The organism is Oleiagrimonas citrea (assembly GCF_012395255.1).
GTDB classification, from domain to species: domain Bacteria; phylum Pseudomonadota; class Gammaproteobacteria; order Xanthomonadales; family Rhodanobacteraceae; genus Oleiagrimonas; species Oleiagrimonas citrea.
Window position 1 is genome coordinate 346029 of the sequence record NZ_JAAZQD010000001.1, and the last position, 115343, is coordinate 461371.

The window sequence follows — 115343 nt, forward strand, 5'->3', positions numbered from 1 at the left end:
GCATTCAATTCGAGGCAGCGGCACCTGTAAAACACGGCAACCGATTGGAAAGTCGAAGCAGCCAGGCCGAGTTGGAGCAAACAAGAAACCGGGTGGCCAAGGAAACACGTGCGCGTGTCGCCGTCACGGTGATGATCCTTCTCATCGGCGCTTCGCTCGTCGCAGCCATGGCCTATCTTAAAGTCTTCTCGGGCAACGGCAAGACGGGTGACACCAGCGTGCTGCCTCTGGCGCTTTTCATGTTCTTCGTGTTGGCGGTGTCCATGCGTAAACGTTGATCTGCGCTAACTTTAGAACGCCAGATTGAAGCGCGCCATCAGCTGCTTCGACTTGATCCGCTGCCCGAGCTGATAGTCGTAGCCGAACTTCAGCGTCGCCTTCGGACTCAGGTGCGCGTTCATGCCGACGCCGAACAGGCCGCTGTAGCGGGACAGGCCGATGCCGACCAGCGGCCGCCAGTCCTGCACGCCGACGAAGCTGGCATCGAACACGTCGCCGCTGGACGCCAGGGTGCGCTGCCACTGCACACGCGCCGTGAAGTCCACCGAGGGACCGCCGGCAAAATCGACGTGGTGTGCAGCGCGCAGGCCGACGCCGGCCTGCCAGCGCGACAGCGTCTGCCTCGGCGACTGCAGCCCGAAACCGTACGCGCCCTGCTCTGCGAATCCGTCGCGGCGGATCTGTGCGTACTGCACATTCACATAGGGAATCAGTCGATTGCGGCCCTGGCGCAGATGCAGTCCGCTCTCGCCGTAGGCGACCTGGTACTGGCCGTTGTAGTGCGTCGACACCGGCATCCAGTTCGCGCCCAGCAGCAACTGGCGACTGACGTTCTGACGGATATGGCCGAAGCCGACCCGGCCCTGGGTGTACCAGTCGCCGCGCATCCACCCGGCGTAGAGCATGCCTTCGGTATCGCGGCTACGGTCGCGGTCGGCGCGCTGCTGCAAGCGCTGATCGCCCTGGCTCTGACCGAAGGCGAAACCGGCCACACCGTGCTGGCCGATGCCCCGGTCGCTGCCCACCAGCCAACCGTTGAGCTGGAAACCGACGCCATCGAAACCGCTGCGCGCCATCGAACCGCTCAGGTCGAGTTGCTGCGTCCACATGCCGTAGCCGCCCTTTTCGACCAAGTGATCGAAACGGTCGGACAGCGTGCGGCTGGTCGCGTCGATGCTCTGGAACGCCATCGCCGCGCTGACCGCGTGCAGTTCGCCGGACAGACTCTGCAGGGACAGCTGCGCGGCAGAGAGCGTTTGCGTGTGCTGGATCGCGCCAGCCGCACGGATGAAGCCGTTCGCCACCGTGCCGCCGCCGGACAGACTGGCGTTGACCTGCTGGAACGCACCGTCGACACGCTGCGCACTGCCCATCACCGCGGGCTGTGCACCGAAACCGGCGGAGGCCGCGGTGGTCGTGACGCTCAGACTGGTGGTGTCGATCCACACGTCGTTGACGTCGTACTGCACCGTGCTGCTCAGGAATACACCGCTACTCAGCGTGAAGGTGGCGAAGGTGCCGGTCACGCCGCCGGCTGCGGTCAGCAGGTTCTCGTGGCTGTTGGTGACGTAGCCCGCATCCTTGCCGACGATGTTGAGGTTGCCGTCGATGTTGGCCGTGCCGGCCACGTCGAGCCTGGAACCCAGACTGATCGACAGCGAGCCCGAACTGGCCTGAATGTAATTGCCGCCGACCTCGGCGTTGCCGCCCGCGACCAGCACGACGCCCGCATTGGAGAGGTTCCCCTGCACGCCCGGAAGACCGACCGGCACGTCGCCTGCGCCCACGTCGTACATGCCGGTGAGCGTCGCACCGCTGGCCACCGTCGCATTGCCGGGCAGCGTGAAGGCGGTCTGCAGGGCGCCGCCCAGGACCTGGGTATCGCCCTGGTAGGTGTCGTGACCGGCTAGCACCAGTGTACCGCTGCCGTCCTTGCTCAATCCGCCTGCACCGACGATGTCGTTGGACCAGGTCGAGGTGATGCCGTCGAAGCTGACCGAGACGTCGCCCCAGGCGAAGTTCGCCGGTCCCTTCACGGCCTTGCCCACGTTCAGTGCGCCCCAGCCGAACATCGGATCGACGCCGGCCGCGCCCAGATCCGTTGCCGTGCCGAGAATGGTCTGCCGCACCATGTCGTTGTCGAAATAGGGAAAGGCCTGCCAGACCAGCGCCGCCGCGCCGGACACTTCGGGTGTAGCGAACGATGTGCCCTCGACGATGTAATAGTCCGGCGAGTTGGTGCTGGACGTCGCGGCGGCGTCGAGAACGATGACGTTGCCCGGCGCGCTGATGCAGTAGTTCATCGCCTTGCCGCACTTATTCGAGTACTCGGCAAGTTGTGTCGGATGATTGCTATCGAGCGCCGCGGCGGCGATCCAGCCGCGCTCCAGGTCCGGCCCCCAGTACGGAAGCGCCGCGGTGTCGCTGGGCTCGGGGTGCCCGACCTTGGCGTTGCCGTCGTTTCCGGTGGCGAAGACCACGATCCCACCATGGTCGATCACGAAGGGCCGGTAGGCAGCGGCGAACGCCTTGCCGACCTGATCGGCGTTGGAAGGATCCCAGTAGAGGCCTCCCCAGGAATTGTTCATGACCTGCACGCCGGCGTTGATGAGATCCGGATTCAGGTAATTGGCGAAGAAATCCGCGTCCGAGGGCTGCACGGCGTTGCCCTGGCCGCTGCCGTCGTCCTTGGGCGGCGTATCGCTGATGATGCGCGCCCCGACCAGATTCGCGCCCGGCGCGATGCCGCCGGGAAATTGCCCGTACGGCTGGCCGGCGGCGATTTCCGAGACCCAGGTTCCGTGCCCGACCACATCGTCCTTGGTCAGATCATTGGTGCTGGGATCCAGGTACGCGGGAAGATTCGTGACCCGCCCCTGCACGGTCGGGTTCAGGTGATTGATGCCCGTATCGACCACGCCGATGGTCACGCCTGCGCCGGTGAAGCCGGCATCATGCGCTGCGTAGGTGTTGGTCAGCGAAAGCTGGGCATCCAGCGGCGGCTGGGGAGGCGGAGGCGGTGCCGGTGCTGGCGCGGGCGCAGGTGCCGGTGCGGGCGGCGGACTGGCCGAGGTTGTCGGCCGGATGTTGCTGCCCCCGCCTCCGCCGCAGGCGGACAGACTCAGCACCACGGCCATGGCCACGGCCGCGCTCACGGGCCGCTTGCGAATACGCATCCTTCTCATCGAACTCCCCCAAATACACGGCAGACAAGCTGCCTTTTTGTTTTCCCCGAAACCGCAGTGTATGCGCGTGATGCGGCATCAACAACATGAGGTCGCCGTGTTCTGCACATCGCACCGCTGTGCCTCTCGATTGCCGCAATACCGGGCGCACCGTCATAATGCACGGCTCCGCAGCCGTCGCCGCTGCCCATTCACGTCATTCACGGAGCTTTCCATGTCCGACATCGTCATTGTGGGTGCCAAGCGCACCGCCATCGGCTCGTTCCTCGGCCAGTTCAGCGGCGTGCCGACGCCGACCCTTGGCGCGACCGCCATCGCTGCCGCCGTCGAGCAGTCCGGCGTCTCCGCGCAGGACGTTTCCGAAGTCTTCATGGGCTGCGTGCTGCCGGCCAATCTGGGCCAGGCCCCCGCCCGCCAGGCCGCGATCGGCGCGAACCTGCCGCTGTCGGCTGGCTGCACGACGGTCAACAAGGTCTGCGGATCGGGCATGAAGGCCGTGATGCTGGGCCATGACCTGATCAAGGCCGGCTCGGCTTCCGTCGTCGTCGCCGGCGGCATGGAGTCGATGACCAACGCGCCGCACATGGTGCAGGCGCGCGCCGGCATCCGCTACGGTGATGGCAAGCTGGTCGACCACATGGCCTGGGACGGCCTGACCAATCCCTACGACGGCAAGGCCATGGGCGTGTTCGGCGAATCGTGCGCGGACAAGTACCACTTCAGCCGCGAGGACCAGGACGCCTTCGCCATCGCCTCCGTCGAGCGCGCACGCGCGGCGCAGGAGAGCCAGGCGTTCGACGCCGAGATCGTTCCGGTCACGGTCAAGAGCCGCAAGGGCGAAGTCAGCCACGTCATCGACGAGCAGCCCGGCCGCAGCAGCATCGAGAAGATCCCGAACCTGCGCCCGGCCTTCCGCAAGGAAAACGGCACCATCACCGCCGCCAGCGCATCCAGCATCTCCGACGGCGCCGCCGCACTGGTGCTGATGAGCGCCGACGACGCCGCCGCACGCGGTGCCAAGCCGCTGGCGCGCATCGTCGCCCACGCCACGCATTCGCAGGAACCGGAATGGTTCACCACCGCCCCGGTCGGCGCGATGCAGAAGGTGCTGGACAAGGCCGGCTGGAAAGCCGAGGACGTGGATCTGTTCGAGATCAACGAAGCCTTCGCCGTGGTCGCCATGGCCGCGATGAAGGAACTGGACATCCCGCACGACAAGGTCAACGTCCATGGCGGCGCCTGTGCGCTGGGCCACCCGATCGGCGCGAGCGGCGCGCGCATCCTGGTCACACTGCTTTACGCCATGCAGGCGCGCGGTCTGAAGCGCGGCGTCGCATCGCTGTGCATCGGCGGCGGCGAAGCCACGGCGATCGCGATCGAATGCGATTGAGATAATCCGTGAACGAAGAGCAAAACCTCAACAGCCAGTGGATTTTTTTCGGCGCAATTTATATGGCATCGCCGAAAAGAACGCGCTATTAATAGGCCGCCATTACGGCATTCCACGGCATCTCAAGGGAGAAGCTCAATGAAGTTCACGCGTATCCTCTTAGCCTGCGCACTCATCGCCCTGCTCGCCGCCTGCGGCAAGAGCGGTTCGAACGATGCGCAGAACGCCCAGTCGGCCGCCGATCAGACCCAGCAGGCCGCGGATCAGGCCCAGCAGGCTGCCTCCGATGCGGCGGACAAGGCGCAGCAGGCTGCGGACACGGCGGCGGACGCAGCCAGCTCGGCTGCCGAGGCTGCCAGTGCTGCAGCGGAAGCCTCCAGCTCCGCCGCGGCGGCATCGTCCTCGTCCAGCATGGGCGACAAGATGGACGCCATGGCCAAGAAGGCCGGCGACAAGATGGGCACCATGGTCGACAAGGCCAAGGAAAAGGCCAAGGACGCCATGCATAGCGACGACAGCGGCTCCGGCAACTGAATCGCCGACCACTGCACCGAGAAAACCGGCCGCATTATCCGCGGCCGGTTTTTTTTATGCGCCTTCCACTGCGACCGATTCAGCGCCGCGAAAGGCGCTCGACCTGCACGAAAGTTTCATGAACAAACTCCATACTGCGGTTCGCTGACGCGCGCCACGAGCGTGTCGCGCATGTTTGAATGGTACGGCCCAACCCACACACAGGATGGAGGACATCCATGAACATTTCGCGTATCGCCCTTGCCGCCGCCATGATTGCCGCCCTCGGCGCCTGCAGCCACAAAAGTGACGACAACGCCCAGCAGCCGGCGGCAGCTTCCACTGCGGCCATGACGCCGAGCGACCATGCCAGCATGACGCCGGACGAGAACGCCGCCATGCAGCCGACCACGCCGCCATCGAGCACGTCCGCTCCGATGGAGCCCGGCTCAGCCATGTCTGCGCCGGAACCGGCCAGCAGCAGCTCGAGCATGTCCGGCGATGACATGGGATCGGGCAGCTGACCCGACCGCACGTATCGCCGCGTGCGCCTTGAGATGCACGTCCACTGCGCCCGGATCGCCTCAGGCATCCGGGCGCAGTGCTTTTGGAAGCGGACCGCGCGACCCGTATCATGGACGCTTCGCTGATGCAGCCAACGGACCTTCCATGCCCATTCTCGAATCCCGCATCGACCCACGCTCGGACGACTTCCGCGACAACGCCGCAGCGCTGGGCGCGCTGGTCGACGACCTGAAGCAGCAACTGGATCGCGTCGCCCAGGGTGGCGGCGAGCGGGCGCGCACCAAGCACCTGGACCGCGGCAAGCTGCTGGTGCGCGAGCGTATCCGCGCCCTGCTCGACCCGGGCGCCCCGTTCCTGGAACTGTCCGCCTTCGCCGCGCACGGCATGTACGACGACGCCGCGCCGGCCGCCGGCGTGGTCACCGGCATCGGCCGGGTACACGGCCAGGAAGTGGTGATCGTCGCCAACGATGCCACGGTCAAGGGCGGCACCTACTTCCCGATGACGGTGAAGAAGCACCTGCGCGCGCAGGAAGTGGCTCTGGAAAATCGCCTGCCCTGCATCTACCTGGTCGATTCCGGCGGCGCCTTCCTGCCGCTGCAGGACGAGGTGTTCCCGGACAAGGAGCACTTCGGCCGCATCTTCTACAACCAGGCGCGCATGTCCGGGCTGGGCATCCCGCAGATCGCCGTGGTGATGGGTTCGTGTACGGCCGGCGGCGCCTACGTGCCGGCGATGAGCGACGAGACCATCATCGTGCGCGAACAGGGCACCATCTTCCTCGGCGGCCCGCCGCTGGTGAAGGCCGCCACCGGCGAGGAAGTCGACGCCGAGGCGCTGGGCGGCGCCGACGTGCACACGTCGCAATCCGGCGTGGCCGACCACTTCGCCGAGAACGATGCGCATGCCCTGTCCATCGCGCGCGACATCGTCGCCAGCCTCAACCGCACGAAGAGCATGCCGCTGGCCGTGCGCGAACCGGTCGAGCCGAAGTTCGCCGCCGAGGAGCTGTACGGCGTGATCCCGCAGGACACGCGCCGCCCGTTCGACATCCGTGAGGTGATCGCGCGCATCGTCGACGGCTCCGAGTTCCACGAGTTCAAGGCGCGCTACGGCAAGACCCTGGTGTGCGGCTTCGCGCACATCCACGGCTACCCGGTCGGTATCGTCGCCAACAACGGCATCCTGTTCGCCGAGAGCGCACTCAAGGGCGCGCACTTCATCGAACTGTGCAACCAGCGCAACGTGCCGCTGGTGTTCCTGCAGAACATCACCGGCTTCATGGTCGGCAAGAAGTACGAGAACGCCGGCATTGCCAAGGACGGCGCCAAGATGGTCACCGCCGTGGCCTGCTCGCACGTGCCCAAGTTCACCGTCATCATCGGCGGCAGCTTCGGGGCCGGCAACTACGCCATGTGCGGGCGCTCCTACGGCGCGCGCTTCCTGTGGACCTGGCCCAACGCGCGCATCAGCGTGATGGGCGGCGAACAGGCTGCCAGCGTGCTGGCGACGGTCAAGCGCGACGGCATCGAGACGCGCGGCGGCGAGTGGAGCGCGGACGAGGAAGAGCAGTTCAAGGCGCCGATCCGCGAGCAGTACGAACGCCAGGGCCATCCCTATTACGCCAGCGCCCGACTGTGGGACGACGGTGTGATCGACCCCGCCGACACGCGTCGCGTGCTGGGCCTGGCGATCTCCGCATCGATGAACGCGCCGATCGAGTCCCAGCGCTACGGTGTGTTCCGTATGTGATCGCGCCAAATCGCTAAGGCGAAACTAAGTGGTTCGCATTAGCGTGTAGGCATGCCCTGGTTATCCCCCCGCCGCGTACCGGCCGTCCTCGTCCGGTACAAAGCGCGTCGAGTTGCGCATCTGCTCAGTGGATGCGTCCTGACGGCGCTCGCCGGTTGCGCGATCTACCGCCCGCAACCGCTTCATCCCCGTCCCGCGGCGCAGAATGCCTCCGCACTCGAGGTACCCGCTGCACGCATGCCGATGCCGGCACTGCGCTCGCACCGTTTCGACCCCTCGAACGGACTGGATGTCACCGAAACGGCCATGCTGGCCGTGGTCAACAATCCGCGGCTAAGGACCCTGCGCGATCGGCTCGACATCGGTCGCGCCCAGGCCTTCGAAGCCGGCCTGCTGCCCGATCCGCAGCTTGCCGCCAGCCGAGACATCCTGGACAACCCCAATGCGGACGTGAGCAGCGCCTACAGCCTGGGTCTGAGCTACGACCTCGGACCGCTGCTGACGCGTTCGGCTCGGGTCACCAGCGCCCGTGCGAGCCAGCGTCAGATTCGTCTGCAATTGCTCTGGGCGGAATGGCAGACCATCGCCCACGCCCGTCTGTTGTTCGATCAGGTACATGCCCTGCGTGCACAGCAGCACCGATTGCAGCGTGAGCTCACCGCGCTGCGCGGCCTCGACGCAAGCATCCAGAAGGCGCTGCGCTCGGGCGACCTCGACTACGCCGGCGCCAGCGCCGGACTGGACGCCACGGCCCAGGTGCGCAACCAGCTCGCCGACACGTCAAGGCAGCTCGACCAGGCCGAATCCGACCTGCGCGGATTGCTTGGCCTCGCGCCAGACGCCCCGCTGCGCCTGACCGGTCCGGACTGGCAGCCACGCCCCTCGGCCGCGCAGGTCGCGCACGCCGAGAAAGACCTGGCCCGACGCCGCCCGGACCTGCTGGCGCTGAAAGCCGGCTACGCGGCGCAGGAAGCCAGGGTGCGCGCGGCGATTCTCGGACAGTTCCCCGACATCCAGGTGGGCTTCAACCGTGCGCGCGACACCAGCAACGTGCACACCCATGGCTTCAGCATCGGCCTGACGCTACCCCTGTTCGACGGCAACCGCGGACGCATTGCCGTGACGCGCGCCACTCGTCAGGCACTGGCCGATGCGTACCGGGCGCGCCTGCTGGCCACACGCAACGACGTGCACCGATTGGTCGCCGCTCTGCACACGCTGCGCGGACAGATCGACGCTGCCGCGGAGCATGCACACCGCATGGATCGCGCTGAACGATCCGCCACGGAAAACTGGCGCAGCGGCGCACTGGACTGGCCGACCTGGCTCGCCATCCGTGCCAGCGCCCTGCAGGCCGATCTGCAGATGAACCGCCTGCGTCGACAGCGCGCCAAGGCATCGATCGCGCTGGAGACTCTGCTCGGCGGCGACTGGACCGATGCGACGACGCCGGATGCCCCCTCCCCGAAAACCGGGAACCGCTCATCATGAACGTGTCTCTCTCACGCCTCGCGCCGAGCTTGTTGCTGGTGCTTCTGGCCGGCTGCAGCCATGCACCCGATAACTCGGCGCATGCCTCCAGCGTCGCCATCACCACCGTGCAGCCGGTCCAGCGTACATTCCATGACGACCTCGCCGGATGGGGCACGGCCATTGCCGACAGCAGCCAACTGCAGCGTCTGAGTCTGGGACACGGCGGTCAGGTGACCGCGCTGCCGGTATCGGCTGGTCAGCCCGTGCACAAGGGGCAGGTGTTGCTGCGTATGGCAACCGATCCCTCCGCGCGTGCGGACTGGCACAAGGCCCTGTCCGCTCTGAAACTGGCGAAGACAAACCTGCAACGCACCCGACGCCTGGCCGGACAGCACCTGGCCACTCGCGAACAGCTGGCCGCCGCGCAGAACGCCCTGACCGATGCCCAGGCCGCACTCCAGGCCCAGCGCGCGTTGGGCAACGATCGCCGCACCTACGATTTGCGTGCGCCCGCCGATGGCGTGATCACGACCCTGCACGCAGAGCGTGGCGATCGCGTAGCCGCCAACGCGCCGCTGATGGACTTTTCCCCCTCGTGCGGACTGGAGGCACGGCTCGGCGTGCAGCCGGACCATGTCGATGCCGTGCAGGCCGGCATGCCGGTGAAACTGACGAAGGTCTACGATGCTTCCGTGCACACCATGGGTACCGTCGACATGGTCGGTCACGCCATCGATCCCGCGTCCGGACTGGTGCCGGTCCGCGTGACCATCCCCGCCGCGATGGCCGCGAAACTGGTCGCGGGCAGCCCGGTGTCCGGGCGAATCCAGACCCGGCACTATCCCGCCTGGGCCGTGCCGCGCGCGGCCGTGCTGCATCACGGCCACGACAGCTACCTGTTCCAGGACCTCAAGGGACACGCACGGCGCGTGAACGTGACGGTGGTGCAGCCCCACGGCGACACCATCGGCGTGCACGGAAAGCTGCAACCCGACCTGCCGGTCATCGTCATGGGCGCCTATGAGCTTTCCGACGGCGACGCGGTGCGCAAGGCCAAACCATGAAAGTGACGATGTGGATGCGCCGACATCAGCGCGCGCTGATGTTCATGGTGCTGATGCTGACGCTGGGCGGACTGATGGCGGCCTTCCGCATGCCGGTCTCGCTGTTCCCCGACGTCTCGTTCCCGCGTGTGCGCATTACCCTGGACGCTGGTGACCGCCCCGCCACGCAGATGGCGGTGCAGGTGACAACACCCATCGAGAATGCCGTACGCAACGTGCGTGGCGTGCGCGACGTGCGCTCGACCACCAGCCGCGGCAGCGCCGAGATCCAGGTGCGCTTCGACTGGGGCGCGGACATGGGCCGCGCGCTGCTGAACGTCAATGCCGCCGTCTCGCAGACGCTGCCCGACCTGCCCTCGGCCACGCGCGTCTCGACCGAACGCATGGACCCGGTGACGTATCCGATACTGGCCTACAGCCTGCGCTCGGACACGCTTTCGCCGAGCCAGTTGCACGACCTGGCTGCCTATCAGCTGCGACCGCTGCTGTCAGGCATTCCGGGCGTGGCCCAGGTCGGTGTCCAGGGCGGCACCATCGGGGAATACCATGTCGACGTCGACCTGAGGCGGCTACGCGCCCACGGCCTGACGCTATCCGACCTGGACCGGGCGGTGTCCCAGGCCGCCACCATCCGCGCCATGGGCCGCATTCAGGATCACTACAAGCTGTTCCTGCTGCTGGCCGACAACCAGCCCGTGAGCCTGAGCAAGCTGCGCGGCATCGTGGTCAAGCACGGTGACGACGGCCTGGTGCATCTGGGCGATGTCGCCTCGATCCGGCTCGGCCACGTGCCGCAGTGGATACGCGTCAACGCTGACGGACACGATGCGGTGCTGCTGCAGGTCTATCAGCAACCCTCGGGCAACAGCGTCCAGATCGCGCGCGCGGTGAAGAAGCGCCTGGCCGGCTATGCCCTGCCCCCGCATGTGAAGATCGCCAACTGGTACGACCAGACGCAGCTGGTCAAGGGCGCCGCGGCCAGCGTGCGCGACGCCATCGGCATCGGCATCGTCCTCGCCGGACTGGTGCTGCTGGCCTTCCTGCGCAATGCGCGCGTGATCCTGATCGCCATGATCGTGGTGCCCGCAGTGCTGGCCGTGACGGCATTGCTGCTGTCGGTGCTGCACATGAGCTTCAACATGATGACGCTGGGCGGCATGGCCGCCGCCGTCGGCCTGATCGTGGACGACGTCATGGTGATGCTGGAGCACATCATGCGCCGGCTGCGCGACGGCACGGGCCATGTCCACGAACGCATCGCCGGCGCGGCCTGGGAGTTCACCCGGCCGCTGACCGGGTCGAGCGCCGCCACGGTGATCATCTTCCTGCCGCTGACGTTCCTCTCCGGCGTGACTGGCGCCTTCTTCAAGGCGCTGTCGCTGACCATGGCCAGCGCCCTGGTGATCTCCTGGGTACTGAACTGGGTCGCAGTGCCGCTGCTGGCCGGCTGGCTGATCGACGAGCGGCACGCCCACGAACCCGAACCCAACCGCCTCACCCGCCGCCTGCAGTCCGGCTATGCAAGACTGCTCGACCGACTGGTCCGCCGTCCGGCGCTGATCCTGATCGCCGTGCTGCCACTGCTGGCACTGGGTGGCCTGGCCTACACCCGGGTCAGTACCGGATTCATGCCGCAGATGGACGAAGGCGGCTTCATCCTCGACTACATGTCCCCGCCCGGCACGTCGCTGACCGAGACCAACCGCCTGCTCGACCAGGTGGAGCAGATCACCCGTGCCAATCCCTACGTGTCGACCTATTCCCGGCGCACCGGACTGCAGCTCGGTGGCGGTCTGACCGAGGCCAACACCGGCGACTTCTTCGTCCGCCTCAAGGACGGCAACCGGCCCTCGGCCGAGGCGGTGATGGAGCAGATCCGAACCCGTATCGAACACAAGGTTCCCGGGCTCGACATTGAACTTTCGCAGCTGATGGAAGACCTCATCGGCGACCTCACCGAGGTCCCCCAACCCATTGAAATCAAGCTGTTCGGGGACCGTCCACAGGAGCTTTCGAGCACGGCACGGCGCGTCGCCAAGGCCCTCGGCGGCGTGCCGGGCGTGGTCGACGTGCGCAACGGCATCAATCCCGCCGGCGACGCGCTGGACGTGCACGTGGACGCCGACCGCGCCGCGCTGCTCGGCCTGACACCGGACCAGGTCACCGCCCAGGTCCATCGCGCCATCGCCGGCACGGTCGCGGCGGAACTGCCGCGAGGACCGAAGATGGTCGGCGTGCGCGTGTGGCTGCCGCGCCGCGATCATCACCGCGTCGAGCAGCTGCAGGACCTGCCGATCCGCGGCGCGCACGGACACGTGCGTCCGCTTTCCGAGCTGGCGCATATCCGCGTGGTGACCGGCCAACCGGAGATCGAGCGCGACAACCTCAAGCGCATGGTCGCGGTCACCGCACGCATCAGCGGACGCGGGCTGGGCTCGACCATCGCCGACGTCAAACACGTACTGGCGCGTCCGGGCATGGTGCCGAACGGCATGTACTACCAACTCGGCGGACTCTACGCGCAGCAGCAGAAGGCCTTCCACGACCTCTCGCTGGTACTGATCGCGGCCATCGCCCTGGTGTTTACCCTGCTGCTGTTCCTGTACGAGAGCTTCCGCGTGGCGCTGTCGATCCTCGCCATGCCGCTACTGGCGCTGTCGATGGTGTTCATCGGCCTGTGGGTGACCGGCATCCAGCTCAACATCAGCGCCATCATGGGCATGACCATGATCGTCGGCATCGTCACGGAACTGGCCATCTTCTACTTCTCGGAATACGAGGACGCCCGCTGCAAAATGGACACGAATGCGGCGCGCCAGTACGCCGGCCGCCATCGCATGCGACCGATCCTGATGTCCACCATCGCCGCCATCCTGACCCTGGCGCCACTGGCCCTGGCGCTGGGACGCGGCGCGCAGATGCAGCAGCCGTTGGCCGTCGCCATCATCGCCGGCATGCTGGTGCAGGTGCCGCTGGTGCTTCTGGTCATGCCGGCCCTGCACGCATGGCTCACGCGTCGCCAGGAGGCGCGACGATAAAACGATAACGCAATGCATACATCCGCTAAGGCGGCTCTAAGGGTGCCCGCCTAGCCTTGCGCAAACTCGTCGCCTTACGTGACTCATGCGCGAATACGTACTGCATCCGACGCTGCCGGCCAACCAGGGCAGCGCGTTTATCGGTCGCGCGGAAAAGGAACGCCGCAAGATCCTCGCCCATCTGCTTGGCCGCCGCCTGCGCGCCATCGATGCCCAGCTGTGCGCACCGGGAGGACTCCCCGAGCACGGCATCCACCGGATTCTGGTGTGTCGCCCCAATCACCGGCTCGGCAACACGGTGCTGATCAGCCCGCTGCTGCGCGAACTGGAGACAATGTATCCCGGCGCCGAGATCGACATTCTCAGCGCCGGATGCGCGGCCGAGACCCTGTTCCGCACCCGCTTCCAAGTGCGGCGCATCATCAGCCTCCCGCGCCGGATTCCGCGCCGCCCGCTGCATTCGATCCGCCTGGTGCGAAGCGTGGTTCGCGAACGCTACGACCTGGCCATCGATGCCTGCCTGCAGTCGAACATGGGGCGCTTGCTGCTGGGCGCCTGCACGGCGCGTTTCAAGATCGGATTCCCCTACGCCGCCGAGAACGGTTCGCCGCTCGCGGCGTATCATCAGTCCTGCCCCACGCATTTCGCGCTGCGCAACGTGCACTTGCTGCGCGTGGCGCGAGGCATGGCCCGCGCGCAATCCTGGCCCGCCTTGAACGTCGGGCTGGAACCGCTGGAACTCAACCGTGGCAAGGTCGTGCTCAATGCCATTCTCGAGCAACCCGCGGAAAGCACCGACACGCGTCCCGTGCTCGGCATTTTTGCCAATGCCACCGGCGACAAGCGCTACCCGGAAACATGGTGGCAAGAGTTCATCGCCGTCCTGCGCCAACGGCACCCGGATGTCCGCATTGTGGACATCCTGGCCGAACATGGCCTGTCGCAGCTGCCGGGCACGCCGCATCCGTTCTACTCGCGCAACCTCCGGAAACTGGCCGCCGTGCTCGCCAACCTGGACGGTTTCATCAGCGCGGACTGCGGCGTGATGCATCTCGCCAGTGCGGTCGGTGCGCCGACCCTGGGACTGTTCTCGCGCGACAACAGCGACAAATACGCACCCTACGGCGGCACCAATCACGCCATCGACACACAGACATGCTCATCCGGAGCCCAAGTGGCCGAGCAGGCATCGCGCTGGGTCGACCGTCTGCGTCGCGCGCATCGCGCGGAGCGTCCTACCCGACTCCTGGAGTCCACCGCATGAATGCACCGCAAGACCGCCCCGAAACTCGACTGGAAAGGCAGGGTACCTGGCTTTTCCATCGCCGCAGTTTGGTCGGCGTCGTGCTGCTTCCCGCCCTCGTGCTGGCCATCTGGAGGCCGGGCTGGCCAGCCGATGCGCTCGCGCATCGCACGCTTGATGCGCTCACGCTGACCGGCTTCTGCATCGCACTCAGCGGATTGCTCCTGCGTGCACTCACGGTATCGATGGTGCCGGCCGATACTTCGCGCCGGAGCACGCGCCAGCAGTCCGCGGACAAACTCAATACGCGTGGCATGTATTCCGTGGTGCGTCATCCGCTGTACGTGGCCAACGCATGGACCATGACCGGTTTCGCCCTGGCCACCGGATCACTGTGGTTCATGCTGCTGTTCCAGTTCGCACACGCGCTGTACATCCGGCGCATCCTGGCGTGCGAGGATCGCTTCCTGTCACAGACCCACGGCGAGGCCTGGCGCGCCTGGGCCGACCGTACCCCGGCCTTCCTGCCGAATCCGCTGCGCTGGAGACCGAACGAACTCCGGCCCAGTATGCGCACCGTCATGCGGCGCGAATACAACAGTGTATTCATCGTCGGCCTGGCCTTCTTCGTGCTGCAACTCTCGCGCGGCCTGCTCATCGACAAGCTGTCGGCACTCGACTGGGCCCATCACAACACGTTCTGGATCGCGGCCTTAGCCATAGCGGCCGCCATCCAGGTCACCCTGCGCACGCTGAAACGGCGCACTCGACTGCTGCACGTCCCGGGACGCTGATCGTCACCGGGATGATCCAGATGCCGAAGCATCCGAGTATGCTTTTACCCGAGTCTGCATGCACGTGACGCGTACAATCGCATACGGAGAACGTTTCATGGCCCGTCGCATATTCATCGTCTCCGCCATCGTGGTAATGGCATGCCTGCTCCCGCTGTCCAACGCATACGCCGGAGGCGGTCCGCTGGGCATCGACCACAAGCTGCATTACGACAACAGCGGCATCTGGAAGCGAAGCAACCAGAAGAATCTGCAGTACGCCATGATCGTCACCGTGATCGGCGGCTCGTTCGCACTCGGCGACCAGAGCCGGCTCGGCGACACCTTCTGGCGCTCGCTGGACGCGATGTCGTTCTCGGCGCTGGGTTCGGCCGGACTCAAGCTGACCTTCCAGCGCAAGCGTCCGTCACAGACCAACAACCCCAACGAGTTCTTCAAGGGCAGCGGATACCAGAGTTTCCCCAGCGGCGAAGTCGCGGCCCTGAGCGGCGCGGTGACACCCTTCATCGTGCGCTACGGAAGCGATCATCCGGCCGTCTACGCGCTAGCCCTGCTACCGGCCTATGACGCCGTTGCGCGGATGAAGACCCACGGCCACTGGCAGACCGATGTACTGGCCGGTGCGGCGCTGGGCGTCGGCGTCGGCATCTGGGCTTCGCATCGCAAGAGTCCGCTGATTCTGGGATGGCTGCCCGGCGGGTTCAGCGTCGGATTCGTGCACCACTTCAAGTAAGGCTCAAGAGGTCCAGCGCAGCATTGCATGCAGGCGCTGGCTTCCATCCAGCGTGAACGTCAGCTGCAGGTTCAGCGCCCGCGCCGCGGCCACGGACAGGTTCAGACCAAGGCCGGCATGGCCTTCGTTGTCCGCCGAATGCTTGCGCCAGTGCCGGCGCCCCAGGTGTGCGACTTCATCGGCATCCAGTTCCGGTGCCGCATTGATGACCTGCATGCAGCAGTTCCCCCAGGCAATCTCGATACATGCCCCTTCTGGCGCATAGACGGCCGCGTTGCGCAGAAGATTCACGACGATGATGCGCAACAGCGAAGCGTCGCTGTCCAGGAACACCCCGCTTGCATGGGCCTGCACGTCGACACGAACGTTGCGCTGCTGCAACACATCCTGCAACGACTTCAGTTGCTCGACGATCAGCGCGCTCAAGTCGACGCGCTCGCATTCGAGTTTTTCGATGCCGGCTTCGAGCCGCGTCAGCAGCAACAAGCTCGAAACCGTATTTTCGAGTTCGCCTCCGATCGTACTCGCGTCGGCCAGCACTTCGGAAAGCGAACGCCCACTGGGATAGCTGCGTTCGACGTCTACCAGCGTGCGCAGTTCCGCCAGCCGGGTCCGCGTCTCGTGCGCGAGCGCGCTGGCGAAGCGCCGCTCGCGCTGCATGCCCTCGTCCATCCGCGCCAGCACTTCATTGAATCGCTGCGTCAATGGCGCCAGTTCACGCGTCCGACTCTGCGGCAGGCGCTCACGGGGGGCTTGTGGGCCGACGTCGCGCATGTATTCGGCCAGTGTCGAGAGCGGTTGCAGCCCCTTGCGCACGAGCAGTGGGGAGATCAGCAGCGCCACGATCAAGGCCAGCATCGGCGTGATAAGCAGAATCCCGTCGATGGCAAACAGAATGTTGTCGAGTTGCGTACGCGGCAGCATGAGCAGCATGCGGCACTCGGGCACTGGGGCACGCTGCGCGCCCGTGGCCCGTCGTGCGGCTGCGGGACGGAACGCGAACCACACCGCACGTTGCTGCGCGCTCCCGCTATCGATATCCGCGAACGCCGGGGCGGAGTCCGCGCCCTCCTGCCAACCCCGTGGAACGTAGATGGGGGCCGGATCGCTGCTCAACTCCTGCCCATCATCGCACTGGATCTGGTACAGGGCGCGCGTGTCACCGAGAAGAAGGTGCGACGGCATGCGTTGCAGCTCGTCCATGTCCAGACCGTCCGGTCCAAGCTCGACCAATGCCGAGGTCGCGCGCGCCTGTGCCAGCAGACTGGCATCGAAACGCTGTTCCATCTCGGCATCGACGAGATGGTCCATGGTCAGGGCCGCGAGACCGAGCAGAATGACGATGCTCACGCCGATCATCAGCGCAATGCGCGAGGCCATCGAGTCCAGACGGGACATCACTGGATCAGATACCCGGCGCCGCGGCGGGTCTCGATCAAGCCCTTGGGCGCAACCTGGTCGAGCTTGCGCCGCAATCCGAAGACCAGCACCTCGATGCTGCGATCCGAAGCGGTCGAATCGCTTCCCGCCACCCGCTCCAGAATCTCGCCACGGCTGAACACCCTGCCCCGGTTACGCGCGAGCAAGGAAAGCAGGGCGAACTCGCGTGGCGTCAGCGGCAACTCGTGCTCGTCCTCGGTCGCCACGCGGTGCGCACGCAGATCGATGCGCAACGGTCCGACTTCCAGCACCGGCGCATGGGCCAGGCTCGGGCGACGCGCCAGCGCATGCAGCCGCGCCAGCAGTTCGTCGAAGGCGAACGGCTTGATCAGGTAATCGTCGGCACCGGAGTCGAGCGCGGCGACACGATCGGTCACTTGGTCGCGCGCCGACAGCACCAGCACCTTCGGACGATGCGGCAGCGAGGGCAGCGCGCGCAGCACTGCCATGCCGTCCATGCGCGGCATCATCAGGTCCAGCACCAGCAACTCGTACTCGTAGGTGCGCAGGAACGTGAGCCCCTCCGCACCGTCCATCGCGACATCGACCGTGAAACCCTCGGCCTGCAATCCGCGCTGCACGGTTTCACGCAAACGCCTGGAATCCTCGACCAGAAGCAATTTCATGAAGAAGCTCGACCTGCATGTGGATGCGCGCCATCCTGCCACGAGTGCACAGCACATCCCAGCGATGAACGTGCGCATTGAAGAATGAAACGCCGCCGCCCCGCGCGACGGCGCAGGATATCCGTGCTCATCCTGCGCGGCGCAAGGCCTCTATGCGCTCGGCCAGCGGCGGGTGGCTCATGAAAAGGCGCTTGAAGCCACCGGCCAGGTGGCCGGAGATGCCGAAGGCCTGCATGTTCTTCGGCAGCGTCGATTCGCCGTAGCTGGCGCCCAGGCGCTCCAGCGCGGAAATCATGCGCCCGCGTCCGGCCAGTCGTGCACCGGCCGCATCGGCGCGGAACTCGCGATAGCGCGAGAACGCCATCACGATCATCGATGCGAACAGGCCGAAGACGATCTCCAGCACGATCACAATGACGAAGTAGCCGATGCCGCCACCCCGATCGTCGCGACCGCCGCTGAGCCAGCTGTCGACCATGCGACCGACAATGCGCGCGAGGAAGATCACGAAAGTGTTGAGCACGCCCTGAATCAACGCCAGCGTCACCATGTCGCCATTGGCGACATGGCCGATCTCGTGGCCGAGCACGGCCGACACCTGGTCGCGGTCCATGCCGTGCAACAGCCCCGTGCTGACCGCCACCAACGCATGATTGCGGCTGGCGCCGGTAGCGAACGCGTTCATTTCCGGCGCCTCGTAGATCGCCACGTCGGGCATGCCGATGCCGGCCGCCTGTGCATGCTGGCGCACCGTGTTCAGCAGCCACTGCTCGGCTTCGCTGGACGGCTGCTCGATCACCCGCGCGCCGGTGGACATCTTCGCCATCCACTTGGAAATCGCCAGCGAGATCAGCGAACCGCCCATGCCGATCACGGCTGCGAAGATCAGCAGTGGCCCCATGCCGCCGTAGCCGCGCGAAGCCGCCCACACATCGACGCCAAACAGATGGGCGACGATGCTCAGCAGCACCAGGACGGCCAGGTTCGTACCCAGGAACAGAAGGATGCGACGCATGATTCGATCTCGTGTCGAAGGAAATTCGGCAGGTCGAATATTTAGTCTGCGCCGAGGCCTTTCAAGTTCCGCGAACGCGTGCGGAAACGTGTTGCGGCGGGCTCAGGAGCGCCGGCGATGCGGACGGATATGCAGCGGCATCGGTGCGCTCGATTCGATCTGCGGCGCCGGCGCACATCCACCGCACGTGCCGCAACCATCACCGCTGCCGCACCCGCCGCTTCGAGCCTCGGCCGGCTGCAGCCAGCGACCGACGCGGCGCGTCAGACGGCTGCGGGAAGCATGATCGAGCGCGGCGGAGGCGCGGCCCAGCAGGCGCCGTGTGACTTCGGGCGCCAGCTTGCGCGCGGCGAAGATCGCGCTGTACAGAAGCAGCGCGCCCAGAATCAGGAATTGCACGATGGCGAAGCTCATGTGAACAACCTCGCGATCTGATAGGTGATCAACGACGCCACGTAGGCCAGACCGAACAGATACCCCGCGGCCAGCGCCACGTTGCGCCACGAATTGGTTTCCCGTCGGATCACCGCCAGGGTCGACATGCACTGCGGCGCGAACACGTACCAGGCCAGCAGCGACAGCGCCGTGGCCAGCGACCACTGGTGCGCGATCAGCACGCCCAGATGCGAGGCCACCGCGTCGTCGGTGCCGGACATGGCGTACACCGTGCCCAGCGCGGACACCGCTACCTCGCGCGCGGCGAGTCCGGGGATCAGCGCAATGCAGATCTGCCAGTTGAAGCCAATCGGCGCGAACACGTGATGAAGCGCGTGACCGAGGCGTCCGGCCAGGCTGTAGTCGATGGCCGGTCCGGTCGCGCCAGGCGGCGGCGCCGGAAAGCTGGACAGGAACCACAGCAGCACGGTCAGCGACAGGATGATGCCACCGACACGGCGCAGGAAGATCTTCACGCGCTGCCACAGCCCGAAGGCGACGTCGCGCACGTGCGGGAAACGGTACGCGGGCAGCTCCATCAACAGCGCGTGCTCGCTCTTGTCTCGGCGCAGATGCTTCATCACGTAGGCCACGGCCAGTGCGCTCAGGATGCCGGCGAAATACAGCGCGAACAGCACCAGCCCCTGCAGATTGAACACGCCCAACACGCTGTGCTTGGGAATGAACGCGGCAATCAGCAGCGTGTAGACCGGCAGACGCGCCGAGCAGGTCATCAACGGCGCGACCAGGATCGTCGTCAAGCGATCACGCGGATCGGAGATCGAGCGCGTCGCCATGATGCCGGGGATGGCGCAGGCGAAACTCGACAGCAGCGGAATGAACGCACGGCCGGTCAGCCCGGCCTTGAACATCAGCCGGTCGAGCAAAAATGCCGCGCGCGGCAGATAGCCCGATTCCTCCAGCACCAAAATGAACAGGAACAGGATCAGGATCTGCGGCAAGAACACCAGCACCGTGCCCAGGCCGCCGAAGATGCCGTCCTGCACCAGACTGTGCAGTGCACTGTGCGCCGGCAGCAGCCCGCTCACCCACGCGCCCAACCCGGACACGCCGGCATCGATGCCGTTCATCAATGGCTCGGCCCAGGAGAACACCGCCTGGAAGATGAAGAACATCAGCACGCCGAGAATCGCCAGCCCGAACACGGGATGCAGCACCCAGCGGTCGATGGCATCGTCGATGCGCGAGGCCATCGGCGGAACCTGCACCGCAGCGGCGATCAGCTCGCGTACCTGCTGATGAAGATCACGGTCGTCATCGACCGCGCCCGCACGTGCGGCCGACTCCGGCTCGCGCGTCTCGATATGCTCGATCAGCGCCTTCGCGCCATGACGATGCACGGCCACGGTCTCGACCACGGGCACGCCGAGCCGGCGCTCCAGCTCTTCCGTGTCAATGTGGATGCCGCGACGACGCGCCGCGTCCATCATGTTCAGGGCCAGTACCACTGGACGCCCCAGGCGCAGCACTTCCAGCACGAAACGCAGATGCAGACGCAGATTGGTAGCGTCGGCCACGCACACGATCAGATCGGGCGCTTCCTCGTCAGGATGCGCGCCGCTGCAGATGTCGCGCGTGATCGCCTCGTCGGGGCTGGCGGCATCGAAGCTGTAGGCGCCGGGCAGATCCAGCAGCTGATAGTTGCGCCCGGATGGCGCCAGAATGCGGCCTTCCTTGCGTTCGACCGTGACACCGGCGTAGTTGGCGACCTTCTGCCGGCTGCCGGTGAGCAGATTGAACAGCGCCGTCTTGCCGCAATTCGGGTTGCCGACCAGGGCGATGCGCAGGCTGGCCGCGTTCATGCCGTCACCTCGTCCTTCACCCGCACCCGGGATGCCTCGTTGCGCCGCAGCGCAAAGCGCGTGTAGCCGACCTGCACCAGCATCGGGTCGCCGCCCAGCGGCGCACGCGCCACCACGCGCACCGACTCGCCCTCGACGAAACCCAGATCGCGCAATCGGCGCGCGATCAGGTCATCGGGATGGGCGTCTTCGACGGTGTGTACCACGGCCTGAGCACCTTTCGGCAGATCGGAGAGTTGCACGGACATCCAGCCAAAATAAGAATGGTTCGCATTATAACTCGTCTTTGTGCACTTCGCGAAGTGCGCGACAACACGTCACGGCCCTGCCTCGAACGTCGGAGGCCGCTATCATGGGCGTCTTGTACCCGTCAGGAAGGAGCCGCAGCGCCATGTACGAAACCCTCGTCACGGAACGTCGCGACGACGTGGCTCGCATCACGCTCAATCGTCCCGAGCTGCACAACGCCTTCAATGCCACGCTGGTCGCCGAGCTGACCGACGCGCTGGAAGCCGCCGAACGCGACCCGGCTGCGCAGGCCGTGCTGCTCACCGGCGCCGGTCCCAGCTTCTGCGCCGGCGCGGACACCCGTTGGATGCGCGGCATGGCCGATGCCAGCGAAGCGGAGAACAAGGAAGACGCCCTGCGCCTGGCGCAGTTGCTGCGCAAGCTGAATTTCCTGGCCAAGCCGACCATCGCCCGCGTCAACGGCGCGGCCTTCGGCGGCGGCATCGGTCTGATCGCCTGCTGTGACATCGCCGTCGGCAGTGCGGATGCCAGCTTCGGGCTGTCCGAGGTCAAGCTCGGCCTGGTGCCGGCGACGATCTCGCCCTATGTCGTCGCCGCCATCGGACTGCGCCATGCGCGTCGCCTGTTCGTTACCGGCGAGACTTTCGACGCCGCGCACGCCGCGTCCATCGGACTGCTGCACGAACATGTCGTCGCCGAAACGCTGGACGATGCCGTCGAGGCCGTGTGCAAGGCGATGCGCCGCGGTGGCCCGCTGGCTCGGCGCGAAGCCAAGCGACTGGCCCTGCGCATGGGCGGCATGGACGAGCGACAGGCGGCCCAGATCGACGCCGAGAACGCCGAACTCATCGCCCGACTTCGCGTCAGCGATGAAGGGCAGGAAGGTCTCGGCGCCTTTCTGGAAAAGCGCCGGGCTTCCTGGCGCGACAGTTCGTCCGGCGCATGATCGATCATGTCGATTTCGCCGTGAGCGACCCGGCGCGAAGCCGCGCACTTGATGCGCAAGTGCTGACGGCGGGTGGCGTCGACTGCGGCACGCCGGGACTGCGCACGCGTTACCACGCGCACTACTATGCCGCCTACGCCCTGGACCCCGTCGGACACGTCATCAAAGCGGTCTGTCATCATCCGCACTGACCACGCCCGGAGACGCCATGCCCTCCCCGATCCTCAATCTCGACGAAGTGCGTCTGCGCGGCCTCGACGCATCGGAGGGGTCGTCGCCCGGTGCGCCAGCCGGCTATGACGTGCGCTGGGGCGATATCGCCACCCGCATCGGGGCGCGCAAGCTGGGCTACAACCTCACCGTGGTCGCGCCGGGCAAGCGCAACTGTCCGTTCCACAATCACCGAGGCATCGAGGAAATGTTCCTGATCCTCGAAGGCCATGGCGAACTGCGCTACGGCGAAGCGCGCCATCCGCTGCGGCCGGGCGACGTCATCGCCTGCCCGCCCGGCGACGCGAACACGGCGCATCAGATCATCAACACCGGCAAGACGGAGCTGCGCTATCTCGCGGTCAGCACCAAGGACCCGATGGACATCTGCGAATACCCCGATTCCGGCAAGTTCAGCGCCTACGCACGAAGCGAGGACGAACCGCCGCACTTCCGGCACATCGGCCGACTCGACGAAACTCACGATTACTGGGAAGGCGAATAGTGTTTCGACGCATCCTGATAGCCAACCGCGGCGAGATCGCCTGCCGCGTGATCCGCACCTGCCGCCGCCTCGGCATCGAGACCGTGGCGGTCTACTCCGAGGCCGACGCCACCGCGCAGCACGTGCGACAGGCCGACCTGGCCTGCCCCATCGGCGGGCCACGCCCGGCCGACTCCTACCTGCGCGCCGACGTCATCCTCGAAGCCGCCAGACAGACGCGGGCGGAGGCGATCCACCCCGGCTACGGCTTTCTGTCGGAAAACGCCGACTTCGCCCGCGCCTGCGCCGAAGCCGGCATCGTCTTCATCGGCCCCAAGCCGGAAAGCATCGAGGCCATGGGTTCCAAGGCCGAGGCCAAGGCCCTGATGCAGCAGCACGACGTGCCGCTGGTGCCCGGCTACCACGGTGAGAACCAGGACGCCGCGCATCTGGCCGAACAGGCGCGCACGACCGGCTTCCCGCTGATGATCAAGGCCGCGGCCGGCGGTGGCGGCAAGGGCATGCGCATCGTGCGCGAAGAGAAGGATTTCGCCGATGCGCTGGGTGCGGCCCAGCGCGAGGCGCAAAGCGGTTTCGGCGACGCCCGCGTGATCCTGGAACGCTACGTCGAACATCCACGCCACATCGAATTCCAGATCTTCGGCGACACCGACGGCCACATCATCCACCTCAACGAGCGCGAATGCTCGGCCCAGCGCCGCTACCAGAAGGTGCTGGAGGAGACGCCCTCGCCGTTCCTCACGCCCGAGCGACGCGCCGCCATGGGCAAGGCCGCAGTGGCCGCGGCGAAGGCCGTCGACTACGTCGGCGCCGGCACCGTGGAATTCATCGTCGGCGCCGAAGGCGACTTCTACTTCATGGAGATGAACACGCGCCTGCAGGTCGAGCATCCGGTCACCGAGATGACATTGGGACTCGATCTGGTCGAATGGCAACTTCACGTGGCCGCCGGTGAACCGCTGCCGCTGGCGCAGGAGCAGATCGAGGCGAACGGTCACGCCATCGAAGTGCGGCTGTACGCCGAGGACCCGGAACAGAACTTCCTGCCCGGCTCCGGCCGCCTGCAACGCCTGCACCTGCCGCCCGTCTCCGAGCACGTGCGGCTCGACAGCGGCGTGGTCGAGGGCGACACCGTGACGATCTTCTACGATCCGATGATCGCCAAGCTGATCGTGCACGACAGCGATCGTCCGCGCGCGCTGCAGCGCCTGCGCGCGGCGCTGGCCGCCTGCGACATCACGGGACCGAAATCGAACGTTGCCTTCCTCGAACGCCTGGCGCGTCACCCCAGCGTGGTCGAGGGGAGCATCGATACCGGCTATCTCGATCGCCATCTGGACGAATTCCTCGCTACCGATGCGTCCGTCCCCGCACTGGCCCTGCAAGCTGCCGCCGCGGCCATGCTGCTGGAAGACGAATGCCGCGCCGCCGGCCGCACGGCGAACGCGGACCCGCATTCGCCGTGGGCGCGCGCGGACGCCTGGCGCATTGGCCATGCCGGCAAGCGCATCGTCGCACTGCTGCATCGCGGCGAGCGCATCGAGATCGAGGCGCACGGCCACGACGGCGCCTACCGCCTGACCGACGCCGAAGGGCGCACGTCGCGCATCGAGCACGCATGTCTGGTCGACGACGTGCTGACCTTCCACCTCGACGGCGTCGCGCACCGGCTTCCGCTGCGGCTGGAGAACGGTCGCGCGGTGCTGCACGCAGAAGGACAGCGCCACATCTTCGAGCACGCGCCCGCCTTCCAGTTCGGCGGCGAGGAAGCCGGCGGCGGCAACCGCGTGATCGCGCCGATGCCCGGTCGCATCGTGCTGGTCAAGGCCGCCGAGGGCGACACGGTGTCCGAAGGCGACGAACTGCTGGTGATGGAGGCCATGAAGATGGAGCTGTCCCTGAAGGCACCGCGCGCAGGCCGCATCGAGACCATCTCCGCCAGCGAGGGCGAATTCGTCGAGGCCGACGCCCTGCTGGTGCAATTCGAGGCCGAGGAGTAGACCGATGTCCCTGCCCGCTTCCGTGCGCATCGTCGAGGTCGGCGCCCGCGATGGTCTGCAGAACGAGAAGACCATCGTCCCCACCGCGACCAAGATCGAGCTGATCGACCGTCTCTCGGCCTGCGGCCTGCAGACCATCGAGGCGACCAGCTTCGTCAGTCCGAAATGGGTGCCGCAGCTGGCCGATGCGGCCGAGGTCTACACCGGCATCGCCAAGCGCGAGGGCGTCGGCTATCCGGTGCTGGTGCCGAACGAAAAAGGCTACGACCGCGCCCGCGAAGTCGGCGTGACCGAAATCGCCGTGTTCAGCGCAGCCAGCGAGGCGTTCAACCGCAAGAACATCAACGCCAGCATCGACGAGTCCATCGAACGCTTTCTTCCAGTGCTGGAACGCGCGCATGCGGACGGCGTGAAGGTCCGCGGCTATGTCTCCACCGTGCTTGGCTGTCCCTATCAGGGTGAGGTGCCGGTTGCCGACGTGGTGCGTGTCGCCGAGCGACTGCATGCGCTGGGCTGCTATGAGGTCTCGCTGGGCGACACCATCGGCGTGGGCACGCCGGAAAAGGCCCGTTCCATGCTCCGCGCGGTCGCCGAGGCCGTGCCCATGCAGGCTCTTGCCGTGCACTTCCACGACACCTACGGACAGGCACTGGCCAACATCCACGCCTGTCTGGAGGAAGGCGTTGCCGTGGTCGACAGCGCGGTGTCCGGCACCGGCGGTTGCCCCTACGCCAAGGGCGCGACCGGCAATGTCGCCACCGAGGATGTGGTCTACATGCTTGAAGGCATGGGCATCGCCACCGGCGTCGACCTGGAAGCACTCGCACAGACGGGCCTGTGGCTGTCGGCCGAGCTCGGACGAAGCACATCGAGCCGCGTGGCGAAAGCCATCGCAAGCCACTGATTCTGAAGAAATCAGTGCCAACTCATTCATGATGCCGCAAGCGTGAAAGTGGTGCTAGACTGATGACTCCCACATGGCAAGGGGGCCGTGGGTTGCACCGGCACCATGGATGCGCAAGAAGCCTTCAGACGAGGATCGCGCTGTATCGCACGAGCACGACGCTTCCAGCGTCGCGCAGGCGGATTCACTTGATCCGAATTCGAATTCCGGACAGACGAAAACCAGCGCGGACCATGCCGCCCGCTATCGCACGCTGCTGGATGCCGTGCCCGATGCCGTGACCCTTCACGACACGCGCGGCGACATCGTCGATGCCAATGCCGCCGCCGTGCGCACCTTCGGATACCCGCTGCATGCCCTGCGCGGCATGAACGTCCGCGACCTCAACCCGAATCTTCCCGAGGATCACATGACGGCGGTCATGCGCACGCACGGCGTCGACCGGACCTTCAGCGTGGTCGGCGTCAATCGACGTGCCGACGGCACGACCTTTCCGGTAGAGGTTCATTCCAACGTGTTCCTCGATGCCGGCCAACACCGCGTCGTCGCGGTGGCGCGTGACATCAGCACCCGCGTCGAGGCCGAACGGCAACTGCGCGTGTCGGCCGAGCACATGCGCAAGCAGGCACGCATCGATTCGCTGACCCGACTGCCCAACCGCGACACCATGCTCGAAGCGACCCGGGACGCCCTCGCCGCCGCCGAGCCCGGAATCGGGCCCGCGGTGCTGTACATCGACCTCGACCGCTTCAAGATCCTCAACGACATGCTGGGTCACCATGCCGGCGACCGCCTGCTGCTCGCGACCGCCGAGCGTCTGCGCATGTGCTGCGAAGGCCATGCGCGCTGCGGCCGCTACGGCAACGACGAATTCATCGTGCTGTTGCCGCGCTGCGCGCAGGACGACGCAGCGCGCGCCTGCGCTCAACGGATCATCCGGGCCTTCGAGCAACCGTTCGAGCTCGAGGGCGAAGCCTTCGTGCTGACCACATCCATCGGTATCGCCTGCCATCCCGAACACGGCGACAGCGCCGAGCTGCTGATCCAGCATGCCGACACGGCGATGCATGAGGCCAAACGCCGGGGACGGCACACTTTCCGCGCCTTCGACAAGACCCTCAACGACCACCTCGGCATGCGCAACCAGATCGAATCGCAGCTACGCCTGGCGCTCGATCACGGCGAATTGTGGCTGGCCTTCCAGCCCAAGGTCTCGCTTCGCGAACGTCGCATCGTCGGTGCCGAGGCACTGCTTCGCTGGCGCAGCCCCCAGTTCGGCGAAGTGTCCCCAACGGACTTCATCCCCCACGCGGAGAATTCGGGCGAAATCGTGCGCATCGGCGCATGGGTCGTGAAGGAAGCCTGCCGGCAATTGCGCGAATGGCGCGACCAGGGGCTGGAACTCGACCACATCGCCGTCAACGTCTCCTTCCGCCAGTTGCTCAGCGGCACCTTCAGCGACAGCGTGCAGGCCGCGCTGCAGGTGCATGACCTGCCCGGCAACGCGCTGGAGCTGGAAATGACCGAGCGCATCCTGATCGACGAAGCGCCGGATACGCTGGACACCTTCACCGCCCTGAAGCGGATGGGCGTGCGCCTGACGATCGACGACTTCGGCGAAGGCTATTCGTCCTTCAACTATCTGCGTCACCTTCCGATCGACAGCGTCAAGATCAGCCACACGTTCATGCAGGGGATCCCGGTGCAACCTGCAGACACGGCCATCTGCGAAGCCATCGTGCGCATCGCGGAAAGCCTTGGGCTCACGGTGGTGGCGGAAGGCGTCGAGACCGAGGAACAGCTTGCATTCCTCGAGCGCATCGGCACCGACGACGCACAGGGATTCTTCTTCAGCCGCCCCATCGAAGCAGCGCGCCTGCCCGTGTTCATGCAGGAATGGAACCGTTCCGGCCGAGGCTGAGACCGGCATCCCGTTCTCGGCGCAAGCGGGCCGAGCTCAGTCGAAATTCACGCTCAGACGAAAGTCGAAACGGATGCTGTCCTGCTGCGGCGTTACCGTATCGAACGGTTTCGCCACATCGGCGGAGGCCGTCAGCCAGCGATACTGGTACATGCCACCCAGACCGGCGCCCGAGATCGAACTCGACTTCGGATAATCGGCGCGCACTTCGCCATGATCCGCAAAAGCGAACAGGTCCAGCTTCTCGGTGAACGCGCGGTGCAGTTCCAGACCGACGTAGTAGCCACGCGAACCGGCGAGCACGCCGCGCTCATAGCCGCGCACACTGCCCGGACCGCCGATCTGGAACAGATTTGCCGACGGCAGATTGGTGCCGGAGCTGAACTGCCAGCCGGCATTGGCGCGCAGCGCCCAGTGCGAACGCCCCAGGCGCTGGATCAGGAACGCGCTGCCCGGCGTGAGATTGAAATGGGTCTTGCCCAGCATCGGCTCGTTGGAATCCAGCCGCGTGACCAGCTGCGTGATGTTCCAGCGCCGGCCATCGCTGCTGTGGTCCACGCTCAGTCCCAGCGTCGCCGAATGATTGGTGGTGTCGGCGATCTGCTTGCCGCCGATTCGGGTCACCGATTCGCTGATGGTGTAGGCCGCAACGCCGCTGAACTGCGTGCGCATCGTGGCGATGAACGGCTGCTTGTAGTTGATCGACTTCACCGTGGACGTGCCGGTGATGTCGAGATCGCGGAACGCGCGATCGAGGATGTTGATCTGGCTGTGCGCGAAACTGACGCCCAGCCGGCCGTTGTTGACGAACAGCGGCACCGAGTACGAAATGGCGCCGTCATTGCCGCCCTTCGAATGGGCGATGTTGCCTTCCAGCAGGTCATCCACGCCGAACAGACCGTACAGATGCCCCTGCAGGCCGTAGCGATAGCGTCCGGTACTGTCGACGCCGCTGTTGTCCACGAAGGCGACCAGATCGTGCCGGTCCGGTTCCTGCACCGCCAGGCGGATGTCTGTCTGACCGCGCGCCGCGCCCGGAGCCAGCAACGCGCGGACCGTCAGGTCGGTGGTCTGGTTGAGATAGACCAGATTCTTGCGCAGTTGATTGGCGTCGACGATCTGGCCCGGCTGCTGGTCGATGCGCCGCAGAATGAAATCCTTGCGCACGTGCTTGTCGCCGGCCACCGTGATCTTGCCGAGACGGCCTTCCACCAGCTCCACGCGCACCACGCCGTCCTTGATCGACTGGCTGGGCAGAATGGCGCGTGCCGTGGTGATGTTCTTCGCGCGATACAGGTCGTTGATGCGGTCCAGCATGGCGTCCAGATCGGACTTGGTCACCTTGCGTCCGAGATAGGGTTTGACCGCCTGCTGCAGCGCCTCCGGCTTGAGCAATACGGAAGCGCTGAAACGGACGCGGCGAAGCACAAAACCGGGGCCGGCGGCCTTCGCGACCGCGTGCCGGTCTTTCGGCTCGGCTTTCTGCTCCTGCAGCGGATCCGTGGGTTTCTTCGGCGTGGCCTGCTGCTGCTCGTAGTAGCGCTGCAGCCGCTGGGCATCGTTCTGCAGCGTACTCGGCACCGTCTGCGGCGCGGCCTGTGCCGTGGAGGCGAACAGACACGCGGCGAGCACGGCATACGGGACAGCGCGCAGCCGCAGCATGCGGAACGGGGTGGAACGAATCATCATCGTGGAGCCTTGGTGTTGACGGGTGCGCCCTGCACGGACGGATCGGGCTGGACCAGGTCGCTGCCATCGTCGGTCGACCAGGACGGCATGGCGCCATCCCGCGGCGACGCATCGTCCTGCTCGGTGTGCAGCGTCAGCGTGCGGCCGTTGTAGCGGAGTGCGGCATCGCCGTAGTAGTCGGGCGACACCCACTGATGGTCGTAGACGTAGTTCGGCGTCTGGATCTGGTAACCGTGGCCGTACCGCACCACGAAGGCATCCGTCAGCGTGTGCACGCCGTCCTGATAGAGCTTGAAGTCGTAAGTCTTCTGCATCAGCTGGACGTCCGCCGGCACCAGCACGGGGTCGTGCTGGTTCATGCGGATGCGCGCCGAGGCCGTGTCCAGCGAAAGGATGTTCTCGATGTGTCCCGCTTCCACGTGCACGCTGGGCGCAGTGGTCGCCAGCGCCGCGTTGACCGCGGCAAGACGATCGATCATCCACTGTTGCGGCACATCGGCATCAATCGTGATGCGTCGGGCCACGCCGTTGCGGAACCCGGTCAGCGCGGAGAACAGCGGTTGGCCGGTCGAGGTCTGGTACAGATGCGCATCGATGGTGTCGCCGGCCAGGTTGATGCGGTCGCCGATGTTCGCCGCATTCAGGCGGATCGCGCCAAAAGCGGAGATGTAGGCATCGCGCGTGGTCAGCGTGTCCGCAACGATGTCGCCCTTGCGCGCCAGCAACGTGATGCGGTCGGGCGCTTCCAGCGAGACGAAGCTCATGGTGTTGGCCGCCAGATCGATGCTGTGGCCGGCCTTCATGTCGTGCGCGTTCAGGCTGCCGCCCGCATCCATCTTGATGGCGTTGCCAGCCGTGGCCGACACCAGGTCGATATTGCGGCCCGCCGTCACGTCGAGATCGTGTCCGGCGAGGATCGAGTCGGCCTGGACATCTGTGCCGGCCTGCAGCGTGACGTCCGTGCCGGCGTTCATCGAACCGATATGGATGTAGCCGTCGGCGATGAACTTGATCCAATCCGATGCCGTCACGCCGACGCCGTCGATGTCGCCGTGCAGCGACTGGCCGAAGACGTGCCCGCCCGCATCGAGCGTGGCGAAGCCCATGTGCGCGCCCGACGTCATGTCCAGGTTGCCTCCGGTCTTGACCGCGCCCGTCAGCGCCAGTGCGTCCGTGGCGTTCAGCGTCGCATCGCGGCCGATGTCCAGCGTCTGCGCATCGAGATCGCCGCCGCTGACGGCCGACAGGTCGTTGCCGGTCGTCACTGTGCCGAGGCGGATCAGCGAGCCGCCGCGCAGCGAGGCATCCGTGCCGACGTTCAGGGTATTTGCGGTCAGATGGCCGCCCGCATTCACGGTCAGGAAATCGCCAGTCCGGATCGTGTCGACGGTCGTATTCGCCGTCGAGGTCAATTGGCCATGACCTCCCGCGACCAGCTTGCCACCCTGGATGCTGTCGCCGTGCAGGACGCCGTCGCCGCCCGCCGTCACGTTCGTGTAGGACAGCAGTCCGCCCGCGGTGAGCGTGGCGTCGGTGCCGATATCCAGCGTCGTCGCCGTCAGGTTGTCGCCCGCGTTCATGACCAGGTCGTCGCCGGTCTGGATCGTGTCCACGGTGGTATCCGTGGTCGAAGTCGTGTCGGCGTGCCCGCCGACGACCAGCTTGCCGCCCTGGATGACCTGCCCCTGCAGATGGCCGTCGCCGCCCGCCGTCACATTCGTGTAGGACAGCAGTCCGCCCGCGGTGAGCGTGGCGTCGGTGCCGACATCCAGCGTCGTCGCCGTCAGGTTGCCGCCCGCGTTCATGACCAGATCGTCGCCAGTCTGGATCGTGTCCACGGTGGTATCCGTGGTCGAGGTCGTGTCGGCGTGCCCGCCGACGACCAGCTTGCCGCCCTGGATGACCTGCCCCTGCAGATGGCCGTCGCCGCCCGCCGTCACGTTCGTGTAGGACAGCAGTCCGCCCGCGATGAGCGTGGCGTCGGTGCCGGCGTTCAGCGTCGTCGCCGTCAGATTGCCACCCGCGTTCATGGTCAGGAAGCTGCCGGCATGCACGGTGTCGACCGTGGTGTCGCCGGTCGAGGCGAAGGTCGCGGAGCCGCCAGCCTGCAGCGTCGTGCCCTGGATGGTCTGCGCCTGCAGATGGCTGTCGCCGCCCGAAACCAGGTTGTCGTAGGCCAGCGTGTTCTGCGCGGACAGATCCAGATTGCCCTGCCCGGCCTGCAGGTCCGTGAAGTGCACGTCGCCCAGCCCGTGCAGCCAGATGCTGCCCTGATCGCTGCTACCGTGCAGCGTATCCACGTCCACGGTCAGCGGCAGTGATGCGCTGCCGATGTCGTGGACCGCGTGGATGGCCGTCGTGGCGCCGCTGCGCGAGCGCAGATTCACGGCATCGCCGTTGCCCGCCATCGCGCCGCCCGCATCGAGGTCGATGCCGGTACCGCTGGTGGCCGTGCTGGCGACCAGGCCCAGCGTCATGTCGCCGCTGCTGGTCAGCTTCGCCAGCGCGCCGCTGGTCACTTCGCTGCCCGTGCCCATCGTCAGGCTGCCCGAGGACTGCAGCGTGACATCCGATGCCGCCTGTACCAGACCGTTGTCGGCCACGTTCAGCACCGGCGCGCCGGTACCGATCAGCTTCGCGGTGATGGTGCCGGCCAGCGCGCTGATGTCCTTGAGCTGCATGCCGGTGACACCGGTCAGCAGAACGTTGCCCTGCGTGCTGGTGATCGAACCTTCGGTCAGGCTTCCGGTCGCGCCCAGGGTGACGTCGCCATCAGCCTGGACGTCGTCGTAACTGCCGTCGGCGCCGGCCGTGGAGACGACCGTGCCATGGTTGGAGGTCAGATGCTTGGCGTCGAGACTGCCCAGTTCGGCTGTCAGCACCAGGTTGTCGCCGCTGGTGATCGTGCCCACGTGCAGGTTGCCCGTCGGCGAGTCGATGTTGACGGCGCCGCCGGCGGTCGCATTGAGCGAGCCGTCCGAACCGACCTGCAGTTTCAACGGCGCATCGACGCCCGTGCTCACCGCATCACGGCGGCCGATGTCGCCGTCGGCGGTCAGCACGATGTCGCGCGCCTTGATGCTGAGGGTGTTCTGCTGCGCCAGGATGCTGCCGGTCTGCGCATCCAGCGACGCCAGTCCATTGGCGAACACGGTGCCGACGCGGAGATCGCCGCTGAGCTGGGTCAGCAGCAGATCGGTGGCCGCCGAGGCATTGCGCAGCTCGCCGCCGATCTGCACCGGCAGCGCATCGCCGGCGCCGCCGGCGCTGTCGTTACCCAGACCGATGTAGCCGCCACCGGCCGTCAGCAGCAGATCGCCGCCGGAGGTCAGCACCGGCTGACTGGTGTCGACGCCGTCCGCCGCGCCGATGCTGCCCGTGGCCGCCACACGCATGTCAGTACCGGAGCTGAAGTCGTCGAAGTGCAGATCGCCGTTGGCCTGCAGGTAGACCGAGGCCGAGGCCGAACCGGTGACGGTGCCCGTCGCGGTCACATACAGCGGCATGGTCTGCGTGACCGACAGGTGGTCCAGCTTGTTCTGCAGATTCGGATCGTCAGGTGAGATCACGTTGCCGCTGGCGTCGATCAGCTGCACGTCGCCCGGCGCATTGGCCAGACCCAGCGCCGCCACCTGCTGCGCGGTCAGCGCGGTGGAACTGCCTGCGTACAGGTCCTTCAGCGCCTGGTAGGTGATCGACAGCGGCTTGTCGGTGCGGCCGATGCCGCCGTCACCGGCAATCAGCGTGACGTTCTTGCCGGAAAGGTTCGGCGCAACCGTGCCCACGGTGCCGCCGGTCGGCGAACCGAGCGCGGCCTCGTTGATGGCCGAGGTCAGCTGCTCCTCGGTCCAGGTCGAGTCCTTGGTCAGGTTCTTGTAGGCATCCGAGTTCGGATCCATGGTGAAGCTGAAGTTACTCACCGGATCGGTGCCGGCGAAGTCGCTCTGCGACTGCCAGTCCGTACCGATGTAGGTCGTGAAATCCTTCACGATGGTCTGGTAGCGGTCGCTGACGTACTGCTGCGCGAGCGTCGCCCGGGTTGCCGGATCGGTCACGCTCGACGGATCCATGCCGTTGGCGGCCGCGGCCAGTGGCCAGTAGAGATCGACCGCATCGCTGTTCAGCGTGTACTGGCCATTGCTGACCGTACCGACCTTGAGCAGCTGGTAATACTGCGCGTAGCCCGTATCCACCTGCTGCTCGATCGCCGCGATGGTGGTGTCGGCCGCGTTGCCGTCGGTCAGATGCAGCTGGTCCCAGATCTTTCTGGCCTGATCCGAGGACAGCGTGGAATCGGCATCCAGCTGGCGCGCATCGTAGATGCCGCCGTTGGGCGCCGAGAGCCGGACATCGCCGTTGTCCGAGACCATGCTGCCGACCCACACGTCGCCGCCGGTGTCGTTCAGGGCAACGTCGCCGACGCCGTGCGCGTCGAGCTGGCCGCCCGAAGGTGCGCCGTTGGCGAGCGTGTCCGCATGGGTCTCGATGTTCAGCGGTGTGGCGATGCTGCCGATGCCGCCCTGGGTGCTGGTCAGGTTCACGTCGCGGCCGATGACGTCGACACTGCGACCCGGAATGCCCACCAGCGAACCGGTGGAGCGGATCAGCACGTCGCCATGGCTCGACAGGCCGCTCGCCAGCACGCCGCTCGAGATCGCGCTGAACTGCTGGGCGCTGCTGCCGGAGTCGACATTCAGGGCGATGTCACCGCCGCCGGTCTGTGCCGTCAGCGTACTGCCTGGATTGCTGTCATGCGCGATCTTCACCTGGATCGGATCGCTGGCGCTGCCGATCTGCCCGGCATCGGCCTGCAACGCGAGGCTGTGCGTCCAGATCAACGCATGATCGTTGGACTGGACGATGTCGCCCTGCGTGGCGTGCACGCTGGTCGGTCCGTGGGTATTGGTGATCTGGCCGCTCAGCAGCACATCGTTGTTGGACGTGATGTCGACGTTGTTCGACGCGCTGGTGATGAAGTTGATGTTGATCGGCAGATCGGCGCGTTGCGTGTCAGTGACGGTCAGCGTGCCCTGGTACGGATAGATGAAGCCCCACAGCGAAGCGGCGTTGCCGCTGCTGTCGGTACCGCTCTGGTGCGAGCCGTAGTGACAGTTCCCGTCGCTGTCGCAACCGTGGTACGCCACGATCACGTTGAACTGGTTGGTGAAGTACCCGCTCATGGACAGCTTGTAGTCGTTGCCCGCGAGATCGACGTAGCCGGAGCTGCCGGCCCCGTCGATGAACCCGGAACTGCCCAGCGCCCAGTGCTGGCCGGCGGTGCCGCCGCTGGCGCTGGACCAACCCCAGTCGCCGAGGCTCCAGCTGTGGTTGCCCGAGGTCCGATCGAAGGAACGGGCGACGCTGGTGCTGGCCGTCCACTGGTACTCGGCGCCGGCCTTCGGCGCGTACTGTGTGGAGCTGTTCACGCCGCCGAGCAGACGCGCATTGGCGTCGGTCCAGTCGGTGGCGCCGTTGTAGTTGTCGTAGATCTTCGCCGGCGCACCATCCTGGCTGACGTACCAGGTCACCACGTTCTTGCCGGCATTCGCGCCGGAGGTCCACGTCTTCAGCTTGTCGTCGAGAGTGATCAAGCCGAGACCGCCGCTGCCGGCGAACACGTTCTGCACCACCAGCGGCACGCCGGTAGTGTTGTCCACGGTCACCGAACCGTAGCCGCTGTTGATGTTGATGCTGCCCTGCGCCGTGCTCACGATCTTGCCGCTAAGACGGACGCTGCCGCCGCCGGAGGCATTGACGTTGTTCAGAATCAGCTGGTTGTTGGCGACGTTGTAGGTCGCGCCGATCAGCTGGCTGGCCTGGCCGCCGGCCAGCGTGAGCAGCGGCTCGCCGTTGTAGTCCAGGCTAATCGCGCCATTGCTGTTGCCGGCCGTCAGCTGGATGTTCGGATTGCTGATCTGACCCTGTGCGTACTGCGACTTCACATGGGCGATGAAGTCCTTCAGCGCATCGGTGGTCTGCACGGTCCAGGTCGCCGGTGTGCCGGCGTTGATGGCGCCGTCGATGTCGATGTACTTCGCCTCGACGATGAACTTCTGGCCGGTGTACGCGCCGGTCGAGGCCAGCTGGTTGCCGGAGAACTTGCCGCTCTGCTGCAGCGCGACGTACGGGATGTTCGGCACCGGCCGTCCCAGCACGGACGTGGTGCCGCTCGGACCGCTGACGTTGCAGCCGTCCAGCGCTTCCTCCGAACCCGAACCGCCGGTATGCGGCGCGCAGGAACCGTAGAGCACCAGCACCTGCGCCTGCTCGTCGCTGTAGTAGGTGTTGTTGAAGTAGACGCTGTTGCCGTTGCTGCCGCCGAGGTCGTAGTACGACTGCGCAATGGCCGCCGCCGCATGATCCGGGTCGGAGATGGCCGCGTCGAGGAAGGCCTTGATCCAGCTCGAATCGAGATTGCTGGTCGGGTCGGCGCCGGAGAACCACGTATCGCCGCTGGTCGGCTTGACCACGACGTAGCCGTTCGGCACGTAGACGTTCTGCGAATTGGTGTGGATCTCGCCGCGCTCCAGCAGCGAACCGGCCAGATCCTTGATGTTCAGCGAACCGCCGAGATTGACCACGTCGCCGAGGATGATGCCCGGCGTGGCGCCGCCCGGCTGCGAGGGATAGGTGGAATTGATCGTCACCGTGGGCAAGGCGTCGGACGGGGCCTCATTCACCGTCAGGTTGCCGAGCGCACTCGGATTCGCGCCGCCCGAGACCAGCACGCTGCCGGAGCTGCCGAAGCTGGCCTCGATCTTCGGGATGAACATGTAGTACGGGCTGGCGTTGTCGATCGTCACCGACGGCGCGCCCTGCGCCGTGATGGTGCCGTTGCCGCCGACGCTGGCGCCGTACAGATACACGTTGCCGCCGCCGACATAGAGCGGATCGAACAGGATGCCGCCGACATTGGCGTTGTCGATGCCGTTGTAGGTGCCGTCCGGCGTGCCATTGAGCTTGTTGAGCTCGGTGGTCGGATTCAGCGTCTTGTCGAGCACGAGGTTGTACGGCGCGTTGGTGCCGGAGGCGTCGATCGTGCCGTCCTGCGCGATCTTCAGGTTGACCTTGTTGAACGCGCCGGCGACGACCGTGCCGTCGATCGTGGTCGAGGTCGTGCCCGTGCTGCTCTGGTGATTGGAATGCTGCGTGGCCGGAATGAAGCCCAGCTCGTAGCCGTGACCGGTGCCGTTGGTGGACACCGGGGCGTCGCCCTGCACTGCACCGATCGCCACGTCGCCGGCGCCGATGACCGTGCTGCCGCTGCCCAGGGTCAGAGTGGCGTTGCTGGTCGTGTTCGCCGTGGCCGAGGCATGCGGAATGGCGATGAAGCCGCGCACGTACGACTGCGCGACCGCAGACGGTGCCAGCTTGGTCTTGTGCAAGCCTAGGATGTCGCGACCAGCGACGATGTCGGCCTCGTCGTAGCTCTTCACGTGGACGTTGTCGCCGACCTTGAGCGTCTGATTCGACGTCAGGTTGACGCTCGAATCCGAAGCGCCGACCGGCGCCGCGCCCCATGCGTTCGAAGTCGCCGTCGCCGCCACTTGGTCAAGCACGGTGTAGGTGGCGAGATTGGTGCGGCCGTAGCTGAGCAGATTGCTGCCGTCGCCGACCTCGAGATCGTTGCCGAACTGGCCGGTGACATGGACGTTGGCATTGGCCACCGGCACCGCGCCGCCGGTGCTGATGGTCGCCGCATCGGCCATGCCGCCCACCAGCGTGCCCGCCACCAGGGAGATGTGGCCGATCACGCTTGTCGAGCTGTCCAGTCCCGACGTCATCTGGACGTCGGTGCCGAGCTTGAGGTTGTTGTGGGCCGTCACCGTGGTGTTGACGCCGGCCGCCGTACCGGTCACGACACCGCCCGCGCCGCCGATGGCGCCGGCGTTCTTGCCGTCGGCGCTGGCCACCAAGGTCTTGGCCAGCACGTCGATGTCACCGCCGGTGGCGATGGCCGTGCCGTTGCCGATGGTCGCATTGGTCGTGGTGGCGATGGTGTTGTCGACGTTCGCGCCGCTGCCGCCGACCGCCGCGGCCAGGACCGAATTGGCCTCGCCGCCGTACTCGACGTTCTGCGTGGCACTGAGCTGGAAGCTGGCCAGATTGGCCAGATCCAGGTTCTGCCCGACGCTGGCGCTGGATGTGGACGTCGCGCTGGTCGTCGCCGACGCGCCATTGCCGCTGACCAGACCGCCGCTGCCGGCCTTGCTGTAGGCGATGTTGGAATCCGAACCGTGCGCAATGACCGATAGCGCGCCCGTGGTCGCGGCCGCGACCGGGTTATTGCTGCTGTCGAGCAAACCGTTGCCGAGCGAGGCGTTGATCGTGGTATTGGAAGTCGCCTTGGCGACCGATGCGCCCGCCGCGACCAGACCCACGCTCACGCCCGTGGCGCTGGCGTCCTGATGCGTGTCACTGGTGGCCGAGATCGATACCGAAGTCGTCGGCAGCGTAACGCTGTCGCCGACCGTCGCGTTGGCGCTGGCCGTGTCCGAGGCCGTGGCCGTGGAAGCGTTGACGCCGAGCATGGCCGCGCCCGCGCCGCCGCTGCTGGAAGCGTTCACGGTCGGCGACACCGAGGCGTCCACGGACAGCGTGCCCTGGTGGAACACCGCGTAGTCGGCCACAGAGGCCTCGACGCTGGCGGTCATGTCGGCGACCGCAACGTTGGCGCCGATGCCGCCGCCGATGCCACCCACGGTGATGCCGACCGCACCGGCATTCATCACCGGATCGGCCGAGGCCGTCACGCTGGTACTACCGGCCGTGATGTCGGCATGCGTGCCAATGTGTGCGGTCACGTGGCTGCTGTCGCTGGCCGTGGCGACCACGGCGCTGATGGCCGTGAGAATGCCGCCGGATCCCATCACGCCATTGGCGGTAATCGCACCGCTGTCGCTCGCCGACAGCGTCAGTGCGCCGAAATCGTTGACGTCGGCGCTGTCCGCCAGCGTCGCGCTGACGGTGCTCGAGCGGTTCGCGTCGACCACGACCGCGCCGGCGACCACGCCGCCGACGTTGATGCCGCTGGGGTCCTTCTGATTGGCGTTGCCGGCCAGCGAGGTGCTGCTGTCGGAGGCCTTCAGGCTCAAGGTGCCCTTGCCCGAGCGCGACGAATCCAGCGTGCCGCCGGCCGTCGCCGAAACCGTGTTGTGGACATCGCTGATGGCCACCGCCGCGCCAACACCGACCAGACCGCCCACGCCCGCGTACGCCGTGGATTTGGCCGCCGGACCGTTGCTGCCGTCGGCCGCGCCGGCCTGGATCGAGATGCCGTGACCGGCCGTGGCCGTACCACCGCCGACCGATGCCTGGATATCGCTGTTGAGCGAGGTGTAGGCCACCGAACCACCTACGCCGACCACGCCCACTGCGCCACTGCCGGCGATGTTGTCAGTGCTGCTCTTGACGCTGGCGTCGACGTCGATGTCGTTGTTGGCGGTCACGCTGCCGCCGCTGATCTTCGCCTGCACACCGTCGTTGCCGCCAAACGCGCTGTGACTGCTTCCGGTGGCGCTGCTCAGGCTGTAGCTGGCGCTGCTGTTGATACCGGAAAGGTCGCTGGAGGACAGCTGCGAATCGTTCAGTCCGTAGGACGACGGATCGCTATCCAGCTTGCTGCCGGAAGACAGGCTGTCCAGGTTGTTCAGATTGAGCTGGCCGTCCGCAGTCAAGTCGTCGCCCGCACCGCCGCCGCCGGTGATGTCACCGGTACCGGCCACCACCACGCTGGCCGAAAGGCCGGTGCCGACCGCACCGCCGCCGACCGCCACCGCGACCGACTCGATATCGCGATCCGACTCGGCGTGCACATCGACGTGGCCGTGATCGCCGTACACCGGGCCGCGTGCGTGGACCGTGCTGTCCTGCATGCCGGCACCAACGCTGGACTGCAGCAGCACCAGATTCATGCCGCCACCGACGCCGACGAAGCCGCCGCCAAGCACGCCCGAGTAAGCGCTGATGAACTGCTGGTCGAGCGCATCGACCGCCACATCGGCGGCGGTGACGTTGCTGCCGCCCTCGATGCTGGCATGGGTGTTGTTGGACACCACGTTGACCACGGCACCGCCGGCGATGCCGACGCTGCTGCCGCCGGCCGCGCCGACAACGATGCTCTGCGCCACGTTCTTGCTGTTCGCGTCGACGTGAACGTCGTTGTCGCTCACCACCGTCGCACCGCCGGTGATCTTCGCCGTGGTCGTGGTGTGGTCGACGTTGACACCGGCCGCGCCGGCCAGACCGGCCGCGCCAATGCCGATACCCAGTGCACCGGTGAACTGCGCGCTGACCGTGTCGCCCTGCGCGAGCACGTCGAGGCTGCCCGCATCAAGCGTGCCGCCGTCCAGCGTCGCGCGGGTGCTGGCCTGGAACAGGTTGACGCCGCCCGAGGCCGCGCCGCCGACGCCGCCGCTGACGCTCGCGCCCACCGCCGTGATCAGGGACCACTGCTGGCCGACCGCATCGACGGCCGCCGCATCCTGCGCGGACACCGTCGAACCGCTGACCTTCGCCGAAGTATCGGCATTGAAGACATTGGTGGCGACGCTACCGGTCGCCGAACCGCCGCCGGAACCGGCGACGTTGACGATGAAGTTGGCCTCGTACTGGCGACTGCCCGCTGTCACGTCGACCTGCTGATCCGAAGCCGCCTGCGTGTAATAGACGCCATTGTCGCCCACGATACTGCCGCTGCCGGCCTGGACGGTGCGGTCGGCCTGGTTGATGTGGGCGTTGTCGATCGTGGCGCTGGTGCTGCCGCCGACGATGTTCACGCCGACCTGCCCGCTGACGGCCACGCCGCCGCTGACGCTCGCGCCGACACCGAGCGTGGCGATCGACTGCTGGTTGACCGCGTTCACGGCCACGCCGTGCACGGACTTGGTCGATCCGGAAAGATCCGGCGTCAGGTAATTGGTCGGATCGGAGATGCTCTTGGCGTTGGCGTCGCTCTTGGCGATATCCAGTCCCGCCTGCAGCGCGTCGGTCTTGCTCGCCGTGCCGGCGTCGACGCTGAGCGCACTGCCGTGGCCGTAGGCGCTGACGTCGCTGTTCTCGACGCTGGCGTCGGTGCTGCCGTCGATCTTGTTGACCACCACGCCGATGCCGACGCCGGCGTCGCCGCCGATGGCCGCCTGTCCGGCAAACACGTTGATGCCCTGCTGGTTGCCGGCCAGCACGCCGACGTTGTCGCTGGCGATGACGTCGGCCTGATTGGCGATCGTCGCCGAGGTCGTGCCGCCGAGCAGGTTGACCGCGACCGAGCCCCCGACTGCGGTCGAGCCGCCGCCGGCCGCGCCCACCGCGATGGTGTTGACGTGCGAGGTACTGCTCGTGCCGGCCTGCACCACGACCTGCCTGGCCTTGTAGACCGGGCCGGACGTGGAACCGTCCGCGCTGCCGAGGAAGGAGGCGCGCGTGGTGGTGGCGATGTTGTTCACCGACACCGCCGCGCCGACCGCGACCGAACCCGCGCCGCCAACCGCGCCGGAAAGCGCGTTGATGGTGGCGTCGTTGTCGGCGCTCACCGTGGTCACGTTGGTCGAGACGACGCTGCTGTCGCTGGCGTCGCCGGCGGCGACGTTGGTCATCGTCGCGGCGATGCTGTTGTGGATGAGATTGGTGGTGTCCGAGGCGCTCACCGCGACGCTGCTGGCTGCGGAACCGGCCAGCGAGGCCGTGTCGATGGTGGTGCCCGCGTGCGCGTTGACATCGGTGGTGTCGGTCACGTCGAGCGTCGAGTCGCTCAGGCTGGCCGAAGTCGAGCCACCGACGTCGGCGATCGTCGCCGCCGCGCCCACGCCCGCCGACTGGCCGATGCCGACGCCGCCGGCCAAGCTGTAGATGCCTGCCGTGTTCTCGGCCTCGATGCTCAGGCTCAACGCCTGCGCGGCCGCCGCGGTGTCGACACTGCCGTCGCTCTTCAGACCGTAGAGGTCGTTGGCGGAGGCCGTCACGTCGCTGCTGATCAGACTGGTGGTTTCCGCGCCGGCGACGCCCGCGCCCTGTGAACCCACCGCACCGGCCACCGACAGCGCGTACTGCGTACCGGTGCCCGAAGCATGCACGTTGACCGCGCCGCTTGCGACATCCAGACCGGCGTTGGAGATGCCGGCATGCGTGGTGTCACCGATATCGCTGACGCTCGCGGCCAGACCGACGGCCGCGCGGCCACCGATGCTGACACCGCCGCTGAGCGCATAGATGGTCGCGGCATTGTCCGCGCCCAGGCTCAGCGAACCAGCCGTGATCGCGCTGGCGTCGTTGACCAGCACCTGATTGCTGTCGGCGGTCTGGTTCCAGCCGAAGGACAGCGTCAGCGCGAAACCCTTGCTGGCCGCGCCGGCCACCGCTCCGGCCATGATCTGCGCCGACTCGTCGGCGTTCAGGCTGGCGTCGTGGGTGATGTCCAGCGAGGTATGGCCGGCGTGCGTGGTGATGGTGTTGGCGATGTCGTTGTAGGTCAGCGCGCCGCCCGCAGCCGCCTGGCCCTTGCCGACAGCGACGTTGCCCGCGAGGCTGTAGATCCTGGTGTCGTCGGAGGCTTCAGCCGTCAGGCTGTTGGCGTGAATGTTCGCGGTGTGGCCCGCGGTTGCGGCCGAACCCAGCAGGATGCTGTCGGTGTTGCCGACGACATTGCTGGTAGCGCTGCCGAGACCGGCGAACTGGCCGCTGCTGACGCCCACGCCCACCGCCAGCCCGACGATGCGCGTGTCGTCGTGCGCGCCGAGCTGCACCGAACCGGTGGTGTCGATGCTGGCGTCGTCGATGCGCACCGTGTGCGTGTTGTGCACGTTGTTGCCGACGTAGGACAAACCAACGTTGTTGCCGCCGACCTGCACCGTGCCGGCAATGGCGATGATGGAGCTGCCGACACCGCTGTCGCCCAGCGTCAGCACGTCGCTACCCGGCTGGCTCGGATCGCCGTCGGAGCCGGCGGTCTTGTCGCCGCTGTGGTCGACGCTCGGCGCACCCAGCGTCGCGCCGGTGAAGTCGTAGCCTTCGGTGTCGCGGTCGCCGACGATGCTGTCGAGTTCACTGATCGGCGCGACGGCGCTGGCCTGAACCAGCACATCGCCGTCGAGGCCCAGACGCATGCCCGAATCGACCGAGGCCTGGGTGGTGTTGCCAATCTGCGTCCACACGACGGCGCCGGCGAGACTGGCACTGTCCTGGCTGGCGCTGTAGCCGCCGGCGACCGAACCCGCGCCGATCAGCGAGGAATCGAGCGCGCGCAGGGTCAGGCCCTTGAAGCCGGAGATGTCGTTGTCGGTAGCTGCACCGGTGTGACCGGAAAGATCGGCGCTGGTGGTATTGCCGATGTCGGCATAGGTGAAGCCGACGCCGACGTTGCCGCTGGTCGCACCGCTCTTGTTGAAATACAGACTGCCGCCGCCCACGCCGATACGCGAGTGGTCGTAGGCCGTGACCTCGACGCTGCTGTCCGCCGCGCCGCCGGCGGTGAGCGTGCTGCCGCCCTCGATGCCGGCGTGCGTGGTGTTGGCCGACTTGCCGATCGAGACCGAGCCGGCGATGGTGGTCGAGGTGGTGTTGCTGGTGTTGGTCGCGACGCCCAGGGCGACATCGACCTGCAAACTGCCGTCGAGCGCACGCACCACGGCGTGGTTGATGTGGTTCAGCGTGCTGTCGGCGATGACCGCGGTGGTGGTGTTGGCGACGCTGGAGTACGCCACCGCACCGGCGATGGCGCCGGCGAAACCGCTCTTGCTCTGGCTCAGCGCCGCCGCGCCGGAACCGCTGATCAGCGAGGACTGGTCGAGCGCCTGTACCGTGACGTCGGTACCCGTGCTGCCGTTGTCGAGGGTGACACCGTCGATCTCGGCCTTGGCGCCGAGGTTGGCGATGTTGACGCTGGCCGAGCCGGACACACCGATACCGAACTTGCCGCCCTTCGACTTGGACGTGCCCTCTTCGCTGCCGCCCTTGCCCTTGCCGATGCCGGACGCCTTGTCCTTGAGCTTGTTGAGGCTCTCCGCCGCGCTGCCCACCGACTCCGAGGCGCTGGAGACCTGCTCCATGACCTCACCGGCCTTGTCCAGCATGGAATCGCCGCCGCCGTCGTCGCTGCCGCCGGCGAGGCTGGAGATGCCGTCCACGGCGGCCAGCCCGGTCTGGAAGTTCTCGTTGACCGTCTTGATGTTCTCGATCAGCGAGGTCAGGGCTTCGCCGGAACCTTCGCCACCGCTGCTCTCGCCCTCGCCGGTATCGCCGGAACTGCCGGAACCGCTGCTGGAGCTGCCGTTCGAACCGCCCTTGGAGCCGGCCAGCGACAATGCACCCGACTGGCCGCTGCTGACCGCGTTGACGTTCAGCGCATCGACCGCGATGGTGCCGCCGCTCTCGCTGGGCACCATCGCGCCGCCGGCCACGGCGGGGTCGTCGGCGCGGTTGTCGCCGATCTTCGCCACGGTGTCGGTGGTGGTCTGGTTGATGCCCACGCTGATGCCGATGCTGGCCTCGCTGGACATCGCCAGCGCGCCGGACAGCGACCAGATCATCACCGGATTGCTGGCGACCACGTCCAGCGCGCGCGCATCGACGTCGCTGCCAGCGCTGAGGGTCGCGTGCGTGGTGTCGTCGACGTCGGTGATCGCGACCGTACCCTGCATGGCCAGCGTGCCGCCCTTTCCGGAGATCGGGCTGAGCGCGATCATGCGGTCGGTGCTGGTGGCGTTGACCGCGACGTCGTTATGGTCGCTGGTCAGGCTGGCGTCGCCGCCGACGCCGGCGACGGTGGTGTTCTTGTAGCCGGTGTAGTTGAACGCGCCGCCGATGGCGGCCTTGTCGCCCTTGGTGCTCTGCTTCCACGGCGTGATGTCGCCGACCAGGTTGAACAACGTGACCGAAGTGTCGGCCTGCACGTCGATCGAATGCTCCCACTCGACCGGCGAGGACAGCCATTCGACCTCCGATTCCCAGCTGTCCTGACCCGGCGTCGCCGCGGCGGCCGAGGTCGCGTGCAGCGTGGCGCCGTCGCCGACCCAGGCGGTGTTGCGGTTGGTCATCGCGAAGTAGTTGACCGAGCCGCCTACGGCGATTGGCGTGTCGCCACCCGCGCTGGCGCTGGCGTAGCCGCTGACGCCGTTGGTGATGTCCTCCGGCGTGCTGCCGGCAAGGTCCTTGAGCGCGGTGGCACCGTCGACGAACTGGTCGAGGCTGCCGAACATGTTCTTGATCGCATCGACGTTGTCGGCGTTGCCGAAGTACCAGTCGAACGGGATGTTGACGTTGGAACCGACGCCGATGTTCTCGGCGGTGATGTCGGCGTTCTTGCCGATCGTCGCCGAGGCGTCGTGGCTGTAGTGGGCATAGGCCACGGCAGCGGCGACATCGACCGAAACCGGGTTGCCGGAGCTGTCCGTGTCGCCCTCGTCGGCCTTCGACACGGCCGCACTGGACGCGCCGCTGTGGATGCCGGCATCGGTGAGATTCGAATACACCGTGACGCTGCCTTCGGTGTCGATCTTCACGCCGTCGCCGATGCTCGCGTTCGCCGTGTTGCTGCTGTCGGTGTAGGCCACGGCCGCACCGAGGTGGAACGGCAGCGCGTCGGTGGCCGAACTGCCGTCGGCATTGAGACCGCCGTTGCTCTTGTTGGCCAGCGTGCTGCCGAGATCGGCGTTGGTCTCGGCGGTCTTGTCCTGGGTGTCCGCAGTGCTCTCGGCCTCGGTGTCGGTGCTGGCCGAGGTCGCGTTCTTGCTGGTGTCGCTGCCGGCAGCGATCACCACGTCGCCGCTGCCTCCCGAAACCAGCGTCGGACTGCTGTCCAGCTTCGCGTTCGCGCTGACGGTCTGCAGGCTGACGGCGCCAGCGGCGCCGACCGACCCGGTGGTCGGGTTGGTCGAGGCCTTGGCCTCGGTCGAGAAACTGTTGCTGTTGTGCGCAAGCACCTGGATCGACTGCGCCTGGATGTCGCCGTCGAGCGTGCTGGCCGACTCCACGGCCGCCTGCGACCACGCCACGGTGGTCGCCAGCGCCTGATCGCCGGCGACGGTCTCGGCCGAGACCTCGAGTTCGTTCTCGGTGTCCGAATTCAGCGACAGCGCACCGCCCGCATGCACCACCGCCGCACTGCCGACGTTTGTCTCCGCCTTGCTGTAGATCGCGCCGTACATGGCACCGACCATCACCGGCGCGGCATTGGATCCGGCTTCGGACGTCGCCTCGGTGGCCGCCTTCGCCGCCGTCGACGACGCCAGATCGACATCGCCCGCCGCCAGGATGCTGCCGGTGACATCGACGGTGGCCTCCGCCGAAGCGCGCACGTAGGCAACCTGCCCCAGCTTGTCGGAAGCCGCCAGATTCGCGTCCTGCGCGGCCGCGGCAAAACCGTTCTTGACCAGCGATTCCTGGTCCTTGAACAGATCGCCGACCTGTCCGGTGGCCAGGGTCACGGTGTCCGCCGAGCTGGTCGGCGTCTTGTACTCGGCCGTGGCTTCGGCGTGGGCCGTCGCCTGGATCAGTCCCCAGCTGCCCGCTGCATCGCTGCCGGACGCCGGCGCGGTGGTGGTGCTGTCGGTCGTCAGCGTGCCACTGACGTTGACCGAAGCCTTGGCGTCGGCATCGCCGAACCCGGCTTCTTCGCTGGCGTCGGCGATCAGGCGGATGGTGTTGCCGTCGGACACGATCTGCGGATCGGTCTGCCCTTCGACGTTGACCGCCGTGGACAGCGTGTCCTTGGCGTCGCCCTGCACGTAGATCGTGCCGCTGACGTCGATGGCGGTCGCCCGCACACGCACGGCGCTCTGCGCATTGATGGTGCCGCGGATGCAGATCATGCAGCCGCTGCCGGCCGCCGCCTCGGGCTCCTGTCCGGTCAGCAGCAGATTCACGGCGGTCGCGTCCGGATCGACGTTGTTGCTCGAATCCAGCAGCGTGCTCATGAAGTCGGCGGTCGGCGCGCTCAGCGACAGCGCGCCGACATTCAGCGTCGCGCCGTTGCCGACCACGATGCCGTGCGGATCGGCGAAGAAGACGTTGCCGCCGACCTTGCTGCTGTTGCCGATATAGCTGTTCAGGGTGCCGTTGATGACGGTCTGGCTGTCCCAGACCAGGTTGACCAGGTTCTTCGCCCCGGTTGGCACGTGCATGTTGACCGTGTCGCCGCTGTCCAGCTGGAAATCGTGGAACGAGTTGAAGCCGGTGTTGCCGCCGGCGTTGAGCGTGCTGGTGACGATGTCGTAGGTGTTGTGTCCACTCGCCGGCGTGGTGGTGACGGTAGTCTGGGTGCGCCCGTCCTTGTTGATGTTGCTGGCTGCCATCGCACCGGCGGCGTGGGTCACGCCGAGCACGGCGGACATCGCCGCCACCAGGGATTTCAATGCAAGCGGCTGCGTGCGCTTCCGATCATGAGTCGTCGTCGATCCCTGGCCCGGATGGGACGGCACATTGGTACGCATGTTGTTCCCCTGATAACTGAAAACGGCACAAAGGCCGTGATGGCGCACGCGCGCCGATGACTCGAATTCCACAATTGCGCAAGGGCTTCAGTGCAGCCCGTGCGCTCCCTGGTGTTTCCTGTCCATGCGCGCCGACAGCCGCTGCACGTTGCTCAGCGACATCAGGTGCACGTAGGCCAGCCCGAGCGCGCCGGACCTGGCCAGTTTCTGCAGCGTCTTCGCGCCCAAGGTGTTCAGCCGCATTTCGTCGATGACGCTGAAGCCGCTGAGCGTAGCCGGTTCGTTACCGGGACGCTCCAGACGGATCACCTTCTCGACGAGAAGCTTGTGATGCGCGAACAGCTCCATGAACTCGCGCGTCCGGCGCACGTCTTTCTGGTATTCGCCGAGAAACGCGATCGCGTGCTGCAGCATCTCCGAATCGTTGCCGTCGGCATCGAACAGCGGCATCGCATCGTCCGCTTCGTCGATCACGGCCTCGTCGACGCAGACGGTGAAATCCTCGCCCTCGCCGTTCTCGGCCACCACGAAGGGATACCGGCGCAGGAACGCCGGCACGTAGACGTCTTCCGCCCAGCGCCCTTCGGCATCGACAAAGAGATTCTCGTCCTGCGACAGACCCAGCAGCGCCGCCGGCATCATCTGCTCCGGCGAACCGCCCGCGAAGACGATCGGAAAATGGCAGGCCGCCGCCGCGAACTCCGAACCGACCAGCGGCACCGAATTGACGTTTCGCGCGAAAGCGTAACCACCGGGAACGGGACGTATGCGCATGGTCCTGTGACGGTCCCGATGGATCGGAACCGGCCGCTCGTAAACGAGCACCTGCTTCATGCTTTCCCCTTTCCCCTTGCCGGATCCGCCGTGCGCGGAATCGACTCACCCCGAGCCAATGTGTGAACTGCATCACACAATTTATTCAGCCAGAATACGTTCAGAAAACACATCGCGCAAGGACGGACCCCTGCACGGAACGCGCGAATCTACATCCATGCCAGCGCCGTCGGTTACCATGGACGTTTGCCAAGACAGGAACCCAAGGTCATGCAGCTCAATGAAATCAAGGCCGTCATCACCGGCGGCGCCTCCGGACTCGGCAACGCCGTCGCGCGCCATCTGGTCGCCCACGGTGGCAAGGTCGCGCTGTTCGACGTCAACGAGGAGAAGGGACAGCAGGCCGCCGCCGACCTCGGCGATGCCGCGACCTTCTACCGGACCGACGTGACCTCCGAGGACGGCGTGGTCGCCAACCTGGAAGCCGCCAAGGAAGCCATGGGCGGCCTCAACGCCGTCATCAACTGCGCCGGCATCCTCGGTGCGGGCCGCGTCCTCGGACGTGAAGCGCCGATGCCGCTGAACAACTTCTCCACCACGGTGATGGTGAACCTGGTCGGCAGCTTCAATGTCGCCAAGGCCGCCGCCAACCTGATGCAGCACAACGAAGCCGGCGAAGACGGCGAGCGCGGCGTGATCGTCAACACTGCGTCGGTCGCCGCGTACGAGGGCCAGATCGGCCAGGCCGCCTATTCCGCCTCGAAGGGCGGCGTGGTCGGCATGACCCTGCCGATGGCGCGCGAGCTGTCGCGTTTCGGCATCCGCGTGGCGACCATCGCCCCGGGCATCTTCTGGACCCCGATGGTCGACGGCATGCCCGAAGCCGTGCAGGAATCGCTATCGGCGTCGATCCCGTTCCCGTCACGCCTGGGCAAGCCCGAGGAGTACGCCGAACTGGCCGCATTCATCCTGGTCAATCGCTACATCAACGGCGAGACCATCCGTCTCGACGGCGGCGTGCGGCTGCAGCCCAAATAAGCCATCGGAGCCAGGGGCGAGCCACGCGGAACGCAACGTCTTTTCTGGACCGATGCCTCCGTCCGCTCGCCCCGGCCTTCCCACCTTTCGTTCTCACTACTCACTTCTCGAGCCATGAAAGCCTCCGACATCAAGCGCGGCAACGTCGTCGAACACAACGGCACCGTCTACCAGGTGCGCGACATCGAGCGCAGCGCGCCCACCGCGCGTGGCGGCAACGTCACCTTCCGCTTCACCATGTACGCGATCCCGGGTGCGCAGAAATTCGATCTCAGCCTGCGCGCGGACGACGACCTGAAGGAAGTCGAGCTGCTGCGCCGCCAGGCCAGCTATTCCTACAAGGAAGGCGACGCCTTCGTGTTCATGGATCAGGAGGACTACACCCAGTACCTGCTGCCGCCAGAGCTGGTGGGCGACAACGCCGGCTACATCGTCGACGGCCTGGAGGACTGCTACGTGCAGCTGATCGACGATGCGCCGGTCGGCCTGCAGGTACCGGCGACGGTGACGCTGACCGTCGCCGACACCGCGCCGGAGCTGAAGGGCGCCAGCGCCACCAAGCGCGCCAAGCCGGCCACGCTGGAAACCGGCCTGGAGATCCAGGTGCCCGAGTACATCACGATCGGCGAGCGCGTCAGCGTCAACACCGTGACCGGCGAATTCGCCGGTCGCGCCTGAGACAGCCACCCGGCGAGCATGAACAAAACCGCACTGCACGGCGTCCGCGCCGCGCAGTGTTCTCGCCCGCGATCGTGCGCATGACGCACAATGCGGACTTCGACGCCATCGCCTGCGCCGCATGTCTCCCACCTATTCGCTACGCGCCAGCCTGCTGCACACGCTGACGCACTTCAAACGCCCTGATGTCCCGCCGCGGATCGCCCTGCGCGCGGCGCTGCTCGTGGCCGGCCCGCTGGCCATCGGCGTGGCGACTGGACACGAAGCCGTCGGCCTGGGACTGGGCGCGGGCGCGTTCAACGTCATCTTCTCCGATCAGCCCGGTCCGTATCGGCAGCGTCTGACGCGCATCGTGCTGGCAGCCTTGGCCGCCGGCGTCGCCGCGCTGGCCGGCTTCCTGCTGGGCGCGCACCTGCCATGGCTGCTGGCGGCCGTCGCCGCGAGCGGCTTCCTCGGCGGACTGCTGGTGGTGTTCGGCGCCGACATGGCGCGGGTGGGCATGATCAGCATGATCCTGCTGGTCATCGCCGCCGCCTCGCCGATGCCGTGGTCGCAGGCCTGGCCGGCCAGCGTGCTGATCGCTGCAGGCGGCCTGCTGCTGGCGGTCGTCTCGGTGGCGGCGTGGCCGCTGCAACGCTACCGCCCCGAGCGCCAGGCACTGGCGTCGATCTTCCGCGACCTGGCGCAACTCGCCACGCGGCGCGAAAGCGAGGAAGAGGCTCCAGCGCTCAGCGACGCCATCAACCGCCTGCAGCAGATGCTGCTCGGCCGCCACCCGGTGCGCGGCCGCGCCGTCGAAGCCCTGCGCGTGCTGACCGAGCTGGCCGAGCGCATACGTCTGGAGCTGCTGGCCATCGACCAGCTTCGCCGCACCGAGACGACCGTCGACGGCGCGCTGCCCGTGGCCATCGGCGATACGCTTTCGCAACTCGCCGAGGCGCTGGAACACGGCCGCGAACCCACTGCGGCCGAGCAGCACGCCGAACGTCTTCGCCAACGTCTTGATGCGCTGAATGCATCCTCGGTCCTGGCGCCACGTTTGCGCGCCCTGCATGGACAGCTGACCGCCGCCGCGCGCAATGCCCGCTGGGCCGGCAGCCGCGGCGAGATCCGCGCCCTGCGCAGCGAGGCACACCTGCCGCGCGCGCTGCGCGGCGTCTCGCCCTGGGCCACGCTGCGCGCCAACCTCACGCTGCATTCGGCCGCCTTCCGCCACGCGCTGCGCTGCGCCGTCTGCCTGGTTCTGGCGCAATGGCTGGAACGCACGCTCGGCCTGCCCCGCGGCTACTGGCTGCCGATGACCGCGGCCATCGTGCTGCGACCCGATTTCGCCGCCACCTTCAGCTTCGGCCTGCTGCGCATCGTCGGCACCGTGCTCGGACTGGTGCTGACCAGTCTGCTGCTGATGGCCGTGCCCGACGCCGTGTGGGCGCACGTGCTACTGCTCGGTATCCTGGTTTTCGCGTTCCGCTATCTGGCCACCGCACACTACGGCCTGGCCGTCGCCGCGCTGACCGGCGCGGTGGTGATCCTGCTCTCGTTCGAAGGCAGCAGCCCCGACGCCGCCGTGCTCGACCGCCTGCTGAACACCGCGCTCGGCTGTGGCCTCGCCCTGACTGCCTATCTGGTCTGGCCGACCTGGGAGCGCGGCCGCACGCGCGCGGCATTGGCCGACATGCTGCACACCTACGCCGACTACCTGGAAGCGTTGACCGAGCACGGCACGCGACGCCAGCGCGACGACACCCGCGCCGCCGCCCGACTGGCGCGCAGCAATGCCCAGGCCTCGCTGGAACGCCTGCGCGCCGAACCCGGCGCACCGCCCGCTCTGCGCCAGGGCGGCGAATCGCTGTTCGCCAACGGCAACCGACTGGTGCGCACCGCGATGACCCTCGAAGCCGTGCTACACGACGGCGAAACGCTCCCGGCGCGCGACGTGCTGGACGACTACCTGACCCATGTCGCGGCCACGGTCCGCACACTGTCCGAAGCCTGCGACACGCAACGCGACGTACCGTCCCCGGACCTGCGCGCGCGCCAACAGGCGCTGACTGCTCGACTCGCTGCGCACACCGGCGCGATCACGCCGAGCCTGATCGCGCTGAGCGACCGACTGGCCGACAACGTCGACACCCTGCATCACGTGCTCGACCGCGACATGCGCTCCACCACGCCGGATTGAGCGATCACGTGCAGCGCGGCGCGCCAGCCTCTACACTGCCGCCCATGCTGAAAATCGACACCCACGCCCACATCCTGCCGCGTGACTGGCCGAATCTTGCGGAAAAGTACGGCGAGCCGCGCTTCCCGGTGATGACCCACAGCGCCGGCCGCCATCGCATCTACCGCGAGGGCAAGTTCTTCCGCCAGGTGTGGGATTCGGCTTTCGACGTCGATACGCGCATCGCCGACTACGCCGCGCACGGCGTCGACGTGCAGGTGATCTCGACCGTGCCCGTGCTGTTCTCCTACTGGGCGCGCGGCAATCAGGCGCTGGAACTGCACCGATTCCTCAACGACCACGCTGCCGGCCTGAGCCGCGAACATTCCCGGCACATCGTCGGCATCGGCACCGTGCCGCTGCAGTCGCCGACGCTGGCGATCCAGGAGATGGAGCGCTGCGTCGAGCAACTGGGCCTGGCTGGCGTGCAGATCGGCTCGCACTGCAACCAGTGGAACCTGGACGCGCCGGAACTGTTCCCGTTCTTCGAGGCCGCCGCCGACCTCGGCGCGGCGATCATGATCCACCCGTGGGACATGATGGGCCGCGACACCATGCCCGACTACTGGCTGCCGTGGCTGGTGGGCATGCCCGCCGAACAGTCCCGCGCCGCCTGCAGCCTGATCTTCGGCGGTGTGCTGGAACGCCTGCCGAAGCTGCGCGTGATGTTCGCGCACGGCGGCGGCAGCTTCCCGTTCACCATCGGCCGCATCGAGCACGGTTTCAAGATGCGTCCGGATCTGGTGGCCAAGAACAACGCGCGCAATCCGCGCGAGTACCTGGCGCGTCTGTACTTCGACTCCTGCGTGCACGATCCGCAGGCACTCGCCTATCTGCTGGACGTGGTCGGCCACGACCGCGTGATGCTGGGCACGGACTACCCGTTCCCGCTAGGCGAACAGGAACCGGGATCGGGCATCGAGGCGCTGGAGCTGGACGAATCGGCCAATGCGCGTCTGATGCACGGCACCGCGCTGGAATGGCTGGACCTGCCCAAGGCCCGCTTCGAACCCAAGGCGAAGGCCTGACCCGCGCGCTCGATCTTCACGCCCACGAAACGGACGATTCATGACTGCACCCTACGAAGCCACCCTCGCCTGGGCCGAAACGGCCGACCGCGACGATCCGCTGCGCGAGTTCCGCGACCGTTTCCTGATTCCGCCGCACGCCGACGGCGACACGCTGTACTTCTGCGGCAATTCGCTGGGCCTGCAGCCGCGCGCCGTGCGCGAAGCCGTCAACGCCGAACTCGACTACTGGGGCGAACTGGGCGTCGAAGGCCACTTCAAGGGCCGCCTGCCGTGGATGAACTACCACGAGTTCGTGCGCGAGGATCTGGCCGAGCTGGTCGGCGCGGACATGTCCGAAGTGGTGGCGATGAACACGCTGAGCGTGAATCTCCATCTGCTGATGGTCAGCTTCTACACGCCGACGCGCGAGCGTCACAAGATCCTGATCGAGGAAGGCGCGTTCCCGAGCGACCGCTACGCGGTGGAATCGCAGATCCGCTTCCACGGTTTCGATCCGGCCGAATCGCTGATCGAACTGGCCGCCGACGAGGAAAACGGCACGATCTCGATGGCGGCCATCGAACGCGCGCTGGCCGAGCACGGCGACAGCACCGCGCTGGTGCTGATGCCCGGCATCCAGTACCGCACGGGTCAGGCCTTCGATCTGGCCGCGATCACGGAGATGGGCCACGCGCGCGGCTGTGTGGTCGGCTTCGATCTGGCGCATGCGGTGGGCAACCTGTCGCTGGCGCTGCACGACAGCGGCGCAGATTTCGCCGTGTGGTGCCACTACAAATACCTCAACGGCGGCCCGGGCGCGGTCGGCGGCGCATTCGTCCACGCACGCCATGCCCGGACCGCGCGGCCGCGCTTCGCCGGCTGGTGGGGCCACAACAAGGACACGCGGTTCCAGATGGGACCGCACTTCGACCCGACGCCGGGCGCGGAAGGCTGGCAGCTGTCCAACCCGCCGATCCTGGCGCTGGTGCCGCTGCGCATCTCGCTGCAGCTGTTCCACGAGGCCGGCATGACTCGCCTGCGCGAGAAGTCCGAGCGTCTGACCGGCTACCTGGAATGGCTGGTCGACACGCAGCTTCCGGAAGTGCTGGAGGTGGTCACGCCGCGCGAATCCGAACGCCGCGGCGCACAATTGTCGATCCGCGTGCTCGGCGGACGCGACCAGGGCCGCGCGCTGTTCGAGCATCTCACCGAACACGGCATCATCGGCGACTGGCGCGAGCCGGATGTGATCCGCATTTCCCCGGTGCCGCTGTACAACCGCTTCCAGGATTGCCTCGGTTTCGCCAAGGCCGTCGCGGCGTGGGCCGCGCAGCGCTGAAACGCGAAGCCCTCCTCAAACAGAGGTTTGAATGCGGCGCGGCCGAGCTTGAAAACTTGCGAAATCGCTCTGGATGTCGGAATGTCGGGGGATCGTCCCCGCGAAGACAACCCGAATCATGCCTAGATTGCGACTCGTATTCGTACCCCTCTTCCTGTTCCTCGCCGCCCCGCTGGCACTGGCGAAACCGCCGCAGAACACGAACATTCCCGACACGGCGCTGGACGTCTCCGCGCCGCCCACCACGCGTCAAGCGCTGGCCCAGGCGCAGCCCGTGCGCGCCAAGCACGCCATGGTGGTCTCGGCGCAGCACCTGGCGACCCAGGTCGGCCTGAAGATCCTCAAGAAGGGCGGCAACGCGGTCGACGCCGCCGTGGCCGTTGGCTACGCGCTGGCCGTGGTGCATCCGTGCTGCGGCAACATCGGCGGCGGCGGCTTCATGGTCGTGCACCTGAAGAACGGCAAGAACCTGTTCCTGGATTTCCGCGAGAAGGCGCCGTTGGCGGCAACCACGGACATGTACCAGGACAAGGACGGCAACGTGGTCAAGGGCCGCAGCACCAGGACCTACCTCGGCGTCGGCGTGCCCGGCACCGTGATGGGCCTGGACAGCGCACTGAAGAAGTACGGCACGATGTCGCTGAAACAGGTCATCGACCCCGCCATCGCGCTGGCGCGCAAGGGCTACGTCCTGAAGCAGGGCGACATCAACATCATGGCCACGCACACCAAGCTGTTCGCGAAGTGGCCGAACGTGGCGGCGATCTTCCTCCACGACGGCAAGCCCTGGCAGGTCGGCGACCGCCTCAAGCAACCGCAACTGGCGCACACGCTGGAGCTGATCCGCGACCACGGCACCAAGGCGTTCTACCACGGTTCCATCGCGCGCAAGCTGGCGGCGGCCAACAAGGCCAATGGCGGCCTCATCACGATGAAGGACCTGGCCGACTACTCCGTGAAGTGGGACAAGCCGGTCACCTGCGGCTACCGCGGCTACACCGTGGTCTCGGCCGCCCCGCCGAGTTCCGGCGGCGTGACCATCTGCCAGATCCTGGAGATCCTCAAACCCTATCCGCTGCACAAGTGGGGCTACGGCTCGGTGAAGGCCACGCACTACATCATCGAGGCCGAGCGCCGCGCCTTCGCCGACCGCAACACCTACCTCGGCGACCCGGCCTTCGTGCACAACCCGATCGACAAGCTGCTCAACCCCAAGCACATCGCCACGATGCGTAGCACCATCCAGGCCGACAAGGCCACGCCGTCGAGCGAGATCCATGGCAGCCTCGGCCCAGCCGAAGGCATGCACACCACGCACTATTCCGTGGTCGATGCGCAGGGCAACGCGGTCAGCGTCACCTACACGCTGAACTACCTGTTCGGCATCAGCCAGATGGCGGGCGACACCGGCTTCTTCCTCAACAACGAGATGGACGACTTCACGTCCAAGCCGGGCGTGCCCAACACCTTCGGTCTGGTGCAGGGCAAGATCAACCAGATCGAGCCGGGCAAGCGTCCGCTCAGCTCGATGTCGCCGAGTCTGGTGCTCGACCCGCACGGCAAGCTGTTCATGGTCACCGGCAGCCCCGGCGGCTCGACCATCATCTCCACCACCATGGAGAGCATCGTCAATGTGATCGACTTCGGCATGAACATGCAGCAGGCCGTCGATGCGCCGCGCCTGCACATGCAGTGGCTGCCGGACATGACCATGGTCGAACCGGGCCTGCTCAGCGCGGCCACGCAGAGCGCGCTGGAAGCCATGGGCCACAAGTTCCACGAGATCCGCTCCTGGGGCGCGGACGAGGCGATCCTGCGCAATCCGAAGACTGGACTGCTGGAAGGCGCCAACGACCGCCGCCGCCCCGCAGGACTCGCGGCCGGCTACTGACCCGCCGTCCGCGTCACCGAATCCGGCCCGGCATCGCGCAAGCATGCCGGGCCGTTTTTTATCGGCGCACAGCGCGTCGAACATCCGGCAAGCCTTTCGCCCGCACGGATGGATGCTTCCGCTGCCGCCGGAACCGTCGTTCTCAACCGGGAAGATTCAACCGCCACAGCGCGACGTTCAGTGCGAAGGCGAAAGCAACCCAGGCCAGATAGGGAATCATCAGCCAGCCCGCCACGCGGTCCCGCCGGAAGAAGGCCACCGTGGTCGCCAGGATCACCAGCCACAGCACCGCGATCTCGACCGCGCCTGCCGCCAGCAGGTGCCGACCGAAGACCACGTACGACCACAGCGCATTGAGCGCCAGCTGCACCAGCCACAGCACCTGCGCGCCGTCGAAGCCACGCCGCAGCCAGGCGCGCCACGCGGCGATGGCCATGCTCAGATACAGCAGCGTCCAGGCAATCGGAAACGCCAGATTCGGCGGTGTGAACGCCGGCTTCTGCAGGTGCGCGTACCAGTCGCCGGGCTGGAAGAACGACCCGGAGGCCGCCGTCAGCGTCACCAGCAGGAGAAATACGATCAGAGCCGCCCATGCGCGCATCGCAGGACTACCTCGCGCGGAATGATGATGGAAGATCGTCAATCTACGGCAGACTCGGACACGACACCAACCACCGCGTGCACCAGCGCCTCCGCATCACGCTCGATGTCCAGGCGCACCACACGCTCGGGCGGAGACATCGGCACTTCCAGCGTCGCCAGCTGGCTGTCCAGCAAATCGGCGGACATGAAGTGGCCGCGACGATCCGCGAGTCGCTGCGCCAGCCGCGCCCGCGTGCCGTGCAGATAGGCGAACAGCACATCGTCCCGACCGTCCACGATGCGGTCGCGATACACGCGCCGCAGCGCCGAGCACGACATCACCCCGGGTTGCCCTTCCGCGCGCCATGCACGGAGGGTCTCCGCAACGGCGTCCAGCCACGGTTGGCGGTCGGCATCGTCCAACGCCTCGCCCCGGCGCATCTTCGCCACATTGGCCGTCGGGTGCAGATCGTCGCCTTCGACGAACGGCCAGCCCAGCGCCGTCGCCACGCGCCGGGCCACGGTCGACTTGCCGCTCCCCGAAACGCCCATGAACACGATGTAGCGCACGCGCATCCTTCGATCATCCCATTGCCGCGAAACCGCCATCCTTCCAGATCGTCGGGCGGTTCCACAAACCGACCGTGCTCCACCATCCCACCCGCATGCCCGGCGCATGCGAGCGCCGGTTGCAAAAACATATTCGCGCAACCATAAAGCAGGAGGCCGTCCTCGCTCACGGCCGCACGCGCCCTGCCCCCATGAATCAAGGAGTCCCCATGAAAACCCGTGAACTCGGCCGCTCTGGATTGCAGGTCTCGACCCTTGGCCTGGGCTGCATGGGCCTGACCCACGCCTACGGCCAACCCGTGGAAACCCGGGTCGGCATCGACCTGCTGCGCGCGGCCGTCGATCGCGGCGTGACCTTCTTCGACACCGCCGAGGTCTACGGCCCCTACACCAACGAAGAACTGGTCGGTCAGGCGCTGGCGCCCGTGCGCGACCAGGTGACGATCGCCACCAAGTTCGGTTTCGTGATCGGCGGCGAAGGTGGCCTGAACAGCCGACCCGAGCACATCCGCGCCGTGGCCGATGCGTCGCTGCAACGGCTGAAGACCGACCATATCGACCTCTTCTATCAGCACCGCGTCGATCCGAATGTGCCCATCGAAGACGTCGCCGGCACCGTGCGCGAGCTGATCGCCGAGGGCAAGGTCAAACACTTCGGCCTGTCCGAAGCCGGCGCGGACATCATCCGCCGCGCCCATGCCGTGCAGCCGGTCGCCGCCGTGCAGAGCGAATATTCCCTGTGGTGGCGCGAACCCGAACGCGACATCCTGCCGACACTGGAAGAGCTGGGCATCGGCTTCGTCCCCTTCAGCCCGCTCGGCCGCGGCTTCCTCACCGGCGCCATCGATGCGCACACCGAGTTTGCGAAGAACGACTTCCGCCGGAACCTGCCGCGCTTCAGCGAAGACGCCCGCAAGGCCAACCAGGGCCTGATCGACGCCCTGACCGCCATCGCCGACGCCCAGCGCGCCACGCCCGCGCAGATCGCCCTCGCCTGGCTACTGGCACAGAAACCATGGATCGTGCCGATCCCCGGCACCACCAAGCTGCACCGCCTGGAGGAAAACCTCGCCGCCGCCGACATCGAACTCACGGATGCTGACCTCGACCGCATCCAACAGTCCCTCGACCGCATCACCGTGCACGGCGCGCGTTATCCCGAACATCTGCAGAATCAGATCAATCGCTGACCCGAGCCGAAGGCCAAGATCGCCGCTTGAAAGGGCATCTGGGACCGTTATTTAGCATGAACGAGTGACGGTTAAATCAGGCGGAGCACGCCAGCATGTCTACGTGGCCGCATGGTCAGGCCTCGGACTCCGACCATACAGCCAACTCATTTCCGCCTGGCTCGATGAAATGGAACCTGCGTCCACCCGGGAAAGAAAAGATTGGCTTGATCACTTTGCCACCAGCAGCCTCGACCTTGCGGAGCGTGCCTTCAAGGTCATCACTGTAGAGAACGATGAGAGCGCTTCCGGTTTCAGTGCGGGCTGCCAAATCGGACCGGAAGAAGCCGCCATCCAATCCCTGATCAGAGAATGCAGCGTAATCGGGACCATAATCCTCAAATGCCCAACCGAATGTCTGCCCAAAGAAGCGCTTCGTCTCTTCGAGATCTCGGGACGGATACTCAACGTAGTTGATCTTCTCATGTTGCAACATGGCCTTCTCCTGAGACCCAACGCTGGAGTTAAGCGGCCCCGAAGGCGTCCGCCTTGAAGGTTGTTCGGCCCATTACGGAATTTCCCGCGCAATGATTTCAACCAATTCGAAATGCAGTGTCACGAACTCGAAGCGGTCATGCAGGTGCAAATGCGGTAGGCAACGAATATGGCACTCCCGGAACTCGTCCGCGCTGGAAAACGTTTCGCCGCGCCAGACTTCCTCCGGAATGTTGCCGAACTCTATCGTATAGACTTTGGTTGCCTTGATGATGCAGCGAAGCCTCTGCTTCAAGTCATAGACTTCAATGATGTCGCCTGGCTCATAGCTGCCATCGCCATATTCTCCATATGGCGTGTAGTAGTCAGCAACTGTGTCGGCCGTGACGGTTTTGCGGCCGTCCATGACGCTGCGAGGAAGGCTGTCATCGTTCTCGTCTGCGCCCCAGAAGGTCAGCCTTTTTCTCCTATTCATTCCTTCTCCGATAAAAAGATCACCTGGAGCCTAACGCCCGAGGTAGCCGCAGCGATCCCGAGTAGCGGGTGAGCATCCAAGAAATTGTCCCCGACACTGTTTTTACACAGATACTTGAGTTAAGACGCCGGCCGCCGGCCGTAGCCAGCAGGCGATCGCTTGAATGAGTGACTAGTCTTCGTTCGCGGTGGAGGGGTAGTGCGACAACTCAACTGAAACACATGCAGCTGCAGCTGCGCGTAGGAATTGCAGGGAAAGCACATCGGAATGGACTGGATACGGCCCTGAATCAATAGCAAAGTCGAGCCGTGAATATTCAACACCTGGGAATACCGAAATTTCTTGCAAAATCACGCAATTCTCGACAAGGAAAGCCGTGGCATCCTGCTGTTGCCTTTGGAATTCGTCGAAGCCGGCACCGCTCACGTCAAAGCATGCCCCGGAGTCAGCATGAATCCTGCTCTTGATGCTGCGCCGCGTACGAGGGTCGCCTTTGTTCCAGGAGCGATAAGGCTTGATGGGAAGTGCTCGAAGCAAGGCTTCCAGATTAAGGTTGGCACCTGAGATTCGCAATACGCAGGACATGTGTCTGAAGTCTCATGCTTGAGTTATGCGACGCGTGTCAGCACGTCCGCTTGGATGAATTGCCAGACCCCACGCGCCACCTGCCTTAAGCCCAGAGGGCAGTCGGGTTGAATAAAAAATTGTCCCTAACAAAATGCCCCCGACACCGTTTTACTGTTAGGCCACACAGCCAGCTATTGCGCCAAATTTCTATTCAAGATGCCGGCCAAACAGTTGAAAAATCCATTTTCACTCGTGGTTGAAAATCGAAATCCATTATTTGCCTGGCGCATTCAAGTTTACCCCACCAGCGATCAACAACGTAGACGTTGATTGGGTCGTTGTAGTGGTAGAGATAGCTCCCGATTTTTTGATCACTATTGATTGGAGCCAATACGCAAGCAATGCCGAGGGCGTAGATCGCGCTTTGGGGCAGCGTCATTGATTGGTTTGCGATGTCGATGGCGAACACTTGGCGGCCTGGTGCAACTTGAACGGAAACGGCATACCCGCCTGGAAGTTCGCTCCCATGAGCCAAATTGCAGCGAAATTTCTCGTACACGACATCGGCAAACGTGATGCCCAATTTCCCCTTTGCATCCTTGAAGGGAAATAGGGTCTCTTTGAGGTTAATTCCGCCGTACATGAGCTCGATAATGTCGATGTGCTCATTGATAAACTTTCGAAATCGCTTTCCGACCTCTGCAATTTCTGGGTACATCTTCTTTGCGGTGCCGTCAACGGCAATGCATGCGGAAAGAAGGGATTGATCCAGCTCTTGTCTATCCGAGGCATCGATAGAGTGTTTAATGTGGTCGGAGATTTTCATACGGCCTAACGCTTATTCGGCGTCATCATGACGCGTTGCAAGGAGTATGCCCAATGTATCGAGCACCAGCAACGCGACAAAGTTACCGCGGAATCAACAGCCTGCCTATCTCCGCGCATCCCCAGCATGTCGCCTTGCGGCTTATGCAGCACATAGAGGATGTATGAGTTATGCATGACGATTGCCGGTGTAACACGTCCACGCGCGATAACCGAAAGGCCGCAAACAAAAACGCCCACGCACTCGGCGTGGGCGTTTATTCGACCGAGGCCGCTTGTTCCCTTCCCTAGGCCGCTTTGCTCTCGGCGTGACGCACTTCACCATGCCCGCGCAGCACAAAGCGCTCGATGGTCAGCGCTTCAGCCCCCATCGGGCCGTAGGCGTGCAGACGCGTGGTGGAGATGCCGATTTCTGCGCCCAGACCCAGTTCGCCGCCGTCGGAGAATCGCGACGAGGCGTTGATCATCACCACCGCGGCGCGCAGTGCGTGCACGAAGCGGTTGGCGACGCTCTCGTCTTCAGCGGCGATGACTTCGGTGTGGTCGGAGCCGTACTGGCGGATGTGGGCGATGGCGGCGTCGACGTCGTCGACCACGCGCACGGCGATCTTCAGCGCCAGGAACTCGGTGGCGTAGTCCTCTTCGGTGGCCTCGGCCAAGTCGGGGACGATCTTGCGCGAGGCTTCGTCGGCGACGATCTCCACGCCGCGCTTGCGCAGGGCCTCCACGGCGCGCGGCAGGAAGGTCTCGGCCACGTCCTTGCTGACCAGAAGGTTTTCCAGCGAATTGCAGGCGGCCGGTCGCGTGGTCTTGCCGTCGACGAGGATATCGAGCGCCTTGTCCAGGTCGGCACTGGCGTCGACGTAGAGGTGGCACACGCCCTTGTAGTGCTTGATGACCGGCACGCGTGCATTCTCGTTGACGAAGCGGATCAGGCCCTCGCCGCCACGCGGGATGAGCAGATCGAGGATGTCGTTGAGCTGCATCATCTCCATCATCGCTTCGCGGCTGAGGTCCTCCATCAGCGTCACGGCGTGCTCATCCAGACCGGCGTCGCGCAACGCCTTGCGCAGGCAGGCGGCGATGGCGGTATTGGAACGCACCGCTTCCTTGCCGCCGCGCAGGATGACGCCGTTACCGGCCTTCAGGCACAGCGCCGCGGCGTCGGCGGTGACGTTGGGACGCGCCTCGTAGATCATGCCGATAATGCCGAGCGGCACGCGCACGCGCTGGATCTCGAAGCCCTTGTCGGACGTGTGGCTTTCGGTGACCTCGCCGACCGGATCCGGCAGGCTGGCGACGAAGCGCAGCGCGTCGGCGACGCCGGCCAGACGCTTCTCGTCCAGCGCCAGACGGTCGAGCATGGCTTCGCCGATGCCCTTCTCGCGTGCGGCCTTCATGTCCTCGGCGTTGGCGGCCAGGACGGTCTCGGCCTGCGCCTCCAGCTCGTCGGCCATGGCGCGCAGCAGCGCGTTCTTGTCGTTCTCGGAAAGCTCGGCCACCTGCACGGCGGCCTGCTTGCACTTCAGCGCGAGTTCGCGCACGGAATCAGTCATGAAAATTCAACTCCTGTCGTCATGGCATCCAGGGGATCGGTCGTCGCCAGGTCGTCGCGGTGCACGATGGAATCGCCGTAGCTGTAGCCGAGGCGCTCCTCGATGTCGCGGGTGTGACAACCGTGGATCATGTTGATTTCCGCGGCACCGTACTGGGTGATACCGCGGGCGATGCATTGCGAATTGTCGTCGTTGATGATCTCGACCATGTCGCCGCGCTGGAATTCGCCGCCGGCTTCCAGCACGCCCTTGGGCAGCAGCGAAGCGCCCTCTTCGATCAGGGCGCGCGCGGCGCCGGCGTCGACGCGGATGTAGCCGGGCACGGATGGCGTGTGACGCAACCAGTACTTGCGCGCTTGCAGGCGCGACGAGGTGCTGCGAAGACGCGTTCCGCACAACAGGTCCTGGGACAACAGGCGCGATACTTCGCTATCGCGGCCGTTGAACAGGATGGTCTCGATGCCCGCCGCGGACGCCTTCTGCGCTGCTTCCAGCTTGGTGCGCATGCCGCCGGTGCCGACACTGCTGCCGGCGCCCGACGCCATGTGCATGATCTCGGAAGTGATCTCGTCGACCTCGTTGATCGGTTCGGCGTCCGGATCGGTGCGCGGGTTGCCGGTGTACAGGCCGTCGATGTCGGTAGCGATCAGCAGCAGATCGGCATCGACCAGCGCCGCGACGATGGCGGCGAGGTTGTCGTTGTCGCCGAGCGTCAGTTCGTCGACGGCAACGGTGTCGTTCTCGTTGACCACCGGCAGCACGCCGTGGCTGAGCAGTTCCTGCAGCGTGGCGCGCGCGTTGAGGTAGCGACGCCGGTTGCGCATGTCGTCATGCGTCAGCAGCACCTGCGCCAGCGGTCGGTCGAACAGGCGTTGCCACAGGGCGATGGTCTGGGTCTGCCCCAGCGCGGCCATGGCCTGCCTGGCGGCGCTGCTGGTGTCTTCGTCGGAATGGCCTTCCAGAAGCATGCGGCCCGCAGCCACCGCGCCCGACGAGACCAGCACGATCTCGCGACCGGCGGCATGACAGGCAGAGATGAATTGCGCCAGGCCCAGCACGTACTGCGTACTCAGGCCGCCGTCGTTGCCGGCCAGCAGACTGCTGCCGACTTTCAACACGGCTCGATTCCAGGGAGGGACGGGTTGTTGCTTGAATTTCCTCGGTGTGGTCATGCGCCTTCTGTGATTGCAATCAATTCGATTCGCGATGCATATCCTTTAGACCATTGAGGCGTTGCTGCAATATTTCAAGGCCCGGTGCCGCATCGCCGCCGGGCGACACGCGCGCGGCGAGGCTCGATTCCGGCGTGCGGCCGCTGCCGGTATCGCTGCCCGCTTCCGCCGCTGCGCGATACGCGGTGCGGAATGGCACGCCTGCGGCCGCCTGTTCGATGGCGACATCGGTGGCGTACATCGACGGCTCGATCGCCGCGCGCATGGCCGCCTCGTTCCACTGCAGGCGTGCAAGCAGATCCGGCATCAGATCGAGCGCGCGCAGACCGTGCGTGAAACCGTGCCACAGCGACCCCTTGCTCAACTGCAGGTCGCGCTGATAGCCGCTGGGCAGCGACAGCAACTGTTCGATCTCCACGCGCGCGGCAGCGACCGGCGCATAGCTGGCGCGCAGCATTTCGATCACGTCCGGATTGCGCTTGTTGGGCATGATCGAGCTGCCGGTGGTGTATTCGTCGGGCAGGCGCACGAAGCCGAACTCGGCGGTGGTGAACAGGGACAGGTCCCACGCCATGCGGCGCAGATCCAGCAGCGTCGACGCCAGCGCATCGAGCGCGCCCAGTTCGAACTTGCCGCGCGACAGCTGCGCGTAGATCGGACTGACCTGCATGCGCGCAAAACCGAGTTCCTCGGTGGTGAATGCGCGATCCAGCGGCAGGTTCACGCCGTAGCCGGCCGCGGTGCCCAGCGGATTGGCGTCGAGCCAGTCACGCGTGGCGCGGGCACGCACGGCATTGTCGAGAAAGCCCTCGGCGAAGCCCGCGAACCACATCGTGGTCGAGGACACCACCGCACGCTGCAGATGTGTGTAGCCGGGCAGCGGCAGCGACTCGGCACCGGCGCGCTGCAGGCAGACCTCCGCGATGGCGACACAGAGATCTCCCAGCGCGGCCAGCTGTTCCTTCAGCCACAGACGCGTCGCGACCAGCACCTGGTCGTTGCGGCTGCGGCCGGTGTGCACCTTGCGGCCGACGTCGCCGAGACGTTCGACCAGACGCGCCTCGATGGCCGAATGGCCGTCCTCGTGGGTGTCATCGAGAATGAAGTCGCCGTGGCGGAAATCCTCCGCCAGCGCGTCGAGCTCGCGCGTGATCGAGGCGACCTCGTCCGCGCCGAGCACGCCGATGCGGCCCAGGCCCGCCACGTGCGCCTTGCTGGCGGTGATGTCGTGCAGCAGGAACTCACGGTCCAGCAGCACGTCGTCGCCGGCCAGGAATCGCATGATGCGCGCATCGACGCGCACGCCCTCTTTCTGCCAAAGCAGGTCGCTCATCGCCGCAGCCCTTTTCTGTCGTGGTTCATGTACATGGTTCGTCGCGCGTTACAGCGGGATGCCCTTGAGCTCGCGCATGCTCAACGCATCGTTGAGGTTCTGCATGGCCTGGGTCGCCGCGCCCTTGAGCAGGTTGTCCAGACAGACCACCACCACGGCGCGCTTGCCGCCGGGCGCGACACGGACGCCGCCGATCTCCGCGTAGTGCTTGCCGGCGATGCGGCTGACCCAGGGCGCCTCGTCGACCACGTGGACCAGCGGCTCGTCGCCATAGCGGGTGCGATAGCGGCGCATCAGTTCGTCTTCGCTGCGCGCGCGATCGAGGTACAGATTGCAGGTCACCGTCAGACCGCGGAAATGCGGCGCCACGTGCGGCATGAACTCGACCGGGATGCCGAGCTGGAAGCTGCATTCGCGCTCGTGCATGTGATCGACCAGGCCGTACGGCATCAGGTTGTCGCGCAGCTGTTCCGGATCGTTGCGCGGCGAAGGCGTGGTGCCCGCGCCGGAATAGCCCGAAACGCCGAAGCACACCGGCGGTCCGGTCAGCAGATCCTTCAACGGCGCGACCGCCAGCTGGATCGCGGTCGCATAGCAACCGGGATTGCTAATGCGCCGCTGCCCCCGGTAGCGCTCGCGGGTCAGTTCGGGCAAGCCGTAGTACCAGCTGCGGTCGAAACGATGGTCCGCGGACAGGTCGATGATGATCGTCTCCGGCGCCGCGGCATCCAGCGCATCGACGAAGTTCACGCTGGCGCCGTTGGGCAGCGCCAGAATCACCACATCGCAGCCCTTCGTCGCCACCGCCGCCGGATCGAGGTTCTCGTAGACGAGATCGCCCTGGTAATCGGGCTGATGATCGGCCACGCGCTGACCATCCAGCTCGCGCGAGGACACAAAGTCCAGGCGCAGGTGCGGATGTCCGGCGATCAGACGAATCAGTTCGGCGCCGGTATGACCGCGCGCACCGACGAGACCGACGCTTCGGCTCATGCTGCTTGCTCCAGAATGTGATCGAGATGACGACGCACGGCCGGCCACTCCGAGGCGAGAATGGAATACACCACGGTGTCGCGATAGCTGCCGTCGGGCATGCGTCGGTGGTTGCGAAGGATGCCATCCTGCAACGCGCCCAGTCTCTCGATGGCTGCACGGGAACGACGATTGAACCGATGCGTGCGCAGCTCCACGGCAGCGCACTGCAGCGTCTCGAAAGCGTGCCCGAGAAGCAGCCGCTTGCTGGCCGTGTTGACCGCGCTGCGCTGCGCGCCGGCGGCGTACCAGGTCCAGCCGATCTCCACGCGCCGGTTCGCCGCATCGGCGTGTCCCAGACGCGTGCAGCCGACGATGCGTTCGTCGCGGCGGCGGCGCACGACGAACGGCTGCGCGTGACCCGCCTCGGCATCGGCCAGCGCATCGTCGATGTACGCGGCCATGTCGTCCGGTTTCGGCACCGACGTGAACCACAGGTTCCACAGCGCGCCGTCGGACGCCGCCTCGATCAGTGCGTCGTGATGCGTGCGCGCCAGCGGTTCGAGGCGCACCTCTGCATGTTCCAGCGTGAGCGGTTGCAGCCAGTCGCTCATGCCGCATCCTCCAGCGTCGCCGGTCGCTGCGCGCAGTGCGCGACACAACGCGCGATGGCGTCGAAATCGTCCAGGCCGTACCAGAACACCTTCCAGCGATCCTGCCGGAACGAACCGTCCGATTCGGCGTAGTAGAAATGGTTGATGACGTTGCCGTGGCGCGAACGCCAGAACAGGATCGGGTTCGCCTCGCGCATCACTTGCCACACTGCGCGTCCGATGCCCTCGCCCTGCGCATCGTCGAGCACCGCGAACTTGTCGAGATAGGCGAAGCCTTCCTCTTCAGTGAGGATCATGGCTGCGCGGTAGTTCTCGCTGATGTACACGCGGTACGGCTTGGTGCGCTCGAAATAGTCCACGGCCAGACGGCGACGGAAGCTCGACTCGATCAGCGCGCGCAGACGCGAGGTGTCGACACCCTCCCAGCTGTCCTCGAACGTGAGCACACGTTCGCCGCGGCGGATCAGCGTGCCCGATCCCTTGTGCGTGAACAGCTCCTTGGCCAACTGGCCCGGTCGGGTGATCGACACCGACGAGGTCAGCGGCAAGTCGTCCAGAAGATGCTTGATCTGGTCGATCTTCAGGCGCATGCCCGAATGCAGCCAGGGCTGCGCCATCAGATGCTCGTATTCGGTGCGCAGGTTGATCGAGTCGATGATCTGGCCATGTTCATCGAGCAGGCCGCCGGTACCGGTCAGGAACACGATCTTGTACGGCTGCAGCGCACGCACCAGTTCATTGGCGGCGAAGTCGGCATTGACGTTGAGGATCTGCCCTTCCGCCGTTTCACCCAACGAGGCGATCACCGGAATCGAGCCGATGCGCAAGCTGGCCTCGATCGGCGCCAGATTCACCGCGTCGACACCGCCGACCAGACCGAGGCGATCACGGTCCAGAAAACGCGCCTCGAACACGCCGGACAGAATCGACGTCGCGCGCACGTCCATTTCCTGCAGGGCCTCGACCAGACGCAGGTTCTGCGCCTGGAACACGCGGCGCACGACCTCCAGCGCCTTGGGCGAAGTCACGCGCAGGCCGTCGACGGTCTGCTTCTCGATGCCGGCGGCCTTCATCTCCGCGTCCAGCTGCGGCCCTGCGCCGTGCAGCACGATCGGCGTCAGGCCGACCTGCTGCAGAAACGACAGCGAGGAGATCAGTGCGTCCAGTTCGTCGCGCAGCACCGCGCCGCCGACCTTGACCACGGCGAAACGCTTGGCGTCGAGTTGCGAGAAGCGCTTGAGGTACTGCTGGATTTCCTTGGCGCTGCCCATCGACGACAACAGCCGCACGATGGTTTGCCGAGTGTTCTTGTGCGTGTCCATGACGGGATTACGCATGCCCTTCGTGAATGATACGTTGCAGGTGATCGGCGTAGGACGCGAGCTGGTCCAACGCGACCCATTCGTCGGCGGTGTGCGCCTGGGCGATGTCGCCCGGACCGAACACCATCGTGGTGTAGCCGGCGGCGGAGAACAGCGAGGCCTCGGTCCAGAAATCGACGGCATTGCCAATCGGAAGCCCCAGTTCGTCGGCCAGATCGCGCGCGGCCAGCCGGCGCGACTCGGCAGCGGCGATGTCGCCGGCCGGCAGTGACGGACCGCGGAAGGTTTCCTCGAATTCGGCCGGATGCGGATCGGCCAGATCTTGGAAGCTCTTCAGCAGCGCATCCGGGTCCATCGACGGCAGCGGCCGGAAACCGAACTTGAGGTCGGCCTCGGGCGCGATGACGTTGGCCTTGATGCCGCCCTCGATGCGACCGAGATTGAAGCGCAGGCCGGTCATGCCGCCGAAGCGGTGATGCGCCTGCGCCTCGACGTAGTCCAGCGCGCGGCTGCCCCAGCGCACGGTCTGATGCAGCGCGCTGTCGGACGCCTGCTGCTCGCCCGAGGCGTGCCCGGCGCGACCCGCGAAGCGCATGCGCACCGAGTTGATGCCGCGGTGCGCGAGCACCGCTTCGCAGCGGGTCGGCTCGGCCACGATCACGGCTTCGTAGTCGTGCTTGCCGCGCACGAAGTTGGGCACGCATCGCGCATCGTTGGCCTCCTCGTCGGTGGAGAACAGAAACGCGCAGTCGCCCGCGCCCGCCTGCGCCACGGCCAGCATCGCCGCCGCCGCGCCCTTGATGTCGCACGCACCCAGCGCGGTCGCGCGGTCGTCGCCGATGCGCAGCTCGAACGGACTGGCCGTCCAATGCGGCGAACCCGGCACCGTGTCCAGATGCACGTTGAACAGCAGCCGCGGGTTCCCGCGTACGGCCAGCAGGCTGACCGCGCCCGCACCGTGGTCGGTGAGCGTGCAGTCGAAATCCGGCAACTGCGCCTGCAGGTAGTCGAAGATGCCGCCGGTATCGATGGTGCGCGGCGGGTTGCGCGTATCGAAGCCGACCAGCGCCTTGAGATGTTCGAGCGTGACGTCCAGTAGCGTGCTCATGCCTTGGCGTCCCGGTTCACTTCGGCCCACAGCGACGAGCTCATGCCGAACAGTTTGATGAAACCCTCGGCCTCTTCCACGCCCCAGTCGGCCGACTGCGCATAGGTCGCGCCTTTGGCGTTGAGGATGTGCGGCGACTCGACGCCGACGGCATCGACCCTGGCGCCTTCGGTGCGCAGCGTAACCGTGCCGTTGACGCAGCGCTGGCTGGACGCCAGAAAGGCTTCCAGATCGGCCTTCAGCGGATCGTAGAAGAAGCCTTCGTAGACCAGTTCGACCCACTGCTTGGCCACCAGCGGCTTGAAGCGGTTCTGCGCCTTCGACAGCACTGCTTCCTCCAGCGCGCGATGCGCGGCCAGCAGCGCAATCAGACCCGGTGCCTCGTACACGATGCGGCCCTTCAGACCGATGGTGGTATCGCCGGTGTACAGGCCGCGACCCACGCCGTAGGCGGCGAACTGCTGATTCAGCCGCGCCAGGATCTGATGCCCAGGAAGCGACTCGCCATCGACCGCCACCGCTTCGCCGTTGCGGAAAGTCAGCTTCACTTCCAGCGCCTCGGACGGCCATTCGGCGCGCGGCTTGCACCAGCCGCGGGCGCCCTCGCCCGGCGCCTGCCAGGCATCGATCTCGCCGCCGGACAGGGTCACGCCGAGCAGGTTCTCGTTGATGGTGTAGCGCTGCTGCTTGGCGCGCACGCCGAAACCGCGCTCTTCCAGGTAGGCCTGTTCGTAGGCGCGGGTCTGGGTGTGCTCTTTCTGGATTTCGCGGATCGGCGCGACGATGTCGAAATCGCCCAGCGCCTTCACGGTCAGATCGAAGCGCACCTGGTCGTTGCCCATGCCGGTGCAGCCGTGGGCGATGGCCTTCGTGCCCAGTTCGGCCGCGCGCTTGAGCGCCGCTTCGACGATCAGGTAGCGATCGGAAACCAGCAGCGGATACTGGCCCTGATAGCCCTCGCCGGCCCACACGAACGGCTTGACGAAGCCGTCCCAGATCGCCGGACCGCCGTCGACGGTGACGTGACTGGCGACGCCGAGTTCCTCGGCGCGCTGTTCGATGAAGGCGCGCTCCTCGGCGTCGACGCCGCCGGTATCGGCGAACACGGTATGCACGGCGTAACCGCGCTCCTGCAGATACGGCACGCAGAAGCTGGTGTCGAGGCCGCCGGAAAAAGCGAGGACGATGTCTTGGCTCATGAGGGAAATTCCTGGGGACGGTTCAAGAGGAAGCGGTGTCGATGCGCGGTTCGCAGCGCACGGGGAAGTTGACGGAATTGGCGATGAAGCAGGCGTGATGCGCGTCTTCATGCAGCGCGGCGGCGCGCTCGGCGGCGCTGCCGGCGGCGATGGTCACCTGCGGATGCAGCACCACCTCGACGAAGCGGCCGCCGTTGCCTTCGGTGCGCATCACGCCCTCGGCGCGGTCGGCGTAGTCGACGACCACAATGCCGGCCGCAGCGGCCATGTGCAGGTAGGACAGCATGTGGCAGCTCGACAGCGCCGCCACCAGCAGGTCCTCCGGATTGTGCCGTGAGCGGTCGCCGCGAAAAATTCGATCCGCCGAGGCGGCCAGCTCCGGTTTGCCGTCGATGCGCAGCACGTGGTCGCGACCGTAGGCGCGGTAGTCACGCGTGCCGTCGCCGCGGTTACCTGTCCAGGTCAGTTCGACGGCGTAGCGATGCGTGTGCAGATCGCTCATTCGGACGTCTCCTTGCCGTAGCGCAGCATCAAGGTGGCGAGCGCCTCGTCGCGTTCGCCGGAACGTTTGCGCAGCCCCTGGATAACGCCGACGCGATTGCGCACGGGATGGTTCTGACTGAGCTTGAACTTGCCTTCCACACGCTCCACCGCGATGTCCAGGCCGACGATGCCCTTGAGCTGGGTCTCGATGTACTCGACCGGCGCATCGTCGACGCTCCACGGCGTTTCCATGCCCAGTTCGTGACGGTCGGTGAGGTCGGTCAGCAGGCGAAGCAGCCAAGCGCGATCGTGGGTGACCCGGATGCGTCCGTGCACCTGCACCATGGCGTAGTTCCAGGTCGGCACCACGCGTCCGTCGTCGTCGTGCTTGGTCGCGTACCAGCCGGGACTGACGTAGCCGTCCGGACCGTGGAAGATCGCCAGCACCTCGGCGCCGTCGGCCTCGGCCAGCGGGTTGCCGCGCGCAACATGGCCGCGCAAGCGACCGCTGGCGCCCGGCAGTAGCGGCAAGGGATTGGCGTGGATGCCGTTCGCGCCCGCGAGCACCAGCGTCGCGAACGGATAACCGAGCATGACATCCGCCAATGCCTCGGCGCGCAGTTCCCTGAAATGTTCGGGTGCGTACATGCTCGACTCAGCCCTGCCCGGCCAGCGCGGCCATGATCGCCTTTTGCACATGCAGGCGGTTCTCGGCTTCGTCGATGGCGATGCAGGCCGGCGAGTCCATCACCGCGTCAGTCGCCTTCACGTTGCGGCGCAGCGGCAGGCAGTGGCTGAACACCGCGTCGTCGGTCATCGCCATCTTCGCCTCGTCGACGATGAAGTGCTTGTGCGCGTCACGGATCGACTTCTCGGCCTCCCAGCGACCAAAATACGGAATCGCGCCCCAGCTCTTGGCGTAGACGACCTGCGCGTCGCGGTAGGCCTCCTCGATGTCGTGGCTCATGCGGAAGCTGCCGCCGCTCTCGGCGGCATTGTTCGCGCCGATCTCCATGTAGCGCTCATCCAGCGCGTACTCCGGCGTCGGGCACAGCAGGGTCACGTCCATGCCGAAGCGCGTGGCGATGGTCAGCGCCGAATTGGCAACGGCGGTGTTCAGCGGCTTGGGATGGTAGGTCCAGGTCAGCACGTACTTCTTGCCGCGCAGATCGGTGGTGCCGAAGTGCTCCTGCAGCGCCATGATGTGCGCCATCTCCTGGCACGGATGGGTGATGGTCTCCATGTTCACCACCGGCACCGTGGCGTACTTCGCGAAAGACTTCAGCACGCGGTCCTGGCGGTCGACCTGCCAGTCCTGGAACTTCGGGAAGGCGCGCACGCCGATCATGTCGACGTAGCGACTGAGCACGCGCGCCACCTCGGCGATGTGTTCCTCGGCCTCGCCGTCCATCACCGAGCCGAGTTCGAATTCGATCGGCCACGCGTCCTTGCCCGGTGACAGCACGATGGCCTTGCCGCCCAACTGGTGCGCGCCCAGCTCGAAACTGGTGCGGGTGCGCATCGACGGGTTGAAGAACAGCAGCGCGATGGAGCGCCCTTCGAGTGCGCGGCCCTGCGGCGAACGCTTGAATGCGGCGGCTTGCATCAGCAGCGCGTCGAGGTCGTCGCGCGACCAGTCCTGGGTGTTGAGAAAGTGGCGAAGGCTCATGGCGTGTCCATCTGCGGGGAATATTCGTGGGCCGGAAACAGGAAAACCCGGCGCGGGGCCGGGTTTTCGTCGTGATCGTCGAACAGCACGCGACAGCCTACCCGGCCGGGAAGAAACCTTCCGGTCGGCGCGCACGCGAGGTCATGCCGGCGGCCATGCGGGCGCTGGTCAGGATCACGGGAGCGGGAACGAAGGAAGGCTTCACGTACAGTTCTCGGGAAATCGAACGCATAGAAGTACACGATCGGCCCACATCGCGCAAGATGCTTCGTCGGCGCAGAAACCGCAGATGCGAAACGGCGCGCGCTTCCCGGAGGAAACACGCGCCGCGGAAAACGTTGTTACGTGCGTGAGCCGGATCAGTCGACCGGCGACACGCTGATACGGATGCGCAGACGGTCGCCCGGATCGTAGTCCAGGCGCGACACGTAGACGTCGCCGCGATAGCGATACTCGACGTTGTAGCCGACCACGTGACGCTCCTCGCTGACCGAGTTGATGTTCTGGCATCGGGTCTCGGTGCCTTCGTAGGTACGTGTACCGCCACCGCCGACGCGATTGCCGATGGCGCCGCCAGCGACGGCGCCGGCCACGGTCGCGGCCTTGCGTCCGTCACCCTTGCCCACGGTGTTGCCCAGCACACCACCGACCACGGCGCCCAGCAGGGCTCCGGCCGCGCTGCTGTGACGCTCCTCGCGCACGACTGGCTGGTTGTAGCACTGCTGCTGCGGCTGGTTCACCTGGACGGTGCGGTAGATCGGATCGACGCGCAGTACATCGGCCCAACCGTAATGAGTATTGCCGTTGCCCTGCCCAGGCGGGGGAGGCGGCGCATTCTGGGCGAACGCGGCGGCGCTGGAGAGCATGGCGATCAGCAGAAGAACAAAAAGCTTTTTCATGGAGGACCTCGGACTGCCGCGACGGTTTCTCCCGTCGTGCTTGTCGTTTGGTCGCATTGCACCAAACCCCGCCTGAATGAACGCTTAGAACCTCTGCGCATGTGCCCTGCGCAGGGGCGAATTGCTAAGATGGTCGGAACGTTTTTTCCGTGACGGACCACCGCTGCCATGCCCATCCGCCTGCACAACACCCTGACCCGGCGCGTCGAGCCCTTCCAGCCCCTGCATCCGGACCAGGTGACGATGTATCTGTGCGGACCGACCGTCTACAACTACGTGCACATCGGCAACGCGCGCGGTCCCGTAGTATTCGATGTGCTGGTGCGCCTGCTGCGCCGGCACTACCCGAAGGTGGTGTTCGCCCGCAACATCACCGACGTCGACGACAAGATCAACGCCGCCGCCCGCAACGCCGGCGTGCCCATCGCCGAGATCACCGACCGCTACGCCGCCGCCTACCGCGAGGACATGGCGCGCCTGGGCGTGACCGCGCCGGACATCGAGCCGCACGCGACCGCGCACATGCCGCAGATCATCGCCATGATCGAGCGCCTGATCGCCGACGGCCACGCCTACGCAGCAGAGGGGCACGTGCTGTTCGACGTGTCGTCCTACGCCGAGTACGGCGCGCTGTCGGGACGCTCCACCGAGGAGATGATCGCCGGTGCACGCGTGGAAGTGGCGCCGTACAAGCGCAATCCGGCCGATTTCGTGCTGTGGAAGCCCTCCAGCGACGACCTGCCCGGCTGGGACAGCCCTTGGGGGCGCGGCCGCCCCGGCTGGCACATCGAGTGCTCGGCGATGAGCGCGGCGCACCTGGGCGAGACCATCGACATCCACGCCGGCGGCGTGGACCTGACCTTCCCGCACCATGAGAACGAGATCGCGCAGAGCACTTGCGCGCACGGTGGCGCAGTATTCGCGCGCTGGTGGCTGCACAACGGCATGCTGACCTTCGGCGGCCGCAAAATGTCCAAGTCGCTCGGCAACGTGCTGGAATTGCACACCCTGCTCGACCAGCACCCGCCCGAAGCACTGCGCCTGCTGCTGCTGAAGGGGCACTACCGCCAGCCGCTGGATTGGACCGACGAGGCGCTGGAACAGTCCGTGCGCACGCTCGACGGCTGGTACGGCGTGCTGCGCGACCTCGCCGACGTGCAGACCGACGAGGTCGTGCAGCCGATCCCCGAAGCCATCGAGCAGGCCCTGTGCGACGACCTGAACACGCCGATCGCGCTGGCCGAACTGTCGGCGCTGGCCGACCGCGCGCGCAAGGCCGAGGGCGATGAGGCGCGCAAGGCCGCCAAGTCCGCCCTGCTCGGTGCCGGCGCGGCGCTGGGCCTGCTGCTGCAACCCGCCGAGGAATGGTTCCGTCAGGGCGCGGACACCGTCGACGCCGAACAGGTCGAAGCGCTGATCGCCGCGCGCAACGAAGCACGTGCCGGCAAGGATTGGGCGCGCGCGGACGCCATCCGCGACCAGCTCGCCGCCATGGGCGTGAGCATCGAGGACGGCGCCGACGGCACGCGCTGGAGCATGGCGCGCTGAGCTTGCGCGTTTTCGCCCGCGGCGCGTCTGCGCGATAATGGCCCTATGAACGACACCGCACTCAGCGCCGCAGAAGCGCAACAGGACATCGCCGACGAGTTCGCCTTCTTCAGCGACTGGAGCGAGCGCTACCAGTACCTGATCGATCTCGGCCGCAAGCTGCCGGAATTCCCCGAATCGCTCAAGCGCGAGGAGTTCCGCGTGCACGGCTGCCAATCGCAGGTCTGGCTGGTGCCCGAAGGGGACGCCGCATGCATGCGTTTCCGCGCGATCAGCGACTCGGCCATCGTCTCCGGCCTGATTGCCCTGGTGCTGCGCGTCTACTCGGGCCGCAGTGCGCAGGAGATTCTCGATACTGAACCGAGCTACATCGAGGCCATCGGCCTGGCCAAGCATCTGTCGCCCACCCGCTCGAACGGACTGGTCGCGATGCTGAAGACCCTGAAGGGCTACGCGGCCGAAGCACTGGCCGACGTGGCCTGACGCTTCCGCGCGTCGAACGCTCGCCGCGTTCGCTCACATAAGCAGAAAACGAAAAGCCCCGCGCGAAGCGGGGCTTTCGTCATGCAGGAAGCGCAGCAATGTCGCGATCAATCGCCCATCTGTTTCTGCAGATGCTCGCGACGTTCCTGTGCGTCCAGCGACAGCGTCGCGATGGGACGCGCTTCCAGACGCTCGACGCCGATCTCCTCGTCGGTCTCCTCGCAGAAGCCGTAACGGCCTTCCTCGATGCGGCGCAGGGCCTTCTCGATCTTGGAGATCAGCTTGCGGTAGCGATCACGCGTGCGCAGTTCGAGCGAATTCTCGGTCTCGCGCGTGGCGCGCTCGGCCTCGTCGCCCACGTCACGCACTTCGCCACGCAGGTTGTCGATGGTCTGGCGCGATTCCTCGACCAGCTGATCGCGCCAGGTCCGCAGCTTGTCGCGGAAATACGCGAGTTGCCGGGGATTCATGTACTCCTCGTTGTCGCTCGACTTGGGCTTGTAGCCCTTCGGCAGATCGATGACGACGGTGGAAGGCAGCGCATAGCGGCCGTCTTCCTTGGTGACACTGGGTTCGTTGTTCGGTGCGACAATAGCCATTCGTGGACGTTCTTTCAGACTCTGCTTGCCCTTGCCCTTGCTCGAGACCTTCGACGGCGATGCGGCCTTGCCGGCCGGTTTCGCCGTCGCGGCGCTGCGGCGCGGGGACGGGGACTTGGTGGAAGCGGACTTCTTCGAAGCCGCCTTGCGTGGGGTGGATGTCTTGCTGGCGGCCTTCTTCACCGCCGTCTTCTTGCCGGCGGCCGATTTTCCGGTCGCCGTCTTGCGTGTGGAACTCTTGCTCGCGGCCTTCTTGACGGCGGTCTTCTTGACTGCCTTCTTAGCGCTCTTCTTCACCGCGCCCTTTTTCACGGCCGTCTTCTTGGCCGCGCTCTTCTTCGTGACCTTTTTCGCCGCCGCCGTCTTCTTGCCGGCTGCAGCCTTCCCGGCGGCCGTCTTTTTCACGGCGGACTTCTTCGCCGCAGGCTTTCTGGCCGTGCTCTTCTTGGCCGTTGCAGCCTTCTTCGTCGCGGACTTCTTCGCAGCCGCCTTCTTGACGACCTTCTTCGCCGCAGTCTTCTTCGCGGTCGACTTTCCGCTCTTGGCGGCCTTGGCGGTGCTGGCCGCTATCGTGCGCTTGCGAGTTTTCGCGTCCCCATCGCGGGTCGCGGACTTGGTCTTGCGTGCCTTGCTGGAGGCACTACGCGTTGATTTCGCCATGCTCCCTCACCATTGTAGGTCGGCGGCCCGGTGTTATAGCCTAGTTCTCCGACACCAGCAACTGCCCTTCGGTTGATCTCCGGACAACTGTCGGATGCCCCCCGGAAACCGATCTTGACCCGCATCATCCTTTTTCTTCTCGCCCTCTACAAGCGGCTCATCAGCCCCTTGCTCGGGCAGCGTTGCCGATTCCATCCCACATGCTCCGACTATGCCCGCATTGCCGTCGCGCGATTCGGCCCCCTGCGCGGAAGCATACTCGCTCTCTGGCGCATCCTGCGCTGTCAGCCGTTGTGCAGCGGCGGCATGGATCCGGTCCCGCAAACCTTCACCCTAGCGCGTTGCCGCGCTCCGGAAAAGGACATACCGCATGAATGAGCGGCATACACGTCTTCTCACCAGCCTGTCGCTGCTCGTGCTCATCGTCATCGCCGGCCCGGGACGCGCGCATGCGGCGAACATCCGCCTGCCTCGCGAGGTGCCGCAGGGCGGACTCGTCATCGGTCATGTCCTGCCCTCCTGCCACGTCTCGTATGCAGGGCAAGAGCTCCGCATCGGCAAGGATGGGCGTTTTGCCTTCGGCGTCGGCCGCGACACGAAGGGACCGCTCACGGTCGACACACGGTGCCCCGGCCAGCCGCCGCAGACCCGGCACATTGCAGTGCGCGAACGGACATGGCCGACCGAACGCGTCAACGGTGTTCCGCCGAAGACCGTGTCACCGCCCCCTGCCATCGCCGAGCGTATCGCGCGCGAACGTAAACTGGTGGCGGAAGCCCGCACGCGCAATGACGCGCGCGAGGATTTCGAGCACGGTTTCATCTGGCCCGTGCACGGCCGCATCAGCGGCCGGTTCGGCAGCCAGCGCATCTACAACGGCAAGCCACGCGCGCCGCACTCGGGCGTGGATATCGCCGTGCCGCGCAGCACGCCGGTAAAAGCACCCGCAGCGGGTGTGGTCACGCTGGCAAAGCGGCTCTACCTCAGCGGCAACACCGTCATCATCGATCACGGCTTCGGCATCAGCTCGGTGATGCTGCACATGGAAAAGCTGAAAGTGAAACCGGGCCAGCACGTCCGTCAGGGACAGGTCGTCGGCCTGTCCGGCATGACCGGACGCGCCACCGGACCGCATGTGCACTGGGGCATGAACTGGTTCGGCGTGCGCATGGACCCACGCACGGTGGCACGCGAGCACCCGGCAAGCGGATCTTGAATCGCTATCGAAAAAATCAAGTAAATAACTGAAATAAAACAGCTTTAGTCGACATCTTCGTCGGCATTCGACACGCCATGCGGGACATGGCCCGTGGCAACATGGCGGCGCGTGGACTCGACATTGACGGGCGAATCGTCGAAGAAAATGTCGGCTCCGAAGGCATCCAGGAACGGTCCCTTGTCGCGTCCGCCGAGGAACAGCGCTTCGTCGATGCGCACCCCCCACCGGCGCAGCGTCAGGATCACGCGCTTGTGCGCAGGTGCCGAGCGCGCCGTGACCAGCGCCGTGCGGATCGGCGAATCCTCGGCGGGGAAAGCGGCCTGCAAGCGGTGCAGCGCGGCCAGGAAACCGCGGAACGGGCCGACCGAAAGCGGCTCTTCGGCGCGCTCGGTCTCGCTGCGATGGAACGCCTCCAGCCCCTCTTCCCGCGACACCCGTTCGCCTTCGTCACCGAAGATCACCGCATCGCCGTCGAAGGCGATGCGCAGCTGCTCGCTGACCCGCGGCGGCGCGATCGACGGCAGGATGGTCGCCGCCGCGACACCCGCACGCAGCGCCCGCGCCACGTCTTCGGCGTTGGCGGACAGGAACAGGTCCGCGCCGAAGGGATGGATGTAGTCCGAAGTCGGCGCGCCACTGGTGAACGCCGCGCGCGCAATGCTGAGGCCGTGATGCTGGATCGAATTGAAGATGCGCAACCCGGTGTCGCCGGAATTGCGTGACAGAAGAATCACTTCCACCGGAGGCTTGTCGCCACTGAGGCGATTGAGGCCCAACAGCTTCTGCACCAGGGGAAAGGCCACGCCGGGCGCAAGAATGTCGTTCTCGTGCTCGATCTGATAAGCGCGGTAGGCATCCAGCCCTTCGCGCTCGAACAGTTCGTGACTGTCACCCATGTCGAACAGCGCGCGCGAGGAGATCGCCACCATCAGGCGGTCGTCTCGGGCCGAGGTCGCGGAATGGGCGTTGGGTAGCTGGCTCAAGGTGCGTCCTGCGTCAGGCATGGATGGGGAAGTCGAGCATCACGGCGGCCGGGCATTTCATGCATCGTGCGTGTGATCGCATCGCGTCGAACACGGCTGCAAAACCATCCGCTCGGGAAGACGGCATGATGGCACCCGCAAACCTGCTTCATGCAAAGTGTAGTGCGACGCCCCGATGACCGCGAGGGTCAGAGCAGAAACTGCTCGTCCAGGATGCGCTGCTCGAGGTTGTGCTCGGGATCGAACAGCAGACGCACCGCATGCTGTCCGGACTGCCGCACCTCCACATTGAGTACGTTGCGTACCTCGTGGTAATCGGCCGTGGCGCTGACCGGCCGCTTGTCCGGGTCGAGCGTGCGCAGTCCGACACGGGTGGCGTGCGGAAGAATCGCGCCGCGCCAGCGCCGCGGGCGGAACGGACTGATCGGCGTCATCGCCAGCACGTTGGCATCGAGCGGGAGAATCGGACCGTGAGCGGAAAGGTTGTAGGCGGTGGAGCCGGCCGGCGTGGACACCAGAATGCCGTCACAAACCAGCTCGTCCAGCTTCTCGTCGCCATTGAGCGTGATACGCAAGTGCGCGGCCTGGTTGCTCTGCCGCAGCAGCGAGACTTCGTTGAAGGCCAGTTCGACGCACTCATCGCCGTCGGCAGTGGTCGCGCGCATTTCCAGCGGATACAACACCGCTGGGTGCGCGCGCGCAAGACGGGCTTCCAGATCGTTGTCGCGGTACTGGTTCATCAGAAAGCCGACGCGTCCCAGCTTCATGCCATAGAACGGCTTGCCCAGATCCAGATGCCGATGCAGCGTGCGCAGCATGAACCCGTCGCCGCCCAGGGCGACGATGACATCGGCTTCCTGCGGCGGCACGGAACCGTACTGGGCTTGCAGGCGCTCGGCCGCCTCGCGGGCGGGCGGCGCCTGGCTGGCTACGATCGCAATCTGCATCGGCAACGGTCCGGTCGGCGGCAACCTGCCCGAGCTTACTCAGTCGAGCTGCATCTGCGCCAGTTGCGCCAGGCGACGCACCGCGACCGAAGCGATCGGGTAATCGGCGTTCTGGGTCAGGATGTCGGCCAGCATGGCGCGAGTGTGCTTGAGCGTCGGATCGTCGCGATCCAGCCATACCGAGACCGCCTCCTGCCCGTAGCGGTCACCCGCGTAGCCGAGCACCTGGGCGGAAAGCGCGCGATGCTGATGACTCAACTCCTCGAGCAACGAACCGCGCGCCTGCGCATGCCAGCTGCTTTCCACCGGAAGCGCCTCGACCTGCCCGCGCAGCCAGTCCAGATCCAGTGCGCCGGCCAGACCGAAGAACACACTGGCGACCTGTTCGACCGGCTTGCCGCTCTGCATCGACACCTCGATCATGTCCAGCCCCGAGCGCAGCAGCGGAATGCGCGCCAGACGCAGCGCCAGATCGGCCGGCATGCCCAGACCTTCCCACTTCTCCTTGCCCGCTTCGAAGTCGGAGCAACCCGTCGGCGTCAATGCCTTCGGCAGGGCCTCACGCAATGCGTTCATGCCCGGCTGGTAGCGCTCGACGTTGGCGGCAATATCCAGCGTGCCGCCCGGACGCGTCAGCAGCCAGCGGGTCAGGTGGCGCAGCAGACCCCAGATGTGCAGCTTGGCGTCGATCTGGGTGTCCTCGGCAACCTTGCCATCCATCACCTCGATATCGGCCCACAACCCACGAGCGTCGAGAATCTCGCGCGCGGCGGTGAAGGCCTTGGCGATCGCCGCCGGCCCCTGGCCGGTGTCCTCGGCCATGCGCATCATGAAGGTCGCGCCCATGCGGTTGATGGTCGAGTTGGTCACCGCCGTGGCGATGATCTCGCGTTTCAGGCGATGGCGCTGCATGTGCTCGGCATACGGTTCGCGCAGCGGCTCGGGGAAGTAGCGCTCCAGCTCGCGCGACAGATACGGATCCTCGGGCACGTCCGAATCCAGCAACTGCTGGAACAGCTTGAGCTTGTCGTAGGACAGCAACACTGACAGCTCCGGCCGGGTCAGGCCCAGGCCACGGGTCTTGCGCTCGGTCAGTTCGGCATCGCTGGGCAGCGACTCGACCTGGCGGTCGAGCAGGCCTTCCGCTTCCAGCGTGCGGATGAAGTGCGCCATCGAGCCGATGCGCTTGGCCGCCATGTGCTCCATCATGGTGATGGCATAGTTCTGGCGGTAGTTGTCCCACAGCACCAGGCGCTCGACCTCGTCGGTCATCGCCGCCAGCTGCTCGTTGCGGCCGTCCGTGTCCAGCTCGCCGCGATGCACGGCATCGCCCAGCAGGATCTTGATGTTGACCTCATGGTCGGACGTGTCCACGCCGGCCGAGTTGTCGATGAAGTCGGTGTTCAGCAGCACGCCGTTCAGCGCGGCCTCGATGCGACCCTTCTGGGTCAGGCCCAGATTGCCGCCCTCGCCCACCACCTTGCAGCGCAGCTCGTTGCCGTCGATGCGCAGTGCGTTGTTGGCGCGGTCGCCGGCGTCGGCGTGCGTCTCGCTGGACGCCTTGACGTAGGTGCCGATGCCGCCGTTCCACAGCAGGTCGGCCGGCGCCTTGAGGATCGCGTTCATCAGCTCGTTGGGCGAAAGCTGTTCGACGTCATTGCGCAGACCCAGCGCCTTGCGCACCGGTTCGGACACCGGAATCGACTTCGCCGAACGCGGCCAGACGCCCCCCCCCTCGGAGATCAGGCTCTTGTCGTAGTCCTCCCAGCTCGAACGCGGCAGCGCGAACATGCGCTCACGCTCGGCGTACGAGGTCGCCGCGTCCGGATTCGGATCGAGGAAGATATGGCGATGGTCGAACGCGGCCAGCAGACGGATATGGCGCGACAGCAGCATGCCGTTGCCGAACACGTCGCCGGACATGTCGCCGACGCCGACACAGGTGAAGTCCTCGCCCTGGCTATCGCGACCGAGTGCGCGGAAGTGGCGCTTGACCGACTCCCAGGCGCCCTTGGCGGTGATGCCCATGCCCTTGTGGTCGTAGCCGTTGGAACCGCCGGAGGCGAACGCATCGCCCAGCCAGTAGCCGTGATCGATGGCGATGCCGTTGGCAATGTCGGAGAACGTCGCCGTGCCCTTGTCGGCGGCAACGACGAGGTACGGGTCGTCGTCGTCGTGCCGCACCACATCCTGCGGCGGCACGACCTTGCCGTCGACGAGGTTGTCGGTGATGTCGAGCAGCCCCTCGATGAACATGCGGTAGCACGCCACGCCTTCGGCCTGGATGTCCTCGCGTTCGCCGCTCTCCGGCGGCTGCTTGACGAAGAAACCGCCCTTCGAACCGACCGGCACGATGACAGTGTTCTTGACCATCTGCGCCTTGACCAGACCCAGCACCTCGGTGCGGAAGTCCTCGCGGCGATCCGACCAGCGCAGGCCGCCGCGCGCGACCGCGCCGAAGCGCAGATGGATGCCTTCCACGCGCGGCCCGTAGACGAAGATCTCGCGGTACGGCACCGGCTTGGGCGCATCGGGCACCAGCGAGGAATCGAACTTGAAGCTGATGTAGTGCCGCGCAGCGCCGTCCGGACGCTGGAAGTAGCTGGTGCGCAGGGTCGCGCGGATGACGTCCATGTAGCTCTTGATGATGCGCTCGTCATCGAGGCTCGCGACGCCGTCCAGCAGCACCTTGATGGCCTGCCAGTAGATGTCGATCTGTGTGGCGCGATCCTGCCGCAGCGCACCGACCACGCGGTTGATGAAGCCGGCGCGATCGACCGATAGCGACTGCGGCACCAAAACGTCCATCTCGCCGCGGAGCTGCTTTTCGTGCGCCGCCAGGGTGTCCTCGTCACGCTGCTCGCGACGCGGATCGAACTTGGCATTGAACAGCTCCACCAGCAGATTGGCGATGCCGGGATAGCGGTTCAGCGTCTCTTCCATGTAGCTCTGCGAGAAGGCGATGCCGACCTGCTGCAGGTACTTGCAGTAGCCGCGCAGCATGGCGACTTGGCGCCAGTGCAGCAGCGCGCCCAGCACCAGCCGGTTGAAGCCGTCGCTCTCCGCGTTACCGCGCCAGACGTTCTCGAAGGCGCCCTCGAAGTGACCACCGACCTGATCGACCGGGAACAGCAGATCGCCGTCGGGACGCACCTCGAAATCCTGGATGAACAGCCGCGCATCGTCCACCTGCATGTCGTAGACGTGCTCGGTCAGCACGCGCAGACCCAGGTTCTCCAGCTGCGGCAACATGTCCGACAGCGGGATGTCCACGCCGCGGCGGTAGACCTTGAAGCGCAGCTGATCCGGCTGCTGCTGCGGCCGGTAGAACGACATGCGCACGGCCTGATCGTCATCGAGCTGCGCCAGCGCCTGCACGTCGGCGGCGGCGACATCGGCGGAAACTTCCTCGATGTAGCCGGCCGGAAGCGCGGCGCCGTAGCGATTGGCCAGCCCGAGACCTTCGATTTCGCCCAACTCGTGCACCAGGCTGTCACGAAGATCGTCCTGCCAGTTGCGCACGATGCCGACCAGCTCCTCCTCGAGCGCATCGGTGTCGACGGCGGGCGTGTCGCCCGGCACCGGACGCACCACCACGTGCAGGCGCGCCAGTGCGGACTCGCCCATCAGCACGCTGGAATCGAGCGAATCCCCGTGCAGCGCGTCGCACAGCATGCGCTCCAGACGATGACGGACGGTGGTGTTGAAGCGCTGACGAGGAATGAACGCCAGACAGGAGAAGAAGCGTCCGTACTGATCGCGACGCACGAACAGACGCGGACGGGCGCGCTCCTTGAGCTCGAGCACCCCCATGGCCATGTCGAACAGTTCCTCGGGCGAGCCCTGCAGCAGCTCGTCGCGCGGCAGCGTCTCCAGGATATGGCGCAACGCCTTGCCGGAATACGCATTGCGACGCAGGCCGGAACGGCGCATCACCGATTCATACTTCAGGCGCACCAGCGGCATGTCCTGCGGACGCTTGGTGTAGGCCGTCGAAGTGAACAGGCCCAGGAATCGCTGCTCGGCGACCGGACGGCCCTCGGCGTCGAACTTGAGCACGCCGATGTAATCCATGTAACCGGGACGGTGCACGCGCGAACGGGCGTTGGTCTTGGTCAGGATGATCGCGTCCATGGCGCCGGACTGCGGCAGGCGCGATGCCGCCAGCGTCTTCAGCGAACGCGGCGCGGTGGCGCGGCTGTCGTCGCGCAGGATGCCCTGCCCCGAATCCTTGACGGTGCGCAGCACCTCGTCGCCATCGACATCGGCGACCTCGTACTCGCGGTAGCCGAGGAAGGTGAAGTTGTCGTCGGCGGCCCACCGCAGGAAGGACTGCGCTTCGGACACCGCCGCCTCGTCCAGCGGCAGTTCGCGGCGCGGCAGATCTTCGGAGATGTCGAGCATCATGCCGCGCATGCGCTGCCAGTCCTCGACCGCCAGGCGCACGTCCGACAGCGAGGCTTCCAGTTCGTCGCGCAGGCGCTCGCAGGCGTCGTCGTCGGCCAGCCGATCGATCTCCAGGTGCATGATGGACTCGTGCGGCTGGTCGATGCCTTCCTGACTCAGCTCCTGCAATGTGCCGTCCGTCTCGCGCAGCACCGCGAAGACCGGGTGCGCGACCATGTGCACGTCGAGCTCGGCGCGGGCCACGGCCATGGTCAGCGTGTCGACCAGGAATGGCATGTCGTCGGTGACCACCTGCACGGTGGTGCGAAGCCCGCCCCAACCGGCCTGCTCGCGTATCGGGTTGAAAATGCGCATATGTGCACGCCCGTGGAACGGACGAGTCGCCATGAACCCGTGCAGTTCGAGCAGCAGCGCGGCCCATTCCTCCGGCGCATGCTGATCGCGATCGATCTGCGCCATCCGTGAGAAGAACCCGTCGCTCAGCACCTGCAACTGCGCCAGATCGACTTCTTTCGACTGGGCGGACAGGCGCTCGACGTGTTCACGAACTTGACCGAGGAAGCGATCCGCTTCCATGTGCTTGGCTTGATTCATGGTCAATTCTGCTTTACGAAGCTAGTGAGTGATTTGGACCGGAAAGGAGCAACACGATCCAGCGCACGGGAGACGCGCGAACGATTCGGAACGTGGGAGTGCATGACCATCGAAACGTGCAACGCCGACTCGAAGGTCCGCGATGGGAGGCTGCGATGGGGACATCGACGCTTCCGACGGCTGCGTGAAACGCTGGCTTCGGGGCATGATCCGTATCGCTTACCCAGGCTGTGCATGATGGTCCCGCCAGCCCTCACAGAACGCTCGGGAGGCGGATCGAGATGGCAAGGATAGCTCCGCAGCCCCCGGCTGATCCAGCATTGCCTTCACGACTCATCGCCTACCGCCGCTCGCGCAGGTTCCGCAGGCGCCTGATGATCATCGCCAGCGCCGCGATCGCCCTGGTGCTCGGCCTCGCCGCCACGGTCGCCATCAATGCCCACAGTTATCGCGAATACAACGACTGGACGCGGCACTCCTACCTGGTCGAACAACAACTGCTGAAGACCAGCCTTGCACTGCGCAGCGCCGAATCCGCCCTGCGTGGCTATCTGCTGACCAAGGACGCCGGCCAGCTCGACGTCTTTTTCGCCCAATTGCCGCGCATCGACAAGCTGAGTGCCGGACTGGTCCGCATGACGGCAGACAACCCGCCGCAGCAGGCTCGAGCCAAGGAACTGCGCGATACGCTGCAATCCCGTGTGAAGCGCATGCGGAACATGCTGACGCAGGTACACCGCGGAGACCGCGACGGTGCACTGCAATTGCTGCATGACCAGATCTCGGAACAGGTCGAGCGGCCCATCGCCTCGCAGACCCGGGTCATGCATGCCGTCGAGCAGCAATTGCTACGCGAACGCGAAGCGCGCCGCAATCAGTCCGCCATGCTGGCGACCTGGTTCACCCTGGCCTGCCTGCTGTTCGGACTGACCCTGGTCATCAGCGCTGTGATCCTGGTCATCCGCGAGCAGCGCATCCGTCTGCGCGCAGACGACGAACTGGCGACCGCCTACACGCAACTGGCCCAATCACTGGAAGAGTCGCGCGGCATGGCCGACCGCATGCAGCGTCTGCACATGCTGAACGAGTCGCTGCAGAGCTGCCGCAGCATCGACGAGGCCCTGCGCATTCTTCCGCCCAGCCTGGAAGACATGCTTCCGGACACGTCCGGCATGGTGGTGCTGATCAACGCCTCGCGCAATCTCGCCGAAAAAGCGGCCGAATGGGGCGTATTGTGGCTGGACAGCGAAACCGTGTTCGCACCGGACGACTGCCTGGCCTTGCGCCGCGGTCAGCCGCACCCGGCGCCCGATGCGCGCGTGAAAGCCCGATGCGCGCACCTGGAAACCGGGCAGACCAACCACACCGATGCCACCTGGCTGTGCATACCTCTGCTCGCCCAGGGCGAAACGCTGGGTGTGCTGCACATCCAGCGCCTCGGCAGCATGCGCCCGGAGGAGTACGACCTGGCCGTCACGCTGGGCGAGCAGCTCGGCCTCATGCTGGGCAACCTGAAACTGCAGGAAACATTACGCATCCAGTCAATTCGCGACCCGCTCACCGGCCTGTTCAACCGCCGCTACCTGGAAGTCTCGCTCAGCCGCGAGTTGCTGCGCAGCCGTCGACACGAGCGCAGCCTGGCGCTGATGATGCTGGACATGGACCATTTCAAGCGCTTCAACGACACTCACGGCCACGATGCCGGGGATGAGTTGCTGCTGCAGTTCTCGGCGTTGCTGCGCGACGCTATCCGCGCCGAGGACATCGCCTGCCGTTACGGCGGCGAGGAATTCGTGCTGATTCTGCCGGAAACCGACCGCGAAAGCGCACTGAAGCGCGCCGAGGAGATCCGCCTGGCCGTCGCCGCCATGAAAGTGAAGCATCAGGGCAAATTGCTGGGCAATCTCACCGTTTCCATCGGCCTGGCCATGCAACCGCCGACCGGTGGAGAACCGGAAGCCCTGCTGCATGCCGCGGACCAGGCGCTCTATCAAGCCAAGCGCGCGGGGCGCAATCGCATCGAAATCGCCACCGTGCCGGACCCCGGATCTATGCCAAAAGACACGGATTGACGCCTGTTCGGCGCATTCTTAGACTGCCCAGTACACCCGAGCGTGACCCTGCCCCGTACGCACCAGCACACCCTGCGTCGTCGTCTGCCTGCTTGCCAGCAACGGACCAGTTCCGAGACGGGCGTTCGTGCTCGACCCAGCACGGTGGAATGGGGTCCCGATTCGGTTCCTGTCTCCAACCATTGCGTGCCTCGGTCTCAAGGATTTCCGATGAACATCACGTGCCCGCGCGTCCTTACCGTTTTCGTCCCTCTGCTCGCCGCCGCCATGCTCTCGGCCTGCGGCGGCAAGAACCCATCTTCCTCGCAGAGGCCGCCGGCACAGGTCGGTGTCGAGGTCATGGCGCCGCAGGCCGTGCCGCTGGTGCGCGACTTGGTTGGACGCCTGTCCGCCTATCGCAGCGCAGATGTCCGCGCACGTGTAAGCGGCGTCCTGCTGAAGCGCGAATACGACGAGGGCACCACCGTCCGGAAGGGGCAGATCCTGTTCCAGATCGACCCCGCGCCGCTGCAGGCCACGCTGGATTCGGCTCGCGCCGCCCTCGCCTCGGCGCAGGCCGACTACACCAACAAGCGCATCGCAGCGAAGCGCGCGCGCGACCTGGCCCCCAAGGGTTTCGTCTCGCAATCCGACCTCGACAACGCCGAAGCCGCCGAGCGAACCGCGGCGGCCGCAGTGAAACAGGCACGCGCCAATGTCGAGAGCGCGAAGATCAATCTCGGCTACGCCACAGTGCGTTCTCCCATCGACGGCCGTGCCGGCAAGCAGCAGGTCACTGAAGGCGCACTGGTCGGCCAGAGCAGCGCCACGCTGCTGACGACGGTCGATCAGATCGACCCGCTGTACGTGAACTTCACCATGAGCGTGGACGATCTGGATCGTCTGCACCAGGCTCAGGCACGGGGCAGCGCCACGCTGCTCGGCGCCAACCAGGCCAAGCTGCGGCTGACACTGCCCGACGGCAGCACCTACGGGCAGCCCGGCACGCTGGACTTCTCCGGCACCACCGTCGATCCCGATACCGGCGCTGTCGATCTGCGCGGCGTGATCCCGAACCCGGACAAATCCCTGCTACCGGGTATGTACACGCGCCTGAAGGTCACGTTCGGCACGCTCAAGCACGTCTACCTGGTGCCGGAGTCGGCTCTGCAGCGCGACACCACGGGGCCGTACGTGCTGGTGCTGGGCAAGGACGACAAGATCCAGCTGCGCCGTGTGCAGACAGCCGGTACCTATCAGAACAACTGGATCGTGACCACGGGACTGGACAAGGGCGAGCGCCTGATCGTCTCCGGCCTTGCCCGCGCACAACCGGGACAACCGGCGCGCATCGCCAAGCCGTCCGCACCGGCCTCGACCGGCAAGCCCGCCGCGGCCGCAGGCAAGCACTGAGGACCCGTCATGCCGAAATTTTTCATCGAGCGACCGATCTTCGCATGGGTGGTCGCGATCCTGATCTCGATCGGCGGCGTCATCTCCATCGCCAATCTCGGCGTGGAGTCCTACCCGAACATCGCCCCGCCGCAGGTGACGATCAGTGCCAGCTATCCGGGCGCCAGCGCCGAGACGGTCGAGAAGAGCGTCACCCAGGTCATCGAGCAACAGCTGACCGGCATCGACAACCTGCTGTACTTCAGCTCCTCGTCCAGCTCCACCGGCCGCATCAATATCAACCTGACCTTCGCCGACGGCACCGACCCGGACATCGCCCAGGTGCAGGTGCAGAACAAGGTCTCGCTGGCCACGCCGCGTCTGCCTTCCGAAGTGGTGCAGCAGGGTGTGGTGGTGGCCAAGGCCAACAGCGGCTTCCTGATGGTCGTGGCGCTGCGTTCGAACGACAACAAACTCGACCGCAACGCGCTCAATGACGTCATTGCCTCGCGTGTGCTCGACCCGATCTCGCGCCTGCCCGGCGTGGGCAGCACGCGCCAGTTCGGTTCCCAGTACGCCATGCGCATCTGGCTGAATCCGGACAAGCTGCACGGCTATGGCCTGTCGGCAACCGAGGTGCTGGATGCGGTGCGCGCGCAGAACGTGCAGTTTGCCGCAGGCTCGATCGGCTCCTCGCCCGCTGAACCCGGCCAGGGCTATACCGCTACCGTATCCGCGGAGAGCCGGTTCACCTCACCCAACCAGTTCCGCAACATCGTGCTTCGCGCCAACAACGACGGCACCACAGTGCGGCTGAAGGACGTCGCGCGCATTCAGTTCGGCCCCGAGAGCTATGGCTTCGACAGCGTCTACAACGGCAAGGCCACCGGCGCCTTCGCCATTCAGCTGCTGCCCGGCGCCAACGCCCTGACCGTGGCGCAGGAAGTGCGCAGCAAGATGACCGAACTGCAGGCCAGCTTCCCGCAGAATGTCGACTGGTTCGTGCCCTACGATTCCACCAGCTTCGTGAAGATCTCCATCGATGAGGTCGTGAACACCCTGATCGAGGCCATTGTGCTGGTGTTCCTGGTGATGCTGCTGTTCCTGCAGAACTTCCGGGCCACGCTGATCCCGACCCTGGTGATTCCGGTTGCGTTGCTGGGCACCTTCCTGGGCATGCTGATCCTCGGCTTCACCATCAACCAGCTGACCCTGTTCGGCATGGTGCTGGCCATCGGCATCGTGGTCGACGACGCGATCGTGGTGATCGAGAACGTCGAACGCATCATGACCGAGGAGAATCTGCCGCCCAAGGAGGCCACCCGAAAGGCGATGATCCAGATCACCGGCGCGGTGGTGGCGATCTCGGTGGTGCTGGCGGCCGTGTTCATCCCCAGCGCACTGCAGAGCGGCAGCGTCGGCGCCATCTATCGGCAATTCGCGCTGACCATCGCGCTGTCGATGGGTTTCTCGGCGTTCCTGGCATTGTCGTTCACGCCGGCGCTGTGCGCGTCGATGCTCAAGCCCGAACACCACAAGCCGAAGAACTTCCTGTTCCGCAAGTTCAACACCTTCTTCGAGCGCACCACGAATGTCTACACCCATCATGTCGGCAAGGCCATCGGCCATGCACCGCGCTGGATGGTGGTGTTCGTGCTCATCACGATCCTGTGCGGCTTCCTGTTCACGCGCCTGCCCGGCAGCTTCCTGCCACAGGAAGATCAGGGCTATGCCATGGCCATCGTGCAGTTGCCGCCGGGTGCGACCCTGCAACGTACCAACAAGGTCATGACGCAGATGCGCAAGGTCCTGCAGAAGGACCCGGCCGTGGAAGGCATCTTCCAGATCTCCGGCTTCAGCTTCATGGGCGCGGGCGAGAACGCCGGCATGGTGTTCATGAAACTCAAGGACTGGTCCAAGCGCGATGTGACGGCCGAGCAGTTCATCCAGCGCACGAACGTCGCGATGGCAATGAACATCCACGACGCCAACGTCTTTGTCGTCAACGTGCCCACTGTGCAGGGTCTGGGCCAAACCGGCGGTTTCGACCTGTATCTGCAGGATCGCTCCGGCCAAGGCTATGCCGCACTGACGCGTGCGCGTAATGTGCTGCTGGGCAAGGCCGCACAGAACCCGATGCTGAGCAATGTTCGTCCCAATTCCCTGCCCGATTCGCCGCAGGTGCAACTCAACGTGGATCGCACCAAGGCGCAGTCGATGGGACTGTCGGTCAGCGACGTGTACAACGCCATCCAGCTGATGCTGGCACCGGTGTACGTCAATGACTTCTTCTACGAGGGCCGCGTCAAACGCGTCATCATGCAGGCCGATGCGCCCTACCGCATGAACGAGAACGCGCTGTCGCACTTCTACACGCCCAGTTCGAAAGCCAGTGGCACGAGCGGCGGTGACGGCATGATTCCGCTGTCCGGCGTGGTCAGCGCGAAGTGGTTCACCGGACCGCCCGCGCGCAGTCGCTACAACGGCTACTCCGCCGTCGAGATCGTCGGCAATGCCGCGCCGGGCTACAGCTCGGGCCAGGCCATGACGGCGATGCAGAAGATCGTCGACAACGATCTGCCGCCGGGCTTCGGCATCGACTGGTCCGGTCAGTCCTACCAGGAGATCGTCTCGGGCAATCAGGCACCGCTGTTGTTCGGTCTGTCGATCATCGTGGTTTTCCTGGCCCTGGCCGCGCTGTACGAGAGCTGGTCGATTCCGGTTTCCGTGCTGCTGGTGGTGCCGCTGGGCGTACTTGGCGCGGTCGTCGCGGCGCTTGCGCGAGGCCTGCCCAACGACGTGTACTTCAAGATCGGCCTGATCACCATCATCGGTCTGGCGGCGAAGAACGCGATCCTGATCGTCGAATTCGCGGTCGAGCAGCAGCAGGCCGGCAAGTCGCTGCGCGAAGGCGTGGTCGAAGCCGCGCGCCTGCGACTGCGGCCGATCCTGATGACCTCACTGGCCTTCATCCTCGGCGTGCTGCCGCTGGCCCTGTCCACCGGCGCCGGCGCCAACGCGCGCCATGCCATCGGCACGGGTGTGATCGGCGGCATGCTCTTCGCCACGTTCTTCGGTCTGCTGCTGATCCCGGTATTCTATGTCGCCATCCGCCGCTTGCTGGGCGACAAGCTCGACCCGAAGAAGGAAAGCGAACCGCCTGCGGATGGACCACATGCCTTCGATTCCGACCCCCGCCGCTGAAATCGGGGGAGACGGAAACGAAAAAGGCCGCGGATTTCCGCGGCCTTTTTCATGCACGCATACGGCAGAACAGCCTCAGGGCATGTACATGCCACCGTTGACGTGCAGCGTCTCGCCGGTCACGTAGGACGCCGACGGCGAGGCCAGGAAAGCCACCGCGTTGGCAATGTCTTCGGGCGCCCCCAGACGGCCCAGCGCGATCTGCGTCTCCAGCGTGGATCGCTGCGTCTCGTCCAGTGCCCGCGTCATGTCGGTGTCGATGAAGCCCGGCGCCACCACGTTGACGGTAATGCCGCGCGAACCGACCTCACGCGCCAGCGACTTGGAGAATGCGATGATGCCGGCCTTGGCCGCCGCGTAGTTGGTCTGCCCCGGATTGCCAGTGGTTCCGACCACCGAACCGATGTTGATGATGCGGCCCTTGCGCGCCTTCATCATGCCGCGCATGACGGCCTTGGACGTGCGGAAGACCGAGGTCAGGTTGGTGGCGAGAATGTCGTCCCATTCCTCGTCCTTCATGCGCATCAGCAGCTGGTCGCGGGTGATGCCGGCGTTGTTGACCAGAATCGACACCGGGCCGAATTCCTTGGCGATCTCGCCGATCAGCGCGTCCACGCCGGCTGCGTCGGTGACGTTGAGGACGCGACCCGCGCCGCCGTGGGGCTTCAGGCGCGCATCAATGGTCGACGCGCCGTTCTCGCTGGTGGCCGTTCCGACCACCGTCGCGCCCTGCGCGGCCAGGGTATCGGCAATGGCCGCACCGATCCCGCGCGTGGCGCCAGTGACCAGGGCGATTTCGCCTTCGAGGGGCTTGCTCATGGTGGAAGTCCTTTGTACTCGATGATGATGTGTGGGAGTCAGAGGGCGCTCAAGCCCAGGCGTCGCGCGCCGCTTCGATGGTGTCCGGCATGCCCAGCGCGCGCGCATCGAGGCCTCGGTCGATGCGTCGCGTCAGGGCGGTCAAAACCTTGCCCGGCCCGCATTCGCCCAGCGCGGTCGCGCCGGCAGCGGCCAGCGCTTGCACGCATTCGGTCCAGCGCACCGGCATGAACAGCTGACGGCGCAGCGCGTCGCGAATCGCATCCAGATCGGCATGAACCTTCGCGTCGGCGTTCTGCACCACGGGCAGCGTCGGCGCGCTCCAGTGCATGCCGGCCATGCGCTCGGCCAGCTGTTCAGCCGCCTCGCTCATCAACGCGCAATGCGAGGGCACCGACATGGCCAGCTTCACGGTCTTCTTCACGCCTTCTTCGGTCAGCTTCGCCAGTGCTCGATCGACGGCTTCGGCGTGTCCGGCAATGACAACCTGGCCCGGCGAATTGAAGTTGGCCGGCGCAACCACCTGATCACCCGCGACCTCTGCGCAAATCTCGGCGATGCGAGCATCGTCGCCACCCAGCACGGCGGCCATGCCGCCCACGCCGACCGGTACCGCACTCTGCATCAGGCGACCGCGTTCGGCCACCAGTGCCGCGCCGTCATGCAGCGACAACGCGCCAGCACAGACCAGCGCCGTGTACTCGCCCAAGCTGTGCCCGGCCAGCTGCGCCGGCTGCACGCCGCCCAGCTTGATCCACACGCGCCATACCGCAACACCCGCAGCCAGCAGCGCCGGCTGGGTGTTCTCGGTGCGGTTGAGCGCATCTTCCGGCCCCTGCTGCGACAGCGCCCATAGATCAGCGCCGGCGCCTTCGGATGCTTCGGCGAACGTTGCCTGAACCTCCGGATGCGCGGCTGCCAGCTCGGCGAGCATGCCGACAGACTGCGAACCCTGGCCGGGAAACACGAATGCGAGAGATGCTGAAGTCGCGGTCATGGTGAATTCTGCGTTCCTGGAATGACAAACCGTAAAGGATGCCAGCATTGGCCGCGCGGTTCAGCAGTCGAGCGTTTGAATCGATCGCGCGTCACGCTTCGAGCCGCCCGTAAACGACAACGGCCGCCCTGTGGCGGCCGTTGCGGATTCGGACCCAGCGATGCTGGCACTCAGTAACGCACCAGCGCCGAAGCCCATGTGAACCCGCCGCCGAAGGCTTCCAGCAACAGGTTCTGGCCTCGCTGGACCTTGCCCGAGCTCACGGCGGCGTCCAGCGCCAGCGGCACCGAACCGGACGAGGTGTTGGCGTGCTTGTCGACCGTCACGATGACGCGATCCATCGACATTTTCAGACGCTTGGCGGTGGCCTCGATGATGCGCAGGTTGGCCTGGTGCGGAATCAGCCAGTCGATTTCCGACTCGTCCATGCCGACTGCGCCGAGCGTCTCGCCGACCAGCGAGTCCAGGGTCTTCACCGCGACCTTGAACACTTCGCGCCCGCTCATGCGGATGCGCACGCCATGATTGGGCTCGTCCTTGAAGCCGGCGGAAACGCCGACCGGGTTGTACAACAGTTCCTTGTAGCCGCCGTCGGCGTGCATGCATGTGGCCAGGATGCCCGGCTCGTCCGAGGCTTCCAGCACCACCGCACCAGCGCCATCGCCGAACAGCACGCAGGTTTCACGCTCGTTCCAGTCGACCATGCGCGTCAACGTCTCGGCGCCGATCACCAGCACCTTCTTCGACTGACCGCTGCGGATGAACTTGTCGGCCACGCCCAAGGCATAGACGAAACCCGAACAGGCCGCATTGACGTCGAACGCCGCACAACCATTCGCGCCCAGGCGATGCTGGATCAGACAGGCGGTGGACGGGAAGATGATGTCGGGCGTGGTCGTGCCGACCACGATCAAGTCGAGCTCGGAGGCCTTTACGCCAGCGCGTTCGAGCGCCTGCAGCGCGGCGCGGTAGCCAAGTTCGCCGGTGGTTTCCTCGGCGTTGGCAACACGGCGCTCACGGATGCCGGTGCGGGTGCGGATCCATTCGTCGCTGGTCTCGACCAGCTTTTCGAGATCGGCGTTGGTCACGGTGCGCTCGGGGAGCGCGCTGCCGGTTGCGATGATGCGTGCGTACTTCAGGGTTCTATCCCCCATGCCAGCGGTGGAGCGGACATCCGCCCCGGATTCAGACCCTGCACTCTAACGCAATTGCGGCCGATGCGGACCTGACGCCAAACGCAAAGCGGCGCGTTGCCGCGCCGCCCTGCACAAACTTGCCGATCCCGAACGAAGCTTACTCTTCGTCGACGATCTGGTCGGCACGGTCGATGACCTTGCGACCGCGGTAGTAGCCATCCTTGGTCACGTGGTGACGACGATGCACCTCGCCGCTGGTCGGGTCGGTGGACAGCTGCACGGGCTTCAGCGCGTCGTGCGCACGGCGCATGCCGCGGGTGGAAGGGGTTCTGCGGCTCTTCTGAACTGCCATGGTGCTTCTCCGGAAAAATCAGTGTTTCTTCAGTTCGCGCAAGACCGCGAACGGGTTTTCTCTGCTTTCGGCGTCCGACTCGACCATCGGGCCGGCGCCGCGGCCCTCCTCGGGCCATTCGCTTGTCGGTGACACCGGCACCAGGGGCACCGCCAACACCAGTTCGTCTTCGATCACCGCCGCCGGATCGATGCGGCCATCCGCGTCCACCAGCAACGGTTCGTACTCGGGCGCCAGCGCCGCCTCTTCGCGTTCGTGGGCGATCAGCCCCAGCCGCGACTTGACCTCGGCCGGAAGCACGAACGGCTCCAGCGTGCGCTGGCAGATCAATGTCAGCGACGCCGACACCTCGACCAGCAAGGAAGCCGCGCCCAACTCGTTGCGCACGAATTCGAGCTTGTAACGCGCTTCGCCCGCCTCGTCAGCCAACAGGCTTCGCAGGCGCTTGAAACCGGCGATCGGGAGCGCACCCTCGAAGATGCGACGTTCCTCGACCATGCGCCACGCGTCGACGAATGCTGGCAGAGACACGGACATATCCGCGCAATTCTAGGTCCAGAGGGCGCACCAGTCAAACCCTGTAAAGCCGGCAGCGACAAGCTTGCAGGCCTTGCCGCGGTGCACCACACTGAAGATCGCACGACCGGGGGAATGCACTTGAATCCGACCGCGCTGTCTCTCAGCGTCCTTCTGCTGCTGATCATCCTTATCGGACTGGCTTACACCGGCCGGCAAATCCTGCGCGAGCGCCGTCGCACGCGAACCCTGGAAGCCCTGCTGGACAACGCCGACCGGCTGGAAAGCGATCTCAAGGAATGCCGGCAGCGGCTGAATCAGGCGCATGCCGTGATGTCGCTGTCGCCGACCACCCCCAGCGCCAACGAGAACGAGGCGCGGCAGGCCGTGGATTCGGGGCTTCGTTCCTTGCTGCAGCATCGCCTGTGGATTCGCGACCACGCCGAAACCGCGACCCAGAAGCAACTGGACGAGGCCGTCGATGCGCTGAAACAGGCCCGACGGCAGATGGAACCGCAACTGGCCGCCCTGGGCCGCGCCCAGCGGGACCTGGACCAGGCGGTCCGCGACCGCATCGAACGCGACAAGCTGCAATGAACCCACCACGCATCGTACTGGCCTCCACCTCGCGCTACCGCGCCGATCTGTTGCGTCGGCTGCTGGACGATTTCACCTGCATCGCACCCGGCATCGACGAAATCGCACGAACTGGCGAGTCCCCCGCCGACCGCGCCGTTCGCCTGGCCGCAGACAAGACGCGCGCCGTCGCCGACCGACCGGACATGGCCGACGCCCTGGTCATCGGTTCCGATCAGGTTGCCGAACTGAATGGCGTGGTGCTCGACAAACCCGGCGATAACGCCACGGCTCACGCACAGCTGGCCGCCAGCAGCGGTCGCTGTGTGCACTTCCACACAGCTGTCTGCGTGATCGCGCCGCGGGACGGAAATCGCCGGGAGCACAGTTTTCTCGATCGAACCGTCGTCCAGTTCCGCCCCCTGGACGCCGCGACCATCGCTCGCTACATCGAACGCGAGCGCCCCCTGGATTGCGCGGGCAGCTTCAAGTGCGAGGGACTCGGCATCAGCCTGTTCGAGCGCGTCGAAACACATGACCCGACGGCCTTGATCGGCCTGCCGCTCATCGCGCTGGCCCGCACCCTGCGCGATTGTGGCGTGACCTTGCCCTGAATCGTCAACGCGCGGCTTCGCGCGTTCGGTAGGCGTGTCGCCAGATCACGCAATCGTCGCGCGGGCGAATCGGCCCGAGCTGCGCGGGAACCGTGCCCGCGTAGAACGCGAAGCGCTTGCGTCCATGGTCCATCTGCAACGCATCCAGCAGCCTCGGATCCCGGATACGGCGACACATCCGGCCCAGTACATGTGGCTGCTCGCGTTCGGGCAACGCGCTCTCCTCCACCGCCAGCAGCATCGGCGAACCCGCGAGCCGGTTCCGCAAGGACTGACCATCACGATGCCAAATGCGTAATTGCGGACTGCGCCCGTGCTTCACGTTGAGCGGGCTGTCCAGCACGTAGACGGGACGCGTGCCGTCCAGCTGGAAATCGATCTCGGCGGCCAGCTTGAAGTTGTCGGCAACCAGCACCGTGCCGGGCGGCGCGGCGGCAAGCAGGCGCTCCACGACGACCGAACTCCGATCCCAACCGACGAAGTTTTCCGGGAAGGCCTTCACGCCGTGCAGCCACGCCACGCCGCCCGGAACACTGGCCAGCGTCAACCACATCAACAAAGCGATCTGACCGAGCACGGCCAGCCCGGCCGCAACATGCACGTATACGCGTCGCCAGCCTCGGACTCCGGCCAGCAACACCGGCAGTACAGCCAGCAGCGGTAGATAACCCGGCAACGGCCAGTGCACGCGAAAATGCGTGTCGTCGGCAAACAAGCCGAACAGGAAATACGCGCCGAGGAAGGTACCGGCGGTGACGGCGATCACATCCCAGCCGGCCTGGCCATCACGCATGCGCTGCACGCTTTTCCACGCAACCCACAACAGCAGGAGATACAGTAGTGGTGTGCAAACCAGCGCCTGCTCCAGCGGCTGTACCAGCGCATCGGCATGAAACCGCCAAGGGTTTCGCTGCACCAGCTGGAACTCCAGTCCCGCACCCCGTTGATGCAGATTGGACACGATCAATGGAAGCAGGCCGAGCGCGGCCACGCCGAGCGCCAGCCACAACCCGGGGCGCCGCCACTGCGCACGACCGCGCGGCGTGACCAGCAGGAGGATCAGCCCGGCCAGCATGACCATGGCCGCCCGATAATGCGTCATCCAGGCCAGCGCCAGCGCGACGCCAAGCAGCAACCAGTCACGCCAGCGATCCGTCGACAACGCCGAGGACAGGGCCAGCACGGCCAGCATGATCGCCGCGGTCAACGGCACATCGGGCAACGCCAGAATGCCCATCGAACCGGCCAACGGCAGAGCCAGACACCACAGGCCCGCCTGCCAGCCCACACGCACGCCGAAGTGACGCCGCGCAAAGGCCACGACCAGCCACGGCAGCGATGCCCCCAGCAGCAGGAACGGCCAGCGCATGCCCAGCAGACCGTGCCCGGCCACGGTTTCGCCGGCGCGGATCAGCCACGCGGTAAGCGGCGGCAAATCGCTGTAGCCCCAGGCCAGATGCCGGCTTTCCTGCCAGTAGAACGCCTCGTCGACGAACGGCGCCAGGCGCGCGGCAACACCCAGCTTCAACGTTTGCAGAAGCGTGAAGGCGATCAGGAACGCGGCTCGCCAGCGCGTGTCGGCGCTCGCTACACTGGTCTCATCGCGCAAGTGATGCTCCTTCCGAATCCCGAGTCGTCCCCAGGAACCTGTTGATGGATGCCACCGCACCCCAGAACCACGCCGACCTTCCTGCATCGCTGCAGCATGCGCTCGACCAGATCAACGGTGTCCTGCTCGGCAAGCCGCAACAGGTGCGCATGGCGGTCGCGGCCATCCTCGCCGGTGGCCACCTGCTGATCGAGGACATCCCCGGCGTGGGCAAGACCACGCTTGCGCACGCCGTCGCGGCCACATTCGATCTTGCCTTCCAACGCATCCAGTTCACCAGCGACCTGCTTCCGTCGGACATTATCGGCGTCAGCGTCTACGAACGCGAGACGGATGCGTTCCGATTCCATCCCGGCCCGATCTTCACCCAACTACTGCTGGCCGATGAGATCAATCGCGCCACGCCGAAAACGCAGAGCGCCCTGCTCGAAGCGATGGCCGAAGGCCAGGTCACCATCGATGGGCGCACGCACACGCTGAAGCAGCCGTTCTACGTGGTGGCGACGCAGAACCCGTTGGACCTGGCCGGCACCTTTCCGCTACCCGACTCGCAGCTGGATCGTTTCATGCTGCGGCTGAGCCTGGATTATCCCGATGCGCGCGCCGAGCGCGACCTGCTCGCCGGCGAGGATCGCCGCGACGTGCTGGCACGCCTGCAGCCACGCCTGGACGCCGCCGGCATCATCGAATTGCGGCAACGCGCGCATGCCATCACCGCCAGCCCGGCCCTGCTCGACTACCTGCAGCGCCTACTCGCCGCCAGCCGCCAGCACGACGACATCCGCGTCGGCCTGTCGCCACGCGCCGGACTGGCCCTGCTCGCCGGCGCGCGCGCCTGGGCCCTGATGGAAGGCCGCGGTTACGTGATCCCCGAGGACCTACAGGCGCTGTTCGTGCCGGTGGCCGCGCATCGCCTGATCCCGGGCAAGGGCGCGAGCCGCGAAGCGCTGGCGCGCGCCTTGCTGGACACGGTGGCAGTGGAATGAGTCCGGTGGACACGGACGGAAGCGAACAAGCTGCCGTCCGGTTCGCGCGTCTGCGCCAGCGCATCGAGCGTCACCTTCCAGCGCTGACGAGGATGAAGCGCCCGGAGACGCTGCCGATCGAACTCGGTCGACGCCGCATCTACATTCTCCCGACCGGCTTCGGCGTCGGTTTCGCCACGGTGCTGCTGGTGATGCTGGTGGGCGCGCTCAACTATGCCAACAACTCGGCACTGCTGCTGACCTGCCTGCTGGGCGGCATCGCCGTAAACAGCATGCTGACCGCGTTCCGGGACCTCGATGGCCTGCGTGTCTGCGCCATTCGCGCCGAACCGGCCCGCGCCGGCGAGAACCTGTCCGTGCAGGTCCGGCTGGACGCTGGCGGTCGACCGCGCACGGCACTGCAACTGGATGGTTTTGGCGGTCACGTGCACGCCAGTTTCGCGCGCGCCGACGAATCGGTGACGCTGTCGCTGCCGACCCGGTCACGCGGCTGGATGAAACTGCCGCGCATCCGCGCGTCGACTACCTGGCCCTTCGGATTGTTCCGCGCGTGGAGCTGGCTGCATCCGGATATCGCGCTTCTGGTCTACCCTGCTCCGGAAACGGATGGGCCGCCTGCCGAAGGCATCGACGAACACACCTCGCGCCGCTCACCGCGCGACGGCGATGAACTGGCGGGCCTGCGCGACTATCGCGCCGGCGACCCGATCAAGCACATTGCCTGGAAGCTCTCGGCACGTCATCACGATCTGCTGGTGCGTGAACTCGATCGCCCGGATGCGCGCGACGCGCGCATGCTGGATTGGCAGCGAATACGCGGACTGAGCTATGAACAACGCATCGCGCGACTGGCACGCTGGGTGATCGAAGCGCATGCACACGGCGAGCGCTGGACGCTGCGCCTGCCCGACACCACGCTGGGGCCGGGCAGCGGCAGCGAACACTATCACCGCTGCATGTCGGCACTGGCCTTGCTGCCATGAAGCCTTTCGCACGCGCCCTCGGTTCACCTCGCGCAACCGACGACCACATGCTGGATCGGCGCGCTTTCGACCTGCTGTGCCTGACCATGGCTGCGGTCGTCGCCGTCCATGCGCCGCACCTTCCGGTGTGGTGGAGCGCGGGACTTAGCGTGTTGCTGGCGGGACGCTGGATGCAGCGGCGCTTTCGCGGTGGGCGCGTCTCCTGGCTCATACGCCTGCCATTGACGCTGGCGCTGCCGGCCGGCGTGATCGCCCAGTACGGCAGTCTTTTTGGTCAGGAGCCCGGCAGCGCACTCATCGCCGGCATGCTGGTGCTCAAACTGCTGGAAACCGAGCGCACGCGCGACGCGCGCGTCGGCGTCGCCTTCGCCTGTTTCGGACTGATGAGCGCCCTGCTGTTCAGCCAGACCCTGCTGCCGACGCTGTTCGTCGCGCTCGGCCTGATTCCGGCGCTGGCCACATTGAGCGCACTGGAGCCCGGCCACGCTTCATTGCACTGGCGCATGCAGCTGGGAGGCGTGCTGCGCATGGCTACGCTGGCCTTGCCGCTGGCACTGGCCGGCTTCCTGTTCATTCCGCGCCTGAGCTCGCCGCTCTGGGGCGCGCCGTCCAGCGGACCGGCGCGGACCGGCGTGTCCGGCAGCATGGCGCCGGGCGACTTCACGCAGTTGTTGATCGACGACAGCCCTGCCTTCCGGGTCAGTTTCGACGGCCCGCCTCCGCCGCCGGCGCAACGCTATTTCCGCGGCCCGGTTCTGTGGCGCTTCGATGGCCGGCGCTGGAGCGCCGCGCATGACGCCTCGCCGCATACCCCCGAAGCCTTGCGCCCGCAAGCCGAACCCATGCGCGTGCTCGGCGGCGTCTATCGCTACCAGATTGCATTGCAACCGACGCAACAGCACTGGCTGTTCGCCTTGGACACGCCGATCGATCCGCCACGGGATGCGCACTTCACACAAGCGCGCACGCTGCTGCACGCGAGCCGCATCCGCTCGCTGTACCACTACCAAATGCGCTCAAGCACGGTGCACGTGCTGGCGCCACAACTGAGCGCCAACGATCGCCATCGTGCCCTACTGCTGCCGCAAGGCTTCGATCCGCGTGCGCGCGCACTGGCTGAAACATGGCGTCGCGAATACGGCGATCAGCCACAGACCATCGTCGACACCGCACTCAAGCTCTTCCACGACGGCGGCTTCCGCTACACCCTGACGCCACCGCCGCTGGGACGGGATACGGTCGACGACTTCCTTTTCTCGACGCGCCAGGGCTTCTGCGAGCACTACGCCTCGGCATTCACCTTCCTCATGCGCGCTGCGGGCATTCCCGCTCGCGTGGTGACCGGTTATCAGGGCGGCTACTGGAACCCCATGGGCGACTACCTGCTCGTGCGTCAGTCCGATGCTCATGCCTGGAGCGAAGTATGGATGCCCAACCGCGGCTGGGTCCGCGTCGATCCCACCGCCGCCGTGCGACCGGAGCGGGTCGATCTCGGATCGGCCGCCGCCGCGGGCGCTTCGCGTGAGTGGTACCAGGCGTCCTGGCTGCAAAACATCCGCAACCGCTGGGACATTGTCAACCGATGGTGGAACCAGGCCGTTACCGGATTCGACGACCTGCGTCAGCGCGGGCTGCTGAAACCGTTCGGCGTGCAGAAGGCCGACAGTCGCACGTTGGGCGTGGCCCTGGCCATCAGCGTCAGCGTGTTGCTGGCGGCCGGCCTGGGACTCGCGCTGTGGCGAAAACGTCGCCAGGATCCGCTGGACCGCGCGATGCACTTGCTGCAACGACGACTGGCGCGACGGGGTATCCAGCGCGGTCTCGCCGAGGGACCGCGCGACTACTTGACCCGCGCCGCACGGGAGCTTCCGCATGAACGCGACCGATTGGAAATGCTGCTTCAGAGCTATCTGGACTTGCGATATGCGCAGACGGAAGCGGAAACTAGCGCCGTGCGCGCGTTCACCCGACGCGTGCGGGAATTTACGCCGCGCCCAGCGGTCCAATGAACGACGAACCGCCCCACGCGTTCGCCCCCACTCGCCCCGCATGGAGACACTCATGTCCAGCTGGAAACTCGCCCTTGTCGCCGCAGGTGCTCTGACGCTTGGCGCTTGCGCCACCATCCCCAAGCCCCTCGAAGGCACCTACGCGCAGGTGACGCCGCAAGCGGCTCGAAGTGGCGCCAGCAACACCGCTCAAGTGCGCTGGGGCGGCCAGATCATTCGCACCGAACCCGAGGCCGGCCATACCTGCTTCTACGTCCTCGCCCACCCGCTCGACGCCAGCGCGCGCCCACGCGTGAACGTTTCGGGCGAAGGCCGTTTCGTGGCCTGTCACAGCGGCTTCTACGACCCGGAAATCTTCGTCCGCGGGCGGGAAGTCACCTTCACCGGCACCCTGCATGGCATCGTCTCGGAGAAGGTCGGCAAGTACGACTACCCCTATCCGCGCCTGGAGGCGAACACGGTCTACCTGTGGCCGAAGCGGCCGCGTTACACGACCGTCTACCGCGACCCGTGGTACGACCCGTTCTGGGGACCGTCGCCGTTCTGGGGCAGCGGATACTGGAGCCCCTACTACTACCCCTACGCACCACGCGTGATCGTCGTGCCGCAGAAGCAGCGCCTGGCACCGACCGTGATCAACAAGGGCAAGTGATTCCTGCCCTCATGCACGAAAAAGCCGGCCTCGCGCCGGCTTTTTCGTAATCGGCGTCCATCGACACTGTCTCAGGCCAGTTCCGCCGCGGCCGCCACCACGTCCTTCTCCGCCGGCAGCACGCAGAAAGCCGCGCCAGCCAGCGGCGTGAAGGTGTCCGCGCCGGTCACTCGGCGCAACGGCGTCGCGCCGAAACCGGCCTCGACGATGGCCGTGACGATGCCCTCGCCCACACTGCCGGAACGACGCCCCTCGTCAAGCACGATGATGCGCTGCGCCCGTTTCGCCTGCTCCGCAATGAAGGCCTCGTTGAGCGGCACCAGCCAGCGCAGATCGACCACCCGCGTCTTCCAGCCCTGCGCCTGCTCGATGGTCCGCGCTGCGCGCAGCGCCATCGGCACACCGTTGCCGTAGGTGAAAATGACCAGATCCTCCGCATCGTCCTCGTAGACGCGTCCGTCGCCCAGCGTCATCGCCTCGCCCGGCGCGGGGTAGTCGAACTGCCACGCGCCGTCGCCGGCCTCATGGAGATCCTTGGTCATGTACAGGGCAATCGGTTCCAGGAAGGCACACACGCGGCCATCCACCTTGGCCAGCGCCATCAGCGTGCGCAGCATGGTCACGGCATCGTCGCCGCGCGAGGGGCATCCGACCACGAGTCCGGGGATGTCGCGCAGCGCGGTGATCGAGTTGTCATTGTGGAAGTGGCCGCCGAACCCCTTCTGATAGCCCAGGCTGGCCACGCGCATGAGCATGGGATTGCGGAACTGATCGTTGGAGAAGAACTGCAGGCTGGACGCCTCACCGCGGATCTGGTCGATAGCGTTGTGCAGGTAGGCCAGATACTGGATCTCCGGAATCGGCAGGAAGCCGAGGTTGGCGTAGCCCTGGGCCAGGCCGAGAATCGTGGTTTCGTCCAGCAGCGTGTTGAACACGCGCGCGCCGCGGAACGCCTTGCGCAGCCCCTTGGTGACCGTGTAGACGCCGCCCTTCTGCGCGACGTCCTCGCCGAACAGCAGCGCCTGGTCGTACTTCGCCATCAACTCGTGCAGCACCTGGTTGATCTGGATCGCCAGATGCCGCGGCGGCAGGTTCTCCGGCAGCTTGCCCTGGCCGCCGTGCACTTCGACACGACGCGCCTCGAAATCGGTGCGCTCGGCCTCGGCGCGAACCGCATCGGGCGTGTACGGCGCGAGCGGACGCATCACCTCGTCCAGCGTCTCCAGCTTGGGCAGGGTATCGGCCTGCTCGGCCGCCTCGAAGCAGCGCGCACGCGTACGCTCGTAGAGATCGAGCACGTCCTCGCGGGTGTACAACCCCGACTCCAGCGCGATCGCGGCCGAACGCAGCAACGGGTCGCTGGCCTCCAGCGCCACCAGTTCCTCGATCGAGCGCCACTCGATCTCGAAATCGGTGCCGGCGTGGCCCATCACGCGCGTGGTGTTGAGATGCAGGAAGGTCGGACGACGCGTGCGCCGGCAATGCTCGACGGCGCGTGCGACACCGGCGTAGCCGTGCGCCAGATCCAGACCGTCGGCGTAGAAATAGTCCAGATTGGAACGGCGCTGGAAATTGCTGGCGATCCAGCCACCCGGTGTCTTCACCGAGATACCGATGCCGTTGTCCTCGCACACGAACAGCACCGGCCCCGGCAGCTTCTGGTAGGCCGCCCAGGCCGCAGCGTTGAAGGCTGTCTGTGCGGTGGCGTGGTTGGACGAGGCGTCGCCGAACGAGCAGATCGTGATCGAATCATCCGGAATCGGCAGCGCGTGGCCCAGACGCACGGCCTGGTCGATGGCCATGGCCGTACCGAAGGCCTTGGGCAGATGCGAAGCGATCGTCGAAGTCTGCGGTAGCACCCAGAGCGGCTTGCTGCCCCACACCTTGTGGCGACCGCCCGAAGCCGGATCCTCTTTGCTGGCGGCGAACGACAACGCGGAATCGCGCACCGGATCGATGCCCGGCAGCTTGCGCGAACGCTCGGCCATGAACGCACCGGAACGGTAATGCAGGAACGCCGGATCGGTGTGGCGCGTCAGCCGCGCCACCATCGCGTTGCCCTCGTGTCCCGAGGAACCGATGGTGTAGAACACCTTGTTCTTGACCCGCAGCACGCGCGCCATCAGGTCGAGATGACGGCTGACCAGCTGCGACTCGAACAACTCGCGGAACCCCCGCGCGCTCAACTCGCTACCCGGCAGCACCGGCGCCTCGTCGGCTGGCGGCGCGTTCACCTCACCCTGCCAGTGCTGCACGAACTCGGTGAAATTCTGGTCGACGATCTCTGCGCGGTTGAAGCCCTTGTGGCGAGCGGGAATGGGGCGTTGGCTGACGGTCATGCGTGATCCAGTGCAATGCGTGGAAAAGAGAAACTCGGCCGCGACCGCTAGGTCCGCGGCCACAAGCGCATCAGAGGGCCTTCACGACCCGAGACCGGATCGGCGTCCGGATGCGGCACGTTGTGAATCAGGGTGAAGATGGACGCCGGCAGCGTCTCGGACGCGCGATGCATATCCACGTCGGCATCCTGCGGATAGGCGCCGACCGCGACGAAATCGTCGCTGGCCTCCAGTCCGCAATGCGCGGTACCCGCTGGCAGCACCAGCACGTCTCCGGCGACGACCTCGACATCCCGTCCCTCAGCGCCGCCCAGGCGCAGGCGCGCCCGACCGCTGGCGATACCGAACGCCTCGTGCGCCGTCGCGTGGTAGTGATGCCAGGGATAGATGCCGGCGCGCCAGGCCGGGGGCCAATGATGGGTGGCGAACAGCGCCTCGAACCTCGCCGCGCGGTCCGGGCCCTCCGGCAGGACGCCCGGGTAGTGCAGCACGGGAAACTGCGGATGGTTGGGGACATGTCCATCGCAGGAAAACCGCCAAGCGTCCGGCTCGCGCATGCGAGGTGCGGTCATGCCACCTCCTCCACGTGACGCCGCCGTGCATCTAAATCGCCGGCTCGCGGCGGGCGCGAAGCCGGGCGATCGGTCTCGATCCGCGACGCGAACACCTTCATGGTTTCTGTTTTCGCCTCGCTCGCCAATCATCGCGCGACTGCCCCCACAGTTCGATGGGTTTGTCGTCGTAGGGTTCGGGCAAGGTGCCGGGACCCAGGCAACGCGAGCCGAGCTTTCGTGCCACACCCTGCGAAGCGACATTGTCCGGCGCGATGGAATGCACCACGCGATCCCAGCCCAGCGTGTCGAACGCGAAATCCATCGCCGCGGTGGCGCCTTCGGTGGCGTAGCCCTTGCCCCAGGCATCGCGCACGATGCCCCAGCCGACCTCGGGCCCGGGCCAGCCTTCCGGGAACCACGGCCCGAGCCGGCCGACCCAGCGGCCGGTCGCCTTCTCGATCACCGAGAACATGGAGAACCCCTGGATTTCCCAAGCGCCGGCCAATTGCAGGAATCCCCGCCAGGCCACGGCCCGCGCCTGCGGACCGCCGATGAAGCGCGAGGCTTCCTCGTCCGCCATGTTGGCGGCGTGGGCGTCGAAATCCTCAAGCAGCGGAAGCCGCAGGATCAGGCGTTCGGTTTCGATGCGGGGGACGGACATGGCGGAATCAGATCCCGACGTATGTTTGCTGGAAGCAGGAACGCGAACGATGGACAGTCATCTCGACCGTGCCTGACAAGACAGTGAAACATCGATAGCTGTTGCAGGAAATCATGGGGCTCTGAGATGCAGCCGATCGAAACAGGTATTGAACTGCCCAAGAAATCCCCGCTTGTGACAACGCTTTTCCAATGAATTGGCGACGATCTCCGCAACTGCGACCGGCGACCGCATACCGTAGACCATGGCGCCGTTGTCGGGTCGACTTCCCTTTGCGTAGTAGATCTGGTCGCGGTCCAGTTCAAACGATCCCAGTAAATCTCTTTTTCCAGTCTTCGGATCGACCGGACCGCGCAGTGAAAAAATGGAGATCACATGGAGATTACGTTGGAAGGCGGTGCCCTTGTAGCTCAACATGTAGTAATCACCATAGCGACCAGAATTCGAGATTTTCTTTTCGAATGCCACGATGGCTTTGGTGTATTCCTTTTGCTTCAAGGGCTTGGTCGTAAACTCTGTGAGCGCCACGCGAAAACCGCGCTGCCGGAGGACCAGATACAGTGCTTTGGGAAGCTGTCTGCACAAGATGTATGCAGGCATCTTCTTTGCATTGTCGTTCGGCCCCTTGTCGGTTCCCAACAAGTGGTCCAGCAAACCCGTGGACCGAATCTGAGAGCACGGTCCCATCTCATAGCTTGCATCGATGAAGACAGGATCAAGCCTAAGATCGGGCTTTACCAGATGGCTGTCTGCAGCTTGCGCCACGGTAGCCATCGCAAGTACGGACAAACATCCTGCAACTTTACACACCGTTGCAATCCTTCTCATCATGATCATCCCTGTTCGAACATTGATTAAAACGCGTTGATACCGGTCAGTTCGCGGCCCACCACCAGCTGGTGCACCGTCTCGGTGCCTTCATAGGTGATGACCGATTCCAGATTCAATGCATGACGGATGGCCGCGTGCTCGGTGGTGATGCCGGCGCCGCCAAGCACGTCGCGGCATTCCCGCGCGATGTCGATGGCCATGCGCACGTTGTTCCACTTCGCCAGCGAGACCTGTGTGGGCGCCATCGCGCCGGCGTCCTTGAGGCGGCCCAGCTGCAGCGACAGCAGCTGAGCGGTGGTGATGCGGCGCGCCATGTCGGCCAGCTTCAGCTGGATGGCCTGATTCGAATTCAGCGAGCGACCGAACAGCATGCGTTCGCCGGTGTAGTCCAGGGCCTCCTTCAGGCATGCCTGGGCGGCGCCGATCGGCCCCCAAGTGATGCCGTAGCGCGCCTGCGTCAGGCAGCCGAGCGGCCCCTTCAGGCCCTTCACGTTGGGCAGGATCGCGTCGGCCGGCAGACGCACATCGTCGAGGAACAGCGCCGAAGTGACCGAGGCGCGCAGGCTCATCTTCTTGTGCACTTCCTGGGCGGTGAAGCCCTTGGTGTCGGTCGGCACGATGAAGCCGCGGATGCCGTCGTCGGTCTGCGCCCAGACGATGGCGATGTGCGCGAGGTTGCCGTTGGTGATCCACATCTTGGCGCCGTTGAGCACCCAGTCGTCGCCGTCCTTCTTCGCGACCGTCTTCATGTTGGCCGGATCGGAGCCGCCGTGCGGTTCGGTCAGACCGAAGCAGCCGATGATCTCGCCCGCCGCCATCTTCGGCAGGTAGCGCTGCTTCTGCTCTTCGCTGCCGTAGGCGAAGATCGGATACATGCACAGCGAGCTCTGCACCGAGGCGAAGCTGCGCAGGCCGGAATCGCCGCGCTCCAGCTCCTGGCAGATCAGGCCGTAGCAGACGCCATTCATGCCGGCGCCGCCGTATTCCTCGGGGATGGTCGCGCCGAGCAGACCGAGTCCGGCAATCTCGGGGATCAGCTCGGTCGGGAAACGCCCCTGGTCGAAGCAATCGCCGATGATCGGAAGCACTTTCTCATCGGTGAAGCGGGCGACGCTGTCCTGCACCATGCGCTCTTCGTCGGAGAGCAGCGAACGGACATCGTAGAGATCGAGCGGATTGAGGCGAGCGGCCATGCAGGCTCCGATAGGGTCGATGAAACCCCTATTGTAACGCCGCTGCAAACGCCGCGCCCGGTTGCCGTCGTCAGTCGTCGAACGCGTCCGCGCGATAGCCCTCGCGCACGCCCTTGCTGGCATGGGCCACGGCGTCGTGCGGATGCAGGCTCTCATGGTGCGCCACGCGCACGGCGAAGTCGGCGATACGCTCGTCGGCATTCAAGGCCGCCTGGATGCGGCGTGCGGCGTCCTCGCAGAACATCAGATTCTGTCCGTTGGCCAGGGCGAAAGCCTGTTCGTCCTCGCGCTTGACGGCCGTCTGCACCGGCGTGCCCAGAGCGTCCTCGACGCGATCGATGATCGACTCCAGCGCGAAACCGAACGCCGGGGCCATGCGCAGCCGCAGTGTCGCGGTGCTGCGCTGCGCATGCGGCGTGGCGACCATGCCCTGGGCGCTGCCCAGCCAGTCCATGATCACCGCGCGATCCAGCGCTTCGCCGTCGGCGAAATCCTTCGCGAACTGCTGCTGGATGAGCTGTCGCGACAGCGACGCCGAGGCCGGACAGGTCGAGGAGTAGACGACATCGACCGCCAGCTCCACATCGATCTCGCCGTCGCACATGGTCGCGGTGACGGTGACCGGATAGCTGCGCCAGCCACTGTGCACGCTCTTCAAGGCGGAACGGCGCAGCAGATGCTCGAAGCGGATGCGCAGACGTGCGCGATCGGAAAGATCGGCGTGCGTCTCCAGGAAACCGTTCAGTAGCTTGCGCAGCATGCACGGTGCCAGCGGCTCCGCGGTCAGGGCCTGCTCCACCAGCAGATACAGGCGCGACATGTGGATGCCGCGCGCCTCGGGGCGATGCAGATTCACATGCGCATCGATGCGCGCGACCACGCGCTGGGTCTGCCCGTCCGCATCGGCGATCATCAACGGCGCCTGGATGCCATCCATGCCGACCCAGTCCAGCGTGCCGGCCACCTGGGCCTGCGCCTGGTGCGCGTCGTCGGGCAATGCGCGTGCGGTGTTGTCGTCGGTGGCCATGTGTCGTGTGTCCTCGGAGGAGCCTGGCACGGTTCGGAAAAAAAGTCCGTCCCGCAGAACCTTACGCGATATGGGGCCGGATTTCGCCGGTGCAATGCGCGCGCCCGGCGAACGCTGCGTTCAGATGCGGGCCTGTCGCCGCCATGCGCGCGCGGCGGACCAGGCGCGGAACACGCTGCCCGGTGCCGGCTTCGCCCGCGCCTCGCGCAGACGTGCCAGCGGGTCGGCCGCGCGGCGAGCGCGTCGGATAAGTCGTGCATTCTCGCGCATTTGCAGCCCGCGGAACAGACTCAGCGGCCCCGCATGCGCCTGCGCATCGCGCAGCAGTGCGGCAATGTCGTCGAGCTGGTCGCGCAGCGCGGCGCGGCGTTCGGCACTGTCGGACGCAAGCGCGGACCGGTCCAGTCCGTGCCGCGCCAGACGTGCCATGGGTAGCGCCAACCGGTCGTGATCGACCTGCGTGTCGAGCCAGACCAGCGCATGCAGGAGATGATCGGCCGTCGCCGCGATCCCGGCACGCGAGGCCTCCGCCTCGACGCCGAACCACCAGCGTGTCTCCAGATTCGCCCACGCACCGTGAAAAGCCTGTGCACGCGTGCGCTGCTCCGCGAAATCGGCGGGCGTGGGCAGATCCTGCTGTGCCATCGCAGCCTGGATCGGCGCCAGCCAGTCCGACGGCTCGATCCGGGCAATCTCGGGGGCGGCGAACAGGACCTGCGTCAGCGGATGACGTCCGCCGCTGGCCGCGGCGCCGGAGAGCTCCTCCGCCCACCAATTCAATTTCACCTGGGCGACATGCGACTCACGGATGCCGTAGGCGGCGTCGACCCATTCCTGCTCCAGAGCCGCCAGCGCCAGATGCCCGGCCTGACCGCTCTCGTCGACGAACGGCAACGCCAAGCGCTGCGCGGGCTGTGCCTGCAGCCACTTCTGCAGATAGCTGTGCAGGGCGTCGTCGCTCACGCGGATACCTTCAACCGCAGCAGCGCCTGCAGCGCCGCCGCATCCTCGACCACGGCATCCGCGCCCCAGGCATGCGGGTCGCCGCCGTCGAGATAGCCCCAGGCCACCGCCACGGTGAACAGACCCGCTGCGCGGCCGGCCTGCACGTCGCGTTCATCGTCGCCCACGAACACCGCGCGCGACGGCTCCATGCCCGCCTGCTCGCACGCCAACAGCACGGGAGCGGGATCGGGCTTGCGAACAGGCAGCGTGTCGCCGCAGACCACGGCGGCGGCGCGAGACGCCAGACCCACGCGTTCGAGCAGCGGGTCCGTCAGGAATCCGGCCTTGTTGGTGACGATGCCCCACGGGACCTCGTCCGCCTCCAGCGCCTCGAGCAACGCGGACACGCCCGGAAACGGCGGCGAATCGGTCCCCATCCGCTCGGCGTAGCAGGCCAGGAAACGCGGCAGCAAGGCCTCGACCTGATCTTCATCCAGCTCTTGAATGCCGGCCTTCAGAATGGCTCGACCGCCACGCGAAACGACCTGGCGCACCGGCGCATAGTCGGGCAACGGGAAAGACTTCTCCGCGCACAGCTCACACAGGGCGGCAAAGAGGTCCGGGGCGCTGTCGAGCACGGTGCCGTCCAGATCGAACAGCACGCCGGACAGGGATTCAGGCAGCGTCTTCATGCCGGTTTGTGCGCCGCGAGAATGTAGTTCACGGCCGTGGATGAGGAAAATGAAGCCTTTCGATTCATGGGGTTGTACTTCAAACCTTGCACCTCGTCGAGTTCGAGTCCCTGGTCGCGCAGACTCCGCGCCAACTCCGAGGGCCGCAGGAACTTCGCATAGTGGTGTGTGCCGCGCGGCAGCATGCGCAGTACGTATTCGGCGCCCAGAATGGCCGCGCCGAACGCCGCCGGCGTGCGGTTGAGCGTGGACAGGAACAGTCGTCCGCCCGGTTTCAGCATCGCCGCAAGATCGGCGATCAATGCATGCGGATCGGGCACGTGCTCGATCAATTCCATGCAACAGACAGCATCGAAGCTTTCCGGCTCCGCCGCTGCCAACTCGGCCGATGACTGCACGCGATAGTCGACCTTCAGTTCCGACTCGTGCAGGTGCAGCCGGGCAATGTCGATCACGGCCTCTCCCATGTCGATGCCGACCACATCGGCACCGGCCGCCGCCAGCGATTCGCTGAGCAGACCGCCACCGCAGCCCACATCGGCCACGCGCGCACCCGCCAGCCGGACGCGATCGGCAACAAAGGCCGTGCGCACCGGATTCAGGTCGTGCAGCGGGCGCGACTCGCCATCGGGATCCCACCACCTCGAGGCCAGCTTGTCGAAGCGGGCAATTTCCTCGGCGCTGACATTGCCAGTCATCATCGTGATCTCTCCGTAAGGTGCATGACGACGAATCTTACTTCGCCGCCCATTCGCGCACGGTCACTGTCGAGGATCCGGAACGATGCAGGGGATCCTCATGTGCCATGGCCGTCGCTTCGTCGATATCCCCGGCGTGCAGCAGATAGGCACCACCCGTCCCATCGCCGAACGGACCGGCCAGCTCCAGGCGCCCCTGCTCGCGCAAACGATCGAGAAAGGCATAGTGCGGATCGATCATGTCGGGATCGAACTGCGGGTTGCGGAGCGTCAAAACGAGGTAGCGATTCATGGCGTTCGGGGACAGAAAGTGCGGAGTCTATATGCCCGCAAGGGATCAGATGGCCGCGATGCGCTCACGCCAGGCACGCACGCGCCCGAGCAGATCGGGGATGTCCATGCCGACAGGCTCGCGGTCGGCCAGCCTGCGCTGACCGGCAATCCAGACGTCGCTGACCTGATGGCGGCCGGTGGCGTAGACCAGCTGCGAAGCGATGTCGTAGAGCGGCTGCGATTCCAGCGCATCCAGGCGCACCGCCGCCAGATCGGCCTGCTTGCCGACCTCGATGGAACCGATGCATTCGCCCAGCCCCATCGCCTTGGCGCCGTTGAGCGTCGCCGCACGCAATGCAAAGGTGGCATCGAAGGCATCCGCCTTCTGGGCCACGGCCTTGGCCAACTGCGCCGCGGTACGCATCTCGCCGAACATGTCGAGATCGTTGTTGGACGCGCAACCGTCGGTGCCGATGGCGAGATTCACGCCGGCCTGCCGGAATTTTTCCGCCGGACAGAAGCCGGACGCCAGCTTCAGGTTCGACTCCGGGCAGTGCACCACGGACACGTTCGCTTCTGCACAGGCGGCGATCTCGGCGTCCGTCACGGCCGTCATGTGCACGGCGATCAGCCGGTCGTTGACCAGCCCCAGCTTCTGCAGACGCTGGAACGGTCGCAGACCGCTCTCGCGCTTGGCGTCGTCGACTTCCTTCTGCGTCTCGTGCAGATGCAGATGCACCGGGATGTCGAGCTGGTCGGCGAGCACGCGGATGCGCTCGAAGCTGTCATCCGAGACGGTATACGGAGCATGCGGCACGAAGGCGGTGGTCAGCAGTTCGCTGCCACGCAGTTCATCGTGCACGGCCAGTGCCCGCTCGAAATACTCGTCGCGCGTCTTGGCCCACGGACTGGGAAACTCGATCACCGGCAGACCGACCACGGCACGGAAGCCGTGATGCTTGTAGGTCGCGGCGATGGTGTCCGGGAAGAAATAGTTCTCGTTGGCGCAGGTGGTGCCGCCGCGCAGCATCTCGGCAATGGCCAGCTCGACGCCGTCGCGGATGAATTCCGGCCCCATCACCTTGCCCTCGACCGGCCAGATGTGTTCCTCCAGCCAGGTCATCAGCGGCAGGTCGTCGGCCAGGCCGCGCAGCAACGTCATCGGGTTGTGCGTGTGCGCGTTGACCAGGCCGGGAATCAGGGCGTGCGCCGGCAGCGTCACGGTCTGCTTCGGCACGTAGGCCGCACGGGCCTCCTCAGTGGGCAGCAGACCGACGATGGCATCGCCCTGCACCGCCACGGCATGGTTCTCGAGCACCACGCCGTGCGGCTCCACCGGCACGACCCAGCGGGCTTCGATCAGCAGGTCGATAGGTTGGGCTGCGGTTTCGTTCACGGGCACCTCGGCAAGGGCATGCGATGGGAACTGCCCTGCCGAAGCCACCGGATCGGTGCGTCGCCGGCAGGGCCGGATCGACTTGTCGCGCAGCATGCCGATCGCGACCGGACCGCATGCTGCGCGGGAACATCCCGGCTCCGCGCCGGGCAGGCATGATCGCGCCGCAGGCCGAAACCGCGGCGCGGATACGTCACTTCACGCGGCTGACATACTCACCGCTGCGGGTATCGACCTTGATGATCTCGTCCTGGTTGACGAACAGCGGCACGCGGACCACGGCGCCGGTCTCCAGCGTGGCCGGCTTGCCGCCGCCGCCAGAGGTGTCGCCGCGCACGCCGGGATCGGTCTCGGTGATCTTCAGCTCGACGAAGTTCGGCGGCGTCACCGACAGCGGCGTGCCGTTCCACAGTGTCACCACGCAATCCTCTTCGCCCTTCAGCCACTGTGCGGTCTCGCTCATGGCGGTCTTGTCGGCCTGATGCTGCTCGAACGTGTTCGGCTCCATGAAGTGCCAGAACTCGCCGTCCGAATACAGGAACTGCATGTCGGTATCGATCACGTCCGCGCCCTCGACCGTCTCGTTGGCCTTCAGGGTCTTCTCGATCACGCGGCCGTTCTTGAGGTTGCGGATCTTGATGCGGGTGAAGGCCTGCCCCTTGCCGGGCTTGATGAAGTCGGCCTCGACGATGGTGTAGGGGTCGCCGTCGACCAGAATCTTCAGCCCGTTCTTGACGTCGTTCAGACCATAGGTGGCCATGCGGTTGCTCCGATACGAAAAAGCCGCGCGTCGCGGCTACAATGAATACCTTTCGAGCGACGCGTCATACGCCGCCCCCAAGACTGCCCATGATAACCGCAAGCCCCCTGTCCGCGCAGCAATCGCCGTCCAAGGACTGGCGCCACCACTGGCGCGAATCGGTGACCGACGCCCGCGAACTGCTGAACCTGCTGGGCCTGGACGCCCTGACCGAATCGCTGCCCGATGCCGACGCCGGATTCGCCGTGCGCGTACCGCGCAGTTTCATCGCCCGCATGCGTCATGGCGATCCGCGCGACCCGCTGCTGCTGCAGGTGCTGCCGCAACTGGCCGAATGCGACGAGACGCCGGGCTACGCCGCCGACGCCGTTGGCGACATGGATGCCCGTTCCGCACATGGCGTACTGCACAAGTATCGCGGTCGCGCCCTGCTCATCGCCAGCGGCGCATGCGCCATCAACTGCCGCTACTGCTTCCGCCGCCACTTCCCGTACGGCGAGGAAATCGCCGCCACCGCGGGCTGGCGCGAAGCGCTGAACTATCTTCGAACGCACCAGGACGTGGAGGAGCTGATCCTTTCGGGTGGCGATCCACTCGCGCTGTCCACGGCCAAGCTCACCGAGCTGACCACGCAACTGGACGCGCTTCCCCACGTGCGCCGACTGCGGCTGCACACACGCTTGCCAGTCGTGCTGCCCGAACGCATCGACGACACGCTGATCGCGTGGCTGAACAGTCTCGCCCTGCAGAAAGTGGTGGTGCTTCACGCCAATCACGCCCGCGAACTGGACGAGACCGTCGCCGCCGCCTGCACACGCCTGCGCGCCGCCGGCGTGACCCTGCTCAACCAGTCCGTGCTGCTGCGCGGCGTCAACGACGACGGCGATACCCTATGCGACCTGTCCTCGCGGCTGTTCGAGTGCGGCGTTTTGCCCTACTACCTGCATCAGCTCGATCGCGTCCAGGGAGCCGCGCATTTCGAGATCGACGATGCGCGCGCCCTGGAGCTTCTCGCCCACATGCGTGACCGCCTGCCCGGTTTCCTGCTGCCTCGCCTGGTACGCGAAGTCGCGGGCGACCCGGCCAAGCGCCCGGTCGAGCGTCCATGACGCCGTTCTCTTCCACGGTTCGCAGCGCCACGAATGGATGTCTGATAGCGTGGAACCTCGCTGGCAATGGTTGTACGAATGGAGTACAACCGCATCATGATGCACTGCGGCATGCAGCCGCCCTCACGGACCACCTCCCCCCGGCATGAAGCAGAACAACGTCATCCGCATCCTGTTCATCGAAGATTCGGTCGAGAACGCCGAGCACACCATCAGCCTCCTCCGCAATCACGGCATTGCCGTGCGACCCTCGCGGGCCACCAACGAGGCCGAGCTGGAACACGCCCTGCAGGAACTCGTGCCGGACCTGGTGCTGGTCAACCCCGGGGTTCGCGATCTGGATATCGCCGAAATCGCGCGCCACCTGGAAGCAACGGGCAAGGATTTCGCGCTGACCGGCATCGTCGACGAGATCGACAACGACGTCGTTTCGTCCCTGTTCGCCGCCAAGGTCCGCAGCGTGGCGCTGCGTTCGGAACCCGAGCAGACGCTGATGGTCATCCAGCGTGAGTTCGCAGCGCTGAGCACACGCCGATCAGTGCGTCAGCTGGAAGCCTCGCTGCGCGAATCCGAACGCCGTTGCGACGCGCTGCTCGACTCCTCCCGCGACGCCATCGCCTATGTGCACGAAGGCATGCATGTGCGCGCCAACCGCGCCTACCTGGAACTGTT

89 protein-coding genes (2 of these 89 cut by a window edge) are annotated in these 115343 nt (G+C 65.9%); 38 read left to right on the forward strand and 51 right to left on the reverse strand.

From position 1 onward, the window contains the following. Window positions 1-278, forward strand: partial view of a hypothetical protein gene (locus HF690_RS01490; RefSeq protein ID WP_146742347.1) — the 3' end only. The gene continues 370 nt to the left of window position 1, outside the view; only the last 278 of its 648 coding nucleotides appear in the window; the start codon falls outside the window, past its left edge; its stop codon occupies window positions 276-278. 12 nt (window positions 279-290) lie between these two features. Here HF690_RS01490 and HF690_RS01495 read toward each other — a convergent pair whose 3' ends face one another. Then, window positions 291-3176, reverse strand: coding sequence for an autotransporter serine protease (locus tag HF690_RS01495; RefSeq protein ID WP_240151520.1), 2886 nt, complete (start codon window positions 3174-3176; stop codon window positions 291-293). A gap of 223 nt (window positions 3177-3399) precedes the next feature. Between HF690_RS01495 and HF690_RS01500 the strand changes: the two genes are divergently transcribed. Next, window positions 3400-4575 (forward strand): thiolase family protein, encoded by a 1176-nt coding sequence (locus HF690_RS01500; RefSeq protein ID WP_113065948.1) that lies wholly within the window; start codon window positions 3400-3402, stop codon window positions 4573-4575. A 138-nt stretch (window positions 4576-4713) separates the two neighbouring features. Next, entirely contained in the window at window positions 4714-5109 is a 396-nt protein-coding gene (locus HF690_RS01505) for a hypothetical protein (protein ID WP_113065947.1), read from the forward strand. A gap of 79 nt (window positions 5110-5188) precedes the next feature. Here the strand turns inward: HF690_RS01505 and HF690_RS01510 are convergent, their stop codons facing one another. Beyond that, window positions 5189-5581 carry a hypothetical protein gene (locus HF690_RS01510; protein ID WP_205300775.1) on the reverse strand — a complete coding sequence of 131 codons (393 nt, stop codon included), beginning with the start codon at window positions 5579-5581 and terminating at the stop codon, window positions 5189-5191. A gap of 176 nt (window positions 5582-5757) precedes the next feature. Between HF690_RS01510 and HF690_RS01515 the strand changes: the two genes are divergently transcribed. The 7 genes from HF690_RS01515 (at window position 5758) to HF690_RS01545 (ending at window position 15710) form a co-directional block, all read left to right on the forward strand. After that, window positions 5758-7365, forward strand: a complete 1608-nt coding sequence (locus HF690_RS01515; RefSeq protein WP_168608212.1) for a carboxyl transferase domain-containing protein — start codon at window positions 5758-5760, stop codon at window positions 7363-7365. A gap of 243 nt (window positions 7366-7608) precedes the next feature. Next, entirely contained in the window at window positions 7609-8856 is a 1248-nt protein-coding gene (locus HF690_RS01520) for a TolC family protein (protein ID WP_240151521.1), read from the forward strand. Continuing rightward, complete coding sequence (locus HF690_RS01525; RefSeq protein ID WP_113065943.1) at window positions 8853-9902, forward strand: efflux RND transporter periplasmic adaptor subunit; 1050 nt, start codon at window positions 8853-8855, stop codon at window positions 9900-9902. Before HF690_RS01520 ends, HF690_RS01525 begins: the two co-directional genes overlap by 4 nt. Beyond that, window positions 9899-12940 (forward strand): efflux RND transporter permease subunit, encoded by a 3042-nt coding sequence (locus tag HF690_RS01530; protein ID WP_168608214.1) that lies wholly within the window; start codon window positions 9899-9901, stop codon window positions 12938-12940. Before HF690_RS01525 ends, HF690_RS01530 begins: the two co-directional genes overlap by 4 nt. A gap of 85 nt (window positions 12941-13025) precedes the next feature. Further along, a complete protein-coding gene (locus HF690_RS01535) occupies window positions 13026-14204 on the forward strand; it encodes a glycosyltransferase family 9 protein (RefSeq protein WP_168608215.1) in 1179 nt (392 codons plus the stop codon). Then, a complete protein-coding gene (locus HF690_RS01540) occupies window positions 14201-14977 on the forward strand; it encodes a methyltransferase family protein (RefSeq protein WP_168608216.1) in 777 nt (258 codons plus the stop codon). The genes HF690_RS01535 and HF690_RS01540 overlap by 4 nt, the downstream gene beginning before the upstream one ends. 97 nt (window positions 14978-15074) lie before the next feature. Further along, the gene (locus HF690_RS01545; protein WP_193568349.1) at window positions 15075-15710 is read left to right on the forward strand and encodes a phosphatase PAP2 family protein; all 636 of its coding nucleotides are present in this window, start codon (window positions 15075-15077) and stop codon (window positions 15708-15710) included. A 3-nt stretch (window positions 15711-15713) separates the two neighbouring features. Here the strand turns inward: HF690_RS01545 and HF690_RS01550 are convergent, their stop codons facing one another. The 6 genes from HF690_RS01550 to HF690_RS01575 all read right to left on the reverse strand — a co-directional run bounded on the left by HF690_RS01550 (window position 15714) and on the right by HF690_RS01575 (window position 21291). Further along, a complete protein-coding gene (locus tag HF690_RS01550; RefSeq protein ID WP_113065939.1) occupies window positions 15714-17108 on the reverse strand; it encodes a sensor histidine kinase in 1395 nt (464 codons plus the stop codon). After that, complete coding sequence (locus tag HF690_RS01555; protein ID WP_113065938.1) at window positions 17108-17776, reverse strand: response regulator transcription factor; 669 nt, start codon at window positions 17774-17776, stop codon at window positions 17108-17110. Before HF690_RS01555 ends, HF690_RS01550 begins: the two co-directional genes overlap by 1 nt. Window positions 17777-17903: 127 nt before the next feature. Beyond that, window positions 17904-18791: a protease HtpX gene (htpX, locus tag HF690_RS01560; protein WP_168608217.1), complete on the reverse strand. Its 888-nt coding sequence runs from the start codon at window positions 18789-18791 to the stop codon at window positions 17904-17906. A gap of 102 nt (window positions 18792-18893) precedes the next feature. Next, complete coding sequence (locus tag HF690_RS01565; RefSeq protein ID WP_113065936.1) at window positions 18894-19205, reverse strand: DUF6587 family protein; 312 nt, start codon at window positions 19203-19205, stop codon at window positions 18894-18896. Next, window positions 19202-21049 carry a ferrous iron transporter B gene (feoB, locus tag HF690_RS01570; protein WP_168608218.1) on the reverse strand — a complete coding sequence of 616 codons (1848 nt, stop codon included), beginning with the start codon at window positions 21047-21049 and terminating at the stop codon, window positions 19202-19204. Before feoB ends, HF690_RS01565 begins: the two co-directional genes overlap by 4 nt. Further along, window positions 21046-21291 (reverse strand): FeoA family protein, encoded by a 246-nt coding sequence (locus HF690_RS01575; protein ID WP_113065977.1) that lies wholly within the window; start codon window positions 21289-21291, stop codon window positions 21046-21048. The genes feoB and HF690_RS01575 overlap by 4 nt, the downstream gene beginning before the upstream one ends. 149 nt (window positions 21292-21440) lie before the next feature. Between HF690_RS01575 and HF690_RS01580 the strand changes: the two genes are divergently transcribed. The 6 genes from HF690_RS01580 to HF690_RS01605 all read left to right on the forward strand — a co-directional run bounded on the left by HF690_RS01580 (window position 21441) and on the right by HF690_RS01605 (window position 27784). Continuing rightward, window positions 21441-22244 carry an enoyl-CoA hydratase-related protein gene (locus tag HF690_RS01580; RefSeq protein WP_168608219.1) on the forward strand — a complete coding sequence of 268 codons (804 nt, stop codon included), beginning with the start codon at window positions 21441-21443 and terminating at the stop codon, window positions 22242-22244. Next, window positions 22241-22435 carry a VOC family protein gene (locus tag HF690_RS01585; RefSeq protein WP_168608220.1) on the forward strand — a complete coding sequence of 65 codons (195 nt, stop codon included), beginning with the start codon at window positions 22241-22243 and terminating at the stop codon, window positions 22433-22435. Before HF690_RS01580 ends, HF690_RS01585 begins: the two co-directional genes overlap by 4 nt. A gap of 17 nt (window positions 22436-22452) precedes the next feature. Beyond that, window positions 22453-22959, forward strand: coding sequence for a cupin domain-containing protein (locus tag HF690_RS01590; protein ID WP_168608221.1), 507 nt, complete (start codon window positions 22453-22455; stop codon window positions 22957-22959). Beyond that, entirely contained in the window at window positions 22959-24959 is a 2001-nt protein-coding gene (locus HF690_RS01595) for an acetyl-CoA carboxylase biotin carboxylase subunit (RefSeq protein ID WP_168608222.1), read from the forward strand. The genes HF690_RS01590 and HF690_RS01595 overlap by 1 nt, the downstream gene beginning before the upstream one ends. A 4-nt stretch (window positions 24960-24963) precedes the next feature. After that, on the forward strand, window positions 24964-25863 hold the full coding sequence (locus HF690_RS01600) for a hydroxymethylglutaryl-CoA lyase (RefSeq protein WP_168608223.1): 900 nt from the start codon (window positions 24964-24966) through the stop codon (window positions 25861-25863). Between the two features lie 109 nt (window positions 25864-25972). Further along, complete coding sequence (locus tag HF690_RS01605) at window positions 25973-27784, forward strand: putative bifunctional diguanylate cyclase/phosphodiesterase (RefSeq protein ID WP_275690242.1); 1812 nt, start codon at window positions 25973-25975, stop codon at window positions 27782-27784. 36 nt (window positions 27785-27820) lie between these two features. Here the strand turns inward: HF690_RS01605 and HF690_RS01610 are convergent, their stop codons facing one another. The 3 genes from HF690_RS01610 to HF690_RS01620 form a co-directional block, all read right to left on the reverse strand. Beyond that, on the reverse strand, window positions 27821-29473 hold the full coding sequence (locus tag HF690_RS01610) for a ShlB/FhaC/HecB family hemolysin secretion/activation protein (protein ID WP_168608225.1): 1653 nt from the start codon (window positions 29471-29473) through the stop codon (window positions 27821-27823). Then, window positions 29470-46896 (reverse strand): leukotoxin LktA family filamentous adhesin, encoded by a 17427-nt coding sequence (locus HF690_RS01615; protein ID WP_205300776.1) that lies wholly within the window; start codon window positions 46894-46896, stop codon window positions 29470-29472. Before HF690_RS01615 ends, HF690_RS01610 begins: the two co-directional genes overlap by 4 nt. Before the next feature lie 87 nt (window positions 46897-46983). Then, window positions 46984-47730, reverse strand: a complete 747-nt coding sequence (locus HF690_RS01620; RefSeq protein ID WP_275690243.1) for a SapC family protein — start codon at window positions 47728-47730, stop codon at window positions 46984-46986. A 210-nt stretch (window positions 47731-47940) separates the two neighbouring features. Between HF690_RS01620 and HF690_RS01625 the strand changes: the two genes are divergently transcribed. From HF690_RS01625 to ggt, 6 genes are all read left to right on the forward strand, one after another. Next, the gene (locus HF690_RS01625; protein WP_113065925.1) at window positions 47941-48708 is read left to right on the forward strand and encodes an SDR family oxidoreductase; all 768 of its coding nucleotides are present in this window, start codon (window positions 47941-47943) and stop codon (window positions 48706-48708) included. Between the two features lie 114 nt (window positions 48709-48822). Continuing rightward, complete coding sequence (gene efpL, locus HF690_RS01630) at window positions 48823-49386, forward strand: elongation factor P-like protein EfpL (protein WP_113065924.1); 564 nt, start codon at window positions 48823-48825, stop codon at window positions 49384-49386. A gap of 121 nt (window positions 49387-49507) precedes the next feature. Next, the gene (locus tag HF690_RS01635) at window positions 49508-51568 is read left to right on the forward strand and encodes an FUSC family protein (protein ID WP_168608228.1); all 2061 of its coding nucleotides are present in this window, start codon (window positions 49508-49510) and stop codon (window positions 51566-51568) included. Between the two features lie 44 nt (window positions 51569-51612). Beyond that, complete coding sequence (locus HF690_RS01640; RefSeq protein WP_113065923.1) at window positions 51613-52635, forward strand: amidohydrolase family protein; 1023 nt, start codon at window positions 51613-51615, stop codon at window positions 52633-52635. Window positions 52636-52675: 40 nt separating this feature from the next. Beyond that, window positions 52676-53956 (forward strand): kynureninase, encoded by a 1281-nt coding sequence (kynU, locus tag HF690_RS01645; RefSeq protein ID WP_168608229.1) that lies wholly within the window; start codon window positions 52676-52678, stop codon window positions 53954-53956. Between the two features lie 118 nt (window positions 53957-54074). Beyond that, window positions 54075-55847, forward strand: coding sequence for a gamma-glutamyltransferase (gene ggt / locus HF690_RS01650; protein ID WP_113065921.1), 1773 nt, complete (start codon window positions 54075-54077; stop codon window positions 55845-55847). A gap of 142 nt (window positions 55848-55989) precedes the next feature. Here ggt and HF690_RS01655 read toward each other — a convergent pair whose 3' ends face one another. Together HF690_RS01655 and HF690_RS01660 are read right to left on the reverse strand one after the other, a co-directional pair. Beyond that, the gene (locus HF690_RS01655; RefSeq protein ID WP_168608230.1) at window positions 55990-56448 is read right to left on the reverse strand and encodes a TspO/MBR family protein; all 459 of its coding nucleotides are present in this window, start codon (window positions 56446-56448) and stop codon (window positions 55990-55992) included. Between the two features lie 38 nt (window positions 56449-56486). Beyond that, window positions 56487-57005: a gluconokinase gene (locus tag HF690_RS01660; RefSeq protein WP_193568351.1), complete on the reverse strand. Its 519-nt coding sequence runs from the start codon at window positions 57003-57005 to the stop codon at window positions 56487-56489. 203 nt (window positions 57006-57208) lie between these two features. Here HF690_RS01660 and HF690_RS01665 point away from each other — a divergent pair, with 203 nt between their 5' ends. After that, window positions 57209-58189, forward strand: coding sequence for an aldo/keto reductase (locus tag HF690_RS01665; RefSeq protein ID WP_168608231.1), 981 nt, complete (start codon window positions 57209-57211; stop codon window positions 58187-58189). A gap of 115 nt (window positions 58190-58304) precedes the next feature. Here the strand turns inward: HF690_RS01665 and HF690_RS01670 are convergent, their stop codons facing one another. The 16 genes from HF690_RS01670 to HF690_RS01745 all read right to left on the reverse strand — a co-directional run bounded on the left by HF690_RS01670 (window position 58305) and on the right by HF690_RS01745 (window position 72857). Further along, window positions 58305-58664: a VOC family protein gene (locus tag HF690_RS01670; protein WP_168608232.1), complete on the reverse strand. Its 360-nt coding sequence runs from the start codon at window positions 58662-58664 to the stop codon at window positions 58305-58307. A gap of 72 nt (window positions 58665-58736) precedes the next feature. After that, the gene (locus tag HF690_RS01675) at window positions 58737-59138 is read right to left on the reverse strand and encodes an ASCH domain-containing protein (RefSeq protein WP_205300777.1); all 402 of its coding nucleotides are present in this window, start codon (window positions 59136-59138) and stop codon (window positions 58737-58739) included. Window positions 59139-59309: 171 nt separating this feature from the next. Next, window positions 59310-59723, reverse strand: coding sequence for a hypothetical protein (locus tag HF690_RS01680; RefSeq protein WP_168608233.1), 414 nt, complete (start codon window positions 59721-59723; stop codon window positions 59310-59312). A gap of 193 nt (window positions 59724-59916) precedes the next feature. Beyond that, entirely contained in the window at window positions 59917-60531 is a 615-nt protein-coding gene (locus tag HF690_RS01685) for a hypothetical protein (RefSeq protein ID WP_168608234.1), read from the reverse strand. A 286-nt stretch (window positions 60532-60817) separates the two neighbouring features. Then, the gene (locus HF690_RS01690; protein ID WP_168608235.1) at window positions 60818-62086 is read right to left on the reverse strand and encodes a glutamate-5-semialdehyde dehydrogenase; all 1269 of its coding nucleotides are present in this window, start codon (window positions 62084-62086) and stop codon (window positions 60818-60820) included. After that, window positions 62083-63258, reverse strand: a complete 1176-nt coding sequence (proB, locus tag HF690_RS01695; RefSeq protein WP_113065912.1) for a glutamate 5-kinase — start codon at window positions 63256-63258, stop codon at window positions 62083-62085. Before proB ends, HF690_RS01690 begins: the two co-directional genes overlap by 4 nt. Window positions 63259-63277: 19 nt before the next feature. Further along, window positions 63278-64591 (reverse strand): argininosuccinate lyase, encoded by a 1314-nt coding sequence (locus HF690_RS01700; RefSeq protein WP_168608236.1) that lies wholly within the window; start codon window positions 64589-64591, stop codon window positions 63278-63280. 48 nt (window positions 64592-64639) lie between these two features. Continuing rightward, window positions 64640-65584 (reverse strand): N-acetyl-gamma-glutamyl-phosphate reductase, encoded by a 945-nt coding sequence (argC, locus tag HF690_RS01705; protein WP_168608237.1) that lies wholly within the window; start codon window positions 65582-65584, stop codon window positions 64640-64642. Beyond that, window positions 65581-66177, reverse strand: a complete 597-nt coding sequence (locus tag HF690_RS01710) for a GNAT family N-acetyltransferase (protein WP_168608238.1) — start codon at window positions 66175-66177, stop codon at window positions 65581-65583. The genes argC and HF690_RS01710 overlap by 4 nt, the downstream gene beginning before the upstream one ends. Next, on the reverse strand, window positions 66174-67499 hold the full coding sequence (locus HF690_RS01715) for an acetylglutamate kinase (RefSeq protein ID WP_168608511.1): 1326 nt from the start codon (window positions 67497-67499) through the stop codon (window positions 66174-66176). Before HF690_RS01715 ends, HF690_RS01710 begins: the two co-directional genes overlap by 4 nt. A gap of 7 nt (window positions 67500-67506) precedes the next feature. Further along, window positions 67507-68607, reverse strand: coding sequence for an acetylornithine deacetylase (locus tag HF690_RS01720; RefSeq protein ID WP_168608239.1), 1101 nt, complete (start codon window positions 68605-68607; stop codon window positions 67507-67509). Beyond that, a complete protein-coding gene (locus HF690_RS01725) occupies window positions 68604-69806 on the reverse strand; it encodes an argininosuccinate synthase (protein WP_168608240.1) in 1203 nt (400 codons plus the stop codon). The genes HF690_RS01720 and HF690_RS01725 overlap by 4 nt, the downstream gene beginning before the upstream one ends. A 22-nt stretch (window positions 69807-69828) precedes the next feature. After that, entirely contained in the window at window positions 69829-70308 is a 480-nt protein-coding gene (locus tag HF690_RS01730) for an OsmC family protein (protein WP_168608241.1), read from the reverse strand. Beyond that, window positions 70305-70937 carry an FMN-binding negative transcriptional regulator gene (locus tag HF690_RS01735; RefSeq protein ID WP_168608242.1) on the reverse strand — a complete coding sequence of 211 codons (633 nt, stop codon included), beginning with the start codon at window positions 70935-70937 and terminating at the stop codon, window positions 70305-70307. Before HF690_RS01735 ends, HF690_RS01730 begins: the two co-directional genes overlap by 4 nt. Before the next feature lie 7 nt (window positions 70938-70944). Further along, window positions 70945-71958 (reverse strand): N-acetylornithine carbamoyltransferase, encoded by a 1014-nt coding sequence (locus HF690_RS01740; protein ID WP_168608243.1) that lies wholly within the window; start codon window positions 71956-71958, stop codon window positions 70945-70947. A 359-nt stretch (window positions 71959-72317) separates the two neighbouring features. Continuing rightward, entirely contained in the window at window positions 72318-72857 is a 540-nt protein-coding gene (locus tag HF690_RS01745; RefSeq protein ID WP_113065902.1) for a glycine zipper 2TM domain-containing protein, read from the reverse strand. A 168-nt stretch (window positions 72858-73025) separates the two neighbouring features. On the opposite strand from HF690_RS01745, the gene cysS reads away from it, so the two are divergent. Together cysS and HF690_RS01755 are read left to right on the forward strand one after the other, a co-directional pair. Next, window positions 73026-74405, forward strand: coding sequence for a cysteine--tRNA ligase (gene cysS / locus HF690_RS01750; protein WP_113065901.1), 1380 nt, complete (start codon window positions 73026-73028; stop codon window positions 74403-74405). 45 nt (window positions 74406-74450) lie between these two features. Further along, window positions 74451-74888: a SufE family protein gene (locus HF690_RS01755; RefSeq protein ID WP_113065900.1), complete on the forward strand. Its 438-nt coding sequence runs from the start codon at window positions 74451-74453 to the stop codon at window positions 74886-74888. Between the two features lie 107 nt (window positions 74889-74995). Here the strand turns inward: HF690_RS01755 and dksA are convergent, their stop codons facing one another. After that, entirely contained in the window at window positions 74996-76147 is a 1152-nt protein-coding gene (gene dksA / locus HF690_RS15250; RefSeq protein ID WP_168608244.1) for an RNA polymerase-binding protein DksA, read from the reverse strand. Between the two features lie 111 nt (window positions 76148-76258). Here dksA and yidD point away from each other — a divergent pair, with 111 nt between their 5' ends. Both yidD and HF690_RS01770 read left to right on the forward strand, forming a co-directional pair. Further along, the gene (gene yidD, locus HF690_RS01765) at window positions 76259-76525 is read left to right on the forward strand and encodes a membrane protein insertion efficiency factor YidD (RefSeq protein WP_240601840.1); all 267 of its coding nucleotides are present in this window, start codon (window positions 76259-76261) and stop codon (window positions 76523-76525) included. Beyond that, a complete protein-coding gene (locus HF690_RS01770; protein ID WP_168608245.1) occupies window positions 76518-77363 on the forward strand; it encodes a M23 family metallopeptidase in 846 nt (281 codons plus the stop codon). Before yidD ends, HF690_RS01770 begins: the two co-directional genes overlap by 8 nt. Before the next feature lie 44 nt (window positions 77364-77407). Here HF690_RS01770 and HF690_RS01775 read toward each other — a convergent pair whose 3' ends face one another. The 3 genes from HF690_RS01775 to HF690_RS01785 all read right to left on the reverse strand — a co-directional run bounded on the left by HF690_RS01775 (window position 77408) and on the right by HF690_RS01785 (window position 84297). Next, entirely contained in the window at window positions 77408-78349 is a 942-nt protein-coding gene (locus HF690_RS01775) for a 5'-nucleotidase (RefSeq protein WP_113065897.1), read from the reverse strand. Window positions 78350-78537: 188 nt separating this feature from the next. Continuing rightward, window positions 78538-79296 carry an NAD kinase gene (locus tag HF690_RS01780; RefSeq protein ID WP_113065896.1) on the reverse strand — a complete coding sequence of 253 codons (759 nt, stop codon included), beginning with the start codon at window positions 79294-79296 and terminating at the stop codon, window positions 78538-78540. A gap of 39 nt (window positions 79297-79335) precedes the next feature. Then, window positions 79336-84297, reverse strand: coding sequence for an NAD-glutamate dehydrogenase (locus HF690_RS01785; protein ID WP_484549349.1), 4962 nt, complete (start codon window positions 84295-84297; stop codon window positions 79336-79338). Between the two features lie 374 nt (window positions 84298-84671). On the opposite strand from HF690_RS01785, the gene HF690_RS01790 reads away from it, so the two are divergent. From HF690_RS01790 to HF690_RS01800, 3 genes are all read left to right on the forward strand, one after another. Further along, window positions 84672-86369, forward strand: a complete 1698-nt coding sequence (locus tag HF690_RS01790; protein WP_168608246.1) for a GGDEF domain-containing protein — start codon at window positions 84672-84674, stop codon at window positions 86367-86369. 210 nt (window positions 86370-86579) lie between these two features. Then, window positions 86580-87761: an efflux RND transporter periplasmic adaptor subunit gene (locus HF690_RS01795; protein WP_168608247.1), complete on the forward strand. Its 1182-nt coding sequence runs from the start codon at window positions 86580-86582 to the stop codon at window positions 87759-87761. 9 nt (window positions 87762-87770) lie between these two features. Next, complete coding sequence (locus HF690_RS01800) at window positions 87771-90944, forward strand: efflux RND transporter permease subunit (protein WP_113065893.1); 3174 nt, start codon at window positions 87771-87773, stop codon at window positions 90942-90944. 75 nt (window positions 90945-91019) lie between these two features. Here the strand turns inward: HF690_RS01800 and fabG are convergent, their stop codons facing one another. The 5 genes from fabG to HF690_RS01825 all read right to left on the reverse strand — a co-directional run bounded on the left by fabG (window position 91020) and on the right by HF690_RS01825 (window position 94785). Next, window positions 91020-91763, reverse strand: coding sequence for a 3-oxoacyl-ACP reductase FabG (fabG, locus tag HF690_RS01805; RefSeq protein ID WP_113065892.1), 744 nt, complete (start codon window positions 91761-91763; stop codon window positions 91020-91022). Window positions 91764-91812: 49 nt separating this feature from the next. After that, a complete protein-coding gene (gene fabD, locus HF690_RS01810; RefSeq protein WP_168608248.1) occupies window positions 91813-92760 on the reverse strand; it encodes an ACP S-malonyltransferase in 948 nt (315 codons plus the stop codon). A 170-nt stretch (window positions 92761-92930) separates the two neighbouring features. Further along, a complete protein-coding gene (locus HF690_RS01815; protein WP_113065890.1) occupies window positions 92931-93914 on the reverse strand; it encodes a beta-ketoacyl-ACP synthase III in 984 nt (327 codons plus the stop codon). A 139-nt stretch (window positions 93915-94053) separates the two neighbouring features. Continuing rightward, entirely contained in the window at window positions 94054-94248 is a 195-nt protein-coding gene (gene rpmF / locus HF690_RS01820) for a 50S ribosomal protein L32 (protein ID WP_113065889.1), read from the reverse strand. Window positions 94249-94266: 18 nt separating this feature from the next. Beyond that, window positions 94267-94785: a YceD family protein gene (locus HF690_RS01825; protein ID WP_113065888.1), complete on the reverse strand. Its 519-nt coding sequence runs from the start codon at window positions 94783-94785 to the stop codon at window positions 94267-94269. Between the two features lie 120 nt (window positions 94786-94905). On the opposite strand from HF690_RS01825, the gene HF690_RS01830 reads away from it, so the two are divergent. Together HF690_RS01830 and HF690_RS01835 are read left to right on the forward strand one after the other, a co-directional pair. Then, window positions 94906-95361 carry a hypothetical protein gene (locus HF690_RS01830; RefSeq protein ID WP_113065972.1) on the forward strand — a complete coding sequence of 152 codons (456 nt, stop codon included), beginning with the start codon at window positions 94906-94908 and terminating at the stop codon, window positions 95359-95361. Continuing rightward, window positions 95358-95954 carry a Maf family protein gene (locus HF690_RS01835; RefSeq protein ID WP_168608249.1) on the forward strand — a complete coding sequence of 199 codons (597 nt, stop codon included), beginning with the start codon at window positions 95358-95360 and terminating at the stop codon, window positions 95952-95954. Before HF690_RS01830 ends, HF690_RS01835 begins: the two co-directional genes overlap by 4 nt. A gap of 4 nt (window positions 95955-95958) precedes the next feature. Here HF690_RS01835 and HF690_RS01840 read toward each other — a convergent pair whose 3' ends face one another. Then, window positions 95959-97563, reverse strand: a complete 1605-nt coding sequence (locus tag HF690_RS01840) for an ArnT family glycosyltransferase (protein ID WP_168608250.1) — start codon at window positions 97561-97563, stop codon at window positions 95959-95961. Between the two features lie 44 nt (window positions 97564-97607). Between HF690_RS01840 and HF690_RS01845 the strand changes: the two genes are divergently transcribed. Genes HF690_RS01845 through HF690_RS01860 form a run of 4 tightly spaced genes read left to right on the forward strand, consistent with a single transcriptional unit; the run spans window position 97608 to window position 102193 of the window. Further along, the gene (locus HF690_RS01845) at window positions 97608-98549 is read left to right on the forward strand and encodes an AAA family ATPase (RefSeq protein WP_168608251.1); all 942 of its coding nucleotides are present in this window, start codon (window positions 97608-97610) and stop codon (window positions 98547-98549) included. Continuing rightward, a complete protein-coding gene (locus HF690_RS01850; RefSeq protein ID WP_168608252.1) occupies window positions 98546-99532 on the forward strand; it encodes a DUF58 domain-containing protein in 987 nt (328 codons plus the stop codon). The genes HF690_RS01845 and HF690_RS01850 overlap by 4 nt, the downstream gene beginning before the upstream one ends. After that, window positions 99529-101541: a transglutaminase TgpA family protein gene (locus tag HF690_RS01855; protein ID WP_193568353.1), complete on the forward strand. Its 2013-nt coding sequence runs from the start codon at window positions 99529-99531 to the stop codon at window positions 101539-101541. The genes HF690_RS01850 and HF690_RS01855 overlap by 4 nt, the downstream gene beginning before the upstream one ends. Window positions 101542-101593: 52 nt before the next feature. Continuing rightward, window positions 101594-102193 (forward strand): Slp family lipoprotein, encoded by a 600-nt coding sequence (locus HF690_RS01860; RefSeq protein ID WP_113065970.1) that lies wholly within the window; start codon window positions 101594-101596, stop codon window positions 102191-102193. A 71-nt stretch (window positions 102194-102264) separates the two neighbouring features. Here the strand turns inward: HF690_RS01860 and HF690_RS01865 are convergent, their stop codons facing one another. From HF690_RS01865 to efp, 12 genes are all read right to left on the reverse strand, one after another. Next, the gene (locus HF690_RS01865; RefSeq protein ID WP_113065883.1) at window positions 102265-104532 is read right to left on the reverse strand and encodes a thiamine pyrophosphate-dependent enzyme; all 2268 of its coding nucleotides are present in this window, start codon (window positions 104530-104532) and stop codon (window positions 102265-102267) included. Between the two features lie 47 nt (window positions 104533-104579). Then, the gene (locus HF690_RS01870) at window positions 104580-105104 is read right to left on the reverse strand and encodes a cupin domain-containing protein (protein WP_240151522.1); all 525 of its coding nucleotides are present in this window, start codon (window positions 105102-105104) and stop codon (window positions 104580-104582) included. A gap of 97 nt (window positions 105105-105201) precedes the next feature. Next, window positions 105202-105747, reverse strand: a complete 546-nt coding sequence (locus tag HF690_RS01875) for a GNAT family N-acetyltransferase (protein WP_168608253.1) — start codon at window positions 105745-105747, stop codon at window positions 105202-105204. A gap of 111 nt (window positions 105748-105858) precedes the next feature. Further along, window positions 105859-106512, reverse strand: coding sequence for a hypothetical protein (locus HF690_RS01880; RefSeq protein WP_205300779.1), 654 nt, complete (start codon window positions 106510-106512; stop codon window positions 105859-105861). Between the two features lie 89 nt (window positions 106513-106601). Further along, the gene (locus HF690_RS01885; protein ID WP_168608255.1) at window positions 106602-107771 is read right to left on the reverse strand and encodes an acyl-CoA dehydrogenase family protein; all 1170 of its coding nucleotides are present in this window, start codon (window positions 107769-107771) and stop codon (window positions 106602-106604) included. A gap of 70 nt (window positions 107772-107841) precedes the next feature. Then, complete coding sequence (gene folE2, locus HF690_RS01890; RefSeq protein WP_168608256.1) at window positions 107842-108798, reverse strand: GTP cyclohydrolase FolE2; 957 nt, start codon at window positions 108796-108798, stop codon at window positions 107842-107844. A 120-nt stretch (window positions 108799-108918) separates the two neighbouring features. After that, a complete protein-coding gene (locus tag HF690_RS01895) occupies window positions 108919-109761 on the reverse strand; it encodes an isoprenoid biosynthesis enzyme family protein (RefSeq protein ID WP_113065879.1) in 843 nt (280 codons plus the stop codon). Then, window positions 109758-110435 (reverse strand): phosphoglycolate phosphatase, encoded by a 678-nt coding sequence (gph, locus tag HF690_RS01900; RefSeq protein WP_113065878.1) that lies wholly within the window; start codon window positions 110433-110435, stop codon window positions 109758-109760. The genes HF690_RS01895 and gph overlap by 4 nt, the downstream gene beginning before the upstream one ends. Beyond that, window positions 110432-111136 (reverse strand): bifunctional 2-polyprenyl-6-hydroxyphenol methylase/3-demethylubiquinol 3-O-methyltransferase UbiG, encoded by a 705-nt coding sequence (gene ubiG, locus HF690_RS01905; protein ID WP_168608257.1) that lies wholly within the window; start codon window positions 111134-111136, stop codon window positions 110432-110434. The genes gph and ubiG overlap by 4 nt, the downstream gene beginning before the upstream one ends. Window positions 111137-111170: 34 nt before the next feature. Next, window positions 111171-111425, reverse strand: coding sequence for a YciI family protein (locus HF690_RS01910; RefSeq protein ID WP_168608258.1), 255 nt, complete (start codon window positions 111423-111425; stop codon window positions 111171-111173). Window positions 111426-111470: 45 nt separating this feature from the next. Then, the gene (locus HF690_RS01915) at window positions 111471-112802 is read right to left on the reverse strand and encodes a TRZ/ATZ family hydrolase (RefSeq protein WP_113065968.1); all 1332 of its coding nucleotides are present in this window, start codon (window positions 112800-112802) and stop codon (window positions 111471-111473) included. Window positions 112803-112995: 193 nt separating this feature from the next. Beyond that, complete coding sequence (gene efp / locus HF690_RS01920; RefSeq protein WP_113065875.1) at window positions 112996-113562, reverse strand: elongation factor P; 567 nt, start codon at window positions 113560-113562, stop codon at window positions 112996-112998. A gap of 89 nt (window positions 113563-113651) precedes the next feature. On the opposite strand from efp, the gene epmB reads away from it, so the two are divergent. Together epmB and HF690_RS01930 are read left to right on the forward strand one after the other, a co-directional pair. Beyond that, window positions 113652-114671, forward strand: a complete 1020-nt coding sequence (gene epmB / locus HF690_RS01925) for an EF-P beta-lysylation protein EpmB (protein WP_168608259.1) — start codon at window positions 113652-113654, stop codon at window positions 114669-114671. 145 nt (window positions 114672-114816) lie between these two features. Beyond that, window positions 114817-115343, forward strand: the beginning of a protein-coding gene (locus HF690_RS01930) for a GGDEF/EAL domain-containing response regulator (protein WP_113065873.1). Its footprint extends 1531 nt past the window's final position; the window shows 527 of its 2058 coding nt (coding positions 1-527); its start codon is at window positions 114817-114819; the stop codon falls past the right edge of the window.

Bases quoted from the DNA above. Each gene is read 5' to 3' on its own strand.
- kynU (WP_168608229.1), top strand. From the start codon at position 52,676: ATGACTGCACCCTACGAAGCCACCCTCGCCTGGGCCGAAACGGCCGAC.
- HF690_RS01610 (WP_168608225.1), bottom strand. From the start codon at position 29,473: ATGATGATTCGTTCCACCCCGTTCCGCATGCTGCGGCTGCGCGCTGTC.
- HF690_RS01510 (WP_205300775.1), bottom strand. From the start codon at position 5,581: ATGCTCGAGCTGCTGCTGGCCGGTTCCGGCGCAGACATGGCTGAGCCG.
- HF690_RS01555 (WP_113065938.1), bottom strand. From the start codon at position 17,776: ATGAAATTGCTTCTGGTCGAGGATTCCAGGCGTTTGCGTGAAACCGTG.
- HF690_RS01780 (WP_113065896.1), bottom strand. From the start codon at position 79,296: ATGCAGATTGCGATCGTAGCCAGCCAGGCGCCGCCCGCCCGCGAGGCG.
- ubiG (WP_168608257.1), bottom strand. From the start codon at position 111,136: ATGATGACTGGCAATGTCAGCGCCGAGGAAATTGCCCGCTTCGACAAG.
- argC (WP_168608237.1), bottom strand. From the start codon at position 65,584: ATGAGCCGAAGCGTCGGTCTCGTCGGTGCGCGCGGTCATACCGGCGCC.
- HF690_RS01665 (WP_168608231.1), top strand. From the start codon at position 57,209: ATGAAAACCCGTGAACTCGGCCGCTCTGGATTGCAGGTCTCGACCCTT.
- HF690_RS01535 (WP_168608215.1), top strand. From the start codon at position 13,026: ATGCGCGAATACGTACTGCATCCGACGCTGCCGGCCAACCAGGGCAGC.
- HF690_RS01785 (WP_484549349.1), bottom strand. From the start codon at position 84,297: ATGAATCAAGCCAAGCACATGGAAGCGGATCGCTTCCTCGGTCAAGTT.
- HF690_RS01795 (WP_168608247.1), top strand. From the start codon at position 86,580: ATGAACATCACGTGCCCGCGCGTCCTTACCGTTTTCGTCCCTCTGCTC.
- HF690_RS01885 (WP_168608255.1), bottom strand. From the start codon at position 107,771: ATGGCCGCTCGCCTCAATCCGCTCGATCTCTACGATGTCCGTTCGCTG.
- HF690_RS01865 (WP_113065883.1), bottom strand. From the start codon at position 104,532: ATGACCGTCAGCCAACGCCCCATTCCCGCTCGCCACAAGGGCTTCAAC.
- rpmF (WP_113065889.1), bottom strand. From the start codon at position 94,248: ATGGCAGTTCAGAAGAGCCGCAGAACCCCTTCCACCCGCGGCATGCGC.
- HF690_RS01860 (WP_113065970.1), top strand. From the start codon at position 101,594: ATGTCCAGCTGGAAACTCGCCCTTGTCGCCGCAGGTGCTCTGACGCTT.
- HF690_RS01600 (WP_168608223.1), top strand. From the start codon at position 24,964: ATGTCCCTGCCCGCTTCCGTGCGCATCGTCGAGGTCGGCGCCCGCGAT.
- HF690_RS01635 (WP_168608228.1), top strand. From the start codon at position 49,508: ATGTCTCCCACCTATTCGCTACGCGCCAGCCTGCTGCACACGCTGACG.
- HF690_RS01855 (WP_193568353.1), top strand. From the start codon at position 99,529: ATGAAGCCTTTCGCACGCGCCCTCGGTTCACCTCGCGCAACCGACGAC.
- efpL (WP_113065924.1), top strand. From the start codon at position 48,823: ATGAAAGCCTCCGACATCAAGCGCGGCAACGTCGTCGAACACAACGGC.
- HF690_RS01675 (WP_205300777.1), bottom strand. From the start codon at position 59,138: ATGAATAGGAGAAAAAGGCTGACCTTCTGGGGCGCAGACGAGAACGAT.
- HF690_RS01530 (WP_168608214.1), top strand. From the start codon at position 9,899: ATGAAAGTGACGATGTGGATGCGCCGACATCAGCGCGCGCTGATGTTC.
- HF690_RS01585 (WP_168608220.1), top strand. From the start codon at position 22,241: ATGATCGATCATGTCGATTTCGCCGTGAGCGACCCGGCGCGAAGCCGC.
- HF690_RS01565 (WP_113065936.1), bottom strand. From the start codon at position 19,205: ATGAGCTTCGCCATCGTGCAATTCCTGATTCTGGGCGCGCTGCTTCTG.
- HF690_RS01790 (WP_168608246.1), top strand. From the start codon at position 84,672: ATGATCATCGCCAGCGCCGCGATCGCCCTGGTGCTCGGCCTCGCCGCC.
- HF690_RS01500 (WP_113065948.1), top strand. From the start codon at position 3,400: ATGTCCGACATCGTCATTGTGGGTGCCAAGCGCACCGCCATCGGCTCG.
- fabG (WP_113065892.1), bottom strand. From the start codon at position 91,763: ATGAGCAAGCCCCTCGAAGGCGAAATCGCCCTGGTCACTGGCGCCACG.
- HF690_RS01690 (WP_168608235.1), bottom strand. From the start codon at position 62,086: ATGACTGATTCCGTGCGCGAACTCGCGCTGAAGTGCAAGCAGGCCGCC.
- HF690_RS01540 (WP_168608216.1), top strand. From the start codon at position 14,201: ATGAATGCACCGCAAGACCGCCCCGAAACTCGACTGGAAAGGCAGGGT.
- HF690_RS01495 (WP_240151520.1), bottom strand. From the start codon at position 3,176: ATGCGTATTCGCAAGCGGCCCGTGAGCGCGGCCGTGGCCATGGCCGTG.
- HF690_RS01815 (WP_113065890.1), bottom strand. From the start codon at position 93,914: ATGGGGGATAGAACCCTGAAGTACGCACGCATCATCGCAACCGGCAGC.
- HF690_RS01745 (WP_113065902.1), bottom strand. From the start codon at position 72,857: ATGAAAAAGCTTTTTGTTCTTCTGCTGATCGCCATGCTCTCCAGCGCC.
- HF690_RS01720 (WP_168608239.1), bottom strand. From the start codon at position 68,607: ATGAGCACGCTACTGGACGTCACGCTCGAACATCTCAAGGCGCTGGTC.
- proB (WP_113065912.1), bottom strand. From the start codon at position 63,258: ATGACCACACCGAGGAAATTCAAGCAACAACCCGTCCCTCCCTGGAAT.
- cysS (WP_113065901.1), top strand. From the start codon at position 73,026: ATGCCCATCCGCCTGCACAACACCCTGACCCGGCGCGTCGAGCCCTTC.
- HF690_RS01505 (WP_113065947.1), top strand. From the start codon at position 4,714: ATGAAGTTCACGCGTATCCTCTTAGCCTGCGCACTCATCGCCCTGCTC.
- fabD (WP_168608248.1), bottom strand. From the start codon at position 92,760: ATGACCGCGACTTCAGCATCTCTCGCATTCGTGTTTCCCGGCCAGGGT.
- HF690_RS01685 (WP_168608234.1), bottom strand. From the start codon at position 60,531: ATGAAAATCTCCGACCACATTAAACACTCTATCGATGCCTCGGATAGA.
- HF690_RS01755 (WP_113065900.1), top strand. From the start codon at position 74,451: ATGAACGACACCGCACTCAGCGCCGCAGAAGCGCAACAGGACATCGCC.
- HF690_RS01835 (WP_168608249.1), top strand. From the start codon at position 95,358: ATGAACCCACCACGCATCGTACTGGCCTCCACCTCGCGCTACCGCGCC.
- HF690_RS01550 (WP_113065939.1), bottom strand. From the start codon at position 17,108: ATGTCCCGTCTGGACTCGATGGCCTCGCGCATTGCGCTGATGATCGGC.
- efp (WP_113065875.1), bottom strand. From the start codon at position 113,562: ATGGCCACCTATGGTCTGAACGACGTCAAGAACGGGCTGAAGATTCTG.
- HF690_RS01660 (WP_193568351.1), bottom strand. From the start codon at position 57,005: ATGCGCGTGCGCTACATCGTGTTCATGGGCGTTTCGGGGAGCGGCAAG.
- HF690_RS01655 (WP_168608230.1), bottom strand. From the start codon at position 56,448: ATGCGCGCATGGGCGGCTCTGATCGTATTTCTCCTGCTGGTGACGCTG.
- HF690_RS01800 (WP_113065893.1), top strand. From the start codon at position 87,771: ATGCCGAAATTTTTCATCGAGCGACCGATCTTCGCATGGGTGGTCGCG.
- HF690_RS01605 (WP_275690242.1), top strand. From the start codon at position 25,973: ATGCGCAAGAAGCCTTCAGACGAGGATCGCGCTGTATCGCACGAGCAC.
- HF690_RS01625 (WP_113065925.1), top strand. From the start codon at position 47,941: ATGCAGCTCAATGAAATCAAGGCCGTCATCACCGGCGGCGCCTCCGGA.
- HF690_RS01770 (WP_168608245.1), top strand. From the start codon at position 76,518: ATGAATGAGCGGCATACACGTCTTCTCACCAGCCTGTCGCTGCTCGTG.
- HF690_RS01740 (WP_168608243.1), bottom strand. From the start codon at position 71,958: ATGAGCCTTCGCCACTTTCTCAACACCCAGGACTGGTCGCGCGACGAC.
- HF690_RS01870 (WP_240151522.1), bottom strand. From the start codon at position 105,104: ATGACCGCACCTCGCATGCGCGAGCCGGACGCTTGGCGGTTTTCCTGC.
- folE2 (WP_168608256.1), bottom strand. From the start codon at position 108,798: ATGGCCACCGACGACAACACCGCACGCGCATTGCCCGACGACGCGCAC.
- HF690_RS01620 (WP_275690243.1), bottom strand. From the start codon at position 47,730: ATGAAGCAGGTGCTCGTTTACGAGCGGCCGGTTCCGATCCATCGGGAC.
- feoB (WP_168608218.1), bottom strand. From the start codon at position 21,049: ATGAACGCGGCCAGCCTGCGCATCGCCCTGGTCGGCAACCCGAATTGC.
- HF690_RS01850 (WP_168608252.1), top strand. From the start codon at position 98,546: ATGAGTCCGGTGGACACGGACGGAAGCGAACAAGCTGCCGTCCGGTTC.
- gph (WP_113065878.1), bottom strand. From the start codon at position 110,435: ATGAAGACGCTGCCTGAATCCCTGTCCGGCGTGCTGTTCGATCTGGAC.
- ggt (WP_113065921.1), top strand. From the start codon at position 54,075: ATGCCTAGATTGCGACTCGTATTCGTACCCCTCTTCCTGTTCCTCGCC.
- HF690_RS01710 (WP_168608238.1), bottom strand. From the start codon at position 66,177: ATGAGCGACTGGCTGCAACCGCTCACGCTGGAACATGCAGAGGTGCGC.
- HF690_RS01580 (WP_168608219.1), top strand. From the start codon at position 21,441: ATGTACGAAACCCTCGTCACGGAACGTCGCGACGACGTGGCTCGCATC.
- HF690_RS01715 (WP_168608511.1), bottom strand. From the start codon at position 67,499: ATGGACACGCACAAGAACACTCGGCAAACCATCGTGCGGCTGTTGTCG.
- HF690_RS01725 (WP_168608240.1), bottom strand. From the start codon at position 69,806: ATGAGCCAAGACATCGTCCTCGCTTTTTCCGGCGGCCTCGACACCAGC.
- HF690_RS01735 (WP_168608242.1), bottom strand. From the start codon at position 70,937: ATGTACGCACCCGAACATTTCAGGGAACTGCGCGCCGAGGCATTGGCG.
- HF690_RS01700 (WP_168608236.1), bottom strand. From the start codon at position 64,591: ATGAGCGACCTGCTTTGGCAGAAAGAGGGCGTGCGCGTCGATGCGCGC.
- htpX (WP_168608217.1), bottom strand. From the start codon at position 18,791: ATGCGTCGCATCCTTCTGTTCCTGGGTACGAACCTGGCCGTCCTGGTG.
- HF690_RS01680 (WP_168608233.1), bottom strand. From the start codon at position 59,723: ATGTCCTGCGTATTGCGAATCTCAGGTGCCAACCTTAATCTGGAAGCC.
- HF690_RS01845 (WP_168608251.1), top strand. From the start codon at position 97,608: ATGGATGCCACCGCACCCCAGAACCACGCCGACCTTCCTGCATCGCTG.
- HF690_RS01640 (WP_113065923.1), top strand. From the start codon at position 51,613: ATGCTGAAAATCGACACCCACGCCCACATCCTGCCGCGTGACTGGCCG.
- HF690_RS01545 (WP_193568349.1), top strand. From the start codon at position 15,075: ATGGCCCGTCGCATATTCATCGTCTCCGCCATCGTGGTAATGGCATGC.
- HF690_RS01670 (WP_168608232.1), bottom strand. From the start codon at position 58,664: ATGTTGCAACATGAGAAGATCAACTACGTTGAGTATCCGTCCCGAGAT.
- HF690_RS01590 (WP_168608221.1), top strand. From the start codon at position 22,453: ATGCCCTCCCCGATCCTCAATCTCGACGAAGTGCGTCTGCGCGGCCTC.
- HF690_RS01515 (WP_168608212.1), top strand. From the start codon at position 5,758: ATGCCCATTCTCGAATCCCGCATCGACCCACGCTCGGACGACTTCCGC.
- HF690_RS01910 (WP_168608258.1), bottom strand. From the start codon at position 111,425: ATGAATCGCTACCTCGTTTTGACGCTCCGCAACCCGCAGTTCGATCCC.
- HF690_RS01615 (WP_205300776.1), bottom strand. From the start codon at position 46,896: ATGCGTACCAATGTGCCGTCCCATCCGGGCCAGGGATCGACGACGACT.
- HF690_RS01875 (WP_168608253.1), bottom strand. From the start codon at position 105,747: ATGTCCGTCCCCCGCATCGAAACCGAACGCCTGATCCTGCGGCTTCCG.
- epmB (WP_168608259.1), top strand. From the start codon at position 113,652: ATGATAACCGCAAGCCCCCTGTCCGCGCAGCAATCGCCGTCCAAGGAC.
- dksA (WP_168608244.1), bottom strand. From the start codon at position 76,147: ATGGCGAAATCAACGCGTAGTGCCTCCAGCAAGGCACGCAAGACCAAG.
- HF690_RS01520 (WP_240151521.1), top strand. From the start codon at position 7,609: ATGCCGGCACTGCGCTCGCACCGTTTCGACCCCTCGAACGGACTGGAT.
- HF690_RS01525 (WP_113065943.1), top strand. From the start codon at position 8,853: ATGAACGTGTCTCTCTCACGCCTCGCGCCGAGCTTGTTGCTGGTGCTT.
- HF690_RS01730 (WP_168608241.1), bottom strand. From the start codon at position 70,308: ATGAGCGATCTGCACACGCATCGCTACGCCGTCGAACTGACCTGGACA.
- HF690_RS01825 (WP_113065888.1), bottom strand. From the start codon at position 94,785: ATGTCCGTGTCTCTGCCAGCATTCGTCGACGCGTGGCGCATGGTCGAG.